Genomic DNA, 84,714 nt, shown 5'->3' on the forward strand with positions numbered 1-84,714 from the left:
CACTTCGTTTCATTGAAACCTAATTTGAAACCGAAGTTTCTAATTGGATTATCATCAACGAGTGCCCACACAGATTGATAGGTTTATATTTTTAAAGAGCTTTTCTTCTTTGTGACTCACATCACTTCGGAAGAGGCGGTCATTTTAGCGATTTAAGTTTTAGTGTCAACCACTTTTTTAAAACTTTTTTCAAGCGTTTCCGCTTGGCTATTTGACCTTGCTAACTCGTTATTCGTTTCTTTCGAAGCGTTCCCGTGTCAGCGAGGGGCATTATAGAGATCGCCATCACATTGGCAAGTCCTTTTTTCAGTTTTTTTTGATTTTTTTATTGTTTGTGTATTTTCTATTCAAAACGGCCTATTTTTCCCACTTTCATGTACTCTTTTAGGCTGAATCCCCTCTATATAAGGATAAACAATGAGCACTCTACGCAGTTATAAGGGAATCTCCCCTCAGATTGGACAACGTGTCTATATAGATAGCAGCTCTGTCTTAGTTGGTGATATCAAAATTGGTGATGACTCTAGTGTATGGCCATTGGTTGCTGCGCGCGGTGACGTTAACCATATCCACATTGGTGAACGCACTAATGTTCAAGATGGTAGCGTGCTGCATGTTACTCACAAGAATAAAGAGAACCCTGAAGGCTACCCGCTCATTATCGGTAATGACGTCACGATTGGGCATAAAGTGATGCTGCATGGCTGCATTATCAAAGATCGCGTTTTAGTTGGAATGGGCGCCATTGTTCTAGATGCGGCGATCATAGAAGAAGAGGTGATGATTGGTGCAGGTAGCTTAGTACCACCAGGGAAGCGCCTAGAAAGTGGCTACCTTTATGTTGGAAGCCCAGTAAAGCAGGCTCGTCCCCTTAACGATAAAGAACGAGCTTTTTTGCAGAAGTCTGCTGACAACTATGTACAGAATAAAGAAGACTATTTACATCAAGTCAAAGAGATTAACGAGTAATCTCGATTTCGCCCTTTGAGTTGAAGTCTTCATCTTCGATTAACTCTTCAGCGAGCTCTTCTAGGTCAAAACGGTATTGAGAAAATACCGTTAGAGCTTGCTGCTCCCCCTCAACCTGTTGACCTGACAACTTTTCTAACTCAGCGGTATTCACAAGACATTGAATCAAAGCGCCAGATTGCTGAGCAGGAAACACGATAGCTTGCTTATCTTCATCCCATGATTGGATATCAGGAAATAGGATCGACTGGTTCATTACTGCCCCTCAAGGTTTTTTCTAAGTTCGCGCAATATCTGTCTTGTTCCCGGCCTTAAACCGCGCCAAAGCATAAAGCTTTCTGCAGCCTGTCCAACCAACATGCCGAGTCCGTCATAGGCAATCGCTACACCTTGCTCATTTGCCCATTGGTTAAACGTTGTCTGACCTGCGCCATACATCATGTCATAGACAACACTACGAGAAGAGAAAATATCCGCAGAGATTGCTGGAAGATCGCCACTTAAGCTTGATGATGTTGAGTTTATAATCACATCAAATGATTCAGCGACCTCTCCCATTTCACATGCAGAGATATTGCCATATTCGGAAAACATGTCTGCCAATAGTTCAGCTTTAGCAAAGGTACGGTTGGTGACGACAATCTCACTAGGTTGTTGGTCAAGTAACGGCTTAATCACACCGCGAGCCGCTCCACCAGCACCAATCAGCAGAATACGTGCTCCTTTCAATGGTACTTGGTACTGCAGAAGATCTTGAACTAACCCTTCACCATCGGTGTTATCACCAATGATCTCACCATCATCCAATTTCTTGAGAGTGTTTACCGCTCCCGCCAATTGAGCACGCTCAGTCAAACGTGTGGCAAACTTGTACGCATCCTCTTTAAAAGGAACAGTCACATTACAACCCTTACCGCCTTCGGCAAAAAAGTCCTTAGCCGCTTGGTTAAAACTGTCTTTATCAGGAGAAGAAGTCGTATAGGTTAATGGCTGATTGGTTTGACGAGCAAACAGAGTATGGATAAATGGAGATTTACTTTGTGAGATTGGGTTTCCGAAAACCACGTAACGATCTATTTGCTGTGTCATGTCCTTGCCTGCAAAAATGAATAGGTCACCTATGACGGGTATAGATGACCCTATCACTATCTATATAGAGAGAAAAGTCTTACCACTCTCTTGGTGTGAGATAGTGGTCGTAAAGCTCGGCCTCGTGACTGCCAGGTTCGACTTGATATGAATACTCCCAACGAGCCAATGGCGGCATCGACATAAGAATCGACTCTGTTCGTCCACCACTTTGCAGGCCAAATAGAGTGCCTCGGTCAAAGACTAGATTGAATTCAACATAGCGACCACGGCGGTAAAGCTGGAATTGACGCTCTCGCTCACCAAACTCGGTATTCTTGCGTCGCTCTACGATTGGAAGATAAGCTTCTGTATACCCTTCACCGACTGCTTTGATGTACTCGAAGCATTTATCAAACTCCCAATGATTCAGGTCATCAAAGAATAGGCCACCAACACCACGCGTTTCATCACGGTGAGGAAGATAGAAGTACTTATCACACCAAGCTTTATGCTCTGGGTACACTTCACTACCAAAAGGAGCACACACTTCTTTCGCTGTGTTGTGCCAATACTGAGCATCCTCTTCAAATGGGTAGAATGGCGTCAAATCGAAGCCTCCACCAAACCACCAAATCGGTGCTTCACCCTCTTTTTCCGCAATAAAGAAGCGAACATTGGCATGAGAGGTAGGCACATAAGGGTTGTTTGGATGCATGACTAATGAGACACCCATTGCTTCAAATCGGCGACCTGCTAATTCAGGACGGTGCGCCGTCGCCGATGCAGGCATCTCTTTACCCTGGACATGAGAAAAGTTCACGCCACCTTGTTCAAACACTTCACCATCTTTCATCACTCGAGTGCGGCCACCGCCACCCAGCTTTTCACCCGGCTCTCGGTGCCATTCATCTTCAACAAAAACGGCTTTACCATCGGCTTGCTCTAATTGTTGGCAAATCGAGTCTTGCAGGGCCATCAAAAATTGTTTTACAGCTTGTTTATCAATCGCTGACATGTCACTTCCTTTTCGCAGGGTTAGCCCTGTCTCAATACTTGTGAGGTTTTTGCATCGCGGATTTCAGTGGGATTTTCTAGGCCACCTATCTGACCTTCTAATATCGCCACCAACTTATCGCCTAACTGAAGGTAAACTTCTTCTGTAGTCACACAAGGGGGCTCTCCAGTCAGATTCGCGCTGGTAGAGGTTAACGGCTTTCCAAACGCATTACACATCTTCTGTACTAAAGGATGATCTGTTACACGCACTGCAATGGAATCAAACTGACCGGAAACAAAATCAGACACTTTATCACTCGATGGCATAATCCAAGTCACCGGGCCTGGCCAAGTTCGTTTAACCGCATCTAACTGCTCAAAGGTTAACTTGGTTTCGTCAATGTAAGGTAACAATTGGTTATAGCTGGCAGCGATCAAGATAAGACCTTTTTCTTTCGGCCTTTGCTTAATCTCCAATAACTTCTCTATTGCGAGGTTATTATCTGGATCACACCCAACCCCAAACACACCTTCAGTTGGGTAAGCGATCACTTCTCCCGCCTGCAATGCATTGAGCGCTTTATCAAAGTTATTCACAGTGGATTCCTATTGAGCCGAACTCATTTTTATCTTTATCTTCTAGTCTACAAACATTCCTTCAGAGAGACTAAGGCTAATTACAGATGATTCTTAACCTAATCACTTCAAACCCGACGCAAACGTTTGCTTAGTCGTTAAATCCCCGTATAATGCGCTCAACTTATTTGCTCACCAATTTTAAGCAGCTTTGAAGGAGTTTGAGATGAAAGTCGGTATCATCATGGGTTCTAAATCAGATTGGCCAACAATGAAACTAGCAGCAGACATGCTGGACAAGTTTGGTGTTGAGTATGAAACAAAAGTCGTTTCAGCTCACCGTACTCCTCAACTTCTTGCAGACTATGCGACTAGCGCAAAAGAGCGTGGTCTTAAAGTGATTATCGCCGGCGCTGGCGGTGCTGCTCACCTTCCTGGTATGGCGGCAGCATTTACTAGCTTGCCAGTATTAGGCGTGCCGGTTCAATCACGCGCACTGAGCGGCATTGACTCTCTATACTCTATCGTACAAATGCCAAAAGGCATCGCGGTTGGCACTCTGGCAATTGGTGAAGCTGGCGCTGCGAACGCGGGCATTCTTGCAGCGCAAATCCTTGGCACTCATGATGAAGAAGTGATGGCTAAGGTCGAAGCGTTCCGCAGCGAACAAACAGAAACTGTGCTTGCTAACCCGAACCCAGCAGAGGACTAAATCGATGCATGTTCTAGTGCTTGGTGCAGGTCAATTAGCGCGTATGATGTCATTGGCTGGCGCCCCTCTTAACATTGAGATTTCAGCTTACGATGTTGGTAGCAAAGATGTCGTTCATCCATTAACTCAGAGCGTGATTGGTCATGGTCTAGAGAATGCGATTGAGAAGGCCGATGTCATCACCGCTGAGTTTGAACACATCCCTCATGATATTCTCGCTACCTGCGAGCAGAGTGGTAAGTTCTTACCATCAGCAGACGCAATAAAAACGGGCGGTGATCGACGCATAGAAAAAGCACTGCTAGATGATTCTGGTGTCCGTAACGCGAAATACTACGTCATCAAGACGCGTGAAGATTTCGACCAAGCAATTGCACATGTCGGTATCCCTATGGTGCTAAAAAGCGCATTGGGTGGCTATGACGGCAAAGGTCAATGGCGACTTAAAGATCCCGCACAAGTTGATGCGATTTGGTCTGAAATGTCGGATTGCATCTCAGCAACAGAGACTCAAGCCATTGTCGCTGAAGAGTTCGTTCCTTTTAATCGCGAAGTCTCTCTCGTGGGTGTGCGTGGTAAAGATGGCGAGGTTGCGGTTTACCCACTGGCTGAAAACGTTCATACCAACGGGGTGTTAACCCTGTCTACAGCGATTGCCGATACGGAACTGCAAGAGCAAGCGAAGACGATGTTTACCGCAGTAGCCAATCAACTTGATTATGTTGGGGTGCTTGCACTCGAGTTTTTCGATGTTGATGGTCAGCTTCTAGTCAATGAGATTGCGCCGCGTGTTCACAACTCTGGACACTGGACTCAACAAGGTGCGGAAACGTGTCAGTTTGAAAACCACCTGCGTGCAGTATGTGGTATGCCTTTGGGCAGCACTAAGCTGGTTCGTTCTACTTCTATGATCAACATCCTTGGCGAAGATACTCTGCCAGATGCTGTCTTAGAGATGGATGGTTGTCATGTTCATTGGTACGGCAAAGAAAAGCGTGCTGGTCGTAAAATGGGTCACATTAACGTGTGTGGAGACTACAATGGTGAACTGCAACGCAAACTATGCTCTCTAGCCGAAGTGCTCGATAAAGAAGCCTTTCCAGCCGTGCACGAGTTTGCCGCAAACTTCACTGAGTAGAACATCTTCATAAAACAAAAAAACGGCGCTTAGAGCGCCGTTTCTATTTAATCTTCTTGGATATGATGACATTTGCGATCCGCACACTGTCTTTTCGTACCACTCGCTAATCTCTTCTCTATCAGCAGTGGATAGCCACATTTTTCACACTTCCCTGCAAGAGGTGGCTGATTAACAGCAAACTTGCATTTAGGATAGTTATCACACGCATAGAATACCTTGCCAAAGCGTGTCTTACGTTCCACTAACTGACCTGGCGCGCATTCTGGGCAAGAGTGACTTTCTGGTTTTTGCTCTTCTTTAGGTTGGTCAAGAGACTCAATGTGGTGACATTCTGGGTAGTGACTGCAGCCAATGAACATACCGTAACGTCCTTGGCGTAATACCAATTCATTGCCACATTCAGGGCAAGGAACACCTAACTCTTTTACGATGTGCCCATCATTCTGATGTAAAGGCTTGATGAAATCGCAAACTGGATATTGGTTACAGCCTAAAAAAGGGCCATGTTTGCCGTGACGAAGGTGCAGTTCACCCTCACGTTGTTCACTTAAACATTTAGGGCAGGCTTGATGTTCCAGCGCATGCTCATGCGCTGAAAACAATGTTTGATCAATCTTACTACTCATAGCGGCTCAAGAAGATTAGTGAAGGATACCTTGCTCTTTGGTATACAGTAGCTCTTCCATAAGCGTGTATTCGTTTTCGTTACCAGGTACGTTAAACAGCACCATTAGGACAATCCATTTCAGATCGTCAAGTTCAAACTCATCCGTTTCAAGCCCCATGATACGGTCAATCACCATTTCTCGAGTCTCGGTCGTCAGAACATTTACTTGCTCTAAGAAGGTAACAAAACCGCGGCACTCTAGACTGAGGCGTTCACACTCTTTTGCGGTGTAAATACGTGTTGAGTTCGAGGTACTGCAGACAGAAATTGCTGAGTGCGTTTCACTCTGCTGTAGTGCTGCTAACTCTTCTAGCCAGACAAGGGCTTTATATATGTCTTTTTGATGAAAACCAGCGCGAAGTAGTTCTTCTTCTAGCTCATCTTGATTGACCTGTAACTCCGCATCGCTATGGATGTAAGTCTCGAACAGATACATTAGGATATCCATCATCATAGCTAGCCCCTCCCCTTTCGAATATAGCCACCGGAAACTGCAACAACATGCCCTGAAAGCTCAAGCTCTAAGAGCTGCATCATGACCTCTTGCACAGGTATATTGGTCCTGTTTGCGAGAATATCAACTGGTGTAGCCTTACTTCCTACGTTAGCTAACAGTAAAGGAAATGGCAATTCTTCTTTACTCTCTATTTTTTCAAACAGTTCCGCTTGAACGGGTGGCTTATGGTTATTAGACCACGCTAACAAACTCTCTATTTCAATGAGGATGTCTTGCACCGTCATCACCAGACAAGCACCTTGTTTTATCAGTAGGTTACACCCTCTTGCGCTGGTTTGATGAATCGAACCAGGCACAGCGAATACTTCCCGCCCCTGCTCAATGGCGTATCGCGCAGTGATCAATGAGCCACTTTTCTCGGCCGCTTCAATAACAACGACGCCTAAAGATAAACCGCTAATGATACGATTTCGACGGGGAAAATGATCGGCTTTAGGTTTTGCCATTGGGTGAAACTCAGAAACTAACGCACCTTGCTGTTCAATGATTCTTTCAGCGAGATCTCGATGGCGAGCAGGGTAAACGGTATTTAACCCACAACCCAATACAGCGAGAGTTGTCCCTTTTGCTTGCAGCGCACCATCATGTGCATAGCCATCTACGCCCAATGCTAAGCCACTCGTCACAGCCAACTCTTGCTCTGCCAAGCCATAAGCGAATTGTTTTGCCGTATTAAGGCCATCAATACTGGCATTGCGACTGCCAACAATGGCGATTTGAGGCAACGAGAGCGCGTTCACCTCCCCTTTAACAAACAGTAACGGTGGTGAAGCAGGCGCTTGAGTTAAGAGTTCGGGAAAGACAGGATGAGTACGAGTAACTATATGATGATTATCAGACTGCGCTTGCCACGCTAAGCACTGATCTACGTCCTTGTTGGCACTGTGACTGAGAAACGAGATTTGAGCTTCGCTTAGCCCTAACGCCCTCATCTGGTTAGAGTTTGAGGAAACAATATTAACTGGAGAATCTAATGTAAGTAATCGATCAAATGTCTTAGGACCGATGCGCGGTGTAAAGTAAAGAGCCAGCCAAGCGGACAGCTCCTCTTCACTCATTTGTCATCACCCACTACCGTTTTAGGAGCCACGACTTTGGTTTCTACATCGATAGGCTGTTTACTCTCGGTGATTAGAGCAAGGCTAAAGTGCTGATAAGGGCGAATAATAATGAGGTTACCCACATGAGTATCAGGAAACTGCATATCGTCATGAGTGACTTTTTCCAGCGCCTTATCCTTGTTAGAACCTACATCGACCTTAGAGCCCTGCTGATACAGTTCAAACATACTGCCTTGGTCTAGATCATCTTGCTGACCACGATTTAGGACAACCACATCGTTCTCACCCACATAGTTACTGCCTTCGAGCGTACCTAAAACATCAGCGAACGCCCCTTGAGCGGTTGGAGCAGGATAGAAAGTCGTGGAGAGAGAGTCTGTCGCTCCTTCCATTTCAGGCAGCGCGATGTCATTGATTAAAATCTCTTGCACCTGATGCGTAACACTCAAGCTTGTCATTGCGTCATTAATTTCAACACGTTCAGCCCTTGCGATACGTTTAAGAGCAACCGCCACATGCTCATCTCGGGTAAACGTGGCCATTTGACGGTAGATGCCCCAATTTGGCTGCTGTTGCTGACCAGAAATATAGAGGTGCTCTTGGTGCGTGAGGTACTGCCTACCATTGCTTGAACCCAACACTCGTGCGCTATTTTCGAGAACCTCCTTGCTCAGCAGTCGATCAGACTCCAGATAAGGCAGTACTAGTTCATCGGCAAGCGTCGGCACAGGCTGTTTGTCCAATAAGCGGACTTTAGGGCTTAACTTTTTCATTGGCTTAACACTCAGAACGGGTTGACCGTTCTTCCAAATCAGGTTGAGCCGATCCCCAGGGTAGATGAGATGAGGGTTATCGATTTCAGGATTCACTTGCCATAATCTAGGCCAAAGCCAAGGACTGTCGAGATAAAGCTCGGAGATGTCCCACAAGGTGTCGCCTTTCACCACAGTATAAGAAGTGGGTGCATCTTGCTTGATCGTCAATGGCACTGACTGATTCGCAGCATGACTGGCCACTGAAACAACCAATGGCAGTAAGAAAGTAGAATAATTCCTCAATAAACGTCGCATAACCAATCCCTGATACGAATTAATTCGCTGGCTTCGTTCCTGATGCCATAACTAAGAGAAGCTGTTCAAAAAGCCGCATTGATGCTGTCATTTGGGTTATAAAATGTCTAGAATTGAGCCAACAAGGTTTATCCTGATTCGGCACAGTTCAACATTTCGAGTGTATATGTCTGTATTACAAGTATTAACATTCCCAGATGATCGTCTTCGCACCGTGGCAAAGCCAGTAGAAGAAGTGACACCTGAGATTCAAAAGTTCGTTGATGACATGATTGAAACCATGTACGACGAAGAAGGGATCGGTCTTGCGGCAACGCAGGTTGATTTCCACCAACGTATTGTTGTTATCGATATTTCTGAGACCCGTGACGAGCCAATGGTTCTGATCAACCCAGAAATCATCGAAAAGCGCGGTGAAGATGGCATCGAAGAAGGCTGTCTGTCCGTACCAGGTGCACGTGCACTGGTTTCTCGTGCAGCGGAAGTAACAGTGAAAGCACTTAACCGTGATGGTGAAGAGTACACATTTGAAGCCGACGACCTATTGGCTATCTGTGTACAGCATGAGCTTGACCACTTAGAAGGCAAACTGTTTGTAGATTACCTTTCGCCTCTAAAACGTAAGCGTATTCAAGATAAGCTCGCTAAGATCAAGCGCTTTAACGAGAAGAACGCAAACAAAGCCTAACCGCTAATCAATAGAAGGAAGGTACCTTGAGCAAACCTTTGAAAATTGTTTTTGCTGGTACTCCGGATTTCGCCGCCCGTCACTTGGCGGCGTTGTTGTCTTCGGAGCATGATGTTATCGCTGTTTACACACAGCCAGATCGTCCAGCAGGTCGCGGTAAAAAACTCACCGCTAGCCCAGTAAAAAACATCGCCCTAGAGCATGACATCCCTGTTTACCAACCAGAAAACTTTAAGTCTGATGAAGCAAAACAAGAGCTTGCAGATTTAAACGCAGACCTCATGGTGGTTGTGGCGTATGGCTTACTGCTTCCTCAAGCGGTTCTAGATACACCTAAGCTGGGTTGTATCAATGTTCATGGTTCAATTCTGCCACGCTGGCGTGGTGCGGCGCCAATCCAACGTTCAATTTGGGCAGGAGACAAAGAGACAGGTGTCACCATCATGCAGATGGACATCGGTCTAGATACTGGCGACATGCTGAAAATCGCGACTCTGCCTATCGAATCAACGGACACCAGTGCCACTATGTATGAAAAGCTCGCGGAGCTTGGCCCTGATGCATTGGTTGAATGTCTTGCTGATATTGCCGAAGGCAACGCTGTGGCGGAAAAGCAAGATGATGAGCTAGCGAACTACGCCAAAAAGCTGAGCAAAGAAGAAGCACGTATCGACTGGAACGATGACGCTGAACATATCGAGCGCTGCGTTCGTGCTTTCAACCCATGGCCAATGAGCCACTTTGAAGCTGCTGATAACAGCATCAAGGTGTGGCAAAGCCGAGTGGATGAGCAAACAACAGATAAGCCTGCTGGTACAATTTTGCAAGCGGATAAAACTGGCATCTACATTGCGACTGGTAATGGTGTATTGGTGCTAGAACAACTGCAAGTACCAGGTAAGAAAGCGATGGCCGTTCAAGACATTTTGAACTCACGCGCTAGCTGGTTTGAAGTTGGTTCTCAACTCGCTTAATTTTATCCCGTCAGGGAAACGTACATTTTGAGGGTGGAGACACCCTCCCTTAATTTAAGGTAATCAACATGAATGTTCGCGCTGCTGCTGCTAACGTCCTTTTTCAAGTGGTCGATAAAGGCCAATCTCTTTCTCACGCTTTACCTGCTGCCCAAAAAACCATAAAGCCTCGTGATCATGCCCTGCTGCAAGAAATTTGCTACGGCGCGCTGCGTTACCTACCTCGCTTGGAATCCATCGCCAATGAATTGATGGATAACCCTCTAAAAGGGAAAAAGCGCGTATTCCATCACTTGATTTTAGTGGGAATTTACCAACTGAGCTTTATGCGTATTCCAGCTCATGCCGCCGTTGCAGAAACCGTAGAAGGGACCAAAACCTTACGAGGTCCAAACCTTAGAGGGTTAATCAATGCTGTTCTGCGTAGTTACTTGCGTGAACAAGAAGCATTAGATGAAAAAGCGACAAGCCACAGTGCTGGCAAATATGGCCACCCAAACTGGCTGCTAAAAATGCTTCAAGAAAGCTACCCAGATCAGTGGGAGCAACTTGTCGAAGCGAATAACAGCAAAGCGCCGATGTGGTTGCGTGTAAACCGTCAACACCATACTCGCGATGAATACCTTGAACTGCTGAAAGATGAAAACATTGAATTCACTATTCACCCTGAAGCTGACGATGCCATAAAATTGGCTTCGCCATGTGATGTTACTCTACTGCCAGGCTTTAGCCGTGGTTGGGTATCAGTGCAAGATGCAGCGGCTCAGCTCTCAGTCAACTATCTACAGCCAAAAGATGGTGAACTGATTCTTGATTGCTGTGCAGCACCTGGGGGCAAAACAGCGCACATCCTTGAGCACACTGATGACACCGAAGTCGTTGCTATTGATAGCGATCCAAAACGCCTAGACCGTGTATACGACAACTTAGAACGCCTTCAACTGCGTGCCGATGTCATTTGTGGTGATGCTCGCTACCCTCAAGAGTGGTGGCAGGGTGAGAAGTTTGACCGCATTTTGCTTGATGCACCTTGTTCAGCGACTGGTGTTATCCGTCGTCACCCAGATATCAAGTGGTTGCGCCGCGCAAGCGACATTGAAGCACTCGCTCAGCTGCAAAGTGAAATCATGGATGCGATGTGGCAGCAGCTAAAACCAGGTGGCACTATGGTTTATGCAACTTGCTCGATTACTCCTCAAGAAAACGTCCTTCAGGTAAAAGCCTTTTTAGAACGTACTGATGATGTAACGTTAGTTGGTTCTGAAATTGATAATCCGGGCCGTCAGATTTTACCTGGCGAAGAGGATATGGATGGCTTCTACTACGCTGTACTAACAAAAAACGCGTAATTTTAAAGTTATAGGCGGTGGCATTGGCTACCGCCTTTTCAGTAGTTAAACGAGAGAAATGTATGAAAATCATTATTCTTGGTGCAGGTCAGGTTGGCGGCACACTGGCAGAGAATCTGGTTGGTGAAAACAACGACATCACCATCGTTGATAGAAACAGTGATCGTCTGCGCGAACTGCAAGATAAATATGATTTACGTGTTGTAAATGGCTACGCCAGTCACCCTGATGTGCTGCGTGAGGCGGGCGCTCAAGATGCTGACATGCTGGTCGCCGTAACCAATATGGATGAAACCAATATGGCTGCTTGCCAAGTGGCTTTCTCTCTGTTTAACACACCGAACCGAATTGCTCGTATTCGCTCTCCGCAATACCTTGCCGAAAAAGAAGCACTATTCCAGTCGGGCGCAGTGCCTGTCGACCACCTAATCGCACCTGAAGAGTTGGTCACAAGCTACATTGAACGTTTAATCCAATACCCTGGCGCATTGCAGGTGGTCAGTTTTGCTGAGCAAAAAGTCAGCCTAGTCGCAGTAAAAGCCTATTATGGTGGTCCATTGGTAGGTAACGCACTGTCAGCACTGCGCGAGCACATGCCACACATTGATACCCGTGTTGCAGCGATTTTCCGCCAAGGTCGCCCTATTCGCCCACAAGGCACAACCATCATTGAAGCCGATGACGAAGTCTTCTTCGTTGCGGCGAGTAACCACATTCGCTCGGTAATGAGTGAACTGCAACGTCTCGAGAAGCCATACCGACGAATTATGATTGTTGGCGGTGGTAACATCGGTGCAAGTTTGGCCCGTCGCCTTGAACAATCCTACAGCGTCAAACTGATTGAACGCAGCTACCAACGCGCTGAAAAGCTCTCGGAAGAGTTAGAAAACACCATCGTATTTTGTGGTGACGCCGCTGACCAAGAGCTACTGGTTGAAGAGAACATCGACCAAGTTGATGTGTTTATCGCCCTAACCAACGAAGACGAAACCAACATCATGTCTGCTATGTTGGCAAAACGCATGGGCGCCAAAAAGGTTATGGTGCTCATCCAACGCGGTGCTTACGTAGACCTCGTACAGGGTGGCGTTATTGATGTGGCGATCTCTCCTCAGCAAGCGACCATTTCTGCCTTGCTGACTCACGTTCGCCGAGCGGACATCGTTAACGTATCATCACTACGCCGTGGCGCGGCTGAAGCGATCGAAGCGATTGCCCATGGTGATGAGACAACATCGAAAGTGGTTGGCCGAGCAATTGGCGACATCAAACTACCACCAGGTACCACCATTGGTGCCATCGTACGTGGTGAGGAAGTGTTAATTGCCCATGACCGCACCGTTATCGAGCAAGACGATCACGTTGTGATGTTCCTCGTCGACAAGAAATACGTGCCAGACGTCGAAGCGCTATTCCAACCGAGTCCGTTCTTCTTGTAAGGCACTCTTATGGTCAACTTCCGTCCTGTACTGTTTGTTATAGGGTTAGTGCTATCAAAACTAGCCCTATTTATGTACGTTCCGACATTAGTCGCTTTCATTACTGGTACTTCTGGCTTTTTAGAGTTTGGCCAAGCGGTCATCATTACCCACCTTGCAGCCTTTGCCTGTTTAACCATAGGTAGAACCAAAGCCTTCAAGCTCAGTGTTCGGGATATGTTCCTGATCACCAGCTTGGTATGGACTATCGCCAGTGCCTTTGCTGCGCTGCCCTTTGTCTTCATCAACCATATCAGCTTTACTGACGCCTACTTTGAAACCATGTCAGGCATTACCACCACAGGCTCTACGGTCCTGAGTGGTTTAGACAATATGGCTCCAAGTATCTTGTTATGGCGCTCGATCTTACAATGGCTTGGTGGCATTGGTTTTATCGTCATGGCCGTGGCAGTTCTACCGATGCTCAACGTCGGTGGTATGAAGCTCTTCCACACCGAGTCATCAGACTGGTCAGATAAAAGTAGCCCAAGAGCCAAAACCGTCGCCAAGAATATCGTCACCGTCTATTTGGTCCTGACTGGGTTATGTATGCTCGCTTACCTTGCAACGGGTATGACGATGTTTGAGGCGATCAACCACTCATTCACAACCTTGTCGACTGGCGGATACTCGACTTCTGACGGCTCGATGAACCATTTTGCCAACTCTGCACATTGGGTAGCGACACTGTTTATGTTCTTCGGTGGTTTACCCTTCCTGCTGTTTGTCGCCGCCCTAAGAAAGCGCCGTTTGGATGAACTCGTCAACGATGCCCAAGTGCGAGGATTTACTTATCTGTTTCTTGTCAGCAGCCTTATTATCTCAGCTTGGTTGGTGATCCGCGATGGCTACACCATTCTAGATGCCCTTAGAGTGTCGATGTTTAATATTGTCTCCGTCGTAACGACAACAGGCTTTGGCTTGGAAGACTTCACGGCATGGGGCGCGCTGCCGACTACGCTATTTGCTTTCTTAATGATGGCGGGCGCGTGTTCAGGCTCTACCTCTGGCGGGATAAAAGTATTCCGTTTTCAGATTGCGATTACCCTACTCAATAAACAGATGATGCGGTTGATTCACCCATCAGGAGTCTTTGTTCAGCGCTACAACCAACGCCCTGTTAACGATGATATCGTGCGTTCGGTCGTTGCGTTTGGCCTCACTTTCTTTATCACCATTATCGCAGTTGCGGGTGGGTTGAGTGCGATGGGGCTTGATCCTATCACTAGTATCTCAGGGGCGATCACAGCCGTCGCTAACGTTGGCCCAGGAATGGGCAGTGTGATCGGCCCAACGGGTAACTTTGCCCCTCTGCCCGACGCAGCAAAATGGCTACTAAGCTTAGGTATGTTAATGGGCCGACTAGAGATACTGACACTACTAGTTTTGTTCTTCCCTGCTTTCTGGCGACGCTAAGGATTTTACATGAAACCAATTATCGCTCTGTGTGGCTTGATGGCCACCAGCCAACTGTTTGCTGCGCAAGTGCTTACCTTAGATGATGGCCGACAGGTTCAGCTTAATGACGACTTTACGTGGCAATACGTTGTTAAAGAGAAATACGCCACAGAAGCCAACACAACAGAGGCGACTCAAGCCACACCACTTGCTGCTATTCCTGTGGTGACCAAAAGCATCGGTACGTTGGTTGAAGTTGGAAGCAAGAAAGCGACGTTGCAATTATCCGACTCTGGTGTAGATATCCTACTTGGGGCGACCCAATACCAAGATGGGCAGTTGGTTATTCCAACGTCGATTACCAACCAAAGTCGTCTATCCGTGGTGAGTATTGAGCTGCACGTTGAAGTGCTCGATATATCTGGGCAAAAACTTGCTGAAGAGAAAGTGAAAATTTGGTCATCAATCAAACGAATGGCTGATACCTACCTGAGACCAGAGCAGATTGTGCAAGGCAAGCCGATACTGATTGACGTTGAACAAGAACAGCAATACCAGATCAACGCCAAAGTGTCAGAAATTGAAACGCGTTAAATCGGCTCTACATAGAGATAAATAGCGAAGAAATGACAAGCGCATCCTGCTAATACAAACCCATGCCATATCGCATGATTGTATGGGATGCGTTTCGCGACATAGAAAATCACGCCTAACGAGTAAATCACCCCACCTAAAGCCAGCAGAGTTAAGCCTTCAACAGATAGATTTAACGCTAATTGGTAAATCACGATCAGTGATAACCAGCCCATCGTCAGATACGTCACTAAAGACAGCTTTTTAAAGCGATAAACAAACGCTAGCTTCATCACAATGCCAAACAGCGCAATCGCCCAGATAACGCCCATAAGGCCAAGTGCCAAGGGGGTGCGCAGCGTCACCAACAAAAATGGCGTGTAGCTTCCCGCAATCAGTAAATAGATTGCGCAGTGATCAAAAGTTTTGAGGGCACGTTTGGCTTTCGGTGATGGAATCGCATGGTAGAGCGTCGAGGCTAAAAACAGCAGAATCATGCTGCCACCATACACACTCATACTCACCAATGTCATGGTGTCTGCGTTGTGCTCATTGGCTTTGATGAGCAACAGAACCAAGCCCACCACACTTAGCACCATTCCTAAAGCATGGGTCAGCGTATTGGCAAACTCTTCTTTGACACTATATTCGGCAGTAGGGTTAGCAGACATGCGTGCGATACTCTTGAGCAAAATTTGAATAATTACTCAAGAGTATTACACATTAAGCGTACACTTGTAAGCTGAAAAGATTAATTTTACGTTAAGAGTGTTTGTCTAAGTACTCTAATACTTGCTTGCCTGCCTCTTCGGCTGCGGTATGCAAAGGGATAGCCAGTTGACGTTTAAGCTGCCCAACGCCAAGTAAGCTGGCCAACATCCCTTTTGCCCCTTCACGGTGGCGATCGATTTCAAACCACATTTGCAGTTCGTCATCACTGCGATAGGCAACCACTTCTAATTCTCGCCAGCGACCATGGAACGGTCCTGTGGTCGGAACGAATTCGAACTCTTGTACAAAAGGCATCGCAAAGCCGTCTACCTCTTCACACTCAACTTGGCGAATACGTAGCCCTTGCTCTTCTAAAGCAGTAAAGATGCCGTCTAACAATGGATCGGGGCGGACAGTCAAAATATCTTTGTCTGTTGGATCTTTTGCCATCGCGATATCAAGCCCTGTTTCAAGCCACACTTTCGAATCACCAATCGTGACTGGCGTATTCCATGGCACATCGAGTTCGACTTCAAAGTCTCGAGTCTCCCCAGGGTTGATCGTAAAAGCATAAGGCAGTGACCACTGGGCAAGCACATAGCTGGCTGGCACGCGGCGCATGCGCCCTGCGGTGTGCTTGCTTTTATCGTGGTCAGCAGGCACTTCTTTGATATAACGACAATAAAGTTTGAGATCGATGTTATCGATCTCTTGGGCTGTAGAGCCGCCATAAACATGAATGGTGATGCCTACCTTTTTTCCCGGATACAGCACTTCTTGCTGCAACACGGAGTCCACCTTAGCGGAACCAATACCAAAACTGGCCAGGGTTTTCTTAAACAACGACATAGCTACCTCCTGGGCACAAAAAGATCGGAATGACTTTCATACTAATCTTGTTTGCTGTCTCACTACTACAACTTGCTTCACATAATTGTAGTGAACGAAAAACGATTAGATATCGATCAATCTCACTGATAATGCTAATCTATTTATTGATATGCGTGCATATCAACATCCTAATTAATTATTTGGATTGGCATAAGCCAGAAGAGCCAAACTTCAGCAATGAAGCTCAACTCATGATTGATTAGGCCATTACATCGGCAATGGATATGCCTGACAGTTCGGTACAATAAATGCGCCCAATGACCGTCAGGTTCTCGCACACCAACCGTAGTGCGATGCGCCGCCGCAGTGGCTTTACAGCTGCTCCAGTGGCTAAAAAAACAGCTCCAGCAATGACTTTGGTTGAACAGAGTGCTGTTATGGCTCCTGCTCCAGCAAAAGTAATTAAGGCAGCTTAATCAAAAGCGCAGTTTTCACTGCGCTTTTTTATGCTTGTCACAACAGCAAACAGAATGGTATTCTGTTTGCTGTTGTCATTTCTATGTTTAGGGACAAGCATGAAAAAACAGACTCTCTCAATACTTGCACTAAGCTCATGCTTTACCCATGCCCTCGCTTCACAAGTTGGCTTTATTAATGGCGACATCACGCTAGAAAGTCGACAGCTATTGAGCGCTACGGACAACTCTACTTCATCAGTAAGCGTCGCCGATATCGACGGTGACGGTATTGAAGATATCATCGCAACCGTTTACAAAGCGGAACGAGATCAAGCCTACAGCGATAACAACAAACAACATGATGAAATTGTCTACTTTAAAGGCCAAGGCAATGGCTCTTTCGCATCAGTCAAACAAATTCTATCGTGTGATAACATGGGTGAAGTAACAACTCGTCCAAGCTATGACTCCCGAGAGACACATTGTGACAGTGGCACAAACGCTATTTTCAGCCCTTATGATCTCGTCATTGGCGATTTTGTCACAAGCAGCGGTAGTCTAGGGAAAGAAGATATTCTGGTTTCGAGCTTATTCCGGCAAGGGGTGCAAGTTGTAACCAACCGGGGTGATACCGATAACGATGGCGATTTTACTGATAATGTCACAGAAACAATCGAAAATATCAGCGTTCAAGAACAAGTTAGACAAATTGCCTATGGTGACATTAACGGTGATTCCCATCTCGACTACGCTGTCGTATACGGCCACCCGACTAATTACACATTTAGTCCTTCCTCAGGGGTAGAGTGGTACAAAGGCGATGGCTCAGGGGGCTTTACGTTAGGAGCAACCATTAAAAACGTTTCCTATGGGGGTTACCAATTTGCTAGGCCAGAAACGATTGAGATAGAGGACATTGATGGTGATGGCTTACTCGATATTGCCGTAGGGTTCCTGTCAGACGCCAACAGTAATGATAAAACTGGCCTAATTTGGTTCAAACAAAGCCGCTCAGGCTCGATGGTCAATTGGACTGAAATTGATGTCAGCAACGCCAATGATACTAGCAACGATCGCGGCATATTCACTTCTATCGCCATAACCGATATAAACAATGATTCTAGAAATGACCTAATCGCAGTCAACAACGATAGTGACTATATCTATTATTGGTTAGGGACCTCTGGGACAGCCTCTGCATATTTAGCATCATCCCCACAAAAGGTTGACGTTAGTGCGCTAACTTCCAACTCTGTGACAGCACTAACCGCACTAACCGCGAATGACCTAGACCATGATGGAGATATCGATCTTGTCGTTTCAGCTACCCAGGTTGTTGCTGATTATGAGTCAGCGGCATCTGCTTCCAATGACAAACTCTCAATGTACTTACTTGAGAATAAGCTCGTTCAAACATCATCTCTACAATTTAAAAACAATAAAATTGAAAGCCAAAAACACGCGATATCTAAGATTGCCGCTCATGACTTCGATAACAATGGGGTTGTCGATTTGGTTGCTAACTCATTTAGAACTTTTGGCAGCAACGATAGTAGTAGTGGTCGAGTTTCTTTGAATAGCCAGACCTCAAGCACAGAAAGAAAAACAGTTTCCACTTACCAACTGGCAAAATCTTTAACCCTCTCTATCTCAGAGGGGAGCACTGTCATTGACACCATTTCAACCAGCGATGACAACCAAGTTCAGAGTTATGCACTATCGGGCACCCACGCGAATCACTTCGCCATTTCACCAAGTGGTGTGATCAGCCCCAAAGCAGAGCTTGACTATGAAAGTGGCACAACCTCATATAACTTTAATGTTGAAGCAACGCTTATAGATAGTTCAACCATCGAACTACCAACGACAGTTCGCCTTACAAACGTCAATGAGCCAGCAGAATTCAATCAAGTTCACGATAAAATCACCATCGATATTGGCACTACCCCTGTCAACATTGATGCTTCAGCTATCGACCCCGATGGCGACAGCGTTACTTATAGCCTGTCAGCGACACCTTCGGGTGCCAACCTTTCGATTTCAGCTACCGGAATCATCACCGCAACCACGCCTGCTGAAGGCAGCTACGAAGTGACTGTTTCAGCAGTGTCTAACGGCCTCACATCTAGCATGACATTTACGTTAATTCTTGCTTTCGATACCGATAATGATGGGATGTATGACTATTGGGAAAACCTTTACGGCTTAAATCCCAATGATCCAAGTGACGCTGCGCTAGACACAGACCAAGATGGACTATCCAACTTAGATGAGTTTTACGACGGTCTCGACCCAACGACAGATGACATAGCACCTGAGTTTCATCATGCTACAGCAGCTCCGGGAAGTGAGTTCCTAATAACAATCAATGCTGATAACTTGTTTACCGAAGTTGATCTTGGCGAATGGTCAGTCGTGGATGTTCACGATGGGGCAATCGATCCGTTGCTCATCAGCTATGATGACCATAGTGCAGAGATCATCTCAACATGGGAACAAATTCAAATATTAAGACCTGGTGAGCATGCATTCAAACTAAGCGCTTCAGACGCAGCGGGTAACTTAGCTGAGCAAGAGATCCGAGTCGTTATATATCCGTTGATTGAGTTTTACCTTGATCAAGTCGTCGCAGAGGGCGATAAAGGGCTTCGTGTAACCGCTGAATTGAATGGGCCACTACCATGTTCGCCATGCTCTATAGATGTTCCTTTCAATTACGATAACAGCGCAGATAACAGCGCAACATTAAATACAGACTTTACTGAGGTCTCTGGCCCTGCCGTATTCGGATACTTTACATTCACAGACAGTAAGACCATCGATCATGCAGAGTTCGACAGCAGCTCGGTAGATGGAGATTCTGGCGATGAAACCATCACCCTTATCTTTGATCCAAGCGCAAGTAACCCGATAGAAAACGAACTCAACCTCAATATAGGTCCAAAGTCCTCTCACACCATTACTCTATCTGAATCCAACATTGCCTCGAAGTTAGCACTAACATCAACGGTGAATTCAGTAGAAACCTCGTTCATCGATGATGGTTTAGAAGTTGCAGTTTCAGCTCGTATCACCAATGGTGCCGCTGATGATGTGACTTGGTTTTATCCTGAAGAACTGGGGGCCATTGTGTCAGGAGACAATAGCCGAATCACATTTACAACAGGCTCAGTGCGTGGTGAAGATCCGATTGAAATTAGGGCAGAACTTACGACAACTGGAGAGACATTGTCCACAACGTTGCACCTTTATCCGATCACTAACGAAGACGGGCATATCGAAGATCACAACAACAACTTGGTACTCGATTATCTAGAGTCTAATTTGCCTAGCTTCGCTGTAGCTCTAAATGACAGTCATTCAAACAAGTTTATTGTGCAGTCAAATATAGGCACTCAAATTCGTTTAGGCACAATGGCGGCGGCTGAACAGAAAGCCGGGATTGGCTTGGACGATGATGCTATCGCTCAATATGGTATCCCAGCTCCCGATAACTACTTGTTAGAACATGGACTCATCGACTTTGAGGTTCACAATATAGCTGAAGCAGGCGATTCGGTGAGTATTGTTATCCCACAAGCAGAGCCTGTAGTAATGGAAGCGACGTTAAAGAAATACTCCTTAACTAAAGGGTGGTATGACTTTGTAGAAGATGAGCAAAACTCTGTACTTGCAACTCTAGGTCAAAGCGGGTTCTGCCCCCCACCTGGCGATGCTAGCTATAACCGTAAACCAATGGCTGGTGATTGGTGTATCCAGCTAACCATTCAAGATGGCGGCCCCAATGATGATGATGGCAGTGCAAACGGAAGAATCATCGACCCTAATGGCTTTGTAACCCCGATACCGCTCGATAAAGAACTACCTATCGACGAACAACATTTTATCTATGTTAGTGCAGGTCATTTCCCATGGATAATCATGGCTCTGCTCACCGTAATGGTTGCTGCACGAAAGAGACAGCTAAAGAAGAGTCGCTGATCCATGTACTCAAAAGACAGCCTACTGTTTTTTGAGTACACAGAATCTGGTACTTTATCGCAAAACCAATATAAATATTGTGGAGAAAGCCGATGAAATGTCACCGTATTGAGGAGCTACTTGAGCTGTTAGAGCCTGAGTGGCAAAAAGACCAAGATCTTAACCTGCTACAAATGATTGTTAAGCTTGCGCAAGAGGCAGGATACGAAGGTAAGCTGGAAGACCTCACGGATGATGTCCTGATCTATCACCTTAAAATGCGTAACAGCGAGAAAGATGAAATGATCCCGGGTCTTAAAAAAGACCAAGAAGATGATTTTAAGACTGCGATTCTGCGTGCTCGTGGCATCATCAGCTAAAGACGGATTCATATCTAATAAGCGGCTTCGGCCGCTTTTTTTATACCTGTCGAATATGAAAAGCCGAACTGTTAGGCGATTTATGTCTATAACTGTACCGATCTTTGTTGTTAAAGGTTGATAACCTTAAAGAAATAAAAATGTTATTGCGTATATAATCGCCGTCCATAAGAATTTACTAAAATATCAAATAGCAATGTCTATAGAGTGTGAAACGCATAAATCACACCGCAAAGCCTAGAAGGAAGCGTAATGAGTCAAGATAAAATCGATATCAAAGATGTGACTCCCAAAACCTTTAATCCCAAAACACATAAAACCAAAGGGGATAGGTTCAACCCAAGCAACCGAATTTATGTGCGAGAAAGCAAAGGCACATTCCAAAAGCTCCGTCGCTACGGTGGCTGGTTCTTGCTATTGGTGTTCGCACTCATCCCTTGGATCCCTTACGGTGAACGCCAAGCGATCTTACTTGATATCGGTCAGCAGCAATTCAACTTCTTTGGCACCACTCTTTACCCGCAAGATCTAACCTTGCTGGCTTTGCTGTTTATGATCGCCGCGTTTGGCCTGTTTTTCTTAACCACTTTCCTCGGACGGGTCTGGTGTGGCTACTTGTGCCCTCAAACCGTTTGGACATTCATGTATATCTGGTTTGAAGAGAAACTTGAAGGCAGCGCCAATAAACGTCGCAAACAAGACTCAAACAAACTCACCGCCAACTTAGCGCTGCGTAAAACAGCAAAGCATGTGGCCTGGTTAGCGATCGCGATCGCGACAGGCCTGACATTCGTTGGTTACTTTATTCCAATGAAAGAACTCGTCACCGGCTTTTTCACCTTCAACGCTGAATTCTGGCCAGTATTTTGGGTGCTGTTCTTTGCTGGTTGTACCTACGCTAATGCGGGCTGGATGCGTTCTATCATGTGTATTCACATGTGCCCATACTCGCGTTTTCAATCGGCAATGTTTGATAAAGATACCTTCATTGTCGGCTACGATAGCAAGCGCGGTGAAGCACGTGGACCTCGTTCTCGCAAAGCCGATCCGAAAGCGCTTGGCCTTGGCGACTGTATCGACTGTGACCTCTGTGTACAGGTTTGTCCGACAGGAATCGACATCCGTGATGGCCTGCAATATGAGTGTATCAACTGCGGTGCCTGTATTGATGCCTGTGATAAGACCATGGACCGTATGGGCTATGAGAAGGGTCTGATTAGCTACACCACCGAGCACCGTCTATCCGGTAAAGAGACTAAAGTCGCTCGTCCGAAGCTATTAGGCTACGGCGCAGTATTACTTGTCATGCTTGGCCTGTTCTTTGTTCAGGTTGCCAGTGTTGATCCTGCTGGCTTGAGTGTTCTACGAGACCGAAATCAGCTATTTAGGGTTAACGGGTCAGGTGAGATAGAAAACACCTACACGCTCAAGGTCATCAACAAAACCCAGCAAGAGCAAACCTACTCACTCTCTGTAGAAGGGCTAAGTGACGCCTCTTGGTATGGCAAACAAACCATCCAAGTCGAGCCTGGTGAAGTCCTTAGCTTACCAATGAGCTTGGGCGTTAACCCAGACAATCTCAGCTCACCTGTTTCAACAATTCAGTTTATACTGTCTGACAGTGAAGAGTTTACGATTTCAGTAGAGAGCCGCTTTATTAAAAAGCTGTAACTACTCTACTTACCCAATGGAAAGAGGCTCAGTAATGAGCCTCTTTTATTTTATGACACAACAAGCTTTTAATTTTGACGCCCTGACACCTGACTTTATGTGGTACGCCCTAGAGAGCATTGGCATTCGTGCAGAGTCAGGCTTTCTCGCGCTAAACAGTTATGAGAACCGCGTCTATCAGTTCACTGATGAAGAGCGCCAACGCTATGTCGTGAAATTCTACCGACCAGAGCGTTGGAGCCAAGAGCAGATCCAAGAAGAGCACGACTTTACTTTAGAGCTAATTGAGTCGGAAATCCCCGTCGCACCACCGGTTGTGCTAGGCGGTCAAACGCTTCATCACTATCAAGGCTACTTATTTGCCCTGTTTGAAAGCGTTGGTGGACGTCAATTTGAAGTCGATAATCTTGAGCAGTTAGAAGGAGTTGGTCGCTTTCTTGGCCGTATCCACAAAGTAGGATCAAAAACACCATTTACTCATCGCCCTACTATTGGGCTCGACGAGTACCTCCACAAACCACGAAAACTGCTCGAACAATCGCAGTTCATTCCTATGCACTTAGAGAATGCGTTCTTTAATGATCTCGATCTACTGATCAAATCTCTTGAAAGTCAGTGGAGTGACTCAACCAACACTATCCGCCTCCACGGTGATTGCCACCCAGGTAACATTCTTTGGCGAGATGGCCCAATGTTCGTCGATTTGGATGACTCGCGTAACGGTCCTGCCATTCAAGACCTTTGGATGTTGCTCAATGGCGATCGCGCAGATAAGTTGATGCAACTGGATATCATTCTAGAAGCGTACCAAGAGTTTAATGACTTTAATGTCAATGAATTGAAACTAATTGAGCCATTGCGTGGTCTACGTATGGTGCACTATATGGCATGGCTAGCAAAAAGATGGCAAGATCCGGCTTTTCCTGTCGCTTTCCCATGGTTCAATGATCCAAAATACTGGGAGAGTCAGGTACTTGCTTTTAAAGAGCAAATTGCCGCACTGGATGAGCCACCGCTATCACTTATGCCGCAGTGGTAATATTAAAACGGTAAACGAAGCCAACACGACAAAATGGAGTCAATAATGAAAAAGCTGTTTGCACTTGTCGCAACTATGATGCTGAGCCTATCTGCTCACGCTGCTCAATTTTCTGAAGGGGAGCACTTTAAGGTTCTAGATCTTGAAGCTTCAAAAAAGCCAACAGTGACAGAGTTCTTCTCTTTCTACTGCCCACACTGTAATACGTTTGAGCCAATCATCCAGCAACTAAAAGCTCAACTGCCTAAAGACGCTAAATTCTTGAAAAATCACGTATCTTTCATGGGTGGTAGCATGGGTGAGTCGATGAGCAAAGCTTACGCGACGATGGTTGTACTTAAAGTTGAAGACAAAATGACGCCAGTGATGTTTAACCGCATTCACAACATGCGCAAAGCGCCTAAAAATGACGAAGAGCTACGCCAGATCTTCCTAGATGAAGGTGTTGATGCGAAGAAATTCGATGCAGCATTCAAAGGGTTCGCGGTTGATTCAATGGTTCGCCGCTTTGATAAGCAATTTAAAGATAGCGGCCTATCAGGTGTGCCTGCTGTTGTAGTCAACAACAAATACCTAGTCGATGCTCAATCGATCAAAACACTTGATGAGTACTTTGCACTAGTGAACTACTTGCTAACACTGAAGTAATTCAAACAACAGACACTAAAAAGGGAGCATCGGCTCCCTTTTTTTGTGCTGTTAGTCTGACGAATGCTGTTGATATATCTCTTTGAGTTGTTCGTCTTTAGCTTGCCATCTATCCCCTAGCCACTGCTGAAATTGGCGTTTATAAGGCTTATCATTGAAGTAATCACCGCGTACCTGATCATCAATCGGCAACACCTCGGTTCGAACGACAATCTTAGTCATACGTCCCATTAGCACATCTTTAAATGGCTTATCGGTATTTTCAGGGTACGCCAGAGTCACGTCGATAATGCTTTCAAACTGGTCCCCCATTGCTGCCAACGTATAAGCAATACCGCCTGTTTTTGGCTGCAGCAAGTATTGGTAGCCTGCACGGCTTTTACGCTTTTTCTCTGCGGTAAATCGTGTCCCTTCAACGTAATTCACCACCGTCGTTGGCGTATGCTTGAACTTGGCACAAGAGCGGCGAGTCGTTTCTAAATCTTGACCACGCTTTTCTGGGTGACGAATCAGATATTCACGAGAGTAGCGACGCATAAACGGCATATCGAGCGCCCAGCAAGCCATACCAATAAATGGCACATACAAAAGCTGCTGCTTTAAAAAAAACTTCGGCATTGGGATACGATCTTTAAACACCGCACAAAGTACAACAATATCAGTCCAGCTTAAGTGATTGCTGATCATCAAGTACCAGCCCTCTTTTTTTAAGTCTTCACCGCCTTGAATATCCCATTCGACACGATTCGATACATTGAGGATTAGAGCGTTCACACTCGCCCATACCCACATGACTTTATTTGCCAGCTGAGTACCTTTTGCTTTGAGACGTGCACTTGGTAGCAAAAACTTAAAGATCGCCACCACACAAATTGCTATTGAACAAAGAGCAGAATTGAGAATAACGAGAGAAACGTTCAGGATAAGTATCAGATATGCCAACATGATGATTAATAGTATTGCTTTTAGGGAAAATGATTATTTATTAGTGATTAATGAAACAGCGTGTAATTATACCGCCCCGTTAGAACATTGAAACTAATCTCAATATGGTCAGATTAGTTCGACAAAAGTTCGACAACTAGGAGCATAAAGTCTACGACTTCTAACCAAGGAGATCATTTTTATGAAAGCTCAACTGACACTTATTGCTTTATCCATTTTTGCAGCACCTACTTTTGCACAACTATCAGATCAAGAGGGCATTAGTGGCGAAATTTCGTTAAACACGGGCTACATGTCTTCATCTTCAAATTTTGATACTGATGGCGATAAAACCATTAATGACCTAAACCAAAAAGCTAAGACAAATAGTGATTTTATCGCATTACCCCTTGGTAGCATCGCCTATACCTTTGGCACTAACTTAGACAAGCAAGTGTATGCTGGTACCGCACGTGAAGATATTGCTGTTGGTAATTTGGCTCTAGAAATTGGTTATAAGCAAGCACTGGAATCGGGTATGGTGATTGATATCTCCTTCCTTCCAACAATTATGTCAGGTGAAACTTGGGCTGACCCGTACCAACTTGGTTCAGAACGTAACACTACCGATGAAACGGGCAATGCTTATCGATTAAAGTTTGACAGTATCATGGGTTCGAACTTTAGTCTTGATACAGCATATGCAACCAAAGATATCAGTGATGAAAAATCAGGCCAATCAGAACTTACTGACATTAATGATATCAACTCACTGAAGCGCAGCAGCAGTTCAATTTACATCAAGGGTGACTACCAATACGCTCTCAACAAAACCTCTTTTCTTCAACCGTCACTTATCTATGTAAAAACTGACGCGGATGGAAAGGCTAACTCTTCTACCGCTTTTGGTGGCGAAGTTTCTTATTTCAAAATGATCAACAAACACCAATTTGCACTAACAGCGGGCTACACCCAGCGCTCATTTGACGCAGTAAACCCACTGTATGGCAAAACAAGAGATGAAAGTGAACTAAGCCTATTTGCTGCGTATGAATACCAAGAGTTTATGGGTTGGGAAGATTGGTCTTTAATCTCGTTTGCAGGTTATGGAACAACGGATGCGAACATTGATTTCTATGACGAAGATGAATACTTTATGTCTCTAGGTGTTAACTACCAATTCTAATCAGCAAGCCCGCTCTTAATGCGGGCTTCATTTTTACACCGCTTGCGCTGTCAGTTCTCGCAATAACCGATCCATGGCTCGATAACCCAACGCCTCAGCCAAGTGAGAACGTGCAATGTTGGGCGCCCCTTCCAAATCTGCAATCGTACGTGCAACCTTGATGATTCGATGATAAGCGCGAATCGATAGACCTAAACGGTGTAACGCACTTTCTAAAAACTGCGCATCTTGCTTATCGAGAGGGCAATAGCGTTCGATCTCTCGACTTCCGAGTAGTGCGTTGACCTTGTTGGAGCGAGAGAGCATGGTTTCACGCGCAGCATACACTCGCGCTTTCACCACTTCGGTGGACTCCCCTCGCTCTCCCCCTTCCGCTAATGTGCCCTTAGGTAGCGCAGGAATTTCAAGTGACATATCAAACCGGTCCAGCAAAGGACCCGATAAGCGACTAAGGTAGCGCAAAATCGTTTGTGGATTCACACGAGACTGGTTGCCTTCGTAATACCCCGTTGGGCTGGGGTTCAATGCACCGACCAATTGAAAGCGCGCTGGAAAACGCGTTTTTCCTTGAGCGCGAGAGATAATGATCTCTCCAGACTCTAGAGGTTCGCGAAGCGAGTCGAGCACCTTACGCTCAAATTCCGGCATCTCATCCAGAAACAACAAGCCATTGTGCGCCAAGGAGATCTCTCCTGGACGAGGAATAGAGCCACCACCGACTAAAGCCGCCATCGAGCTTGAATGGTGCGGCGCACGAAACGGGCGCTGCTTCCAGTTATGAATGGTGATCTCTTGCTGTGTCAAAGAGGCCACCGATGCCGTTTCCATTGCCTCTTCGTCGCTCATCTCAGGCAATAAGTCACATAGCCTAGAGGCCAACATGGTTTTACCTGTGCCGGGCGGCCCCAGAAACAGCAAGTTGTGATTTCCTGCAGCGGCTATCTCTAACGCTCGTTTCCCTTGCTGCTGACCGATAATATCTTGGAGATCTCGCTGAGACGCACGAGGTTGCCTTTTCGCACTGCTCTGATGGAGTTGTAACTTGGTTTGGCCACACAAATCGGCGCACACTTCGAGTAAGGTGCTGGCAGATTTATGTGTCTCGAGTCCGACTAGCGCAGCTTGATCGCCATTGAATTCAGGCACCACCAAACGCCGATTGGCCGCTAAGCTCGCTAATGCGGCAGGCAAAACACCCTTAACCCCTCGAAGCTCACCCGATAGAGCCAGTTCTCCGACAAACTCGGTGTCACTCAATTGCTCTGCTGGGATTTGCTCTGATGCTGCCAAGATCCCCAACGCGATCGGTAAATCAAATCGCCCGCCCTCTTTAGGCAAATCAGCAGGAGCAAGGTTGACGGTAATACGCTTAGCAGGAAACTCAAAGCGCGAGTTGATGATGGCGCTGCGCACTCGATCTCGTGACTCTTTAACGGTCGTCTCTGGTAACCCCACTAAAGTGAAACCCGGCATGCCGTTACTGATATGGACTTCAACCGTCACCGCTGGCGCTTCAACCCCGACACAAGCTCGGCTGTGTATGACGGCTAACCCCATGAGCAGCCCATTCTTTGCTTGTTCACTATTTATCCCCCTGATAGTTCGTTCATTTTCTTATCAAGGTTGTTATATAGCGTGGCTAGATGCTGAAAGAATGTGAAAAAAGAATGACATTTTGCTTGTCATTTAACGGATTAGTATGTTACCACTAGAGACGCAAACATTTTCGTGCCTAACTAGGCACCACTATAATTAAAGAAATAAAGATGAACATCAACGCCCGCTTCAACGCACTGATTGCCCTGATTATCGTGGTCATTATTGACACCACGCGGGGTTTAGTGGGCGAAAGATAGCCACAGAATAGAAAAAACCCCCGCACTGAAAAGTCCGGGGGTTTTTTACAATTAATACGCCGAGTTTTTAGGCATATACAATTTTAAGAAGCTCAAAAAGCGATGAGCTTACAGGAAGAATGGGAGTGCACATGAAGTGCAAAGCAACACAACAAAAGAGCAAAAATAGTAGCGGAGGTTCACGATGACAGGTGCAGAGTTAGTCGTATCCGCATTGAAGCAACAAGGTATTGAGACAGTATTTGGTTATCCAGGCGGCGCTATCATGCCAATCTATGATGCGCTGTATGACGGAGGTGTTGAGCACATCCTCTGTCGCCATGAGCAAGGCGCAGCGATGGCAGCGATCGGCATGGCACGAGCAACACAAGATGTTGCAGTCTGTATGGCAACATCAGGGCCAGGAGCAACCAACCTAGTCACAGGCCTAGCGGATGCCTTTATGGACTCAATCCCAATGGTCGCTATCACAGGTCAGGTTGCCAGTTCTCATATCGGTACCGATGCCTTCCAAGAGATGGATGTGATCGGTATGTCTCTCTCTTGTACTAAGCACAGCTACTTAGTTACCGACATCAATGATCTTGCGCCAACTCTTGCTGAAGCATTTGAAGTTGCAAAGACTGGCCGTCCAGGTCCTGTCATTGTTGATATCGCCAAAGATGTTCAGTTGGCTCAAGCACCGACAGAAATACTTCCACCTTTCACTCCACCAGCAATGCCAGTGGCAAACGCTGAGGATATCGCCAAAGCACAAGAGCTACTTTCAGCAAGCTCTCGCCCAGTATTTTACGTCGGTGGCGGTGTGCAACTTGGTCACGCAACCGACTCTGTTCGTGAGTTTTTACGTCTAAATCCAATGCCATCAGTGAGCACACTGAAAGGCTTAGGAACGATTGAACGTCACGACCCACACTACTTAGGTATGCTAGGTATGCATGGCACAAAAGCGGCCAACCTAGTGGTACAAGAGTGTGATTTACTAATCGCTGTCGGCGCTCGTTTTGATGACCGAGTGACAGGCAAGCTAGATACGTTCGCACCAAATGCGAAAGTTATCCATATTGATATTGATGCAGCTGAACTGCACAAGCTACGTACTGCTAATGCCGCGATTCGCGCTGAAATCCCTGCAGTTCTTCCTCACCTAGAGCTTTCTCACGACATCACGCCTTGGGTTAAGCACAGCGAAAGTCTGCGCACTGGCTTCAAATGGCGCTACGACCACCCAGGCGACCTTATCTACGCTCCGGGCTTACTAAAGCAGCTGTCGGACATGATGCCTGATAGTTCAATCGTCTCTACCGACGTAGGCCAGCACCAGATGTGGGCAGCACAGCACATCCAGCCACGTGACCCACAAAACTTCATCACGTCTGCAGGCCTAGGAACAATGGGCTTCGGTCTACCAGCAGCGATGGGCGCTGCAGTCGCTCGACCTGATGACCAGTCTATCCTTATTACAGGTGACGGCTCTTTTATGATGAACATCCAAGAGCTTGGTACTTTAAAACGTCGTCAAATCCCAGTGAAGGTTGTACTACTCAACAACCAACGCTTAGGTATGGTGCGTCAGTGGCAATCGCTGTTCTTTGATGGCCGCCATAGTGAAACCATCCTAGATGACAACCCTGATTTCGTAATGCTAGCTAAAGCCTTTGATATTCCTGGTAAAACGATCACTAAGAAAGAAGAAGTTGAGCCAGCCCTAAAAGAAATGCTAGAAAGTAAGACATCGTATCTTCTTCATGTTTTGATTGATGAAGAAGAGAACGTGTGGCCACTTGTACCACCAGGTGCATCAAACAATGACATGCTGGAGAACACATAACATGGAAAGATACTTAATCGACATTAAAGCCGACGATAAGCCGGTACTGTTAGAGCGTGTTCTTCGCGTTGTTCGCCACCGTGGATTTACGGTTAAGCAAGTGGCTGGTACACAAAATCACGAAAGCAAAATCGCGAGCGTTGAGATCATCGTTGATAGCGATCGCCCAATCTCTTTCTTAACTAACCAGATCGAGAAACTATGGGACGTACGCACCGTTGAAGTCACGCAAATAGCGCGAGATGAACTCCCAAATAACAACCTACAACAAAAGATTTGTGCATAAGGAAGGCAATACATGGCTACAAAAACAGCAGATTACATTTGGTTCAACGGTGAAATGGTTCCTTGGGCAGAAGCAAATGTACACGTGTTAACTCACGCAATGCACTACGGTACTTCTGTTTTCGAAGGTGTTCGCTGTTACAACACTCCAAAAGGTCCAATTGTCTTCCGTCACCTTGAACACGCTAAGCGTCTAAAAGATTCTGCGAAGATCTACCGCTTCCCTATTCCATACACGGTCGAAGAGATCATGGAAGCGACACGTGAAACACTGCGTCAAAACAAGCTTGAGAGTGCGTACATTCGCCCTCTTGGTTTCGTAGGCAACGTTGGCCTTGGCGTATGTCCTCCAGCAGATACAGAGATGGATCTGATCATTGCAGCCTTCCCTTGGGGTTCATACCTAGGCGAAGAAGCACTAGAGAAAGGCGTTGATGCAATGATCTCAAGCTGGAACCGCGCGGCTCCAAACACTATCCCTACTGCAGCAAAAGCAGGCGGTAACTACCTATCATCACTACTTGTTGGTGGTGAGGCTCGTCGTCACGGTTACGACGAAGGTATCGCACTAAGTGTTGATGGCTACCTATCTGAAGGTGCAGGTGAAAACATCTTTGTTATTAAAGATGGCGTGATCACTACACCACCAGCAACCAGTGCAATTCTGCCAGGCATCACCCGTGACTCAATCATGACTCTCGCTCGTGATCGTGGTTACGAAGTACGTGAAGCAAACATTGCTCGTGAAGCACTTTACCTAGCAGACGAAGTATTCATGACAGGTACAGCGGCAGAAGTCGTTCCAGTATCAACCATTGATAAAATCGAAGTGGGCAGCGGCAAACGCGGTCCAATTACCAAAGAACTGCAAGAAGCATACTTTGGCCTATTCAACGGCACCACTGAAGATAAGTGGGGCTGGTTAGATTACGTTTACCCAGAAGACGCGGCAAAATAAGGAAGTAGTAAGATGCCTATATATAGATCAGCAACCACCACTCATGGCCGCAACATGGCCGGTGCTCGTGCCCTTTGGCGCGCTACTGGGGTAAAAGACGAAGACTTCGGTAAACCAATCATCGCTGTCGTGAACTCATTCACGCAATTTGTTCCTGGCCACGTTCACCTAAAAGATATGGGTCAGCTGGTGGCAGGCGAGATTGAAAAAGCCGGCGGTATTGCCAAAGAATTCAACACCATCGCGGTTGATGATGGTATCGCAATGGGTCACGGTGGCATGCTTTACTCACTGCCATCACGTGAACTTATCGCTGACTCAGTAGAGTACATGGTGAATGCACACTGTGCCGATGCCATGGTATGTATCTCTAACTGTGACAAAATCACTCCGGGGATGCTAATGGCGTCAATGCGCCTAAACATCCCTGTGATCTTCGTATCTGGCGGCCCAATGGAAGCGGGTAAAACCAAGCTTTCTGACCAAATCATCAAGCTAGACCTTGTTGACGCAATGATCCAAGGTGCTGACCCGAAAGTGTCAGACGAGCAAAGTGAACAGATCGAACGTAGCGCATGTCCGACATGTGGTTCATGTTCAGGTATGTTCACAGCGAACTCAATGAACTGTCTGACTGAAGCATTAGGCCTTTCTCAGCCGGGTAACGGTTCAATGCTAGCAACACACGCAGACCGCGAAGAACTATTCATCAACGCTGGTAAACGTATCGTTGAACTGACACGTCGTTACTACGAGCAAGATGACGAATCTGCACTGCCACGCAATATCGCAACCTTTGACGCATTCGAAAACGCAATGGCGCTTGATATCGCGATGGGCGGCTCAACCAACACCATTCTTCACCTGCTCGCTGCGGCGCAAGAAGGTGAGATTGACTTCGATATGGACGATATCGATCGCTTATCTCGTAAAGTGCCTCACCTATGTAAAGTGGCGCCATCTACGCAGAAATATCACATGGAAGACGTACACCGCGCTGGTGGTGTAATGGCCATCCTTGGTGAGTTAGACCGCGCAGGCCTACTGCACAACGACGCTCGTACTGTGCTTGGCCTTTCAATGAAAGAGCAGCTAGCGCAATACGACATCATCCAAACCGAAGATGCAGACGTACTGAAATTTTTCCGCGCGGGCCCTGCAGGTATCCGTACGACGAAAGCGTTCTCACAGGATTGTCGTTGGGATCGCCTTGATGATGACCGCGCTGATGGTTGTATCCGTTCAATCGATAACGCATTTTCTCAAGAAGGTGGCTTAGCGGTACTTTCAGGCAACATCGCTCTTGATGGTTGTATTGTTAAGACAGCAGGCGTTGATGAAAGCATCCATAAATTCACTGGTCCTGCGGTTGTATTTGAAAGCCAAGAAGATGCAGTTGAAGGCATCTTAGGTGGTAAAGTCAAAGCAGGCGATGTTGTGGTTATCCGCTACGAAGGCCCTAAAGGTGGCCCAGGTATGCAAGAAATGCTTTACCCAACGACCTATCTAAAATCGATGGGCCTTGGTAAAGAGTGTGCACTACTTACTGATGGTCGTTTCTCTGGTGGTACATCTGGCCTATCAATTGGTCACGCGTCACCAGAAGCGGCGAACGGCGGTGCCATCGGTCTGGTTAAGCAAGGCGATATCATCGCGATTGATATTCCAAACCGTTCTATCTCTCTAGAGATTTCTGAACAAGAGCTTGCTGAGCGCCGTGCGAAACAAGACGAACTCGGCTGGAAACCAGTTGATCGTCAACGTGAAGTTTCATTTGCACTTAAAGCTTACGCAAGTATGGCAACGAGTGCTGACAAAGGTGCAGTACGAGATAAATCAAAGCTAGAGGACTAGCTTATGACTGACCCTCAACCACCAAAAACAGAGCAACAAACTGGCGCAGATTATCTGCGTCAGATCCTGCGCGCGCCAGTCTATGAAGTGGCGACAGTAACGCCACTTCAAGAAATGCCCCGACTTGCAGTACGTATTGGTAACAATGTACAAATAAAACGAGAAGACCGTCAGCCGGTGCACTCGTTTAAGCTGCGTGGTGCCTACAACATGGTCGCAAGCTTAACTGACGAGCAAAAAGCGGCCGGTGTAATTGCAGCATCAGCGGGTAACCATGCCCAAGGTATGGCGCTATCAGGCACAAAGCTCGGAATTAAGACCACTATCGTGATGCCAAAAACTACCCCAGACATCAAAGTCGATGCGGTACGTGGGTTTGGCGGTAACGTGGTTCTACATGGCAGCAACTTTGATGAGGCGAAAGCAGAAGCTGAACGTCTATCAGATCAACATGGCTACACCTTTGTACCGCCTTTTGATCACCCATTAGTGATTGCAGGTCAAGGTACAATCGGTATGGAGATGCTGCAACAAAACGGCCACCTCGATCATATCTTCGTTCCTGTTGGCGGTGGTGGTTTAGCCGCTGGTGTTGCTGTATTGATTAAGCAGTTGATGCCAGAAATCAAGGTTATCGCCGTAGAACCTGAAGACTCTTCATGTCTAAAAGCCGCCCTTGATGCTGGTGAGCCAGTCGTACTGGATCAAGTCAGTATGTTCGCTGATGGTGTTGCCGTTAAACGCATTGGTGAAGAGACGTTCCGTTTATGTCAGAAGTACATTGATGGTCATATCTCAGTTTCAAGCGATGAAATTTGTGCTGCGGTAAAAGACATCTTTGAAGACACACGTGCAATTGCCGAACCTTCGGGCGCTTTAGCACTAGCAGGCCTGAAAAAGTTTGCTGAGCAAAATGAGCTCAAAGACAAAAACCTTGCCACGGTGCTTTCTGGTGCCAACACCAACTTCCACGGTCTGCGCTATGTCTCTGAGCGTTGTGAGTTAGGTGAAAAACGTGAAGGTCTACTTGCTGTCACTATCCCTGAACGTCAAGGGGCATTCTTCGAGTTCTGCAACCTAATCGGTGGTCGAGCTGTGACGGAATTTAACTACCGTTACAACGATGATGCACTTGCGAATATCTTTGTCGGTGTTCGCCTGCAAGATGGTCAAGAAGAGCTGGATAACATCATTCACGATCTGCGTGAAGGCGGCTACCCAGTGGTTGACCTATCCGACGATGAAATGGCGAAACTGCACGTACGCTACATGATTGGTGGTAAACCTTCTAAGCCACTCAAAGAGCGTTTGTACAGCTTTGAGTTCCCTGAATACCCGGGTGCTTTGGTGAAATTCCTGAGTACACTGGGTACACACTGGAACATTAGCCTATTTAACTACCGTAACCACGGTGCTGATTACGGACGTGTGTTGTGTGGTTTTGAGCTTGAGGAATCTGATTTATCACGCTTCTCCGCTCACCTACGCGAACTGGGTTATCAATGTAAGGATGAAACCGACAACCCGTCGTACAAATTCTTCCTTTCATAACCTCAATACACAAAGCCCTTAACCTCTTGGATTAAGGGCTTTTTCTTACCTCTAATCCTTCCTAACCTCGAACTTGATTATACTTTGGTCAAAATGCGTGATGCGCATAGATATAATGCTAAAGTTTCATTTTTGTCATGGCGATTTTAGGTCTACACTAAATCCAGTTTCTAAATTGCAGCTCTATTTGTGGAGATCACTATGTTTAACGCACTGATTCTAAACCAAGAAGAAAAACGTACTATCGCAACCATCGAACAGATCGATGAAGCACAATTGCCGGAAGGCGAAGTACTGATCGATGTTGATTACTCATCACTAAACTACAAAGACGGTTTAGCAATCACGGGGAAAGGCAAAATCATCCGCAACTTCCCTATGGTTCCAGGTATCGATCTCGCGGGTACGGTAGTGAGCTCTGAAGATGACCGTTACCAAGCAGGTGATAAAGTTGTTCTAACTGGCTGGGGCGTAGGTGAGAACCATTGGGGCGGTATGGCACAACGTGCTCGTCTTAAAGCAGACTGGCTAGTGCCACTACCTAAAGGCATCGACAGCAAAAAAGCGATGATGGTGGGTACCGCTGGCTTTACGGCAATGCTGTGTGTTCAAGCGATCATTGATGGTGGTGTTAAGTCTGAAGACGGCGAGATCTTAGTCACTGGCGCAAGTGGTGGTGTAGGTTCTGTTGCAGTAACACTGCTTGCTGAGCTTGGTTACAAAGTAGCCGCAGTGACAGGCCGCGTTGAGCAAAATGGCCCACTACTAGAGAAGCTAGGTGCAAGCCGCATCATTGAACGTGGTGAATTTGAAGAGCCAGCACGTCCACTTGAAAAGCAAGTTTGGGCAGGCGCTGTCGATACCGTTGGCAGCAAAGTACTAGCTAAAGTTCTCGCTCAAATGGATTACAACAGCGTGGTAGCGGCATGTGGCCTAGCAGGTGGCTTTGATCTACCAACCACAGTCATGCCATTCATCCTACGTAACGTTCGCCTACAAGGTGTGGACTCAGTAATGTGCCCAACTGAAAAACGTATCGCTGCATGGGAAAAACTGGTTGAACTACTACCAGATAGCTACTTCGAGCAAGCATGTACAGAAGCAACGTTAGAAGAAGCACCTAAATTCGCTGAAGACATCACTAATGGTCAAGTAACAGGCCGCGTAGTTATTAAGCTGTAATCGTTACCCTTCTATAGAATAAATAAAGCCGGGTCATTTGCCCGGCTTTTACTGTCTTAAGTTTGAGTTAGTATGCTTTAGAGCCAAGAGTGTGCTTATCGATCGGGCTTGGTTGACCATAGGTTCCATTGTGCTGATGGAATGCTTCTTTAGTCTGCTCAACATTCCCCTTAAACCTTGGATCCTGTGGACGCTCATGGCTGTTAATGTACAGCGCCACATCCCAAGCGTCTTGATCACTTAAACTATAGCCCTGCCCAAGCGGCATATTGGCTTTAATGAAAGCCGCTGCCGTGTTGATACGATGCATCCCTGCTCCCCAGTTGTAGCTGTCTTTGCCCCATAATGGCGGGAATACGTAACGTTCGGCGACTTGTCGACCTTGCCCATTTTCTGCATGGCAAACCGCACATTGCTTTTGATAAACATCTTTCCCACGAGCGAATTCAGGTTCTTGCTTTGGTTTATCAATATTCGCAAACCCACGTCCGGGTAGGTTGTTATCTACCACTACCCCAAATGACACCCAATAGGAATAGGCGTTGAGATCTTTTATCTCTTGGCTAAATAACTCTGGTGGTTTGCCATCTTTCGCATTCATAGAATAAAGAAAGCAGCCTTGCAAACGATCTTCAAAGGTATTCACGCGTTTATTCTTACCTCGATATGCAGGGTAAGAGACATATGCAGCCCACATTGGCGCGGCATCAGCTACCTGACCACCACCAATGTGGCAGTTAGTGCAATTCATGCCGTTGTTCACTTTGCCTGTTTTGTGCAGCTGCTGCGTGTTCATGAACAACGAATAACCACGCTTGATGGATTCACCTAACTCACCCTCTGGTAGGCTTTGCCAATCTTGAGGCTGATGATGTGTTTCGTCATCTTTAAGATCACGCGTCAAACCGATCTCATGCAGTTCAGTATAGGCTTCTTCAGCCATCACCGCAGGAGCCAACAGAACAACGAACAAAATGTATCGATTCATAATCATTGCTCCCCTAGATTAGCGAAGTAATCCGATACCGCAGCAATTTCTTCATCACTGAGCGCCTTAGATATCGACGGCATTGAGCCCAACACCCCCGGTGGACGCTTGTCTTGCTTCCAAGCCATCAATTGATTTTTTAAATAATCCGCATTTTGCCCAGCAAGCCGAGGAAAGGAAGGGGAAACACCTACGCCGCTCGGGCCGTGGCAACTCACGCAAGCTGGTACATTATCTTGCCATTTACCGGTGTATGCGATTTGTTCTCCTAGAGACATATCTCCCGGCCACGTTGCTCCACGCCATTTAATGGTGAATGTTTTAGCGTCAGGCTGAGCTACATAGTGAGCGACGGCTTGTTTGATTTGTTCATCAGTGAGGTCATGCACAATGGGTTGCATGAAGGTGCTGGAGCGCTTTTGTTCACGAAACGCTTTAACTTGGCTTGTTAGATAAGAGCCCGATAACCCCCATAGGTTGGGGATGGTGTTTTCTCTTGCTTGTCCGTCTTGCCCATGGCAATCAGCACACACTTCCACTACAGATTGCTCTGCAACAACAGAAAAAGATAAGCCGAGCGACAAAAACAACATCGAAAGCACTGCGCTTACGTGGCGTTGCTTACTCATAGAACTTCCTAGTGCTTTATATTGGTTGTAATTAAAACACTAGGACAAGTTCGCAATTATTCAATCAATCCAACCCAATATCGTCAATCCGCTTCGCAATCAAACGACTACACTCTTCTTTTACGATGCCTCTCAGCCATTCTTGGGCTGGAGAATGCTCACAACGCGGATGCCAAATCATTGAGTAATCAAACGGGGTGAACTGGAATGGTAATGGCTTAATGACCAAATCATAGCGCTCTGCGACCAAGTAGGCTAAATCAGCAGGAACAGTGATAATGATTGGCATCGTATCAACAATCGCTAGCGCCGCTTCCAAATGATAAGCTCGCAGTACCATCTTACGTTTAGGTTGATCGACCAGCGCCCCTTCAATTAAAGCTTTAACACCATCACTTATCGCGATCATCGCATGCGGATAATTGAGATAATCTTGCAAATTCAATTCACAGTCCGCCAAAGGGTGCTGTTTAGACAATAAGCACAAAACGCCAACTCGACCGAGAATTTCGCTGCGCAGTGGCTCGACAGGGCCAATCGGACGACAAATTGCAAAGTCTGCGCCTTCGGCTGTCAGTTGATCCGCGAGTCTGTCATGCTGAAGAGGTAAAAAGTTAAAGGAAACATTAGGCGCTTCTTGGTAAATGCGCGGCAGAGCAAATGGCAAAATAGTTTGCATCGCATAATCTGTAGTGGCGATATTAAATGTCTGATCGCAACTACTCGGCTCAAACTCTATGGGTGATAAAAGCTGTCTAAGAGATTCTAAAGGTTCACCGAGAGAACGATCGATTTCGAGCGCTTTTTCTGTAGGGATAAGATGTTGTCCTTGGCGAGTAAACAAAGGATCGCCAAGCATGTCGCGCAAACGTCCTAGAACCCGGCTCATTGCAGATTGGCTCAGATTCAGGCGATAAGCTGCTTTACTGACACTGCACTCTTCAATCAACACTCGCAGAGCCACCAATAAATTTAAGTCGCGACGGTAGATATCTTCTAATTCCACAATAAGCCACTACATATTGAAAGGGATTAAATGGATTGTACCTTTTTCAGGCAAAAAAAATCCCGCTTTTCAGCGGGGAAGCCCAAGAAAACTGGGGATAGTGTCGGAATGTAGTTGAGCGTAGTGATAAAAAACGAGTGTAGTTGGAAGTTCTACAGTTCGTTCTCTTGTTCTTCAGATGCGCTCGGCCAGCGATGCATCTCAAGCCAAATCCCTACAACCGTCGCACCCATACCAAGCAATGGCATAAATGATGACGATTCTGCTGGTGAACGAAGTACAAGTGCGCAAAAAGAAATAAAGCACAGCACGGAATAGATTGTTAATCGATCTAGAGCTGTTAGCATACTTGCTTCCTTGTCATTTGTTACCAACTTGTTAACTAAGTTAAAACAAATTGATCGCTTTGCCAAGGGGTTATTGAATATTTTTTCTTCACTAGTATCATCTAGCTCAAATTGAACCAGTAAAGATATGACCATGACATTCAATCCAGAACAGGCAAACAAAACACTAGAGGCGGAAGGATTACGCTGCCCAGAGCCAGTGATGATGGTCAGGAAGACAATTCGCAATATGCAGGACGGGGAAATACTGTTAGTAAAGGCAGATGACCCATCAACAACTCGCGACATTCCTAGTTTCTGTCGCTTTATGGATCATCAGTTAGTTGGCTCGCAAACTGAAGAGCTACCTTATCAGTATCTGATTAAGAAAGGTTTGGCATAAAGCCGCTTAACAAAGTAAAACGGCAGCCATAGGCTGCCGTTTTTTATTCATCATATTCTAAAGTGCGTACTTCGCTTTGCAGTTTATTGAGCTGCTTTTGCATCGCCCGCATTTCTTCATGCATAGGGATGATATGCGCAACTCGAATCCAAGCCTCAACAGTTAACCCCGTGAGGATAAAGGACCCTGCGACTATAGGCAGCCACATATCAGTCAGCACCATCGCCAAAATGCACAGTACTAAACCGAAGGTGAACAAATAACTCTGACTCTTTGGGGTCATCCCCATGTAACGTGTAAGCATAAACTTGCCCTCTCGCTATCATTCACACCGTTAAATTAGCATGACAATTGTGACACTAATATGTCAGAGATCACGACTTGACACGATATTAAGTCAGAGTTTGAACTTGCTCTATTTCATGAACATTTATTGACATTTAACACCATAATCGCAACTTTTGACTACAGCACTGCTGCGCCAATAGCCAGAGCAACAAACAATAATGCAGTGACTTTGCGAATCAGCGCCAATGGCATCTTGTCTGCCGATAGTTTGCCAATCAAAACCACAGGAACATTCGCTAAAAGCATACCAATAGTGGTACCAAGAATGACCATCATTAAGGCATCCGCATACTGCGCTCCGAGAATAGAGGTAGCAATCTGAGTCTTGTCACCAATCTCTGCGACAAAGAAGGCGATAAAGCTGGCAATGAAAGGGCCCCTGTTAGAGATCTGTTCATCCTCATCCAACTTATCAGGGATTAGCACCCAAGCCGCCATAGCAAGAAAACTTACCACCAGCACCCATTTTAAGGTTTCAGGTGTCATGTAGTCGGCCACAACAACACCGAGCCAAGCAGCAAGGGCATGATTGGCAATGGTAGCGAAAAAGATCGCGGCGATAATAGGAATAGGTTTGCGATAGCGGCTGGCTAGCAGCAAAGAGAGAAGTTGGGTTTTATCACCGATCTCCGCCAGTGCGACGGTCGTGATTGAGATTGCTAATACGCTCAAGACATGCTCTTTAGGGTGGGATTAATTATTTTAACCGTAGACAAACCTCACGCCCCACCCCGGTTCATGATGATCTGTCTAAGGTCTTGCTAAACCACATCGGCCTATTATTGTTGTGCGCCGATATTGGGTCTCGAATGCCATGATGATTTTGCATCAATTATGTTGACAGACGAACCGACTATCCCAGTGTTGATAACTCGGTAAGCTACTCCCCAAAGACGGCGTGATTTTATCCACCTCACTACCAATTCTCAACCTTCAAACTACAAATAATCTCCCTTTTAATGGAAATCGGTTAGGTAAGTCGGAAAAATTCCACTAAAGGGGATTTTCGGCTACCAATTAATCAAGATTAGCGCTACTCCCATGCCAAATATCTGGGTATACTTGATTGTTATTTTTTCTCTATTTTAGACACAAGAATCGCGCGAATTACTATGCAAAAATACGATATCAAAACCTTCCAGGGAATGATCCTCGCGCTGCAGGATTACTGGGCACAAAACGGTTGTACCATTGTTCAACCTCTAGATATGGAAGTAGGTGCGGGCACCTCTCACCCAATGACATGTCTACGTGCACTTGGCCCAGAGCCAATGTCGACAGCTTACGTTCAACCTTCACGTCGTCCTACCGATGGCCGTTACGGTGAAAACCCGAACCGTCTGCAGCACTATTATCAATTCCAAGTAGCTCTAAAACCATCTCCAGATAATATTCAGGAGTTGTACTTAGGCTCACTTGAAGTTCTTGGTATCGACCCGCTAGTACACGACATTCGTTTCGTAGAAGATAACTGGGAAAACCCAACGCTAGGCGCATGGGGTCTTGGTTGGGAAGTATGGCTAAACGGCATGGAAGTAACTCAGTTTACTTACTTCCAGCAAGTTGGTGGCCTTGAGTGTAAGCCTGTGACTGGTGAGATCACTTACGGTATCGAGCGTCTAGCAATGTACATCCAAGAAGTAGACTCTGTTTACGACCTAGTATGGAACGTGGCACCAGATGGCAGCAACGTAACTTACGGTGATATCTTCCACCAAAACGAGGTTGAGCAATCGACTTACAACTTCGAGCACGCTGACGTAGATTTCCTATTTACCTTCTTCGACCAGTGCGAGAAAGAGTGTAAAGAGCTACTTGAGCTTGAGAAGCCACTTCCGCTTCCAGCTTACGAGCGCATTCTTAAAGCTGGCCACGCATTCAACATCCTTGATGCACGTAAAGCTATCTCTGTAACAGAGCGCCAACGTTACATCCTTCGTATCCGCAACCTGACGAAATCAGTTGCTGAAGCGTACTACGCATCACGTGAAGCTCTTGGCTTCCCAATGTGCCGTAAGGAAGAGGAGAAGTAATCATGGCTAAAGAATTTCTAATTGAACTGGGTACTGAAGAGCTACCACCAACGCAGCTTCGCACTCTAGCAGAAGCTTTCGCTGCAAACTTCGAAGCAGAGCTTAAAGGCGCAGACCTAGCACACGAAGGTGTGAAATGGTACGCGGCTCCTCGTCGTCTAGCACTTAAGGTTGCTGGTCTTGCTGAAGGTCAAGCTGACAAAGTGGTTGAGAAGCGTGGTCCTGCAGTTTCTGTGGCATTCGATGCTGACGGTAACGCTACTAAAGCCGCTCAAGGTTGGGCTCGTGGTAACGGCATCACTGTTGAGCAAGCTGACCGCCTAGTAACAGACAAAGGCGAATGGCTTCTTTTCAAACAAGAAGTAAAAGGCCAAGCAACGACTGAAATCGTTGTTGAGCTAGCAGCAAAAGCACTGGGTAACCTACCAATCGCTAAGCCAATGCGTTGGGGCAACAAGACGACTCAGTTCATTCGTCCAGTTAAGACGCTAACTATGCTGATGGGCTCTGACCTTATCGAAGGCGAGATCCTAGGCGTAGCCTCTGACCGCACTATCCGTGGTCACCGCTTCATGGGTGAGCAAGAGTTCACTATCGATTCTGCAGAGCAATACCCAGCGATCCTAGAAGAACGCGGTAAAGTAATGGCAGATTACGAAGCGCGTAAAGCTATCATCCTTGCTGACTCGCAAAAAGCGGCAGCAGCGGTTGGCGGTAAAGCTGACCTAGAAGATGATCTTGTTGAAGAAGTAACGTCTCTGGTTGAGTGGCCAGTCGTTCTTACTGCGAAGTTTGAAGAAGAGTTCCTAAAGGTTCCTTCTGAAGCGCTAGTTTACACCATGAAAGGTGACCAGAAGTACTTCCCTGTTTACGATGACAACAAGAAGCTACTACCTAACTTCATCTTTGTTTCTAACATCGAATCTAAAGAGCCTCGCTACGTAATCGAAGGTAACGAGAAAGTTGTACGCCCACGTCTAGCGGATGCGGAATTCTTCTTTAATACTGACCGTAAGCGCCCTCTAATCGACCGTCTACCTGAGCTAGAGCAAGCTATCTTCCAAAAGCAGCTTGGTACTATCAAAGACAAGACTGACCGTATTACTGAGCTTGCTGGCTACATCGCTGAGCAAATCGATGCTGACGTTGAAAAGTCTAAGCGTGCTGGTCTTCTAGCGAAGTGTGACCTAATGACATCAATGGTATTTGAATTTACAGATACTCAAGGTGTAATGGGCATGCACTACGCAACTCACGATGGTGAAGACGAGCAGGTAGCACTGGCACTTTACGAGCAGTACATGCCTCGTTTCGCAGGTGACGATCTACCAAGCACTGGCATTTCTTCTGCTGTTGCTATGGCTGACAAGCTAGACACGATTGTTGGTATCTTCGGTATTGGTCAAGCACCTAAGGGTTCTGACCCATTCGCACTTCGTCGTGCATCTCTAGGTGTACTACGTATCATCGTAGAAAACGGCTACAGCCTAGACCTAACTGACCTAATTGCAAAAGCTCAGTCTCTATTTGGCGATAAGCTTACAAATGCGAACGTTGCAAACGACGTTATCGACTTCATGCTTGGTCGTTTCAATGCATGGTACAAAGACGAAGGCTTCAGCGTGGATATCATCCAAGCTGTACTGGCTAACCGTCCGACTAAACCAGCAGACTTCGACCAGCGTGTTAAAGCTGTATCTCACTTCCGTGAGCTAGAAGCAGCAGAAGCACTAGCGGCAGCGAACAAGCGTGTAGGTAACATCCTAGCGAAATTCGACGGCGAACTTGCAGCAGACATCGACCTTGCGCTTCTACAAGAAGATGCGGAGAAGACGCTAGCAGAAAGTGTTGAAGTGATGACTGAAGCATTAGAGCCAGCGTTTGCAACAGGTAACTACCAAGAAGCACTAAGCAAGCTAGCTGACCTACGTGAGCCAGTCGATGCATTCTTCGATAACGTAATGGTTATGGCTGACGACGAAGCTCTGAAAAAGAACCGTCTAACGCTACTGAACAACCTGCGTAACCTATTCCTGCAGATTGCGGACATCTCTTTACTGCAGAAGTAAGCTTTTTAACCTTACTTTAAATAAGAGAACTCAAGCCCAACTCCTCGGAGTTGGGCTTTTCTTTACCCCGAACTCAAATTGCCCCAATTTAGTGCTTTTCGTCGTTTAGCCATTGATGTATGTTCGAGGATTACTCTATTGGTCAGCTACGCACTGATCGTCGAAATATAAAGCAATGACAATAATGAATTAGGTATCGCTCGTAATGCAGTTCTCAAAGTTTGGTGAAAAGTTTAATCAGTACTCAGGTATCACACAGTTAATGGATGACTTAAATGATGGTCTACGCACTCCAGGTGCCATCATGCTCGGCGGCGGTAACCCTGCGGCCATTCCTGCCATGCTCGACTACTTTCAACAAACCAGTGAAGAGATGCTCGCGAGCGGAGAACTCATTGCCGCAATGGCCAATTACGATGGTCCTCAAGGTAAAGATGCGTTTGTTAAAGCGTTGGCTGCCCTGCTTAAAGAGACTTACGGTTGGGATATTTCAGAAAAGAACATCAGCCTGACGAATGGTAGCCAAAGTGGTTTCTTCTACCTGTTTAACCTGCTCGCAGGAAAACAGACTGACGGTTCACACAAAAAAATTCTATTACCTATCGCACCGGAATACATTGGTTACGGCGACGCAGGTGTAGATAAAGATATCTTTGTCTCTTATCACCCAGAAATTGAACTACTAGATAATGGCCTGTTCAAGTATCACGTCGATTTTGAACAACTCAAGGTTGATGAGTCTGTTGCCGCGATCTGTGCGTCTCGCCCAACCAATCCAACAGGCAACGTGTTGACAGACGAAGAGATCCACAAGCTTGATAAGCTGGCACGAGAGAACAATATCCCGCTCATCATCGATAATGCCTACGGCTTGCCGTTTCCAAATATCATCTTTGAAGACGTAGAACCATTCTGGAATGAAAACACCATTCTATGTATGAGCCTATCTAAGCTAGGCTTACCCGGTGTGCGTTGTGGCATTGTGATTGCGAGTGAAGAGATCACCCAAGCAATGACCAATATGAATGGCATTATCAGCTTAGCACCAGGCAGCTTAGGCCCGGCCATCGCCAATCGTATGATTGAAAAAGGTGACTTGCTCAAACTGAGCTCAGAGGTGATCAAACCTTTCTATAAACAGAAATCACAACGTGCCGTTCAACTACTGCAAGAAGCGATTACTGATGAACGTTTCCGCATCCATAAACCAGAGGGCGCTATCTTTCTTTGGTTATGGTTTGATGAACTGCCGATTACCACTATGGAACTCTATGCACGCTTGAAAGCACGAGGAGTGTTGATTGTTCCAGGAGAGTATTTCTTTATCGGCCAAGAAGATGACTGGGAACACGCTCATCAATGCTTACGTATGAACTATGTGCAAGATGATGAGATGATGCAGAAAGGCATCAAGATTATTGCTGAAGAAGTAGAAAAAGCTTACCAAGACTGCTAATGACAAAGCCCAGAATCGCTATTCTGGGCATTTGTTTAGATTGTTGGTAATGTTTCACATTGATAGAAGGTTGCCTCAACAGAATTCGAACGTCCATAAACTCCACCAAAGGTGCTCGTCGAACTAAAGTCACGTTCAATATAATTGGCTTGGACAGCGGCAGCAGCATCGGCAAAATTTTTATTAATAAGTGTTTCGGCTTCTGCTTGATTAGGGCCTAGTTCCAGAACTCCCATAATACTCTGCATATTGGGGTTGAAAGCAGTGAGACCTTTTTCTACACAGTTGTATACCGCTTCTGGTTCAGAGTAAGCAATTCGGATAATGTCACCCGACGACGCTGTTACATCGCTTGCTAGTGGTGCAACCAAGCTAGAACATCCCGTTAAAGCTACAAGGCCTGAAGCTAATAATACCTTTTTCATATTAAGACTCCTTCATTAAACATACAGAACAGCATACTTAAAATAACAAGAAGTACAAACAAAAAAAGAGCACCTTGATGGTGCTCTTTCACTTTTCTTCCCGGCATATACGGCTAGTTAAAGCCTGTGGTCATTAACCTTCTAAGAGGCTATTACCACCAATCGCAATTTTACGTGGTTGCATAGCTTCTGGGATTTCGCGTTCTAGGTCAATGTGTAGTAGACCATTTTCCATGCTCGCACCCACGACTTTTACGTAGTCTGCTAGCTGGAATTTACGCTCGAAATCACGCTCTGCGATACCTTGGTATACGTATTTCTTCTCTTCTTCTGTTTTACGCTCACCCTTAACGATCAGCATGTTCTCTTTTTGAGTAAGATCTAGCTGCTCTTCAGCAAAGCCTGCAACTGCCATAGTAATACGGTAGTTGTTTTCATCTTTTTGCTCGATGTTGTATGGAGGGTAACCGCCAGAAGTGTTCTTCGAAGTGTTCGCTTCCATCATGTTGAATAGACGATCGAAGCCGATTGCGTTGCGGTAAAGTGGAGTGAAATCTACAGTTCTCATAATGCTATCCTTTTAGTAAGCAATAGTCTTAGTCGTGAGTTTGCGCGGATCTACTTTGTATAGATTGCTGCCGACTAAGGGACTCATTCACTATTCCTCTGGCTGCCTCTGTTAGGCTATATGCACGGGACATAGAAACGAATCAAGTTCAATTGTGTGCTTCTAAGGTCATCCTCTCGTGAGCGATACCTCTTCAGCTTTCCAGAAGGTCTGTTTCTTCTCTCTTGAGCAAGACAGCTTCCCTCTTCACAACTAGATATGTGGATAGCACAAATCAGTTTCAAGGGATTATTTTCAAATATTTTTCCAAACCAATATTTTTCAATTACTTAATAAACAAAAAGACCGCCATTTCGGGCAGTCTTTTTAATTCATTTTAGATTATTCCATTCAAGAAAAATCTATACATCCAAGTTAGCAACCTTTAACGCATTCTCTTCGATGAAGTTACGACGAGGCTCTACTTGGTCACCCATTAGTGTCGTGAACAGTTGGTCTGCACCTACTGCATCTTCAATCGTTACCTGCATCATGCGACGAGTTTCTGGGTCCATTGTGGTTTCCCAAAGCTGATCTGGGTTCATCTCACCTAGACCTTTGTAGCGTTGTAGACTTAGACCACGACGAGACTCTTTAATTAGCCACTCTAGTGCATCAACAAAACTTGATACTGGTTGAGTACGCTCACCACGTTTGATGTAAGCACCGTCTTCAATCAGACCTTCTAGCGCTTCAGACAGGCTTGCTAGCTTGCTGTACTCTTTCGAGTTGATTAGGTCGATGCTCAGGGCGTGCTCATGTGTTACACCATGAGTACGAACCACAATCTTAGGTAGATTTAGACCAAGTTCAGCGTGTTGCTCAACTTCGAAGCTGTATTGGCTTGCACCCACTTCTTTGGCATTTAGCTGCTCAACAAGCTGCTTAGTCCACGCTTCTACTGCTGCGCTGTCATGGCACTGCTCTGCCGTTAGGCGTGGTGTGTAGATAAGCTCATGCATTAGCGCGCGTGGGTAACGACGGCTCATGCGATCCACCAGCTTGATACCAGAGTTGTACTGTTGAACCAGTTTCTCTAGTGCTTCACCACCTAGAGCAGGCGCTTCGGCGTTTACATGCAGAGAAGCGTTATCTAGAGCAAGTGCAACCTGGTATTGGTTCATCGCGTCTTCGTCTTTAATGTACTGCTCTTGCTTACCTTTCTTCACTTTGTAAAGCGGTGGCTGAGCGATGTACACGTAACCACGCTCGATAAGCTCTGGCATTTGACGGTAGAAGAACGTCAGAAGTAGCGTACGGATGTGAGAACCATCGACATCGGCATCGGTCATGATGATGATGTTGTGGTAACGCAGTTTATCCGGGTTGTATTCGTCACGACCGATACCACAGCCAAGTGCCGTGATTAGCGTTGCCACTTCCTGAGAAGAAAGCATCTTGTCGAAACGAGCTTTTTCTACGTTAAGAATCTTACCTTTCAGCGGAAGGATTGCTTGGTTCTTACGGTTACGGCCTTGTTTTGCGGAGCCGCCTGCCGAGTCACCCTCCACTATGTATAGTTCAGACAGTGCTGGGTCTTTTTCCTGACAGTCAGCCAGTTTACCTGGAAGACCAGCTAGGTCTAGCGCGCCTTTACGACGAGTCATCTCACGAGCTTTACGCGCTGCATCACGAGCACGTGCTGCATCGATGATCTTAGTACAAACAGTTTTCGCTTCAGCTGGGTGCTCAATTAGGAACTCAGACAGCTTCTCACCCATAGCTTGTTCTACTGCTGATTTCACTTCAGAAGAAACTAGCTTATCTTTAGTCTGGCTTGAGAACTTAGGATCAGGAACCTTAACTGAGATAACCGCAGTTAGACCTTCACGCGCATCATCACCAGATGTTGCTGTTTTTGCTTTCTTCGAGAAGCCTTCTTTGTCCATGAACGAGTTCAGGGTACGAGTTAGGGCTGCACGGAAGCCAGCAAGGTGAGTACCACCATCACGCTGAGGGATGTTGTTGGTGAAACAGTAGATGTTTTCTTGGTAGCCATCGTTCCACTGCATTGCAACTTCTACTGCAATGCCGTCTTCACGCTCTGCGTTGAAGTGGAATACTTTCTCGATGATTGGCGTCTTGTTGGTGTTCAAGTGCTCAACGAATGCTTGGATACCACCTTCATACATGAAGTGGTCGCCTTTGTCTTCTTCACGCTCGTCACGTAGCTTGATCGATACGCCCGAGTTTAGGAAAGAAAGCTCACGTAGACGCTTAGCTAGGATATCGTAGTGGAATTCTGTGTTAGAGAATGTCTCTTCGCTTGGCCAGAAACGGATTTCTGTACCCGTTTTGTCTGTCTCACCAATCACTGCTAGTGGCGCTTGAGGCTCACCGTGGTGATAAGTTTGAGTATGGATTTGACCGCCGCGATGGATAGTTAGCGTCACCTGTTTAGACAGTGCGTTTACTACCGAAACACCTACACCGTGTAGACCGCCCGATACTTTGTATGAGTTGTCATCGAACTTACCACCCGCGTGAAGTACCGTCATGATAACTTCTGCCGCTGATACTTTCTCTTCTGGGTGCATCTCTGTAGGGATACCACGACCATCATCGCGTACCGAAACAGAACAATCTTCATGGATAGTGACAATGATGTCTTTACAGTGACCTGCCAACGCTTCATCAATTGAGTTATCCACCACCTCGAAGACCATGTGGTGCAGACCGGTACCATCATCCGTGTCGCCGATGTACATACCAGGACGCTTACGTACTGCGTCCAGACCCTTTAGTACTTTAATACTCGATGAATCGTAATTTTCAGACATGAGTTATCTTCCACTATATATTTTGCTCTATTGTGCCATGTTCCACATGGAACATCTTACCATTTTCATCATGCATATCTGCAATCTGACTGTCAGTAATAGAGCTTACAAAAACTTGAGCCCCCGTCTCTTTTAAGCAGTCGGCTAGACGCTTACGACGTTGGCTATCTAATTCTGATGCAAAGTCATCAATTAAGTAGATGCATTGCTTGCCAGTCATTTCGGTAAGGTGCTGCCCTTGCGCGACTCGCAACGCACACACCATCAATTTTAACTGGCCTCGTGACAGCACATCTTCAACAGGAGTGCCGTTCACTTTAATGCGTAAATCGGCTTTGTTTGGCCCACTAAAAGTGTAGCCAAGAGCCTGATCACGTTCGAAATTCTTCTCTAGTATCTCTTGGTATGGGGTGTCTTTATCCCAACCACGATAATACTTTAATTGGATATCAAATTCTGGCAAAAAGACGCGGCAAATCTCTTCAGCTTTGACTTTCATCTGCTCAACGTAGCTGGCTCGCCACTGACTGATGTTTTCTGCCAGCCTTGCCATCTCTTGATCCCAATAGCTGAGCTCACGATAGCTGGTGGCCGTCTTGAGTAACGCATTACGCTGCTTATTAAGACGCTTAAAACGCCCCCACGCATCATAAAACGCAGACTCGGTGTGAAACACACCCCAGTCAATAAACGCACGGCGATGTTTAGGGCCATCCGTCAGCAAATCAAACCCTTCAGGGTGAATCAATTGCAGAGGCAAAACCTGCGCTAGCTGTGCAAGCTTTTGTCCAGATTGACCGCCTATTTTAACCTCTGTTGAACCATCACGCTGCTTATTAATGCCAATTGGTAGCTCAAATTGATCCGAGTTCAAAAAACGCCCATGAACAAACAGCTCATTGCACTCATTTTGAATAATTCGGCCTGTCAGAGAACTCTTAAAAGAGCGGCCATGACCAAGCAGATAAATGGCTTCCAGCACACTGGTTTTGCCACTACCGTTAGGGCCAATAAGAAAGTTAAAGCCTGCTGACAGGTTAATGTCACAGGCTTCAATGTTTCTAAATTGCTTTATGATGAGACGGGTAAGCGGCATGCTAGAGTCGAATCGGCATCACCACATACATGGCACTGTCATCTTCTGCGTTTTCAATCAACGCACTGGCATTGGCATCCGACATAGAGACTCGAACCTTTTCACAACGTAGCGTATTCAATACATCTAATACGTAGCTAACGTTGAAGCCAATCTCAATAGCCTCACCTTCAAAGCTGACATCTAGCATCTCTTCCGCTTCTTCTTGCTCAGGGTTGTTCGCAGTAATGCGCATCTCTTCACCAGCAAGATTCACTCGCACGCCACGGAATTTTTCGTTAGATAGAATCGCAGCACGTGAAAATGCTTGGCGCAGTTCATCACAGCCCGCCTCTAAAGTCTTGGTCGTGCTTTGTGGCATTACGCGGCGATAGTCTGGGAATCGGCCATCAACGAGCTTAGATGTGAAGACATAGTTGTTCACTTCAGCACGTACGTTAGAGCTACCGATTTGCAGAACAACTGGCTGCTCAGGTGCATCAAGCAATTTAACCAACTCCAGTACACCTTTACGCGGAACAATGATTTGCTTTTGTGCAAAGTCAGCGCCCAACTGAGTTTGAGATACCGCCATACGGTGTCCATCGGTTGCTACACTGCGCAGTGTCGTGCCATCGATTTCAAATAACATACCATTGAGGTAGTAACGAACATCTTGATTCGCCATTGAGAACTGAGTTTTCTCAACTAAGCCACGAAGCTCAGCTTGAGTTAGCGACACTTCCACTTCACTCTGCCAATCTTCAATATTTGGAAAATCATTCGCCGGTAGTGTCGATAAAGAGAATCGGCTACGGCCTGAGCGCACTTGAACACGATCGCCTTCTAAAACAAAGGTAATCACTGAGTCATCAGGAAGTCCGCGACAAATATCAAGAAACTTACGTGAAGGCACAGTAATACTGCCCGCTTCAAACTCACCTTCCAAAGTCACGCGACTGATCAGTTCCACTTCTAGGTCGGTTGCTGTCATAGACAGAACGTTGTCTTCTACTTTTAGCAATAGGTTACCGAGAATAGGTAAAGTGGGACGACCACCTAGTGCGCCGGAAACTTGTTGAAGAGGTTTCAGCAGGTGGCTACGCTCAATGGAAAATTTCATAGGATGCTCTTATCCGTATTCGTTGGTTGTTTCAGTGCTTAGAATACTGTGAATCAAGAAATAGTGCGAACTTAAGAAGAAAGTGTACGAATCAGATTCGAGTAGTCTTCTTTAATATCATGGCTCTCTTCACGCAGCTGCTCTATCTTTCGGCAAGCGTGCAGTACGGTCGTATGGTCACGGCCACCAAACGCATCGCCAATCTCAGGCAAGCTGTGGTTAGTCAGTTCTTTCGCCAGTGCCATCGCCAATTGACGAGGACGCGCAACAGAACGAGAGCGACGCTTCGACAGTAAATCTGCTACTTTGATCTTGTAGTACTCAGCAACCGTCTTTTGAATGTTATCGATCGTAACTAGCTTCTCTTGCAACGCTAGTAGATCGCGCAAGGCTTCACGAACAAAATCAATAGTAATCGGACGACCGGTAAAGTTTGCATTGGCAATAACACGGTTGAGTGCACCCTCAAGCTCACGAACGTTTGAACGCAGACGCTTAGCGATAAAGAATGCCACTTCATCAGCGAGGTGAATTTGGTGGTCTTCCGCTTTTTTCATCAAGATCGCAACGCGCGTTTCAAGCTCAGGTGGCTCAATCGCAACCGTTAGACCCCAACCAAAGCGAGATTTAAGACGATCTTCTACGCCGCTGATCTCTTTAGGATAGCGATCCGACGTTAGGATGATCTGCTGGTTGCCTTCAAGCAGAGCATTAAAGGTATGGAAGAACTCTTCCTGAGATCGCTCTTTATTAGCAAAGAATTGGATATCATCGATCAATAGTGCATCGACACTGCGGTAGTAGCGCTTGAACTCTTCAATCGCATTGTTTTGCAGCGCTTTCACCATATCTTGCACAAAACGCTCCGAGTGCATGTAGACCACTTTCGCATTCGGCTTGTTATCCACAATCGCGTTGCCGACAGCATGCAGTAGGTGAGTTTTACCTAGGCCAGTGCCACCGTAGAGGAAGAGAGGGTTATATGCCGCACCTGGGTTGTCCGCCACTTGACGTGCCGCAGCCAAACCAAGCTGGTTCGATTTACCCTCAACGAAGTTATTAAACTTGTGCTTAATATTGACGTTAGAACGGTGGTTGATGTCCGCGACCGCTTCTTCGTCGTCATCCCATGTTTTATGCACAGGCTTTCGTGCTTGCAGTTGCGCTGGCGCAGACGACTCGGCCGCAATGTCCGCTGGCGTGCGTTTTGGCTCTGGCTTAGACGCTACGACAGGGCGAGCGCCAATTTCAAAATGCAGCGTTGGGATATCGTTACCACAATATTCTTTTAACAGACGATTGATGCTGTTGAGGTACTTATCGCGCACCCAATCAAGAACGAAACGGTTTGGCGCAAATAAGGTGAGAGTATTGTCATTGAGCTCCGCTTGTAATCCACGGATCCAAGTGTTGAACTCAGTTGCGGTTAGCTCTTCTTGTAGTTGTTGCTGGCATTGCAACCAAAGCGAAGATGACACGGTGCCCTCACTCAAAGTCTATGATCGGAAAAGATTGGCAATTTTACCTGTTGATAACCAAGATCGCCAGCAAATGATCGGCGATCCAGTGAATAAGATCTAAGTTATTCACAATATTTTCGCCATCATTCGATGGATCCCCACACATCGCCCCATTATTACCCACACTTTGATCCACAATTGGGCAAAAGTGACGAGATCCATCCTCTGGTGATAACTCTGTGAATTAAGCATTGGAATTAGATCATTTTCATGGGGTAACTTGTGACCCTAAACCTCCACATTCGCCCCAAAAACCGCTGACTTTTTAACCTTATTACTCTACTGTCTAGGATATTGCACTTGGTTATTTATCTAAACGAGTAAAGTGACAGTAGTATTTATCCCCATAATTATATGGAGTTGTACTATGAAAAACTGGATTAAGGCTGCCGTTGCAGCTATCGCGCTTTCTGCTGCTACTGTTCAAGCTGCGACTGAGGTCAAAGTTGGCATGTCTGGACGCTATTTCCCATTCACGTTTGTTCAGCAAGATCAGCTGCAAGGTTTTGAAGTTGACCTTTGGGATGAGATCGGCAAACGCAACGACTACAAAGTGGAATACGTAACAGCAAACTTTTCTGGTTTATTCGGTCTACTAGAAACAGGCCGTATTGATACAATCTCAAACCAGATCACTATGACTGATGCACGCAAAGCCAAATACCTATTTGCTGACCCGTATGTTGTCGATGGTGCACAAATTACCGTTCGTAAAGGTAACGAAGAGATTAAAAACGTAGAAGACCTAGCGGGTAAGACTGTTGCCGTTAACCTAGGTTCTAACTTTGAACAACTTCTGCGTGACTACGATAAAGATGGCAAGATCAACATCAAGACTTACGATACCGGTATCGAGCATGATGTTGCACTTGGCCGAGCTGACGCATTTATAATGGATCGACTATCAGCACTTGAGCTGATCAAAAAGACTGGCCTACCACTTCAACTGGCGGGCGAACCGTTTGAAACGATCCAAAATGCTTGGCCATTTGTTGATAACGACAATGGCAAAAAGCTTCAAGCTGAAGTGAACAAAGCACTAGCAGAAATGCGTGCAGACGGCACTCTTGCGACAATCTCTGAGAAATGGTTTGGTGCTGATATCACTAAATAATGCTCAACATTGTTGTTTGCTAGCCCTATCTAACTAAATATGGGCTACCTTTTAACCCACTGCTTTCCTTCCTTTGCAGTGGGTTTTGCTTTTTATTCTCGTGATTAAATGTGGGACACGTTATGGGATTCGATTTCAATTACATGCTAGGTCTGATGCCAATACTGCTTAAGTATCTTGGCACAACCATGGAAATGGCGACCTGGGGTTTGTTCTTTTCACTGATTTTATCCGTCATATTGGCGAATATCCGAGTGTTTCGCGTCCCAGTTCTCGATCAACTAAGTCAGCTTTACATCAGCTTTTTCCGTGGCACGCCCCTGCTCGTTCAGCTGTTTCTCCTTTATTACGGCTTACCGCAAATCTTCCCATTTTTAGTCGGTCTTGATGCCTTTGGCGCCGCCGTGATTGGTTTAACACTCCATTTCGCCGCCTATATGGCAGAAAGCATTCGAGCAGCCATAATCGGAATTGATCGTAGCCAGATGGAAGCAAGCCTTTCTGTGGGTATGACAACGCCACAAGCGATGCGTCGAGTGATTTTACCGCAAGCAACGCGTGTCGCACTGCCATCATTGATGAACTACTTTATCGACATGATTAAATCGACTTCATTGGCATTTACGCTTGGAGTGGCAGAGATTATGGCTAAAGCTCAAATGGAAGCCTCTTCTAGTTTCCGTTTCTTCGAAGCATTTTTGGCGGTCGCACTTATCTATTGGGGTGTGGTCGTGATTCTGACTCGCGTTCAAATCTGGGCTGAAGCAAAACTGAACAAGGCATACGTACGATGATCAAACTCGATAATATTCATAAACGCTTTGGCGATACAGAAGTCTTAAAAGGCATTGACCTTGAGATCAATCAAGGTGAAATCATCGTGATTATCGGTTCAAGTGGAACCGGTAAGTCAACACTACTTCGCACCGTCAATTTTCTTGAGAATGCCGATAAAGGCGTGATCACAATTGATGATGTCAGTGTCGATACAGAAAAACACACCAAAGCAGAAGTGCTCGCACTGCGTCGTAAGACAGGGTTTGTTTTCCAAAACTACGCGCTCTTTGCCCATATGACAGCAAGACAGAATATTGCTGAGGGTCTGATTACTGTGCGAGGTTGGAAAAAAACCGATGCCCTAGCCCGTGCACAAGAGATTCTGGATGACATTGGCCTTGAGGATAAGGGCGATAGTTATCCAGCGGCTCTCTCCGGCGGTCAACAACAGCGTGTGGGTATTGGTCGTGCAATGGCACTGCAGCCAGAACTGCTGCTATTTGATGAACCAACATCGGCTCTTGATCCAGAATGGGTGGGAGAAGTTCTTAATTTAATGAAGGACTTAGCAACTAAGCACCAAACCATGTTGGTGGTTACTCATGAAATGCAATTTGCCAAAGAGGTCGCCGATCGCGTGATCTTTATGGCTGAAGGCAACATCGTCGAGCAAGGCTCTCCACAGGATATCTTCGGTAATCCACAGGATCCTCGCTTACAGAAGTTCCTTCGACAAGTCGGTGCTGAGTAAAGATCAAACAAGAGGATCGATCGATCCTTGAGATTTTGCTCACACTACGTATAATCGCTCGGCCGGAATTTTAGACTCATATTCACCTATTTAACTGTCGCTCAAAGATTGACAGTTTATGTGACTGTGATTACAATTCCGCCTCTTTGTTGAGAGGCGTCGGTTATGTCCTCTTTATATATAAAGAAGACGTTAATGCCCACGCCGGGTTAACATTGACCTAAAACTACTGATCAGTAAAGGTAATTATCATGAAACGCACTTTTCAACCTTCAGTTCTAAAGCGCAAGCGTACACACGGTTTCCGTGCACGTATGGCTACTAAGAACGGTCGTGCAACAATCAACGCACGTCGTGCTAAAGGCCGTAAGCGTCTTTCTAAGTAATCTTCGATTATTTTGAATACGTACGCGTTCAATCGGGAGTTACGCTTGTTAACTCCCGAGCATTATCAAAATGTCTTTCAGCAAGCTCATCGAGCTGGCTCTCCTCATTTCACCATCATTGCTCGTAAAAATAGCCTATCTCATCCTCGACTAGGTTTAGCCGTCCCAAAGAAACAGATTAAAACCGCAGTAGGTCGTAATCGTTTTAAGCGCCTTGCACGTGAAAGCTTTCGTAACAATCAACACCAACTTGCTCACAAAGATTTTGTTGTTATTGCCAAGAAAAGCGCGCAAGATCTAAGCAATGAAGAAATTTTCAAATTGTTTGATAAATTATGGCAGCGCCTGTCTCGCCCCTCACGCGGGTAACAATCGGCTTAGTTCGATTCTATCAAGGTTTTATTAGTCCAATTCTTGGGCCACGTTGTCGTTTTTCCCCAACTTGCTCCTCTTATGCCATAGAAGCGTTGAAAGCTCACGGTTTTGTAAAAGGGTGTTGGTTATCAAGCAAACGTCTATTAAAATGCAACCCTTTAAATAAGAAGGGTTGGACATACGATCCCGTACCACCAGTCCAACAACAAGACAGAGATAAATAACGATGGATTCTCAACGTAATATCCTGTTAATCGCGCTAGCACTGGTTTCTTTCCTATTGTTCCAACAATGGCAAGTTGCAAAGAATCCTACGCCTCAGTCGGTTGAACAGGCTCAATCAAGCAGTACTCTACCTGCCCCATCATTTGCCGACGAGCTAGATCCTGCGCCTGCGCAGCAACAAGCTTCAGCAAAAACAATTACCGTGACAACTGATGTATTGACTCTGTCGATTGATACGGTTGGTGGTGACGTTATTCACGCAGACCTTAATCAATACGCAAACGAGCTTGATTCAGAAGACCCATTTGTTCTTCTTAAAGACGAAACTGGTCACCAGTTCATTGCTCAAAGTGGTCTAGTTGGCCCACAAGGCATCGACCTAAGCAGCACGAACCGCCCTGCATACGCAGTAAGCGCAGACAGCTTTACACTTGAAGACGGTCAAGATGAACTGCGTATCCCAATGACGTTTACTGCAAATGGTCTTGAATACACTAAGACGTTTGTAATGAAACGCGGCAGCTACGCGCTTGACGTTGAATACGACATCGTAAACAAATCTGGCAACAACGCGACATTTGGTATGTACGCACACCTTCGTCAAAACCTTCTTGACGCTGGTGGCAGCATCACAATGCCAACCTACCGCGGTGGTGCATACTCAACGGAAGATACTCGCTACAAGAAGTACAGCTTCGAAGACATGCAAGATCGCAACCTGTCTCTTAACCTAGCAGACGGTCAAGGTTGGGCAGCGATGATCCAGCACTACTTCGCGACAGCATGGATTCCACGCAACGAGCCAGGTACAAACCTTTACACTCGCGTGATTGGTAACCTTGGTGATATCGGTGTGCGCATGCCAAACAAAACCATCGCTGATGGTGATACGGCAAACTTCAAAGCAACACTATGGGTAGGTCCTAAACTTCAGTCAGAAATGGCGGAAGTCGCACCAAACCTAGACCTAGTAGTGGACTACGGCTGGCTATGGTTCATCGCGAAACCACTGCACACGCTACTGTCGTTCATTCAGGGCATCGTGTCTAACTGGGGTATCGCAATCATCTGTCTGACCTTTATCGTTCGTGGTGCAATGTACCCACTGACTAAAGCTCAGTACACCTCTATGGCGAAAATGCGTATGCTTCAGCCTAAGCTGCAAGCAATGCGCGAGCGTATCGGTGATGACCGCCAGCGTATGAGCCAAGAAATGATGGAACTGTACAAGAAAGAGAAAGTAAACCCACTAGGTGGCTGTCTTCCTCTAATTCTACAGATGCCAATCTTCATCGCTCTATACTGGGCACTGATGGAATCTGTTGAGCTACGTCACTCTCCATTCTTCGGTTGGATCACTGACCTTTCAGCGCAAGACCCTTACTACATCTTGCCACTGCTGATGGGTGCTTCAATGTTTATGATCCAGAAGATGAGCCCAACGACGGTAACGGATCCAATGCAGCAGAAGATCATGACCTTTATGCCGGTTATGTTTACTTTCTTCTTCCTGTTCTTCCCATCAGGTTTGGTTCTTTACTGGCTAGTATCGAACGTCGTGACGCTAATTCAACAGTCGCTTATCTACAAAGCACTGGAGAAAAAAGGTCTACATTCAAAGTAACCTTTTAGCGAAATAGATGAGAAAGGCGGCCAAAAGGTCGCCTTTTTTATTTGAGCTGATTACAATTCATCACAATATTGATTTGCCGCTAGATGGCACTAAGAAATAAGCAGGCACTACTATGACAACTGATACCATTGTTGCACAGGCAACCGCCCCAGGACGTGGTGGCGTGGGCATTATCCGAGTATCTGGCCCACTTGCGTCTAAAGTCGCCCAAGAAGTGACAGGTAAAGAGCTGCGTCCTCGTTACGCGGAATACCTACCATTCACCCAAGAAGATGGCAGCCAAATTGACCAAGGCATTGCCCTTTACTTCCCAAATCCGCACTCATTCACAGGTGAAGATGTCTTAGAACTTCAGGGCCACGGTGGTCCTGTTGTTATGGACATGCTGGTTAAGCGTATCTTAAAAATATCAGGGGTGCGCACCGCTCGCCCAGGTGAATTCTCAGAGCGCGCATTCCTCAATGACAAACTCGATCTCGCGCAGGCTGAAGCTATTGCTGACTTAATTGATGCGAGCTCTGAAGAAGCCGCTAAATCGGCCCTACAGTCACTGCAAGGCGCATTTTCAGGTCGTATCAATACCCTAGTCGAATCGCTTATCCATCTTCGTATCTATGTCGAAGCAGCCATCGACTTTCCTGAAGAAGAGATCGACTTCTTAGCCGATGGTAAAGTCGCTGGCGACTTGCAAAGCATCATTGATAACCTTGCCGCAGTGCGCCAAGAAGCCAACCAAGGCGCAATTATGCGTGAAGGGATGAAAGTCGTTATCGCAGGTCGCCCAAATGCGGGTAAATCCAGCTTGCTCAACGCTCTGTCAGGCAAAGAGTCCGCGATTGTGACCGATATTGCAGGCACAACCCGTGATGTCCTGCGCGAACATATTCATATAGATGGTATGCCTCTCCATATTATTGACACGGCAGGCCTGCGTGACGCATCAGATGAAGTAGAAAAAATTGGTATCGAGCGTGCTTGGGATGAAATTGCTCAAGCCGACCGAGTGCTATTTATGGTTGATGGCACGACAACTGATGCCACCGATCCAAAAGAGATTTGGCCAGACTTTGTTGATCGACTACCAAACAATATCGGCATGACAGTGATCCGCAATAAAGCAGATCAAACCGGTGAAGATCTCGGTATCTGCCACGTCAATGATCCCACTCTCATCCGCCTGTCGGCAAAGACAGGCCAAGGGGTTGAATCACTTCGTACTCACCTAAAAGAGTGCATGGGCTTTGCTGGTGGCAATGAAGGTGGCTTTATGGCTCGACGCCGCCACCTAGAGGCACTAGAGAAAGCGGCAGAACACTTAGACATCGGTCAGCAGCAACTGGAAGGTTATATGGCTGGGGAAATTCTCGCAGAAGAGCTTCGCATCACTCAGCAGCATTTGAGTGAGATTACCGGTGAATTCAGCTCTGATGATTTGCTCGGTCGAATCTTCTCTTCTTTCTGTATCGGTAAATAACACTAACAGCGCGGCTATCATGCCGCGCTTTTTTATTCGAAAAGGAATCGAAATGATCCACATTATTACAGGTAGCACGCTCGGTGGTGCAGAATACGTTGGCGATCACCTTAGTGACCTCCTGATTGAAGAAGGCTTTGAAACCACCATCCACAACCAACCAGAGCTCTCTGAAATCGACAATCAGGGGACTTGGTTACTGATCACATCAACGCATGGTGCCGGTGAGTATCCAGACAACATTCAAAACTTCATTCAAGCTTTGCAGAACACACCACCAAAAATGAGCGATGTAAAATACGCGACCATTGCAATAGGTGACTCAAGCTATGACACCTTCTGTGCCGCAGGTCTTCATGCTCACGACCTGTTAACAGACATTGGCGCAACGGCCATTGCAGAATGCCTTACTATCGATGTCCTCAAGCACGATGTGCCTGAAGATGCAGCTGAAGAGTGGTTAAAAGGGCACATGGAACGCTTCTAAATACCTTCAAAGTGGCCAATCTATTGGCCACTTCTTCCTACCTAGCTACAAATGTGAATAACTTTCCTCGCTCCCACCTGAACTGTTTGCTCAAATATCAACCAAACCATCTGTGGATAAAATATGATCTTTTCGGTGATTAACCTATAGTTATCCAAAGAACAACTCTGATCCTTTTTTCTCCCTGTGCATAACCATCGTTTTTGATCCCAGTTAATCCTCGTTCAGATCAAAACAAGATCACATGATATGATCGACTAAAGATCAATGATCTTGTTGATCATTTTCCAGTTATCCACAGAAACAAGCGATCCTAATAATAGATCTAATAAAAGATCATATATATAGATCATAAATACATTAGTCTTAGTCAGCCTGAAATGAAAAGAGTCAAAACCATTTTCTCTCACTTTGAAAGAAGGTAGAATATCGCTCCTTTTATCTGTCCAACTCTCTTGAATACCTGAGGTCGTTCATGCTTTATCACGAAAAATTTGACGTCATTGTTGTTGGTGGCGGTCACGCAGGAACGGAAGCCGCACTCGCATCAGCTCGTACGGGGCAAAATACGCTTTTGCTTACTCACAATATTGACACTTTAGGTCAAATGTCATGTAACCCAGCAATTGGTGGCATTGGCAAAGGCCATTTAGTGAAAGAGGTTGATGCAATGGGTGGTCTAATGGCTCAAGCCATCGATCATTCGGGTATTCAGTTTAGAACACTTAATGCTTCTAAAGGTCCGGCAGTGCGTGCTACGCGTGCTCAGGCAGATCGTGCTCTTTACAAAGCTTATGTTCGCCATGCGTTAGAAAATTCACCGAACTTGACCTTGTTCCAACAGTCGGTTGATGACTTGATTGTAGAAAACGATCAAGTGACAGGCGTTGTTACTCAAATGGGTCTGCGTTTCTACGCCAAAGCAGTGGTTTTAACAGTAGGTACCTTCCTCGGTGGTAAGATCCACATCGGTATGGAAAGTTCTTCTGGTGGCCGCGCAGGTGATCCTCCATCGATCGCATTGGCAGATCGACTACGCGAACTTCCGTTTAGAGTCGATCGTCTTAAGACTGGTACTCCACCACGTATTGATGCCCGCAGTGTCGATTTTTCGGAACTGGAAGTTCAGCATGGTGATAATCCAACGCCAGTCTTTTCTTTCATGGGTCAGCGCACACAGCACCCAAGACAAATTCCGTGTTTTATCACGCACACCAATGAAAGCACTCACGATGTGATTCGTAATAACCTCGATCGTAGTCCAATGTATGCGGGTGTGATTGAAGGTATCGGTCCACGTTACTGTCCTTCGATTGAAGACAAGGTGATGCGTTTTGCGGATAAAAACAGTCACCAGATTTTTATTGAGCCAGAAGGCTTAGATACACATGAGTTGTATCCAAATGGTATTTCCACCAGCTTACCATTTGACGTTCAAGTTCAGATTGTTCGCTCAATGAAGGGTTTTGAGAATGCACATATCGTTCGCCCTGGTTATGCGATTGAATACGATTTCTTTGACCCTCGTGATTTGAAACACACTTACGAGACTAAGTTTATCAACGGTTTATTCTTCGCTGGACAGATTAACGGTACAACTGGCTACGAAGAAGCAGCAGCACAAGGCCTGATGGCAGGTTTGAATGCCAGCTTGTACAGCCAAGACAAAGAAGGCTGGAGCCCACGCCGCGATCAAGCTTACATGGGCGTGTTGATTGATGATCTATCAACCATGGGTACCAAAGAACCGTACCGCATGTTCACATCTCGTGCGGAATACCGTTTGCTACTTCGTGAAGACAATGCAGATTTACGTTTGACAGAAAAAGCGCGTGAGTTGGGCTTAGTCGACGATGCTCGCTGGGCTCGATTCAATGAAAAGATCGAAAACATGGCCACTGAGCGTCAACGTTTGGCAGAAACTTGGATGAATCCAAAGTCAGAAGGTGTTGATGCGCTTAATGAACTGCTGAAATCACCAATGACTCGCGAAGCGAGCGGTGAAGATCTACTTCGTCGTCCGGAGATGTCTTACGATCAACTGACTAAGCTTGATGCTTTTGCACCTGCTATGGACGATCAACAAGCCGCTGAGCAAGTTGAAATCCAAGTGAAGTACGAAGGTTACATTAAGCGCCAGCAAGATGAGATTGAAAAATCGCTTCGTCATGAGAACACCAAATTGCCTGTGGATTTGGATTACTCCAAAGTGAGCGGTCTTTCAAACGAAGTCGTGGCTAAGCTAACGGATGCAAAACCTGAGTCTATCGGCATTGCGTCACGTATTTCTGGTATCACACCAGCGGCGATTTCGATTCTACTGGTTCATTTGAAAAAACATGGCATGCTTAAAAAAGGCGAGGAAGAATAATGTCTCAACTGCGAACTCAGCTCGACGCTCTTATTGCTCAAACTGAACTTGAAGTATCTGAGCAGCAGCGTCAGCAACTTATTGGTTACGTTGAGATGCTCGATAAGTGGAACAAAGCGTACAACTTGACCTCTGTTCGTGATCCAAAAGAGATGCTGGTTAAGCACATCATGGACAGCATCATTGTTAGCACTCACTTACAAGGTGAGAGCTATATTGATGTCGGTACTGGTCCTGGTTTGCCAGGCGTTCCATTGGCGATCATGAGCCCTGAAAAAACCTTTGTTCTTCTCGATAGTTTGGGCAAACGTATTCGCTTTATTAAGCAAGTACTTCATGAGCTGAAGATTGAAAATGTGACGCCGATTCAAAGTCGAGTCGAAGAGTATCAACCTGAAGACAAGTTTGATGGTGTACTAAGCCGAGCATTCGCGTCAATGACTGACATGGTCGAATGGTGTCATCACTTGCCAAAAGCAGAGACTGGGCACTTCTTAGCACTGAAAGGCTTATTACCACAGGATGAGATTGAGCAATTACCAGAGTGGTGTTCTGTGACAGAGGTCAAAGCTTTGAATGTTCCTCAATTGGAAGGCGAGCGTCATCTAGTAATCTTATCGCGCAAGGAATAATAGCGAGGTCCATTGTGGGAAAAATCGTAGCAATAGCCAATCAGAAAGGCGGGGTTGGTAAGACAACAACCTGTATCAACTTGGCCGCATCAATGGCAGCAACCAAGCGCAAAGTCTTGGTGATTGATCTTGACCCACAAGGGAACGCAACTATGGCCAGCGGCGTCGACAAGTATCAAGTCGACGCTTCGGCATACGAACTTCTGGTCGAAGATGTACCGTTTGAAGAAGTGGTGTGCCGTAAAACCTCAGGCAATTATGACCTGATCGCCGCGAATGGTGATGTTACCGCGGCAGAAATCAAATTAATGGAAGTGTTTGCGCGAGAAGTTCGTCTCAAGCACGCACTCGCTTCAGTTCGCGATAACTATGATTTCATCTTTATCGATTGTCCTCCCTCTCTAAACCTTCTTACAATCAACGCTATGGCTGCGGCCGATTCGGTCTTGGTTCCTATGCAGTGTGAGTACTTTGCACTGGAAGGTTTAACTGCGCTTATGGATACGATCAGCAAATTGGCTGCTGTCGTTAATGAGAACTTAAAAATCGAAGGTCTACTCCGAACCATGTATGACCCTCGTAACCGACTCTCTAACGAAGTGTCCGATCAATTGAAAAAGCACTTTGGCAACAAGGTGTACCGCACTGTTATTCCGCGTAATGTACGTTTAGCTGAAGCCCCAAGTCATGGCAAACCAGCGATGTACTACGACAAGTACTCTTCCGGCGCGAAAGCCTATCTCGCTCTTGCGGGTGAAATGCTTCGCCGCGAAGAAGTCCCTGCATAACGACAACCAAAGGAATTCCATCTCATGTCTAAACGTGGTTTAGGTAAAGGGCTTGACGCCCTGCTTTCTACTAGCTCACTGGCGCGCGAAAAGCAGCAGAGTGCCTTGCACAGCCAAGAGTTGTCATCTGATGGTAATCTGACTGACTTAAACATTAATAGCTTAAAGCCTGGTGTTTATCAGCCTCGTAAAGATATGGAGCCTGAAGCGCTAGAAGAGCTCGCTGCATCCATCGAGTCGCAAGGTATTATCCAGCCAATCGTGGTGCGTCAGGTTGAGAGCGACAAATTTGAGATTATTGCGGGTGAACGTCGCTGGCGTGCCGCTCGCAAAGCGGGCTTAAAACAAGTGCCATGTGTGGTCAAAAATGTTGAGGATCGTGCAGCGATCGCTATGGCATTGATCGAAAACATTCAACGTGAAGATCTGAATGTGATCGAGGAAGCGGTCGCACTCGATCGCTTACAAGAAGAGTTTTCGTTGACCCACCAGCAAGTTGCGGATGTGATCGGTAAATCTCGTACCACCGTCAGTAACTTATTGCGTCTAAATCAGCTTGAAAATGACGTAAAGAGCTTAGTTGCCAACAAACAGCTCGAAATGGGGCATGCTCGTGCCTTGCTTGCATTGGAAGGTGAGCAGCAATGTGAAGTTGCTAGCCAAGTTGCCAAGAAGCAGATGACCGTTCGCCAAACAGAACAATTGGTGAAAAAGTGTCTACAGCCAGTTATTGAAGAAAAAAATGTCCCTCAGGATGCTGAGATTCAACAATTGTCACAAAATTTAAGTACAAAACTGGGTGGTAAAGTTGCTATTGTGCGAAACCCAAATGGAAAATCGAAAGTGACAATTAGTCTTGATGAGCCTCACAAATTAGAGCGACTGATTGCAATGCTAGAGAGCTAAATGACATAATTGATCTCAATCAATTATGTAAAAAACTATTTTTTGTGCGAAAGTTGTCGGTTTGTAAACAAAATTGTAACTTTTTACCGGGTTTTAATTGCATTAAGGTGCACTGAACGTATAATTTTCGCCAATTTCCCAGCACAGAGTGAAGTCGTGCAAAGTGGATATTACTAGAGGTACGAATACATGGTGGCTGCGTTAGCTAGACCAGGACGAGAGCTTGCTAAGCGATTGTTGATGATCGAAATTGGCGCGGTTACGTTAGTGGCAGCAGGAATGTCGATTGCTGTAAATACTGAATGGGGAGTTTCAGCACTAATTGGTGGAAGCATTTTTGTTATCGCCAATGCTGTATTCGCCTTGTGTGCTTTTCTTTTTGTAGGAGCGCGTGCTGCCAAAATGGTTGCGGTGTCTTTCTACACAGGTGAAGCGCTTAAGATCCTCATCACAGTAGCACTCTTCTCCGTTGCTTACGTGTATATGCAGGTGGAACTCGTTCCCCTGAAACTAACCTATTTGCTGGTACTCGGGATTAACATCTTTGCACCAGCGCTATTCATTAACAACAAAAAATAGGATGAGTTATGGCTGCGCCAGGTGAAGCGCTAACAGCTTCCGGTTACATCACTCACCACCTTACTCACCTTTCAACTTACAAGTTGGGGTTAGTGGCGGAAGAGACGAGTTTCTGGAACATACACATCGATAGCCTGTTGTTTTCTTGGATCACTGGTTTAATGTTCTTAGGAGTGTTTTACAAAGTAGCTAGGAAGTCGACAGTAGGTGTGCCGGGTAAGCTTCAATGTTTTGTTGAAATGATCGTAGAATTTGTCGCGGAAAACGTCAAAGATACGTTCCATGGACGCAACCCATTGATAGCACCTCTCGCACTGACTATCTTTTGTTGGGTATTCTTAATGAACTTGATGGACTTAGTTCCAATCGACTTCTTACCATATCCAGCAGAGCATTGGTTAGGTATTCCTTATCTTAAGATTGTACCTTCAGCTGATGCTAACATCACCATGGGGATGGCTATAGGCGTTTTCGCTCTGATGATTTATTACAGCATCAAAGTGAAAGGTCTAGGTGGATTTGCTAAAGAATTGGCACTGCATCCGTTTAATCACTGGACCATGATTCCATTTAACCTACTGATTGAAGTGGTATCGCTACTTGCGAAGCCTCTATCACTTGGTATGCGTCTATTTGGTAACATGTTTGCTGGTGAGGTTGTATTCATTCTTTGTGCAGCAATGCTACCATGGTTCCTTCAATGGATGGGTTCACTTCCGTGGGCAATTTTCCATATTCTGGTAATTACGATTCAGGCCTTCGTGTTTATGATGCTAACGATTGTTTATATGTCAATGGCACACGAAGACGGCGATCACTAATTTTTTAAACTCTTATTAGTCAAAAGTTATATTTGGAGATAGTAATGGAAACTGTACTGAGCTTTTCAGCAATCGCAGTAGCAATCATCGTTGGTCTATGTGCAGTAGGTACTGCAATCGGCTTCGCAGTTCTAGGTGGTAAATTCCTAGAAGGCGCTGCGCGTCAACCAGAAATGGCTCCGATGCTACAAGTTAAGATGTTCATCATCGCTGGTCTACTGGATGCGGTTCCAATGATCGGTATCGTAATCGCTCTACTATTTACTTTCGCAAACCCATTCGTTGGTCAACTAGCTGGTTAATCATTGCTTTTCAGAGGCAAACATCGGTTTGTCATTGATTAACACTAAGTCCAATAAAGAGGGGTAGCTGTTGTGAATATGAACGCAACTCTGCTAGGTCAAGCAATCTCATTCGCACTATTTGTGTGGTTCTGCATGAAGTATGTATGGCCGCCAATCATGCAAGCGATTGAAGAGCGTCAGAAAAAAATTGCTGACGGTCTACACGCTGCTGAGCGCGCTGAGAAAGACTTAAACCTAGCGCAAGCTAACGCTTCTTCTCAATTGAAAGAAGCGAAGCGCACAGCAACTGAGGTCATCGAGCAAGCAAACAAGCGTAAAGCTCAAATTCTTGATGAAGCTCGCGAGGAAGCTCAGGCAGAACGCCAGAAAATCCTAGCGCAAGCAGAAGCAGAACTTGAAGCAGAACGCAACCGTGCGCGCGATGAACTGCGCAAACAAGTTGCAACTCTGGCTTTAGCTGGTGCTGAGAAAATCCTTGAGCGTTCTATCGATAAAGACGCGCACAAAGATCTTCTCGACAACATTACTGCAAAACTTTAAGTCTGGGGGCGCATATGTCTGATATGACTACTATCGCACGCCCCTATGCTAAAGCAGCATTCGACTTTGCTGTTGAGAAAGGCCAACTAGACCTATGGGGTCAAATGTTGTCTTTTGCAGCGGAAGTTGCCAATAACGAACAAATTCATGAGCTACTAACTAGCTCTACTTCTGCCGATAAACTGGCAGAGATTTTTGTTGCGGTATGTGGCGAACAAGTTGATGAGTTCGGCCAAAACCTAATTAAGGTGATGGCTGAGAATGGCCGATTAGAGGCCCTTCCTGATGTGTGTGCTGAGTTCCTGCTTCTTAAGCAAGAACACGAGAAAGAAATCACTGTTGAAGTTACTTCAGCAACTGAACTTTCAGAACAGCAAAAAGCAGACATCAGCAGCAAACTTGAAACGCGTCTTGAACGCAAAGTCCAGCTGAATTGCAGCGTAGATGAGGCCCTACTTGGTGGGGTTATTATTAGAGCCGGAGACTTAGTCATCGATAACTCAGCACGTGGCCGTTTAAGCCGCCTGAGCGATGCATTGCAGTCTTAATGGGGATTGGAGCATGCAACTTAATTCCACGGAAATTAGCGATCTAATCAAACAACGTATCGAATCTTTCGAAGTTGTTAGTGAAGCTCGCAACGAAGGTACTATCGTATCGGTAAGCGACGGTATCATTCGCATTCACGGCCTAGCGGACGTGATGCAAGGTGAAATGATTGAATTACCGGGTGGCCGTTATGCACTAGCACTTAACCTTGAGCGTGACTCGGTTGGTGCTGTTGTAATGGGCCCATATGCTGACCTTAAGGAAGGCATGAAAGTTACAGGTACTGGTCGTATTCTTGAAGTACCAGTTGGTCCTGAAATGCTTGGTCGTGTTGTAAACACACTAGGTGAGCCAATTGATGGTAAAGGTCCAATCGAAGCGAAACTGACTTCGCCTGTAGAAGTGATTGCACCAGGTGTAATCGACCGTAAATCGGTAGATCAACCTGTTCAAACTGGTTACAAATCTGTTGACTCAATGATCCCAATCGGTCGTGGTCAGCGTGAGCTTGTAATCGGTGACCGTCAGACTGGTAAAACAGCAATGGCGATCGATGCAATCATCAACCAGAAAGACTCTGGTATTTTCTCAATCTACGTAGCTATCGGTCAGAAAGCATCGACTATCGCTAACGTAGTTCGCAAACTAGAAGAGCACGGCGCACTAGCAAACACTATCGTTGTTGTTGCATCGGCTTCTGAATCTGCAGCGCTACAATACCTAGCGCCATACGCAGGTTGTGCGATGGGTGAATACTTCCGTGATCGCGGCGAAGACGCACTGATTGTTTATGATGATCTATCTAAGCAAGCTGTAGCTTACCGTCAGATCTCTCTACTACTAAAACGCCCACCAGGCCGTGAAGCATTCCCAGGTGACGTTTTCTACCTTCACTCACGTCTACTAGAGCGTGCAGCTCGTGTAAGCGAAGAGTACGTAGAAAAGTTCACTAACGGTGAAGTGAAAGGCAAAACAGGTTCTTTGACAGCACTGCCTATCATCGAAACTCAAGCTGGTGATGTTTCAGCATTCGTACCGACAAACGTAATCTCGATTACTGACGGTCAGATCTTCCTACAGACTGAGCTATTCAACGCGGGTGTTCGTCCAGCCGTTGACCCAGGTATCTCAGTATCTCGTGTAGGTGGTTCTGCACAGACGAAAATCATCAAGAAGCTATCAGGCGGTATCCGTACTGCACTAGCTCAGTACCGTGAACTAGCGGCATTCGCACAGTTCTCGTCTGATCTTGATGACGCGACAAAGAAACAGCTAGACCACGGTCAGAAAGTTACAGAACTAATGAAGCAGAAGCAGTACGCTCCAATGTCTGTATTTGACCAAGCTCTAGTAATCTTTGCGGCAGAGCGCGGCTACTTAGCAGATGTTGAACTAAGCAAACTGCTAGATTTCGAAGCGGCTCTACTATCGTTCGCTCGCGGTCAATACGCTGAATTTGCAGCTGAGATCGACAAGACGGGTGCTTACAACAATGAAGTTGAAGAGCAGCTTAAGAAGCTGACTGACGACTTCGTAGCAACCCAAACTTGGTAATAGGTCGGTGGCAGTAATGCCACCAACTAATGGAGAGTAACGATGGCCGGCGCAAAAGAGATACGTAATAAAATCGGTAGTGTTAAAAGCACTCAGAAGATTACGAAAGCAATGGAAATGGTAGCAGCTTCAAAAATGCGTCGCTCTCAAGACGCAATGGAAGCTTCTCGTCCATACGCTGAAACAATACGTAAAGTGATCGGTCACGTAGCTAACGCAAGTCTAGAGTATCGTCATCCGTACCTAGAAGAGCGTGAAGCTAAGCGTGTTGGTTACATCATCGTTTCTACAGACCGTGGCCTATGTGGCGGCTTGAACATTAACGTGTTCAAAAAAGCTGTCACAGATATGCAAAGCTGGAAAGAAAAAGGTGCAGAAATTGAACTAGCATTGATTGGTTCAAAAGCAACTGGCTTCTTCAACAACAGCGGCGCAAAAGTAGCGGCACAGGTTTCTGGTCTTGGCGATAAGCCTAGTCTTGAAGACCTAATCGGCTCTGTAAGTGTAATGCTTAAGAAATACGATGAAGGTGAATTGGACCGACTATATGTTGTGAGCAACAAGTTTGTGAACACTATGGTTCAACAACCAACGATCGATCAATTACTACCTTTGCCTAAATCGGACAGCGAAGAGATGCAGCGTACCCACCAATGGGACTACATCTACGAGCCAGAACCAAAAGCGCTACTAGATACGCTTCTAGTGCGTTATGTGGAATCTCAAGTATACCAAGGTGTGGTTGAGAACCTTGCTTGTGAGCAAGCGGCTCGAATGATTGCAATGAAAGCTGCAACTGATAATGCGAGCAACCTGATTGATGACTTAGAACTTGTGTACAACAAAGCCCGTCAGGCTGCGATCACACAAGAACTGTCAGAAATCGTTTCAGGTGCGGCAGCGGTTTAAGCTTAGGTAAAACTAAATAGTTAGAGGATTAACGATGGCTACAGGTAAGATCGTACAGATCATCGGTGCAGTAGTCGACGTAGAGTTCCCACAGAGTGACGTACCAAGTGTATACGACGCTCTAAACGTAACGGACTCAAAAGAGCGTCTAGTTCTTGAAGTTCAACAACAGCTAGGCGGTGGCGTAGTTCGTTGTATCGTAATGGGTAGCTCTGATGGTTTACGTCGTGGAGTTGAAGTAGTAAATACAGGCGCTCCAATTTCAGTACCAGTAGGTACTAAGACCCTTGGTCGTATCATGAACGTTCTTGGTGATGCGATTGATGAGTGTGGTGAAATCGGTGCGGAAGAGACTTACTCTATCCACCGTGAAGCACCAAGCTACGAAGATCAATCAAACGAGATTGCACTTCTAGAAACGGGCGTTAAAGTAATCGACCTAGTTTGTCCATTCGCTAAGGGTGGTAAAATCGGTCTATTCGGTGGTGCAGGTGTAGGTAAGACCGTTAACATGATGGAACTTATCAACAACATCGCACTTCAACACTCGGGCCTATCAGTATTCGCTGGTGTAGGTGAGCGTACTCGTGAAGGTAACGATTTCTACTTTGAGATGCAGGAAGCAGGCGTTGTTAACGTTGAAAACCCTGAAGAATCTAAAGTAGCGATGGTTTACGGTCAGATGAACGAGCCACCAGGTAACCGTCTACGTGTTGCACTGACTGGTCTAACAATGGCAGAGCGTTTCCGTGACGAAGGTCGTGACGTTCTACTGTTCGTTGATAACATCTACCGTTACACACTTGCAGGTACAGAGGTATCAGCACTGCTAGGTCGTATGCCTTCAGCGGTAGGTTACCAGCCAACTCTTGCAGAAGAGATGGGTGTGCTTCAGGAGCGTATCACGTCAACTAAGTCTGGTTCTATCACGTCTGTACAGGCGGTATACGTACCTGCGGATGACTTGACCGACCCGTCTCCAGCAACAACGTTCGCGCACTTGGATGCAACGGTTGTACTTAACCGTAACATCGCAGCAATGGGTCTATACCCTGCGATCGACCCACTAGATTCAACATCTCGTATGCTTGATCCACTAGTAGTTGGTCAAGAACACTACGACATCGCTCGTGGCGTTCAGCAGACACTTCAGCGCTACAAAGAGCTGAAAGATATCATTGCTATCCTAGGTATGGACGAGCTATCTGAAGAAGATAAGCAAGTTGTATCTCGTGCACGTAAGATTGAGCGTTTCCTAACTCAGCCTTACCACGTAGCAGAAGTATTTACTGGCGACCCAGGTGTTTACGTACCTCTTAAAGAGACTCTACGTGGCTTCAAAGGTCTACTAGCTGGTGATTACGATGACATTCCAGAGCAAGCTTTCATGTACTGTGGTGCAATTGAAGATGCTATCGAGAATGCGAAGAAGCTATAAGGCTAACTAGGAGGCGATATGGCAGCAATAACCTTTCACCTAGACGTAGTTAGTGCAGAGAAGAAAATCTTTTCTGGCCTAGTTGAAACGTTTCAGGTGACCGGTAGCGAAGGTGAGCTTGGTATTTACCACGGCCACACTCCGCTGCTAACCGCTATCACGCCTGGTATGGTGCGTCTTGTTAAGCAGCACGGCCACGAGGAATTTATTTATGTTTCTGGTGGTATGGTAGAAGTTCAGCCTGGTACAGCGACTGTACTGGCTGATACAGCTATCCGTGGTGAAGAACTGGATGCAGCTAAGGCAGAAGAAGCTAAGCGTCGTGCTCAAGAAGCAATTCAAAACCAGCACGGTGATATGGACTTCGCTCAAGCGGCTAGTGAACTGGCTAAAGCCATTGCTCAGCTACGAGTTATCGAGCTGACACAACAACGTCGTTAATTTTCAGCGTTGTTTTAAAAGTGATAAAGGCGACCGAGAGGTCGCCTTTTTGCTTATTTTTTATTAGAAATTTTTCTTGATCAATTAACTAATCATTAATTAGTGTCTAGAATACCTCTCAGTTTTAATACAACGTCTAATAGGTAACCTAATGAAATTTAGCGCGGTCATTCTCGCGGCGGGCAAAGGGACTCGCATGTATTCGAATAAGCCAAAGGTGCTTCATACACTAGCAGGCAAGCCAATGGCTAAGCATGTGATTGATACGTGTGAAAGCTTGGGCGCGCAAAACGTTCATTTGGTATACGGCCACGGTGGCGATCAGATGCAAGCTGAACTTGCGAAAGAGAACGTTAACTGGGTACTGCAAGCGGATCAGTTGGGTACAGGCCATGCCGTTGATCAAGCTTCTCCTCAGTTTCAAGATGATGAGAAGATCTTAGTATTGTACGGTGATGTCCCTTTGATCTCTGAAGAGACGATTGAAAGCTTACTTGATGCACAACCAACAGGCGGTATTGCACTGCTTACTGTTGTTTTAGATAACCCAACGGGTTATGGCCGTATTGTGCGTAAGAATGGTCCGGTAGTGGCGATCGTTGAGCAGAAAGATGCGACGGAAGAGCAGAAGCTGATTAAAGAGATCAACACTGGTGTAATGGTTGCAACAGGTGGTGATCTGAAGCGTTGGTTATCTGGATTGAATAACGAAAACGCACAAGGTGAATACTACCTAACAGACGTTATTGCAGCGGCACACGATGAAGGCCGTGCCGTTGAAGCGGTTCACCCAGTAAACCCTATTGAGGTTGAAGGTGTTAACGACCGTGCACAGCTTGCTCGCCTTGAACGAGCGTTCCAGTCTATGCAAGCACAGAAGCTGCTAGAGCAGGGCGTGATGCTACGCGATCCTGCACGCTTTGATCTACGTGGTGAGCTTCAATGTGGTATGGATTGTGAAATTGACGCAAACGTAATCATTGAAGGCAACGTTACCCTAGGTGATAACGTGACAATCGGTGCGGGCTGTGTGCTGAAAGATTGTGAAATCGATGATAACACCTTAGTTCGTCCATACAGCGTGATTGAAGGTGCGACGGTTGGTGAAGAGTGTACGGTTGGTCCATTCACTCGTCTACGTCCAGGCGCCGAGATGCGTAATGACTCTCACGTTGGTAACTTTGTTGAAGTGAAGAACGCACGTATTGGTGAAGGTTCGAAAGCAAACCATCTGACTTATCTTGGTGACGCTGAGATCGGCCAACGTACCAATATTGGTGCAGGCGTTATTACGTGTAACTATGATGGTGCGAATAAGTTCAAAACAACAATCGGTGATGATGTGTTTGTCGGCTCTGATTGCCAGTTAATCGCGCCAGTGACGATAGCTAATGGTGCAACCGTTGGTGCAGGTACAACGCTGACGAAAGATGTTGCGGAAGGTGAGTTAGTAATCACTCGCGCAAAAGAGCGCAAAGTCTCAGGTTGGCAGCGCCCAGCAAAACTGAAGTAACGTTATAAGTTTGAAAAACGCCTAACACTGTAGAGTGTTAGGCGTTTTTTATTGTCTATTCATCACTCACAACGCGAGAGTTATCCGGAGCACTGAAGTGTTGCGACAGTTGTTTGTTCGAAACTATGTAACCGAGCCAGAGGCCTGCCATGCATATCAATATCGCAATACCTGTCACCATTTGAGCTTGGCTCGCCAATGTCGCAACTAGAGCACTAGACAGGCTGCTGATACTGATCTGCAAACTGTTTTGCAGGCCGGCTGCTGTCGCTGGGCTTTTGTTAGCACTTGCTAGCGCTCTGTTAACTACGATCGGATAAAGCGCACCATTGGCCACTGCAATCAAACAAAATGGAGCCAGGATCGGCCAAATCGAGGTGAGCGTCCACTGAGAAGCAATGAAAATCAGCAGTGATGCTACGCTGAATAGTCCGATGATTTGACGTAGAACTTTTTCATCTCCAAAGCGTTTAACCGAAATTTTGCCTAAGTAACCACCTACCATAAAAGCGATAGTTTGAGGGATGAAGCTCAGCCCAATGTCTTTCGCGTCATACCCAAGTTGCGCCATGATTTCTGGCATACCAGTAAGGTAAGCAAAGAAAGCTGCGGAAGCCGTAGCGAACATTAGTACATTACCAAGGTAGGCTTTAGAATTGAGTAGCGCTGTAATATCACTGCCGATAGATGTCTCTTTTAACTCAACCTGGCCTTTCTCTTGTCCCATTGTTGCCACGACTAAGGCGAGTCCCATAATCGTCAAAGCAATAAAGATGCTGTACCAACCAAAGTTATCTGCGAGCAGTACACCAAGTTGCGGTGCTAGTGCTGGTGATAACGCCACAAGCGGCATAATGGTTGCGAAAATCTGCTGACTTTGGCTTGAATAGCGCTTAATGACCATAGCTTGCCAAATAACAGCAGGGGCACATACGCCAATCGCTTGAATAAAGCGCAATGTAAGTAGTTGCCATACCTGATCACTGAACGCTAAGCCGAAAGAGGCAAGGGTGAAGAGTGTAAGACCTGCTGCTAGCGTATTTCTGTGACCAAATTTGTCAGAGAGTAGACCCCAAGCAAGTTGGCCCACCGCCATGCCAACAAGGAATACCGTTAAAGACAGTGCAATTTGTTCTGGGCCAGTAGAGAAGTCTACTTCCATAGCTTTAAAAGCGGGCAAGTACATATCTGTCGCAATAAAGCCCAGCATTGAAAGCATAGCCAAATAAAAAAGTTGTAATTTGGAAATATTCATCTCAATTCCATTCAAATTAATTGATTGATGTTCATAAGCTGGCGCCAACCTTTTTATTAACCTGCGTAGTCTATTGATCGTAATTAATAAAATGAAACGCTAAAATTTGTAGTTATCAATCAAATTATTTGAAGGGTTATTGATGAGTGCGTTCTCTCAGTCTTCTTTAGAGCTTGTGGATACAGTGGCTCGACTAGGTAGTTTTACTGCTGCTGCCGATGTGTTGCATAAAGTTCCTTCAGCCATAAGTTACAATATTCGACAGATAGAGCAGGAGCTGGATGTGGTTTTGTTTAGGCGCCTTCCACGCCGAGTAGAACTGACGCCAGCTGGCGCTTTATTTGTTGAAGATGCTAGGCTCTTGCTGAGGCAAATGTCGGAAACAAAAGCACAGACTCGCCGCGCAGCCCAAGGTTGGCAGACAACGTTACGCCTCACTCTAGATAACGTCGTGAAGCTAGATCAGTTAAAGCCATTGATTGAAGAGTTCTATGTCACATTTCCCCATGCGGAGCTGCAGATCAACATGGAGGTGTTCAATGGATCATGGGAAGCCATCTCTCAAGGGCGTGCTGATATCGTGATTGGAGCGACATCAGCGATACCTGTTGGGGGAGATTTTGAAGTAAAAGACATGGGCATTCTGGATTGGGCATTTGTGATGGCGCCTGCTCATCCTTGTGTTAGACAGCAAGCGCTCGATGAGCAGTTTGTGAGTCAGTTTCCAGCTATTTGCCTTGACGATACCTCTAGTATTTTACCAAAGCGTCATACAGGTCATTATCCACAGCAACGACGTCTGTTACTACCGAACTGGTACAGCGCCATTGAGTGTTTAAAAAATGGTGTAGGCGTGGGCTATATGCCTCGACATATCGCTCAGCCCTTAATATTAGGGGGATTGCTGGTGGAGAAGGTTCTTCCAGAAGATAAGCCACTCAGTCAATGTTGTTTGGTATGGCATAAGGACGACAATCATAAAATGATCGAGTGGATGGTTGAGTATTTGGGGGATAGCTCTCAATTGTATCGAGATTGGCTTCAATGATATTGAACATTGAATGGCAAAAAGTAACCACTCTGTTATTATAATACATCATACTGTAATGGAGCTATGGTTACTATGTCTGTGGATAGGAAGTGGCAAATACTGCCAATCGTGACGCTATCGGTCATTATGATCGTGGGCTTATATTTCTTTTACATTACCCTTGAGCGCCTAATGCACAACTATGTGCATCAAAACACTGAGTCGGTTCTCTCTGATATTATCTATGAAATTAGAGAGGACGCGCCTGCATTTCATGATCAAAAGAACATCGATCGATATATTGATGATCTTACTCAGGCCGATGCGGGAGTTCGTATTCAGATTATCGATCCCCACGGGATCGTTGTTGGCGATACCGCTTTATCTGACCGAGCGTTAGTTGATGTAGAAAATCACTCATCAAGGCCCGAGTATCAACAAGCATGGGATACTGGTTCTGGTGAAGATATACGTTTTAGTCAGATACTATTAACCGATCTCTTTTTTCTCTCTAAGAAAGAGTACATTGATGGCCAAGATTACGTCGTTGTTCTATCGGTTCCTATGTACCATCTCAAGAAAATGACCCAACAATTGATGGGAATTTTGTTGGTCCTGGTTGTTATGAGTATCGGTTTTTTGCTTGGCACATCGATATACAGCCACAGAAAAATTGAGAAGCGTGTTCGGGAAGAGCAAGCAATGCAAGATAAACGGATCATGCAGCGAACGAATGAGATTGAGCTCATGCACCGTTTGGCTAATATGCTTGCCGCATGTGGCACTCTCACCGAAGCTCAAAAAATTGTAGAAGATATCTTGCCACGCATATTAGGGAAGATTAATGGTAGCGTGTCATTAATGCGTGCTTCCAGAAACCAACTGGTCACCCAGTTAGATTGGGGTGATGAATGGCCAGGTAATCGAAGCTTTGCTCCAGAAGAGTGTTGGTCATTACGTAAAGGTCGTGCGCATCAATCTAATGACGATTTTCATACGCTCACCTGCGACCACATGTCTAATCTTCCTAACAACCAAACTCTATGCATTCCGCTGACGGCTCATGGTAATACGATAGGAATACTTCACCTTTACTTCGGGGAGGGTGACATCAAGATCGATCCGATCACCAATCAATTAGCTTTCAGTGTTGCTGAGCACCTCGGATTAGCACTTGCCAACTTGAGCTTACAAGAGAAACTGCGCTCTCAGGCATTAAGCGATCCATTGACAGGCCTATTCAACCGAAGGTTCTTTGAGCAAAAGTTAGAGGAGTACTTGATGCGTTCAGCCTCATCGACGAAGCCTTTGTCTCTGTTGATGTTAGATCTCGATCATTTCAAGCGCTTCAACGATAACTTTGGTCATGATGCTGGTGACTTTGTCCTAAAAGAAGTGAGTGCTCTCTTACAACGTAGCGAAGGTGAGGAGGAGTTATCATGTCGTTTAGGAGGGGAGGAATTGGCAGTCTTGTTACCAGGCTATACGATGGAAGAGGCGGTAATCTATGCAACGAAGCTGTGTAAGTCAGTACGCAGCATGCACCTTGAGCATAAAGGTTTGTCCTTAGGGCAGCTTGGAGTCTCTATCGGAGTTGCTACTTATCCCGATCCAGCAATAAATGCGGAGTCATTGATTAAGCTAGCGGATCAGGCGCTATATCTAGCTAAAGAGACGGGTCGTAGTCGAGTCGTTGATTATGATGAGTATATGAGGATTAAGTCACCTTCATCCGAGGTTGTTGAACTAGAGGATAAAAAGCAACCAGCTTAGTTTAGTGTCAGAAAATGAAAAAGCGCCAATATATGTTGGCGCTTTTTAGTTTCTGCTTTTTTGAGGCTAGGGTCTTTCAAACACGGTTGCAATACCCTGACCTAAACCGATACACATGGTTGCCAGACCGTATTTCGCGTCTTTCGTTTCCATTAAATTGATCAGCGTCGTCGAGATACGGGACCCAGAACAGCCAAGCGGGTGACCTAGTGCAATCGCACCACCGTTAAGGTTGACCTTCTCATCCATAACATCAAGCAGGCCTAGGTCTTTGGCACATGGCAGAGACTGAGCGGCAAATGCTTCGTTTAGCTCAATAACATCCATATCTTCAATTGATACACCAGCGCGTTTCAGAGCTTTCTGGGTCGCAGGTACTGGTCCATAACCCATGATGGATGGATCGCAACCGGCGATCGCCATGCCTTTAATACGTGCGCGAATCTTCAAGCCAAGTTCATTGGCTTTCTCTTCACTCATGATCAACATTGCTGATGCACCATCAGACAGCGCCGAAGATGTACCGGCTGTTACTGTGCCGTTTGCTGGGTCGAACACAGGGCGAAGTTGCGACAGGCCTTCTACTGAAGTTTCAGGACGAATTACTTCATCATGATCTAGAGTAAATAGCGTACCGTCAGCCGCATGACCTTCGATTGGCAGAATTTCGTTTTTAAAACGACCTTCTACTGTTGCTGCGTGTGCTCTAGCGTGAGAGCGTGCAGCAAACTTGTCTTGTTGCTCACGGCTAATACCATGCAGCTTACCTAGCATTTCAGCGGTTAAGCCCATCATGCCAGCGGCCTTTGCGACTGTCTTTGACATACCTGGATGGAAGTCCACACCGTGGTTCATTGGTACGTGTCCCATGTGTTCAACACCACCAATTAGGCAGATTTCTGCGTCACCGGTCATGATAGCGCGTGTACCATCATGCAGTGCTTGCATCGATGAACCACACAGGCGGTTAACAGTAACAGCACCAATTTCAATCGGCAGACCCGCAAGCAGCGCAGCATTACGCGCAACGTTAAAACCTTGCTCTAGTGTTTGCTGCACACAGCCCCAGTAGATATCTTCAATCTCGCTTGGGTTAACTTGTGGATTACGCGCCAGGATTCCTTTCATTAAGCGCGCAGATAGATCTTCTGCTCGCGTATGACGGAAAGCACCACCTTTAGAGCGACCCATTGGAGTACGTAGACAATCGACTACGACAACATTTCTTGTTTGATTAGTCATTTTAGAATCCCTCCTTAGATAGAACCTTGCTGTTGTGCGCCGTAAAAGCTATCGCCTTTCTCCGCCATATCAATCAGCATTTGCGGTACTTGGTACATTGCACCGAGCTCTGAGTACTGTTGCGCCATTGCTACAAACTCAGCAATACCTACGCTATCTAGGTAACGGAATACACCGCCACGGAATGGAGGGAAGCCAAGGCCGTAAACTAGCGCCATATCTGCTTCTTGAGGTGTAGCAATGATACCCTCTTGCAGACACAACACGACTTCGTTGATCATTGGAATCATCATGCGTTGAATGATGGTTTGTTCGTCAAAGTCTTGCTTATCGGTACAAACGTCAGCCAGTACTGGCAAGATCTCTTCTGAGAAGGTCTTCTTAGGCTTACCTTTCCTATCGATGGTGTAACTGTAGAAACCATTGCCATTCTTCTGACCATATTTGTCGGCTTCAAAAAGGGCATCGATCGCATCACGTCCTTGTTTACCCATGCGCTCAGGGAAACCTTGTGCCATTACTGCTTGTGCATGGTGGGCAGTATCAATACCAACAACATCGAGCAAGTACGCAGGTCCCATCGGCCAGCCAAATTTACGCTCCATGATTTTGTCGATTTTCGTAAAGTCAGCGCCATCACGAAGTAGCATGCTGAAACCGCCAAAGTATGGGAATAATACTCGGTTTACAAAGAACCCTGGGCAGTCATTGACGACAATTGGTGATTTGCCCATTTTTGCTGCGTAGGCAACAACCCGATTGATGGTTTCATCTGAGGTGTGTTCGCCACGGATGATTTCAACAAGAGGCATACGATGCACTGGGTTGAAGAAGTGCATGCCACAGAAGTTTTCTGGGCGTTTTAGCGATTTTGCCAAAAGGTTGATTGGAATTGTTGAGGTGTTCGAGGTAATAATAGTGTCTTCACCCACATGCGATTCCACTTCACTCAGAACTGCCGCTTTTACTTTCGGGTTTTCTACTACGGCTTCAACAATCACGTCTGATTCTTCGATACCAGCGTAATGTAGGCTTGGAGTGATAGACGCTAAAATACCAGCCATCTTAAAGCCATCAATGCGACCGCGAGATAAGCGTTTGTTCAGCAGTTTGGATGCTTCTGTCATACCTAAATCAAGCGATGGCTGAGAGATGTCTTTCATCAATACCGGTACGCCTTTGAGTGCCGATTGGTAAGCAATACCGCCGCCCATGATACCCGCACCAAGCACAGCTGCACGACCAGTATCTTTGCTCGCCGATTTAGCCGCTTTCTTCGCAAGACCTTTGATGTATTGGTCATTCAAGAATAAACCGACGAGAGATTTCGCTTCTTCTGATTTAGCAAGCGTAACAAAGTGCTTACGTTCAACATCTAGAGCTTCATTACGAGCACAGCGAGCGCCTTGTTCAATGGTGATGACTGCTGTCATTGGAGCTGGGTAGTGAGGGCCTGCTTTTTGTGCAACTAAGCCTTTCGCCATCGTAAAGCTCATCATTGAGTCAAGCTTACTTAGCGTCAGTGGTGACGTTTTTTGCTTACGACGAGATTGCCAGTCTAGCTTCTCATTAATTGCCGACGTCAGTGTTTGAAGTGCTGATTCGTATAATGAATCGGTTTCAACAACCGCATCTAAAAGACCGATCTTTAATGCTTCATCGGCACGGCATGCTTTACCTTGGGTGATGACTTCCATAGCGCTATCGGCGCCAATAACACGCGGCAAACGTACACAGCCACCGAAGCCAGGCATAATGCCTAGTTTCGTTTCAGGAAGACCTATGCTGGTGGTTTTGTCACCAATGCGCATATCGGTAGCGAGTACACACTCACAACCGCCACCTAAGGTGTGACCTTTAAGTACCGAGATAGTCGGAACGGGTAAGTCTTCCAGTTTGTTGAATATGCTGTTTGCAAATTGCAACCACTGATCAAGCTCAGCGTCTGTTTTTGCGAAAAGACCTAAAAACTCAGTAATATCCGCGCCAACAATGAACGCGTCTTTATCTGATGTGAGCATCAATCCTTTCAGCCCTTGGTACGCTGTTAGGGCATCAAGAGCTTTGTCGAGAGACTCAAGTGTTGCTAGGTCGAGTTTGTTTACGGATTTTGGAGAGCAGAAGCTAAGCTCCGCAATACCTTCTTGTATTTCCTTTACCTGTAGGGTTTCGGCTTGGTAAATCATTGTCTATCTCCATGACATACAATCTTGGATTGTCTGTATACCGATTTGTTGCAGGCTAATGGCCATATAGGGCAGCAAATAGATATAGAGGAAAGTCGTTTTATTTATTGTTCTGGTTAGACCAGTGAAATTAGTTTGGACGTCGGATTGGTTAATTTCAATACATTTTTTAAACAAGTGTTTAACATTGTGCGCTGGGGCATATCTTAGGCAGCGATGAATTAGGACTCATGTTACACTTCTTCAATTGCCAGAACTCGTTGTCCAACCCATGAATGAACTGCCTTATTTGATTCCATCTGCGCCAACTCAATTTGAAGAAGAGATAAAGAAAAGTGTCTTTATCACTTATTTGTCGCATACGCCGAGTATTGAAGCGGCGAAAGCATTTGTAGAGTCGATAAAATCCAAGCATTCAGATGCAAGACACAACTGCTGGGGCTTTGTTGCCGGTAGGCCAGAAGATTCGATGAAGTGGGGTTTTAGTGATGATGGGGAGCCATCGGGGACGGCAGGTAAACCTATTCTCGCTCAGTTATCGGGCTCTGGGGTTGGAGAAATCACAGCTGTCGTCACGCGATATTCTGGCGGAATTAAACTTGGCACTGGCGGTTTGGTTAAGGCGTATGGCGGCGGTGTGCAACAAGCATTAAAGACGCTTCAAACAATTGAGAAAAAAATAACCACAAACCTATTACTGGAGTTAGACTATAGCTTTATGCCGATAGTCCAATCTCTGCTTCCTCAATTTGAAGCTCAAGAAGTGAATGCTGAGTACGGTGAGAAGGTCAAGATGGTCGTGGAGATAGAGTTACGTCAAGTGAGTGACTTTACTCAAACCATCATCAATAAAAGCGGTGCCAAGGTCGTCATTACCTCTTTGGACAAGTTATAAAGATAATCAGGAAGTCGGAAGCTACGCTTCAACACACATCAATCCATGCAATTTCGATCAATTATTCGCATCGTTGGGCTATTGCTAGCTCTATTCAGTATCTCTATGCTCGCTCCAGCGTTGGTCGCATTGATCTATCGGGATGGTGCAGGTGTTCCTTTCGTTACAACGTTCTTTGTTCTTCTATTTTGTGGTGCGGTCTGTTGGTTTCCCAATCGTAGGCATAAGCATGAATTAAAAGCGCGTGATGGATTCCTGATTGTTGTTCTATTTTGGACCGTACTAGGCAGTGCGGGCTCATTACCCTTTCTTATCGCTGACAATCCCAATGTCTCAGTGACTGATGCTTTTTTTGAATCCTTTTCTGCATTAACGACCACAGGCGCAACGGTTATCGTTGGGTTAGATGACCTACCTAAAGCTATTCTTTTCTATCGTCAGTTTCTGCAATGGTTTGGTGGCATGGGGATCATTGTTCTTGCTGTCGCCATATTACCTGTTCTGGGTATCGGTGGAATGCAGCTTTATCGAGCTGAAATACCGGGTCCAGTGAAAGACTCAAAAATGACGCCAAGAATTGCCGAAACGGCGAAAGCTCTTTGGTATATCTATTTAAGTCTCACTATCGCGTGTGCCAGTGCATTTTGGTTGGCAGGTATGTCACCTTTTGATGCGATCAGCCACAGTTTCTCGACAATAGCGATTGGGGGCTTCTCTACTCATGATGCCAGTATGGGGTATTTTGATAGCTACGCGATTAACCTCATCACTGTGGTCTTTCTGCTTATTTCAGCCTGTAACTATTCTCTGCACTTTGCTGCTTTTGCTTCAGGCGGGGTGCATCCTAAGTATTACTGGAAAGACCCAGAGTTTCGCGCTTTCTTCTTTATCCAAGCATTGCTTTTTGTAGTCTGCTTTTTAGTTCTACTCAATCACCACTCATACGGCTCTGTATATGATGCGTTTGACCAAGCGCTGTTCCAGACGGTTTCTATTTCAACAACGGCGGGCTTCACTACGACGGGGTTTTCTGAATGGCCACTGTTTTTACCCGTTTTATTGCTCTTCTCTTCGTTCATAGGTGGATGTGCTGGGTCTACTGGTGGCGGGATGAAGGTTATTCGTATTCTTCTATTAACCTTGCAAGGCGTTCGTGAACTTAAGCGACTTGTTCACCCACGTGCTGTCTACACCATCAAAGTTGGTGGTAGCGCTTTATCACAGCGAGTCGTTGATGCGGTTTGGGGATTCTTTTCCGCCTATGCGTTGGTGTTTGTCGTTTGTATGCTTGGTCTAATCGCCACTGGTATGGATGAGCTAAGTGCTTTCTCTGCTGTCGCGGCCACACTAAATAACTTGGGTCCAGGCTTAGGGGAAGTCGCTGTTCACTTCGGAGAGGTGAACGACAAAGCTAAATGGGTACTTATTGTATCTATGCTATTTGGTCGCTTAGAAATATTTACTCTATTAATTTTACTTACGCCGACGTTTTGGCGTAGTTAAGGATATATCGTGGCAAAAGCTCTACTTCTTTACTCGACGAGAGAAGGTCAAACGAAAAAGATTCTTCAATTTATCGAAAAGCGATTATCAGATTACGAGTGTGATTATATCGATCTACATAGTGTAGAGAGTGTCGACCTCAATCAGTATGACAAAGTATTGATAGGCGCATCGATTCGATACGGTCACCTTAATAAGAAACTGTACAAGTTTATTGAACGTAACCTAAATGCCCTTATTGAAAGTAAAGCCGCGTTTTTCTGCGTTAACTTAACTGCAAGAAAAGAAGACCAAGGTAAAGATACGCCTGAGGGAAGTGCATATATCAAAACGTTTCTTAAGAAGTCACCTTGGCAACCTGAACTGATAGGCGTATTTGCAGGGGCTCTTTATTACCCTCGCTACAGCTGGTTTGATAGAACTATGATTAAGTTCATCATGAATATGACAGGGGGCGAGACGGATACCACCAAAGAAATTGAGTACACCAATTGGGAAAAGGTTACGCTTTTTGCAGATAAGTTTAAAAACATGTAAAGAAAAGTACCTTTTATAGCCGCTTCAGTGTGCTTTTTAATCGAATGGTAAAAAAGTTCGAAAAAAGTAGAAAAAGGGGTTGCCAAGATTAATCTGATCTCTATAATGCCCCCTCGCTGACACGGGAACGCTTCGAAAGAAACGAGTAACGAGTTAGCAGGTCAAATAGCCAAGCGGAAACGCTTGAAAAAAGTTTGAAAAAAGTGGTTGACACTAAAACTTAACTCGCTAAAATGGCCGTCCGATTTGAGCGAAGCTCAAGCGGAAAGTTCTTTAACAATATAAACCTATCAATCTGTGTGGGCACTCGTTGATGATAATCCAATTAGATACTTCGGTATCAAATTAGGTTTCAATGAAACGAAGTGACCA

At 45.9% G+C, this 84,714-nt stretch carries 81 protein-coding genes; 54 read left to right on the forward strand and 27 right to left on the reverse strand.

Annotated features, from left to right (window positions below):
• Positions 1 to 417: 417 nt before the first annotated feature.
• Positions 418 to 969: a gamma carbonic anhydrase family protein gene (locus F0231_RS16680; RefSeq protein WP_171760836.1), complete on the forward strand. Its 552-nt coding sequence runs from the start codon at positions 418 to 420 to the stop codon at positions 967 to 969.
• Here F0231_RS16680 and F0231_RS16685 read toward each other — a convergent pair.
• From F0231_RS16685 to F0231_RS16700, 4 genes are all read right to left on the reverse strand, one after another.
• Positions 959 to 1,225, reverse strand: a complete 267-nt coding sequence (locus F0231_RS16685) for a DUF1488 domain-containing protein (protein WP_171760837.1) — start codon at positions 1,223 to 1,225, stop codon at positions 959 to 961. The two genes, F0231_RS16680 and F0231_RS16685, sit on opposite strands and share 11 nt — an antisense overlap.
• Entirely contained in the window at positions 1,225 to 2,058 is an 834-nt protein-coding gene (gene aroE, locus F0231_RS16690) for a shikimate dehydrogenase (protein WP_171760838.1), read from the reverse strand. Before aroE ends, F0231_RS16685 begins: the two co-directional genes overlap by 1 nt.
• A 79-nt stretch (positions 2,059 to 2,137) precedes the next feature.
• Complete coding sequence (hemF, locus tag F0231_RS16695) at positions 2,138 to 3,055, reverse strand: oxygen-dependent coproporphyrinogen oxidase (protein ID WP_171760839.1); 918 nt, start codon at positions 3,053 to 3,055, stop codon at positions 2,138 to 2,140.
• A gap of 20 nt (positions 3,056 to 3,075) precedes the next feature.
• Positions 3,076 to 3,633, reverse strand: coding sequence for an L-threonylcarbamoyladenylate synthase (locus tag F0231_RS16700; protein ID WP_171760840.1), 558 nt, complete (start codon positions 3,631 to 3,633; stop codon positions 3,076 to 3,078).
• Positions 3,634 to 3,838: 205 nt separating this feature from the next.
• On the opposite strand from F0231_RS16700, the gene purE reads away from it, so the two are divergent.
• Both purE and F0231_RS16710 read left to right on the forward strand, forming a co-directional pair.
• Positions 3,839 to 4,324 carry a 5-(carboxyamino)imidazole ribonucleotide mutase gene (gene purE / locus F0231_RS16705; protein ID WP_171760841.1) on the forward strand — a complete coding sequence of 162 codons (486 nt, stop codon included), beginning with the start codon at positions 3,839 to 3,841 and terminating at the stop codon, positions 4,322 to 4,324.
• Between the two features lie 4 nt (positions 4,325 to 4,328).
• Positions 4,329 to 5,462 (forward strand): 5-(carboxyamino)imidazole ribonucleotide synthase, encoded by a 1,134-nt coding sequence (locus F0231_RS16710; RefSeq protein WP_171760842.1) that lies wholly within the window; start codon positions 4,329 to 4,331, stop codon positions 5,460 to 5,462.
• A gap of 47 nt (positions 5,463 to 5,509) precedes the next feature.
• Here the strand turns inward: F0231_RS16710 and F0231_RS16715 are convergent, their stop codons facing one another.
• Genes F0231_RS16715 through F0231_RS16730 form a run of 4 tightly spaced genes read right to left on the reverse strand, consistent with a single transcriptional unit; the run spans position 5,510 to position 8,780 of the window.
• A complete protein-coding gene (locus F0231_RS16715; protein WP_171760843.1) occupies positions 5,510 to 6,091 on the reverse strand; it encodes a type I DNA topoisomerase in 582 nt (193 codons plus the stop codon).
• A 15-nt stretch (positions 6,092 to 6,106) separates the two neighbouring features.
• A complete protein-coding gene (locus F0231_RS16720) occupies positions 6,107 to 6,586 on the reverse strand; it encodes a DUF494 family protein (RefSeq protein WP_171760844.1) in 480 nt (159 codons plus the stop codon).
• A gap of 2 nt (positions 6,587 to 6,588) precedes the next feature.
• Positions 6,589 to 7,707: a DNA-processing protein DprA gene (dprA, locus tag F0231_RS16725; RefSeq protein WP_171760845.1), complete on the reverse strand. Its 1,119-nt coding sequence runs from the start codon at positions 7,705 to 7,707 to the stop codon at positions 6,589 to 6,591.
• The gene (locus F0231_RS16730) at positions 7,704 to 8,780 is read right to left on the reverse strand and encodes a LysM peptidoglycan-binding domain-containing protein (RefSeq protein ID WP_171760846.1); all 1,077 of its coding nucleotides are present in this window, start codon (positions 8,778 to 8,780) and stop codon (positions 7,704 to 7,706) included. Before F0231_RS16730 ends, dprA begins: the two co-directional genes overlap by 4 nt.
• A gap of 166 nt (positions 8,781 to 8,946) precedes the next feature.
• On the opposite strand from F0231_RS16730, the gene def reads away from it, so the two are divergent.
• The 6 genes from def (at position 8,947) to F0231_RS16760 (ending at position 15,261) form a co-directional block, all read left to right on the forward strand.
• Positions 8,947 to 9,468, forward strand: coding sequence for a peptide deformylase (gene def, locus F0231_RS16735; protein ID WP_216612288.1), 522 nt, complete (start codon positions 8,947 to 8,949; stop codon positions 9,466 to 9,468).
• 26 nt (positions 9,469 to 9,494) lie between these two features.
• Positions 9,495 to 10,442, forward strand: coding sequence for a methionyl-tRNA formyltransferase (gene fmt, locus F0231_RS16740; protein ID WP_171760848.1), 948 nt, complete (start codon positions 9,495 to 9,497; stop codon positions 10,440 to 10,442).
• A gap of 68 nt (positions 10,443 to 10,510) precedes the next feature.
• A complete protein-coding gene (gene rsmB, locus F0231_RS16745; protein WP_171760849.1) occupies positions 10,511 to 11,791 on the forward strand; it encodes a 16S rRNA (cytosine(967)-C(5))-methyltransferase RsmB in 1,281 nt (426 codons plus the stop codon).
• 23 nt (positions 11,792 to 11,814) lie between these two features.
• Positions 11,815 to 13,230, forward strand: coding sequence for a Trk system potassium transporter TrkA (gene trkA / locus F0231_RS16750; protein ID WP_301337923.1), 1,416 nt, complete (start codon positions 11,815 to 11,817; stop codon positions 13,228 to 13,230).
• Between the two features lie 9 nt (positions 13,231 to 13,239).
• Entirely contained in the window at positions 13,240 to 14,685 is a 1,446-nt protein-coding gene (locus tag F0231_RS16755; RefSeq protein WP_171760851.1) for a TrkH family potassium uptake protein, read from the forward strand.
• A 9-nt stretch (positions 14,686 to 14,694) separates the two neighbouring features.
• Positions 14,695 to 15,261: a DUF3157 family protein gene (locus F0231_RS16760; RefSeq protein ID WP_171760852.1), complete on the forward strand. Its 567-nt coding sequence runs from the start codon at positions 14,695 to 14,697 to the stop codon at positions 15,259 to 15,261.
• Here the strand turns inward: F0231_RS16760 and F0231_RS16765 are convergent.
• Both F0231_RS16765 and F0231_RS16770 read right to left on the reverse strand, forming a co-directional pair.
• Positions 15,258 to 15,911: a hemolysin III family protein gene (locus F0231_RS16765; RefSeq protein WP_171760853.1), complete on the reverse strand. Its 654-nt coding sequence runs from the start codon at positions 15,909 to 15,911 to the stop codon at positions 15,258 to 15,260. The two genes, F0231_RS16760 and F0231_RS16765, sit on opposite strands and share 4 nt — an antisense overlap.
• A 91-nt stretch (positions 15,912 to 16,002) precedes the next feature.
• On the reverse strand, positions 16,003 to 16,800 hold the full coding sequence (locus F0231_RS16770; protein ID WP_171760854.1) for a sporulation protein: 798 nt from the start codon (positions 16,798 to 16,800) through the stop codon (positions 16,003 to 16,005).
• A gap of 290 nt (positions 16,801 to 17,090) precedes the next feature.
• On the opposite strand from F0231_RS16770, the gene F0231_RS16775 reads away from it, so the two are divergent.
• From F0231_RS16775 to F0231_RS16800, 6 genes are all read left to right on the forward strand, one after another.
• Entirely contained in the window at positions 17,091 to 17,258 is a 168-nt protein-coding gene (locus F0231_RS16775; protein WP_171760855.1) for a hypothetical protein, read from the forward strand.
• A gap of 209 nt (positions 17,259 to 17,467) precedes the next feature.
• Positions 17,468 to 17,524: a hypothetical protein gene (locus F0231_RS21250; protein ID WP_367613482.1), complete on the forward strand. Its 57-nt coding sequence runs from the start codon at positions 17,468 to 17,470 to the stop codon at positions 17,522 to 17,524.
• Positions 17,525 to 21,313: 3,789 nt separating this feature from the next.
• Positions 21,314 to 21,580 carry a YihD family protein gene (locus F0231_RS16785; protein WP_171760857.1) on the forward strand — a complete coding sequence of 89 codons (267 nt, stop codon included), beginning with the start codon at positions 21,314 to 21,316 and terminating at the stop codon, positions 21,578 to 21,580.
• A 252-nt stretch (positions 21,581 to 21,832) separates the two neighbouring features.
• Positions 21,833 to 23,251, forward strand: coding sequence for a cytochrome c oxidase accessory protein CcoG (gene ccoG, locus F0231_RS16790; RefSeq protein ID WP_171760858.1), 1,419 nt, complete (start codon positions 21,833 to 21,835; stop codon positions 23,249 to 23,251).
• Positions 23,252 to 23,303: 52 nt separating this feature from the next.
• A complete protein-coding gene (locus tag F0231_RS16795; RefSeq protein WP_171760910.1) occupies positions 23,304 to 24,290 on the forward strand; it encodes a serine/threonine protein kinase in 987 nt (328 codons plus the stop codon).
• Positions 24,291 to 24,335: 45 nt separating this feature from the next.
• The gene (locus F0231_RS16800) at positions 24,336 to 24,938 is read left to right on the forward strand and encodes a thiol:disulfide interchange protein DsbA/DsbL (RefSeq protein WP_171760859.1); all 603 of its coding nucleotides are present in this window, start codon (positions 24,336 to 24,338) and stop codon (positions 24,936 to 24,938) included.
• 51 nt (positions 24,939 to 24,989) lie between these two features.
• Here F0231_RS16800 and F0231_RS16805 read toward each other — a convergent pair whose 3' ends face one another.
• Positions 24,990 to 25,883, reverse strand: coding sequence for an acyltransferase (locus F0231_RS16805; protein WP_171760860.1), 894 nt, complete (start codon positions 25,881 to 25,883; stop codon positions 24,990 to 24,992).
• Between the two features lie 181 nt (positions 25,884 to 26,064).
• Between F0231_RS16805 and F0231_RS16810 the strand changes: the two genes are divergently transcribed.
• Complete coding sequence (locus F0231_RS16810) at positions 26,065 to 27,048, forward strand: DUF2860 domain-containing protein (protein WP_171760861.1); 984 nt, start codon at positions 26,065 to 26,067, stop codon at positions 27,046 to 27,048.
• A gap of 33 nt (positions 27,049 to 27,081) precedes the next feature.
• On the opposite strand, the gene F0231_RS16815 is transcribed toward F0231_RS16810, so the two are convergent.
• Positions 27,082 to 28,605: a YifB family Mg chelatase-like AAA ATPase gene (locus F0231_RS16815; RefSeq protein WP_171760862.1), complete on the reverse strand. Its 1,524-nt coding sequence runs from the start codon at positions 28,603 to 28,605 to the stop codon at positions 27,082 to 27,084.
• Positions 28,606 to 29,088: 483 nt separating this feature from the next.
• Here F0231_RS16815 and ilvG point away from each other — a divergent pair, with 483 nt between their 5' ends.
• The 6 genes from ilvG to F0231_RS16845 all read left to right on the forward strand — a co-directional run bounded on the left by ilvG (position 29,089) and on the right by F0231_RS16845 (position 36,565).
• Positions 29,089 to 30,735: an acetolactate synthase 2 catalytic subunit gene (gene ilvG, locus F0231_RS16820; RefSeq protein WP_171760863.1), complete on the forward strand. Its 1,647-nt coding sequence runs from the start codon at positions 29,089 to 29,091 to the stop codon at positions 30,733 to 30,735.
• Position 30,736: 1 nt separating this feature from the next.
• Positions 30,737 to 31,021, forward strand: coding sequence for an acetolactate synthase 2 small subunit (gene ilvM, locus F0231_RS16825; RefSeq protein ID WP_171760864.1), 285 nt, complete (start codon positions 30,737 to 30,739; stop codon positions 31,019 to 31,021).
• A 12-nt stretch (positions 31,022 to 31,033) separates the two neighbouring features.
• The gene (ilvE, locus tag F0231_RS16830) at positions 31,034 to 31,978 is read left to right on the forward strand and encodes a branched-chain-amino-acid transaminase (RefSeq protein WP_171760865.1); all 945 of its coding nucleotides are present in this window, start codon (positions 31,034 to 31,036) and stop codon (positions 31,976 to 31,978) included.
• Between the two features lie 12 nt (positions 31,979 to 31,990).
• Positions 31,991 to 33,832 carry a dihydroxy-acid dehydratase gene (ilvD, locus tag F0231_RS16835; protein WP_171760866.1) on the forward strand — a complete coding sequence of 614 codons (1,842 nt, stop codon included), beginning with the start codon at positions 31,991 to 31,993 and terminating at the stop codon, positions 33,830 to 33,832.
• A 3-nt stretch (positions 33,833 to 33,835) separates the two neighbouring features.
• Positions 33,836 to 35,383, forward strand: coding sequence for a threonine ammonia-lyase, biosynthetic (gene ilvA / locus F0231_RS16840; RefSeq protein ID WP_171760867.1), 1,548 nt, complete (start codon positions 33,836 to 33,838; stop codon positions 35,381 to 35,383).
• A 201-nt stretch (positions 35,384 to 35,584) separates the two neighbouring features.
• A complete protein-coding gene (locus F0231_RS16845; RefSeq protein WP_171760868.1) occupies positions 35,585 to 36,565 on the forward strand; it encodes an MDR family oxidoreductase in 981 nt (326 codons plus the stop codon).
• 67 nt (positions 36,566 to 36,632) lie between these two features.
• Here F0231_RS16845 and F0231_RS16850 read toward each other — a convergent pair whose 3' ends face one another.
• The 4 genes from F0231_RS16850 to F0231_RS16865 form a co-directional block, all read right to left on the reverse strand.
• Positions 36,633 to 37,553: a c-type cytochrome gene (locus tag F0231_RS16850; RefSeq protein ID WP_171760869.1), complete on the reverse strand. Its 921-nt coding sequence runs from the start codon at positions 37,551 to 37,553 to the stop codon at positions 36,633 to 36,635.
• A 2-nt stretch (positions 37,554 to 37,555) separates the two neighbouring features.
• On the reverse strand, positions 37,556 to 38,182 hold the full coding sequence (locus F0231_RS16855) for a cytochrome c (protein WP_171760870.1): 627 nt from the start codon (positions 38,180 to 38,182) through the stop codon (positions 37,556 to 37,558).
• A 64-nt stretch (positions 38,183 to 38,246) separates the two neighbouring features.
• Positions 38,247 to 39,188: a LysR substrate-binding domain-containing protein gene (locus F0231_RS16860; protein ID WP_171760871.1), complete on the reverse strand. Its 942-nt coding sequence runs from the start codon at positions 39,186 to 39,188 to the stop codon at positions 38,247 to 38,249.
• A gap of 152 nt (positions 39,189 to 39,340) precedes the next feature.
• Entirely contained in the window at positions 39,341 to 39,535 is a 195-nt protein-coding gene (locus tag F0231_RS16865; RefSeq protein ID WP_171760872.1) for a hypothetical protein, read from the reverse strand.
• 133 nt (positions 39,536 to 39,668) lie between these two features.
• Here F0231_RS16865 and tusA point away from each other — a divergent pair, with 133 nt between their 5' ends.
• Positions 39,669 to 39,917 (forward strand): sulfurtransferase TusA, encoded by a 249-nt coding sequence (tusA, locus tag F0231_RS16870; protein ID WP_171760873.1) that lies wholly within the window; start codon positions 39,669 to 39,671, stop codon positions 39,915 to 39,917.
• Positions 39,918 to 39,960: 43 nt separating this feature from the next.
• Here the strand turns inward: tusA and F0231_RS16875 are convergent, their stop codons facing one another.
• On the reverse strand, positions 39,961 to 40,221 hold the full coding sequence (locus tag F0231_RS16875) for a hypothetical protein (protein ID WP_171760874.1): 261 nt from the start codon (positions 40,219 to 40,221) through the stop codon (positions 39,961 to 39,963).
• Positions 40,222 to 40,382: 161 nt separating this feature from the next.
• Positions 40,383 to 40,937: a TMEM165/GDT1 family protein gene (locus F0231_RS16880; RefSeq protein WP_171760875.1), complete on the reverse strand. Its 555-nt coding sequence runs from the start codon at positions 40,935 to 40,937 to the stop codon at positions 40,383 to 40,385.
• A gap of 440 nt (positions 40,938 to 41,377) precedes the next feature.
• On the opposite strand from F0231_RS16880, the gene glyQ reads away from it, so the two are divergent.
• From glyQ to F0231_RS16895, 3 genes are all read left to right on the forward strand, one after another.
• On the forward strand, positions 41,378 to 42,298 hold the full coding sequence (glyQ, locus tag F0231_RS16885) for a glycine--tRNA ligase subunit alpha (protein WP_171760876.1): 921 nt from the start codon (positions 41,378 to 41,380) through the stop codon (positions 42,296 to 42,298).
• Between the two features lie 2 nt (positions 42,299 to 42,300).
• Positions 42,301 to 44,367 (forward strand): glycine--tRNA ligase subunit beta, encoded by a 2,067-nt coding sequence (gene glyS, locus F0231_RS16890; RefSeq protein ID WP_171760877.1) that lies wholly within the window; start codon positions 42,301 to 42,303, stop codon positions 44,365 to 44,367.
• Positions 44,368 to 44,572: 205 nt separating this feature from the next.
• Entirely contained in the window at positions 44,573 to 45,823 is a 1,251-nt protein-coding gene (locus F0231_RS16895; RefSeq protein ID WP_171760878.1) for a valine--pyruvate transaminase, read from the forward strand.
• A gap of 35 nt (positions 45,824 to 45,858) precedes the next feature.
• Here the strand turns inward: F0231_RS16895 and F0231_RS16900 are convergent, their stop codons facing one another.
• From F0231_RS16900 to dnaA, 6 genes are all read right to left on the reverse strand, one after another.
• Positions 45,859 to 46,248, reverse strand: a complete 390-nt coding sequence (locus tag F0231_RS16900) for a hypothetical protein (protein WP_171760879.1) — start codon at positions 46,246 to 46,248, stop codon at positions 45,859 to 45,861.
• 133 nt (positions 46,249 to 46,381) lie between these two features.
• A complete protein-coding gene (locus tag F0231_RS16905; RefSeq protein ID WP_171760880.1) occupies positions 46,382 to 46,816 on the reverse strand; it encodes an Hsp20 family protein in 435 nt (144 codons plus the stop codon).
• 401 nt (positions 46,817 to 47,217) lie between these two features.
• Positions 47,218 to 49,635 carry a DNA topoisomerase (ATP-hydrolyzing) subunit B gene (gene gyrB / locus F0231_RS16910; protein ID WP_171760881.1) on the reverse strand — a complete coding sequence of 806 codons (2,418 nt, stop codon included), beginning with the start codon at positions 49,633 to 49,635 and terminating at the stop codon, positions 47,218 to 47,220.
• Between the two features lie 13 nt (positions 49,636 to 49,648).
• Positions 49,649 to 50,731: a DNA replication/repair protein RecF gene (gene recF / locus F0231_RS16915; protein WP_171760882.1), complete on the reverse strand. Its 1,083-nt coding sequence runs from the start codon at positions 50,729 to 50,731 to the stop codon at positions 49,649 to 49,651.
• A 1-nt stretch (position 50,732) separates the two neighbouring features.
• Complete coding sequence (gene dnaN / locus F0231_RS16920; RefSeq protein WP_171760883.1) at positions 50,733 to 51,833, reverse strand: DNA polymerase III subunit beta; 1,101 nt, start codon at positions 51,831 to 51,833, stop codon at positions 50,733 to 50,735.
• Positions 51,834 to 51,904: 71 nt separating this feature from the next.
• Positions 51,905 to 53,311: a chromosomal replication initiator protein DnaA gene (gene dnaA, locus F0231_RS16925; RefSeq protein WP_171760884.1), complete on the reverse strand. Its 1,407-nt coding sequence runs from the start codon at positions 53,309 to 53,311 to the stop codon at positions 51,905 to 51,907.
• A gap of 409 nt (positions 53,312 to 53,720) precedes the next feature.
• Between dnaA and F0231_RS16930 the strand changes: the two genes are divergently transcribed.
• The 23 genes from F0231_RS16930 (at position 53,721) to glmU (ending at position 73,921) form a co-directional block, all read left to right on the forward strand.
• Positions 53,721 to 54,467, forward strand: coding sequence for an amino acid ABC transporter substrate-binding protein (locus tag F0231_RS16930; protein ID WP_171760885.1), 747 nt, complete (start codon positions 53,721 to 53,723; stop codon positions 54,465 to 54,467).
• A 122-nt stretch (positions 54,468 to 54,589) separates the two neighbouring features.
• On the forward strand, positions 54,590 to 55,261 hold the full coding sequence (locus tag F0231_RS16935; RefSeq protein WP_171760886.1) for an amino acid ABC transporter permease: 672 nt from the start codon (positions 54,590 to 54,592) through the stop codon (positions 55,259 to 55,261).
• Positions 55,258 to 55,995: an amino acid ABC transporter ATP-binding protein gene (locus F0231_RS16940; RefSeq protein WP_171760887.1), complete on the forward strand. Its 738-nt coding sequence runs from the start codon at positions 55,258 to 55,260 to the stop codon at positions 55,993 to 55,995. The genes F0231_RS16935 and F0231_RS16940 overlap by 4 nt, the downstream gene beginning before the upstream one ends.
• A gap of 251 nt (positions 55,996 to 56,246) precedes the next feature.
• Positions 56,247 to 56,381 (forward strand): 50S ribosomal protein L34, encoded by a 135-nt coding sequence (gene rpmH / locus F0231_RS16945; RefSeq protein ID WP_004411068.1) that lies wholly within the window; start codon positions 56,247 to 56,249, stop codon positions 56,379 to 56,381.
• 45 nt (positions 56,382 to 56,426) lie between these two features.
• The gene (gene rnpA / locus F0231_RS16950) at positions 56,427 to 56,750 is read left to right on the forward strand and encodes a ribonuclease P protein component (RefSeq protein ID WP_248329987.1); all 324 of its coding nucleotides are present in this window, start codon (positions 56,427 to 56,429) and stop codon (positions 56,748 to 56,750) included.
• Positions 56,717 to 56,980: a membrane protein insertion efficiency factor YidD gene (gene yidD / locus F0231_RS16955; protein ID WP_171760889.1), complete on the forward strand. Its 264-nt coding sequence runs from the start codon at positions 56,717 to 56,719 to the stop codon at positions 56,978 to 56,980. The genes rnpA and yidD overlap by 34 nt, the downstream gene beginning before the upstream one ends.
• Positions 56,981 to 56,982: 2 nt before the next feature.
• Positions 56,983 to 58,605, forward strand: a complete 1,623-nt coding sequence (yidC, locus tag F0231_RS16960; RefSeq protein WP_171760890.1) for a membrane protein insertase YidC — start codon at positions 56,983 to 56,985, stop codon at positions 58,603 to 58,605.
• 121 nt (positions 58,606 to 58,726) lie between these two features.
• The gene (gene mnmE / locus F0231_RS16965; protein ID WP_171760891.1) at positions 58,727 to 60,088 is read left to right on the forward strand and encodes a tRNA uridine-5-carboxymethylaminomethyl(34) synthesis GTPase MnmE; all 1,362 of its coding nucleotides are present in this window, start codon (positions 58,727 to 58,729) and stop codon (positions 60,086 to 60,088) included.
• Positions 60,089 to 60,140: 52 nt separating this feature from the next.
• Positions 60,141 to 60,575: an FMN-binding protein MioC gene (gene mioC, locus F0231_RS16970; RefSeq protein ID WP_171760892.1), complete on the forward strand. Its 435-nt coding sequence runs from the start codon at positions 60,141 to 60,143 to the stop codon at positions 60,573 to 60,575.
• A gap of 475 nt (positions 60,576 to 61,050) precedes the next feature.
• A complete protein-coding gene (mnmG, locus tag F0231_RS16975) occupies positions 61,051 to 62,946 on the forward strand; it encodes a tRNA uridine-5-carboxymethylaminomethyl(34) synthesis enzyme MnmG (protein ID WP_171760893.1) in 1,896 nt (631 codons plus the stop codon).
• On the forward strand, positions 62,946 to 63,578 hold the full coding sequence (gene rsmG / locus F0231_RS16980; RefSeq protein WP_171760894.1) for a 16S rRNA (guanine(527)-N(7))-methyltransferase RsmG: 633 nt from the start codon (positions 62,946 to 62,948) through the stop codon (positions 63,576 to 63,578). Before mnmG ends, rsmG begins: the two co-directional genes overlap by 1 nt.
• Positions 63,579 to 63,592: 14 nt before the next feature.
• The gene (locus F0231_RS16985; protein ID WP_171760895.1) at positions 63,593 to 64,366 is read left to right on the forward strand and encodes an AAA family ATPase; all 774 of its coding nucleotides are present in this window, start codon (positions 63,593 to 63,595) and stop codon (positions 64,364 to 64,366) included.
• Positions 64,367 to 64,390: 24 nt separating this feature from the next.
• Positions 64,391 to 65,272, forward strand: a complete 882-nt coding sequence (locus F0231_RS16990) for a ParB/RepB/Spo0J family partition protein (protein WP_171760896.1) — start codon at positions 64,391 to 64,393, stop codon at positions 65,270 to 65,272.
• 189 nt (positions 65,273 to 65,461) lie between these two features.
• Positions 65,462 to 65,851 (forward strand): F0F1 ATP synthase subunit I, encoded by a 390-nt coding sequence (locus tag F0231_RS16995; RefSeq protein WP_171760897.1) that lies wholly within the window; start codon positions 65,462 to 65,464, stop codon positions 65,849 to 65,851.
• A gap of 8 nt (positions 65,852 to 65,859) precedes the next feature.
• Complete coding sequence (atpB, locus tag F0231_RS17000; protein WP_171760898.1) at positions 65,860 to 66,672, forward strand: F0F1 ATP synthase subunit A; 813 nt, start codon at positions 65,860 to 65,862, stop codon at positions 66,670 to 66,672.
• Positions 66,673 to 66,716: 44 nt separating this feature from the next.
• The gene (gene atpE, locus F0231_RS17005; protein ID WP_000450922.1) at positions 66,717 to 66,974 is read left to right on the forward strand and encodes a F0F1 ATP synthase subunit C; all 258 of its coding nucleotides are present in this window, start codon (positions 66,717 to 66,719) and stop codon (positions 66,972 to 66,974) included.
• A 72-nt stretch (positions 66,975 to 67,046) separates the two neighbouring features.
• Positions 67,047 to 67,517 carry a F0F1 ATP synthase subunit B gene (gene atpF, locus F0231_RS17010; protein ID WP_004417263.1) on the forward strand — a complete coding sequence of 157 codons (471 nt, stop codon included), beginning with the start codon at positions 67,047 to 67,049 and terminating at the stop codon, positions 67,515 to 67,517.
• A gap of 14 nt (positions 67,518 to 67,531) precedes the next feature.
• Positions 67,532 to 68,065: a F0F1 ATP synthase subunit delta gene (atpH, locus tag F0231_RS17015; RefSeq protein WP_171760899.1), complete on the forward strand. Its 534-nt coding sequence runs from the start codon at positions 67,532 to 67,534 to the stop codon at positions 68,063 to 68,065.
• Positions 68,066 to 68,078: 13 nt separating this feature from the next.
• Positions 68,079 to 69,620, forward strand: coding sequence for a F0F1 ATP synthase subunit alpha (gene atpA / locus F0231_RS17020; RefSeq protein ID WP_171760900.1), 1,542 nt, complete (start codon positions 68,079 to 68,081; stop codon positions 69,618 to 69,620).
• Between the two features lie 42 nt (positions 69,621 to 69,662).
• Complete coding sequence (gene atpG, locus F0231_RS17025) at positions 69,663 to 70,529, forward strand: F0F1 ATP synthase subunit gamma (protein ID WP_005476185.1); 867 nt, start codon at positions 69,663 to 69,665, stop codon at positions 70,527 to 70,529.
• Between the two features lie 34 nt (positions 70,530 to 70,563).
• The gene (gene atpD / locus F0231_RS17030; RefSeq protein WP_171760901.1) at positions 70,564 to 71,967 is read left to right on the forward strand and encodes a F0F1 ATP synthase subunit beta; all 1,404 of its coding nucleotides are present in this window, start codon (positions 70,564 to 70,566) and stop codon (positions 71,965 to 71,967) included.
• A gap of 18 nt (positions 71,968 to 71,985) precedes the next feature.
• Positions 71,986 to 72,408 carry a F0F1 ATP synthase subunit epsilon gene (locus F0231_RS17035; protein WP_126575760.1) on the forward strand — a complete coding sequence of 141 codons (423 nt, stop codon included), beginning with the start codon at positions 71,986 to 71,988 and terminating at the stop codon, positions 72,406 to 72,408.
• A gap of 151 nt (positions 72,409 to 72,559) precedes the next feature.
• Complete coding sequence (gene glmU, locus F0231_RS17040; RefSeq protein ID WP_171760902.1) at positions 72,560 to 73,921, forward strand: bifunctional UDP-N-acetylglucosamine diphosphorylase/glucosamine-1-phosphate N-acetyltransferase GlmU; 1,362 nt, start codon at positions 72,560 to 72,562, stop codon at positions 73,919 to 73,921.
• 55 nt (positions 73,922 to 73,976) lie between these two features.
• Here the strand turns inward: glmU and punC are convergent, their stop codons facing one another.
• Positions 73,977 to 75,176: a purine nucleoside transporter PunC gene (gene punC, locus F0231_RS17045; RefSeq protein ID WP_171760903.1), complete on the reverse strand. Its 1,200-nt coding sequence runs from the start codon at positions 75,174 to 75,176 to the stop codon at positions 73,977 to 73,979.
• A 142-nt stretch (positions 75,177 to 75,318) separates the two neighbouring features.
• On the opposite strand from punC, the gene punR reads away from it, so the two are divergent.
• Together punR and F0231_RS17055 are read left to right on the forward strand one after the other, a co-directional pair.
• Positions 75,319 to 76,224, forward strand: a complete 906-nt coding sequence (gene punR / locus F0231_RS17050) for a DNA-binding transcriptional activator PunR (RefSeq protein ID WP_171760904.1) — start codon at positions 75,319 to 75,321, stop codon at positions 76,222 to 76,224.
• 75 nt (positions 76,225 to 76,299) lie between these two features.
• Positions 76,300 to 77,979 (forward strand): diguanylate cyclase, encoded by a 1,680-nt coding sequence (locus F0231_RS17055; RefSeq protein WP_253825822.1) that lies wholly within the window; start codon positions 76,300 to 76,302, stop codon positions 77,977 to 77,979.
• A 66-nt stretch (positions 77,980 to 78,045) separates the two neighbouring features.
• Here the strand turns inward: F0231_RS17055 and fadA are convergent, their stop codons facing one another.
• On the reverse strand, positions 78,046 to 79,221 hold the full coding sequence (gene fadA, locus F0231_RS17060; protein ID WP_171760905.1) for an acetyl-CoA C-acyltransferase FadA: 1,176 nt from the start codon (positions 79,219 to 79,221) through the stop codon (positions 78,046 to 78,048).
• Between the two features lie 14 nt (positions 79,222 to 79,235).
• The gene (fadB, locus tag F0231_RS17065; RefSeq protein ID WP_171760906.1) at positions 79,236 to 81,407 is read right to left on the reverse strand and encodes a fatty acid oxidation complex subunit alpha FadB; all 2,172 of its coding nucleotides are present in this window, start codon (positions 81,405 to 81,407) and stop codon (positions 79,236 to 79,238) included.
• A 271-nt stretch (positions 81,408 to 81,678) separates the two neighbouring features.
• Here fadB and F0231_RS17070 point away from each other — a divergent pair, with 271 nt between their 5' ends.
• From F0231_RS17070 to hemG, 3 genes are read left to right on the forward strand one after another with little or no spacing between them, the layout of a single operon-like run.
• Positions 81,679 to 82,302, forward strand: a complete 624-nt coding sequence (locus tag F0231_RS17070; protein ID WP_171760907.1) for a YigZ family protein — start codon at positions 81,679 to 81,681, stop codon at positions 82,300 to 82,302.
• 45 nt (positions 82,303 to 82,347) lie between these two features.
• A complete protein-coding gene (locus F0231_RS17075) occupies positions 82,348 to 83,805 on the forward strand; it encodes a TrkH family potassium uptake protein (protein ID WP_171760908.1) in 1,458 nt (485 codons plus the stop codon).
• 9 nt (positions 83,806 to 83,814) lie between these two features.
• Entirely contained in the window at positions 83,815 to 84,342 is a 528-nt protein-coding gene (gene hemG, locus F0231_RS17080; protein WP_171760909.1) for a menaquinone-dependent protoporphyrinogen IX dehydrogenase, read from the forward strand.
• Positions 84,343 to 84,714: the final 372 nt, after the last annotated feature.

Source organism: Vibrio sp. RE86 (genome assembly GCF_013114545.1).
GTDB lineage: Bacteria > Pseudomonadota > Gammaproteobacteria > Enterobacterales > Vibrionaceae > Vibrio.

Coding starts and splice junctions, on each gene's coding strand:
- yidD (WP_171760889.1), top strand. CDS start 56,717: ATGGCAGCGCCTGTCTCGCCCCTCACGCGGGTAACAATCGGCTTAGTT.
- ilvA (WP_171760867.1), top strand. CDS start 33,836: ATGACTGACCCTCAACCACCAAAAACAGAGCAACAAACTGGCGCAGAT.
- F0231_RS16995 (WP_171760897.1), top strand. CDS start 65,462: ATGGTGGCTGCGTTAGCTAGACCAGGACGAGAGCTTGCTAAGCGATTG.
- atpA (WP_171760900.1), top strand. CDS start 68,079: ATGCAACTTAATTCCACGGAAATTAGCGATCTAATCAAACAACGTATC.
- rpmH (WP_004411068.1), top strand. CDS start 56,247: ATGAAACGCACTTTTCAACCTTCAGTTCTAAAGCGCAAGCGTACACAC.
- F0231_RS16775 (WP_171760855.1), top strand. CDS start 17,091: ATGCGCCCAATGACCGTCAGGTTCTCGCACACCAACCGTAGTGCGATG.
- glmU (WP_171760902.1), top strand. CDS start 72,560: ATGAAATTTAGCGCGGTCATTCTCGCGGCGGGCAAAGGGACTCGCATG.
- F0231_RS16760 (WP_171760852.1), top strand. CDS start 14,695: ATGAAACCAATTATCGCTCTGTGTGGCTTGATGGCCACCAGCCAACTG.
- F0231_RS16795 (WP_171760910.1), top strand. CDS start 23,304: ATGACACAACAAGCTTTTAATTTTGACGCCCTGACACCTGACTTTATG.
- F0231_RS16990 (WP_171760896.1), top strand. CDS start 64,391: ATGTCTAAACGTGGTTTAGGTAAAGGGCTTGACGCCCTGCTTTCTACT.
- F0231_RS16765 (WP_171760853.1), bottom strand. CDS start 15,911: ATGTCTGCTAACCCTACTGCCGAATATAGTGTCAAAGAAGAGTTTGCC.
- atpE (WP_000450922.1), top strand. CDS start 66,717: ATGGAAACTGTACTGAGCTTTTCAGCAATCGCAGTAGCAATCATCGTT.
- rsmB (WP_171760849.1), top strand. CDS start 10,511: ATGAATGTTCGCGCTGCTGCTGCTAACGTCCTTTTTCAAGTGGTCGAT.
- F0231_RS16805 (WP_171760860.1), bottom strand. CDS start 25,883: ATGTTGGCATATCTGATACTTATCCTGAACGTTTCTCTCGTTATTCTC.
- gyrB (WP_171760881.1), bottom strand. CDS start 49,635: ATGTCTGAAAATTACGATTCATCGAGTATTAAAGTACTAAAGGGTCTG.
- punC (WP_171760903.1), bottom strand. CDS start 75,176: ATGAATATTTCCAAATTACAACTTTTTTATTTGGCTATGCTTTCAATG.
- F0231_RS16810 (WP_171760861.1), top strand. CDS start 26,065: ATGAAAGCTCAACTGACACTTATTGCTTTATCCATTTTTGCAGCACCT.
- F0231_RS16935 (WP_171760886.1), top strand. CDS start 54,590: ATGGGATTCGATTTCAATTACATGCTAGGTCTGATGCCAATACTGCTT.
- glyS (WP_171760877.1), top strand. CDS start 42,301: ATGGCTAAAGAATTTCTAATTGAACTGGGTACTGAAGAGCTACCACCA.
- fadB (WP_171760906.1), bottom strand. CDS start 81,407: ATGATTTACCAAGCCGAAACCCTACAGGTAAAGGAAATACAAGAAGGT.
- F0231_RS16770 (WP_171760854.1), bottom strand. CDS start 16,800: ATGTCGTTGTTTAAGAAAACCCTGGCCAGTTTTGGTATTGGTTCCGCT.
- atpH (WP_171760899.1), top strand. CDS start 67,532: ATGTCTGATATGACTACTATCGCACGCCCCTATGCTAAAGCAGCATTC.
- fadA (WP_171760905.1), bottom strand. CDS start 79,221: ATGACTAATCAAACAAGAAATGTTGTCGTAGTCGATTGTCTACGTACT.
- F0231_RS16875 (WP_171760874.1), bottom strand. CDS start 40,221: ATGCTTACACGTTACATGGGGATGACCCCAAAGAGTCAGAGTTATTTG.
- F0231_RS16905 (WP_171760880.1), bottom strand. CDS start 46,816: ATGAGAACTGTAGATTTCACTCCACTTTACCGCAACGCAATCGGCTTC.
- ccoG (WP_171760858.1), top strand. CDS start 21,833: ATGAGTCAAGATAAAATCGATATCAAAGATGTGACTCCCAAAACCTTT.
- recF (WP_171760882.1), bottom strand. CDS start 50,731: ATGCCGCTTACCCGTCTCATCATAAAGCAATTTAGAAACATTGAAGCC.
- purE (WP_171760841.1), top strand. CDS start 3,839: ATGAAAGTCGGTATCATCATGGGTTCTAAATCAGATTGGCCAACAATG.
- ilvM (WP_171760864.1), top strand. CDS start 30,737: ATGGAAAGATACTTAATCGACATTAAAGCCGACGATAAGCCGGTACTG.
- mioC (WP_171760892.1), top strand. CDS start 60,141: ATGATCCACATTATTACAGGTAGCACGCTCGGTGGTGCAGAATACGTT.
- F0231_RS16865 (WP_171760872.1), bottom strand. CDS start 39,535: ATGCTAACAGCTCTAGATCGATTAACAATCTATTCCGTGCTGTGCTTT.
- F0231_RS16850 (WP_171760869.1), bottom strand. CDS start 37,553: ATGAATCGATACATTTTGTTCGTTGTTCTGTTGGCTCCTGCGGTGATG.
- F0231_RS16930 (WP_171760885.1), top strand. CDS start 53,721: ATGAAAAACTGGATTAAGGCTGCCGTTGCAGCTATCGCGCTTTCTGCT.
- atpG (WP_005476185.1), top strand. CDS start 69,663: ATGGCCGGCGCAAAAGAGATACGTAATAAAATCGGTAGTGTTAAAAGC.
- atpD (WP_171760901.1), top strand. CDS start 70,564: ATGGCTACAGGTAAGATCGTACAGATCATCGGTGCAGTAGTCGACGTA.
- F0231_RS16800 (WP_171760859.1), top strand. CDS start 24,336: ATGAAAAAGCTGTTTGCACTTGTCGCAACTATGATGCTGAGCCTATCT.
- mnmG (WP_171760893.1), top strand. CDS start 61,051: ATGCTTTATCACGAAAAATTTGACGTCATTGTTGTTGGTGGCGGTCAC.
- F0231_RS16855 (WP_171760870.1), bottom strand. CDS start 38,182: ATGAGTAAGCAACGCCACGTAAGCGCAGTGCTTTCGATGTTGTTTTTG.
- F0231_RS16815 (WP_171760862.1), bottom strand. CDS start 28,605: ATGGGGTTAGCCGTCATACACAGCCGAGCTTGTGTCGGGGTTGAAGCG.
- aroE (WP_171760838.1), bottom strand. CDS start 2,058: ATGACACAGCAAATAGATCGTTACGTGGTTTTCGGAAACCCAATCTCA.
- F0231_RS16940 (WP_171760887.1), top strand. CDS start 55,258: ATGATCAAACTCGATAATATTCATAAACGCTTTGGCGATACAGAAGTC.
- F0231_RS16900 (WP_171760879.1), bottom strand. CDS start 46,248: ATGAAAAAGGTATTATTAGCTTCAGGCCTTGTAGCTTTAACGGGATGT.
- F0231_RS16710 (WP_171760842.1), top strand. CDS start 4,329: ATGCATGTTCTAGTGCTTGGTGCAGGTCAATTAGCGCGTATGATGTCA.
- ilvD (WP_171760866.1), top strand. CDS start 31,991: ATGCCTATATATAGATCAGCAACCACCACTCATGGCCGCAACATGGCC.
- F0231_RS16680 (WP_171760836.1), top strand. CDS start 418: ATGAGCACTCTACGCAGTTATAAGGGAATCTCCCCTCAGATTGGACAA.
- ilvE (WP_171760865.1), top strand. CDS start 31,034: ATGGCTACAAAAACAGCAGATTACATTTGGTTCAACGGTGAAATGGTT.
- ilvG (WP_171760863.1), top strand. CDS start 29,089: ATGACAGGTGCAGAGTTAGTCGTATCCGCATTGAAGCAACAAGGTATT.
- dnaN (WP_171760883.1), bottom strand. CDS start 51,833: ATGAAATTTTCCATTGAGCGTAGCCACCTGCTGAAACCTCTTCAACAA.
- tusA (WP_171760873.1), top strand. CDS start 39,669: ATGACATTCAATCCAGAACAGGCAAACAAAACACTAGAGGCGGAAGGA.
- F0231_RS16895 (WP_171760878.1), top strand. CDS start 44,573: ATGCAGTTCTCAAAGTTTGGTGAAAAGTTTAATCAGTACTCAGGTATC.
- F0231_RS16785 (WP_171760857.1), top strand. CDS start 21,314: ATGAAATGTCACCGTATTGAGGAGCTACTTGAGCTGTTAGAGCCTGAG.
- rsmG (WP_171760894.1), top strand. CDS start 62,946: ATGTCTCAACTGCGAACTCAGCTCGACGCTCTTATTGCTCAAACTGAA.
- dprA (WP_171760845.1), bottom strand. CDS start 7,707: ATGAGTGAAGAGGAGCTGTCCGCTTGGCTGGCTCTTTACTTTACACCG.
- F0231_RS17075 (WP_171760908.1), top strand. CDS start 82,348: ATGCAATTTCGATCAATTATTCGCATCGTTGGGCTATTGCTAGCTCTA.
- yidC (WP_171760890.1), top strand. CDS start 56,983: ATGGATTCTCAACGTAATATCCTGTTAATCGCGCTAGCACTGGTTTCT.
- glyQ (WP_171760876.1), top strand. CDS start 41,378: ATGCAAAAATACGATATCAAAACCTTCCAGGGAATGATCCTCGCGCTG.
- F0231_RS16715 (WP_171760843.1), bottom strand. CDS start 6,091: ATGAGTAGTAAGATTGATCAAACATTGTTTTCAGCGCATGAGCATGCG.
- hemF (WP_171760839.1), bottom strand. CDS start 3,055: ATGTCAGCGATTGATAAACAAGCTGTAAAACAATTTTTGATGGCCCTG.
- F0231_RS16845 (WP_171760868.1), top strand. CDS start 35,585: ATGTTTAACGCACTGATTCTAAACCAAGAAGAAAAACGTACTATCGCA.
- F0231_RS16755 (WP_171760851.1), top strand. CDS start 13,240: ATGGTCAACTTCCGTCCTGTACTGTTTGTTATAGGGTTAGTGCTATCA.
- F0231_RS16720 (WP_171760844.1), bottom strand. CDS start 6,586: ATGATGATGGATATCCTAATGTATCTGTTCGAGACTTACATCCATAGC.
- F0231_RS17055 (WP_253825822.1), top strand. CDS start 76,300: ATGTCTGTGGATAGGAAGTGGCAAATACTGCCAATCGTGACGCTATCG.
- F0231_RS16685 (WP_171760837.1), bottom strand. CDS start 1,225: ATGAACCAGTCGATCCTATTTCCTGATATCCAATCATGGGATGAAGAT.
- atpB (WP_171760898.1), top strand. CDS start 65,860: ATGGCTGCGCCAGGTGAAGCGCTAACAGCTTCCGGTTACATCACTCAC.
- F0231_RS17035 (WP_126575760.1), top strand. CDS start 71,986: ATGGCAGCAATAACCTTTCACCTAGACGTAGTTAGTGCAGAGAAGAAA.
- F0231_RS16730 (WP_171760846.1), bottom strand. CDS start 8,780: ATGCGACGTTTATTGAGGAATTATTCTACTTTCTTACTGCCATTGGTT.
- mnmE (WP_171760891.1), top strand. CDS start 58,727: ATGACAACTGATACCATTGTTGCACAGGCAACCGCCCCAGGACGTGGT.
- def (WP_216612288.1), top strand. CDS start 8,947: ATGTCTGTATTACAAGTATTAACATTCCCAGATGATCGTCTTCGCACC.
- punR (WP_171760904.1), top strand. CDS start 75,319: ATGAGTGCGTTCTCTCAGTCTTCTTTAGAGCTTGTGGATACAGTGGCT.
- F0231_RS17070 (WP_171760907.1), top strand. CDS start 81,679: ATGAATGAACTGCCTTATTTGATTCCATCTGCGCCAACTCAATTTGAA.